Below are 115,343 nucleotides of genomic sequence, written 5' to 3'. Positions count from 1 at the left end.
AACAGGGACGTCGTTATCAATCACTGAAATAGTTTATCAACTTGGCTTTGATTACCTGCAATCGTTAAGTAAACTATTTAAAAGTAAGTCGAAAGTATCCCCTGTTGCTTATCGCCATAGTTTTAGTTAAAAAAGTGCATAACAATTAATCAATAGATTGTATAATTACTATTTGCCTAAATGCACTTTCGCTGACTTAGCATTTTGGCTAATTAGTGCGAATCACCAATGTGTTTTTAACCAATCCTGATGAAGTAGCCGTTACCTTAATATCGCCGGTTCTTTTATTTTCTGACTGGATGATAATCTGCGCCAACCCATTAAATAACTTTCGCTTCCAGGGAGCCGATGGAACTTTGAATTGAATTAGACCAGGGTTGGTGTTTAACACATCCCAATCATGTATCTTTTTGAGTGGTAAGGTAATTATAGTAATTGAATTACGGCCTTCTTTTATCATGCTTTTGTTTATGCTGAAGACATTGCCTTCTTTTTTATAGGCAAGATTGGCAGCTAACAAGTGACCGTTGATATAAACAGATTGTTCGCGTCCAATGCTATTATAAAAAAAAGTTAACCACGAATTGGCCATATCTTTCGTTAAATTAATGCTGCCCCGATACACCCAAGCTTTAATACTGGTATCAGCAAGACCTGTAAATGCTTTCTTCCAGTTGTTATCATCAAAATCTACCTTCATTTCGCTTCTGTTAATTGTATCAGAAACAGGCAATTCCTTCAGATCTACAATTGATAAATTCTGGATCTTCTCTGTATATTGATCTGGTTCGAGAGATGTAGGATTACCATTGCCAACACCGATAATCTTACCGGGACCTTCAATCGAAAAGTGGATCTCGTTATTGGCATCCGGTACTTGGCGGTTTTTTTTATCCACCACAGCAATTGTTATGATTGATATATCTTTTCCGTCTGCCTCAATATTGTTTTTATGTGCAGTAAGTTTGATTTCTGTTTGTGGTCCCGTAGTTTGAACAGTTTCTGTAAGTGCTTTTTTGCCATCAGAGTATCCGATGGCTTTAAGGATTCCAGCTGTAAATGGTACCTTCCATTCCAGATGGCTATTTTTGATCATCGTCTTTTTGCCCAGGCTTTTTCCATTAAGAAAGAGTTCCACTTCATTGCAGTTACTGTATGCCCAAACTTCTATCAATTGCCCTTCTTTTCCTTTCCAGTTCCAATGAGGGAGTAGGTGCAGTACAGGTTTGTTCCCCCACCAAGACCTAAGGTACCAGGCATCATCTTTCGGAAAACCACATTGATCAAGCATACCAAAATAAGAACCAACTGATGGCCATTTATATGGAGTCGGTTCACCCCGGTAATCAAAGCCTGTCCAGATAAACATGCCAGCCAGAAAGGGCCGCTGTGCATAGTAGTTCCAACCCTCCTCTATACTATAGGCACTAGGGCGGGGCTTTGCATCATAAGCTGATTTATAATGTAGACTGTCATTGGTAACGTAAACTCCACGGGTCGAAAAGGTAGATCCTTCCTCAGTACCCCATCCCTTTTGTTCTGGAAACTTTTGATGTTGCGCATCAGGGTTTTCTTGCGCAATATAATTGTAGCCCATTAGATCTACAACGGCTGATAGTCCCTGTCCCCAGCCTCCGCTGAAACCTGCAGTAATGGCACGTGTGGTGTCCAGACTTTTAACGTAAGCCTGCATAGTCGTTGCTATTCTTGCCCCTGTACTATTGTTTTCAATTCCCCATTCTTCATTTCCAATAGACCAGCTGATGATGCTTGGATGGTTACGGTCTCTTTCAATTAATTTCTTCAGATTCCCCAGATGATAATCATTAATGCCCATTAAACGATTTTCGTCAATGACCAGCATCCCTAAACTATCACAGGCATCAAGCAATTCAGGGGTAGGAGGGTTATGGGAACAACGATAGGCATTACTGCCCATTTCTTTCAGCTTTGCAATCCTGAAGTACTGAAGCTCATCAGGCATTGCCGCGCCCACACCTGCATGCTCCTGATGGTTATTCGTTCCTTTAATCGCTAAACGTTTCCCATTTAAAAAGAATCCGGTGTTGGCATCAAAGCGTATGGTACGTATCCCGAATTTAGTTGTATACTCATCTACCGGAATATTATTTATTAGAAGTGTAGTTACTATATGATGCAAGTAAGGCGTATCAACTGACCAAAGTTTTGGATGGGCTAACATCAGCTGGCTTACATATTCTCCTCCTTTATATGGGGCTAACTCGGCACTGCTGGTTTGCTGAGTAGCTAGAATATGTCCTTCTCTATCGTAGATTTTTTGCTCTATAGTAAAGTGAATATTGCTTTTTCCCTCATTTTTGATGTTAACTTTAGCCGTTACAGATGCGCTATCGTTCTTTAAGTTAGTCGTAATAAAAGTTCCGTTAGTCGCTATATGTACCGGATTGGTTTTATTAAGCCAAACGTGCCGGTAAATACCAGCCCCCTCGTAAAACCACCCTTCTTCCATAGAGGCATCAACGCGGACTGCAATTGTATTATCTCCCCCATAATTCAACAGATCGGTGATGTCATATTCGAAAGCATTATATCCGCTTGGCTCTGTACCTAAATAATGCCCGTTCACCCATACTATAGCGTTACGGAATACTCCATCGAAAGTAATAGTGATTCTTTTTCCATAGTCCCCTTCAGGTATATTGATTTTTTTGCGATACCAGCCTACGCTATTTTCGGGGAAATTCATTCCGATAGCTTTAAATCCATGACTAAAACTAGCCGATTCACTAAATCCGGCTTCTACAGCCCAATCGTGGGGAACGTTTAGTTTTCGCCAGGAACGGTCATCAAAATCAGCGGAAGCAGCACCATCTCCATAACCTGCCTTTGCCAGATAAGAAAAATAACTTGTTCCGTTGTTGAAATCCCTTTTTGCGTCGGAAGGGTGGCCAAATGCAAAACGCCATGCGGTATCAATACTTATATGTTCTCTTTTTCCCGCAAGATGGTTTAAAGGTTGTGCAAAAGTTAAGGAAGAGCATAGAAAGACAAGAAGGGTGAATGTTAAGGTTCTCATTTAGGGGACAAAGTAATTTGGTTAACAATTTATTAGTTAATTTCATCCACAACCTTTCTAATATATCGCCTCTACATTCTTGCTTTCAGCATAACCTATATAGTCGAATAATCTATCTCTGATTGTTGGAGTTGCAATTGATCTCTAAACAAAAATACATACTATCACAGTTATACCCAAATGGTTCTAGCGGTTTTCTTGTATATAAGTACCATAAATTGTTCGTGTCTCTTAAATCAATAAATGTACTTATGTGTTCAATCAAATCATTCACTGGGTGATGGTGCTCAACGAAAAAGATGGATATTCTATCTACACCTCAAAAGATCTAAAGGTATGGAATTCGGAAAGTCATGTTACCGGATTCTGGAATATCCCGATCTTTTAAAACTGCCTAAAGAAGGCGACCAGAACAAAACCAAGTGGGTGATGTATGGTGCTTCAAATGCCTATATGATCGGATCGTTTGATGGTAAATCTTTTACTCCTGAATATGGAAAATATTATTTTGTTACCGGTACCATCTACGCGGCGCAGACTTTTAGTAATATACCAGAATCAGATGGCAGGAGGATTCAGATAGGTTGGGATTGCAGCAGCCTGGAATGCCTTTTATTTTATCCTAAATATTCTTATTTTAGTATTCACATTGACTTATGTATTTGTCTGCGTTGAGATGAAGAAATGTGCTGAAGATGATATAACCTAGTTATATTAGAGCTGTAGCATGAGTACTGTCAATTAACTATAAAGAACTTAAAAATGAAATATATTGCAATTCTTATTGTTCTGCTTATTATAGAATCTGCTGTTGGACAGACAGTAGTAGATCTGAGTGAATTTAAAAAGAATGGGACAACCTTCACTCGAAACCACAACGAGCTGACCTTTTTATGGCCATCAGGAAAGGAGGGTAGGGGTAAGATGGTATTAAACCTTGATCAGGATAGACCCTTGTTTAGCAGCGTTCAGCTTGGTACAGGAGAAAAGTTTGCAGAAATTGCCTCAGGACTTGATCCTGCCTTTGTGCTAAGGATAGGAAAACGTATTTTAAGTCCCTCAAGTGGTGGATGGGATGTTTTTTTTGATCGTTTTCCCACAAAACCCTATAAAACGTATGCCCTGAAATTGGATAAAAAGAAGGTCAAAGTTAAAACTGACGGTACAAGAACTATCATATCAATTTCAAACATTTCAGCATCAACTTTTAAAGGCGATTTGGAAATTATACTGTACAACGGAACTGCATTGTTCAATATTTCTGCTAGTATAACCACAGAAATTGATTCTACAGCCATACTATATGATGCTGGTTTGGTGTCGAAAAGGCAAATCTGGAAACAAATGGCATGGTCTGATACAGACCAAAAACTCCACAAAACTGTACCTTCCAGGGAAGATATCAGCAGAAACCTGGAAGTAAAATACCGCACAATTATCGGAGAAAATCCTCAGGGGAGTCTGGCTTTGTTTCCCGCTCCACATCAATATTTTTAGCCCTTAGACGAAGCGTTTAATTTGAAATTTACCTGGTACGGGAATAATTATCTTGATTTAATTCCAGGTTTTGCCATGGGGATTCGGCAAGATCCCATCGGAGATAAACGATATGTTCCATGGTTCAATGCACCTCCTGGAACCAGGCAGCGCCTTAATTTCTTTTGCCTTTTGAGTAATGGAGACTCTCAGCAGGTTTTAGATGAAGTGAAAACATACACGCATAATGATACCTATGTCCCCCTTCCTGGATATAAAACAATGGCCAGCCATTTTCATAATGAATTTATTTCTAATGAAGCCCTGTCTGGTAAGCCAGTTCCCGAGCACCCTGAGTTCGTAGATGTGCTTAAAGGCAGTGGTCTGGATATTGTTAAACTTGCCGAATTTCATGGTCCTGGTCACCCTAAAGGTCCGGATTCTACTCGTTTAAAAGAGTTGTCATGCTTATTTGAGCAAACGAAACGCCTTTCTGATAAACACTTTTTATTACTACCGGGAGAAGAAGCAAACAATTTCTACGGCGGTCACTGGCTTGCCTTCTTTCCAAAACCTGTTTATTGGGTCATGTCAAGAAAGCCCGAACAGCTTTTCGTTGTTGATGATCCTAAATATGGAAAGATTTATCATATTGGCGATAAAGCCGAAATGCAAAAGCTTCTGGAAATCGAGAATGGATTAGCCTGGGTAGCTCATGCCAGAACTAAAGCTTCAACGAATTATCCGGATAACTATAAAGATGAAGACTTCTTTAAATCTGATACTTACCTGGGGGCAGCATGGAAAGCTATTCCAGCAGATCTTTCCTGGTCAACACTCAGTAAAAGGGTGCTGAATTTAATGGATGATATGGCAAACTGGGGACTCAAAAAGCATGTGATTTCAGAAGCCGACATATTTACAATTACCCATAGAAACGAGATGTATGCGCACCTCAACGTTAATTATCTCCAAATGGATAGCCTTCCTGAGTATAAGAACGGATGGAAATCAGTTTTAAACGTAATGCGCACTGGCAGGTTTTTCGTTTCAACAGGAGAGGTGCTGTTTCCTGCTTTCAGCATCAATGGCAAAACAGCTGGGGAAACCTTAACGCTGGATCAAACCGGAAAAGCTACTGTTAGAATCAAAATTGATTGGACCTTTCCTTTAAATTATGCAGAGATAATCTCCGGAGATGGCCAAAAGGTATATCGCGAGCAAATCAACCTGAATCAGACACTCGCTTTTGGCAAAAAGGAGTTTAATTGGCCGATAAACCTTAAAAATAGGAAATGGGTAAGAATTGAAGCCTGGGATATAGCCGCAAACGGTGCCTTTACACAGATGATCTGGCTTAAATAAAAATTCACTATGAACTCTATCCACAAGATAAGCTACAATTGAACTTGATAACCAGGGATAATACGCTCTTGCTACATGCTATGTTTACCCAATAATCAAATACAAAAAATTGCGTATGATAAGATTGATTTGATAGATAGTGTTCTAATTAAGTCGGATTTGTGTCAATAAGCAGATTTTATCATATAAAATAGCATTTTCAGTAAGTTTTATTTCTATATAAAGACATTGTGTAATTATATTGTGCGTTTTACGGCAATATAATTACACATAAATGCAATTATATATCCATATTTTGCAAATTATTATTGCATTTTTTATTAATTATATAATAATTGCTATATTTCAATAATATTTTACTGCTTTTAACCTCATCTTACTTACATGGATAAAAAAATACTCTTTTTTTTTGCCTTATTGATTATTAGTAGCCATGTACTGCTGGCTCAAACAAAAACCATTACAGGTATTATCACTGATATGGCTAGTAAAGAAACCCTGGTAGGCGTAACTGTACGCATAAAAGGAAGTAACTTGGGTACTAGTACAAGTCCAAGCGGACAATTTCTTATTCAGGCGGCCTCTACAGACCAATTGGTATTCAGTTATACCGGTTATAAAGCAGTAATAGTCGCAATTGGCTCCCGAACTACCATTAATGTTTCCTTAGAAAGCAATGTTGCCCAGTTGAATGAAGTTGTTTTAGTTGGTACGCGTTCAGCCGGACGAGTAAAACTCGAAACCACTGTTCCTGTTGACGTAGTGAATGTATCTAAAACTGCTGCAACAACAGGCCGACAGGATCTTACCGACATATTAAATTATGCAGCACCCTCATTTAACTATAACAAACAATCCGGATCAGATGGAGCTGACCATGTGGAACTTGGAACCTTAAGAGGTTTAGGTCCTGACCAAACACTTGTATTGGTAAATGGCAAACGTCGCCATTCTACAGCCTTCGTTTCCGTGTTTGGTACACGTGGCCGGGGAAACTCAGGAGTCGACCTGAGTGCCATACCAACTGCCTCCATAGATCGCGTAGAAATATTACGTGATGGCGCTTCCGCTCAATATGGTTCAGATGCAATTGCCGGGGTAATTAACCTGGTTCTAAAAAAGAATGTCAACTTGTTTACAGTCAACGTAGGTTATTCGGGTTTTAATGATCCATCTTTCAACAGTGGTAAAAGTGTGGTTTCCGCACAATATCCACATGGAAAAGCTATTGACGGAAACGCAATTACCGTGGATGCCAATTACGGTTTGCCAATAGGTAAAAATGGGTTCATCAACTTTACTGCCGATTATTCAAACAGTGGCAAAACCTTCAGACAGACTCATGATACCACGGGCACAGATCCTGATGCATTACCAATCAACCCGTACAGACGGGCAAATGGTGACGGATCAGCAGAGACAGGTTCCTTCTTTTTAAATAACGAAATTCCTTTAAGTGATAATATAACCTTCTACAGCTTTGGTGGTTACAGCTATAAAGCGTCAGAAGCTTATGCCTTCACACGTAACTTTTCATCCAGACCAGAGCGTTTCCCGACCAATAATGGAGCATTGGTTCCTGCGAGTGGCATTATCTTTAACACTCCTGATGGCGAATCCTACTATAATCCACTTATACAAACACACATATCAGACCTTGCCTTTGCTGCTGGATTAAAAGGAACAGTTGGTCATGACTGGGATTGGGATTTAAGTAATAATATTGGTAATAATACCTTCCATTTCTTTGGGGATAAAACCTATAATGCTTCTCTGGGTGCCGACCAGACCAACTTTGATGATGGCGGATCTAAATTTCTGCAAAACACAACTAACTTAAATTTTAATAAACATTTCGATAAAGTGTTATCTGGTTTTAATATAGGACTAGGAGCAGAATACCGGTATGAACGATATCAAATATTTGCTGGTGAAGAAGCCTCTTACCGAAACTATGATCCAACAGGAGATCAGGCAGCTGGATCACAAGGCTTTCCTGGATTTCAACCTGCTGATGAAGCAAATGCAAATCGTTCTGTATTGGGTGCTTTCGTTGATCTGGAACTAGACGTAACTGATAAGTGGCTCATTAATTTTGCCAATCGATTGGAGCACTACAGCGATTTCGGTTATAACTTCAATACCAAACTAGCAACACGTTATAAAATAACCGACAACTTTAACCTGCGTGGTTCATTGGGTACCGGTTTCAGGGCTCCATCCCTACAACAGATCAATTACAGTTCTACTTTCACCAACGTACAGGGAACAGAAATTTCAGAAGTTAAGATCGCGCCTAACCACAGTCCGATTACACAAGCAGCAGGAATATCGAATCTTACACAGGAAAAATCTAAAAACGCAGGTTTAGGCTTCACCTTTAAACCCATTCCCCAACTAAGCATCACTGCCGATGGATATATTATCAAAGTGAAGGACCGTGTGGTATTATCCGGACAGTTTAGTGCTGCAGACGAAACGCTCGATCCTTCCTTCACTAACTCATTAAATGATTTGAATGTAGGCTCCGCGCAATTCTTTGCTAATGCAGTAAATACGACAAACCGTGGACTTGATGTTGTAATTGATTATAGCAAATCGGTTGGCGACAATCGCTACCGCCTATTGTTTACCGGCAATTTCCAACACATGACCATTGATAAGGTAAACTATCCGACCATACTTGGTGCAACAGAAGCCTTAAGAGAAACATTCCTGAGTTCAAGGGAAAAGAAATTTATCCTGGCCTCTGCTCCACCAGCAAAGTATTCTATCAATCCGGAGTACGGCCACAAAGACTTTACTGTAGGCACACGATTTACTTACTTCGGTAAAATTGAGTTATTGGGTTATGGTGATGGATCTAGTATCTACCCGGTTGTTCCACTTGACGATGGAACAGGTACTGTGCCCGATCAGTATAATTATAGTGGTAAAGTAGTGAGTGATCTTTATTTTTCATATAAGTTCGGCAAATCCACTAATTTTTCTTTAGGTACGGATAACGTGTTCAACGTGCATCCAGACCTTGCCTACGTCAATGGGGCTAAGGGATATGCTTATAATAATGAGCCATCCGGACCATTTGATGCGGTTCAAATGGGAGGGAACGGTCGACGTTTTTATGCTCGTATAGGTATAAGTTTCTAGGTATATCAAACTAGTTTTGTTTAAAAATGAAGTTTTTTTAAATATGAATTAAGTACGCTGAGAATCGACTCTAAAAAAACGTTCGCTAACGCATAACCGAATAAATAAAAGAAAAAGGGGCAGTTCTCATACTTTTGAGACAGCCCCTTTTTGGGGGCCGCAATTTCTTGGTAAATCTTTCCGCTAACAGTAAATGGCTGTACCCGGTGCAGGTATTTCTTTTTAATTACCTTCCCGAAATTATAGCCAATCGTAGCGCATTGTTCCATTAAGAGTAGATTTGCGCCTCAGGTAAGTTTTTTAAAATATCTCCAAATTAATAAATACTTAAAGATTAAATCCTAAATTAGAAATCCGTTTATGTAACAGCACAAAGATCATGATAAACTATAATCAAGCACATTCACAGGTTGTTAGAAATATTTTTAACAGGCTTTTGATCCTTGTTTCTCTGATGATTGGATTAAATAACACTAGTTATTCTCAAGAAAAATTAAAAGTAGTGGTAGTAGGATTGAACCATGATCATGTACATAACGTATTAAATGCTTTTAAGAATGGTAAAGTAACGATTATAGGTATAGTTGAACCCAATCAACAATTATGGAAGAGATTGGGTAAACAATATAATCTGCCAGATTCTTTGTTTTCTATTGACCTTAAAAAATTGTTGCTGCAAAAGAAGCCAGATGCTGTATTGGGTTACAATGAGGTTGCCGGTCATTTAGATATTGTAAAAATATGCGCTCCATTACATCTACCTGTCATGGTGGAAAAGCCATTGGCCGCAACTCTGGAACAAGCCAAACAAATTGAAAAGCTAGCTGATCAATACCATGTTAAAGTGTTAACTAACTACGAAACTACTTGGTATGCATCCTATTATGATGTTTACAATACAATAAACAAATGTAGTATCGGCAATATTAAAAAGATGGTGATGCACGATGGCCATTCAGGTCCAAAAGAAATAGGGTGTAGTGCTGAATTTTTAAGTTGGCTTACCGACCCTGTATTGAACGGTGCAGGAGCACTAAATGACTTTGGTTGCTATGGTGCCAATGTAATGACGTGGATGATGAAAGGCCAGAAACCTATTGCAGTAACAGCTGTTACGAGGCATTATAAACCGGCAGTTTATCCTAAAGTTGAGGATGATGCAACTGTAATTTTAGAATATCCGGGAGCAACCGGTCTTATTGAAGCCTCATGGAACTGGCCTTTTTCTATCAAGGATCTGGAAATTTTTGGAGTAAGCGGTTATTTGCATGCGCTCGACGACATCAACATCAACAGTGTTAACCATGAAAAGATTTCCAGTATTACTCAAGCTAAAGATCTGCCTGCTCAAATAAAGGACCCTATCACTTACTTATCGGCAGTGCTCCGTAATCAGATTGCAGGTACTGACGATCTATCTTCATTAAAATACAATATGATCGTAATGGAGATCCTTGATGCGGCAAAGAGATCAGCGGCAAGCGGTAAAAGAATTGTTTTATAAGCTCTGTTAAAGATTAAGCCAAAGATTACGGTACTTTTTATCCTGGTCGTAATCATTGGCCTGTTTTTCAATATTGAAGTAGCGCTTTCCCCTGGGGTCATTGCCCACACCAGACAGGTAGGCCCAGTTGCCCCAATTGCTGCTTACATCATAATCGATCAATTGTTGCTCAAAATAAGCGGCACCATATCTCCAATCAATTTGAAGATCATTAATTAAAAAGCTGGCCACATTCTGCCTTCCGCGGTTACTCATGTAGCCCGTAAACTTGAGTTCTTTCATATTGGCATCTACAAAGTCAACACCTGTTTCGCCATTAATCCATTGCTGCAGAATCGTAAAATTGACAGCATCCGGCTTTTCACGCCGTGCTTTTATTCCATTGAATAAGAATAACTTGTTGCCGTATTTCTCCATCATCAGTTTAAAGTAATCGCGCCACAATAGCTCAAACTGAAGCCAGTAAGTGGATTCATTAGCGCCAAACGTATCTTCAAAAGCTTTCAATTCCGAATAGATATACCTGGAAGATAGGCATCCCATGGAGAGCCATGCAGAAAATTTGGTTGAAAAATCTGACCCTACCATCCCGTTTCGGGTTTCTTTATATCTTGAAATAGCCTTAGACTCTTGAAAATAGTATTTAAGTCTTTTTATTGCCTCGCTTTCTCCTCCTTTATAATTAAGAACAGCGCGGGCATCTCTTTCAACTGCAGGGAGTCCCATCTCTGCAAGAGTGGGTATATCCATACTACCCAAATCAGGGGTAGGGATATGATGTGGGATATTAAGAGCAGGTCTGATCGTTGTTTTTTTTTCTACAAGCACTCTGAACTGACTAAATATATCAGGTATCCGGTCAATAGACAGTGGCAAGTCATCAATATGATATAATGTATTGCTTGCCGACGTCATCAGGAAACAGTCGTTTTTAAGCAATGCAGATCTTACCTTATCCAGCGTCTGTAATTCCTCAAAAGCGATCTCTCTTTCAGTAAATACCTTTTTTGCGTTATATTTAAAGGCTATTTTAGGCAATTCTTCCTCCGGATTCCCTTTGACTATCTGCAGATTAGCACCTAATTCCGCCAGTCGAAATTTGAGCTCACTAAGTGATTCCAAAAGAAATTTAGCTCTAAACTTACCGATCCTTGTAAAGCCATATGGAATGGTTTTGTATATGGCTTCGTCAAAGCAATATACAGGAATCAGCTGATCGCTTTGCGCTATTGCCTCAACAAGCGCCTCGTTGTCTTCCAGCCTTAAATCGTTCTTGAACCATAAAATTGAGGTAGTCATCGCTATCAGTTTGTTTTATCTATATTACTTAACCCGAACAAACATTTTGACCACTATGTTCGTATATTCTAAAGGTTTATTACATAAGGGAAAAATAAGCTAAATAAGTGTTCATTCCAACATGTTACCTAGTTGCGATGCTCTAAACAGTACTCATTTTGCAAAGGGCACCAAATGAGGTGTATACATGATAAAAAAACAAGCATTGCAAATGGAAATTAGTAAAGTTTACTCAGATATAGATATGGACAGAATTATTGAAATGGCCTGGGAGGATAGAACTCCATTTGAGGCCATTGAAATGCAATTTGGCTTATCGGAAGAAAGTGTTAAAATTTTAATGAAGAAGCAGCTTAAATTTAGCAGCTATAGGTTGTGGCGCGACAGGGTAAGCAACTGTAAAACCAAACATTTAAAGAAGCGTTTAGACGGGATAAACAGGTTCAAATGCAATTCACAAAGAAGTATCACGCTGAATAAGATCTCTAAAAGATAAACCTAATATACAGTTAGTTTCGCTCAAATTTTGAGGCTGGTTTCCTATCCTAAATTTATTTAGGATGCGTATAGATCTGTATTTAAGCAATATTCAGGCTTTCATAGTACAACTATTCGGAAGAACAGGTATATTCGCCACAAATTATGGGTTACGCAAAAGAACGAGGAAAGCTTGAAAAGCTGGTTATAAAGGTTGCAGGTATAACTGCTTATGATGAGAAAAGTATGGCTATTCTCATTGATATTCATGAGAACTATTCGCACACCATCAGAATCTTAAAGAATAAACAACCGGATAGTTTCGGCGATTTATACAAAAACGAATTGCAGGAAATTAATCGAGCTAAAAAGGCTGTTAAAGAAGCAGATTCAGATGAAACACGTCAGAGTAACTTTGTATTATATAAAGATACACTTGTACGCGTTTTAGAAAAAACCATTCAGATTACAAAAGACATTTTATAGTAAGTGTAACTTTTTACCGCTGGTATTTAGGTTCGGCCTTTTTACTGATTTATTTTGTAGGTGACAGGTACCTAGCTGGAACCAGATTATTAAATCTTCTAATAAGAATGCAATAAAAATCCCAAATGAGTCCGGCTATAGCTAGTTGAAGTCGGACTTACAGTGGAATTTTACTAGCTTGTTTTTCCGCTCCATAGCAATCATTTTACTAATTATCCTGCCTTATTGCAATTTTAAACATATAAGCATGTTATTCAAAAGAGAATAACGGATCAGATGTGGTTTGCTATTGAAGGTTATAAAATTAAAACAAAATACTCCCTAAAGAGTGGCAGCATTAACCAATTGCTTTTTTGTCTTTTAACTGAAGTTTAAGCAAATTGTCTTTTTTAAGAAATTTAAGCCGTTTACCGGAAGATTTGAGAAATTTCAGCAGTTATTTCACGCTTTAGAATTTTTAGCGATTACTTTATGCAAATAACATAATAGTATGGCTACAATAGATAAGAAAGGAATGGTACATGGAACGGCAGGTTCGGTAATCTACCGTGAGTACCGGGGAAAAAATATCATCCAGGGAAAAGCAAAAGCATTTAAGCAAACCGAAAAAACGATCAGGAGCGCTACTGAGTTTGGACTTTCAAGTTCAGCTGCAGCAGTAATCCGGACTGCATTTGAACCGGCTTATTTTTTCAAAGATGGAACGGCTGCTTACAGGAGTACGCAGCTGGTGTACCGGTCGATATTAAATAATGTGAGTGGCGAGAAAGGGAAGAGGGATTTGCATGATGGGGATCTTTCTTTAATAAACGGAATGGACTTTAACGCAAACAGTAAACTGCATGAAGTATTGCAAATGAGCCGCTCGGTGAGTAAAAGTTCAAACGGACAAGTAAGTGTTACCCTTGGTCCCTTGAACACCAAAACAGGAATTAAAAGGCCTAAAAACCAAAGCGGGGCTTATATGAAATACCGCATAAGGCTGATGTTGGTTGCTTTTAATTTCAGGGAGGAGTATTATGAAAACCTGGGGTTCCAGGATCTGGATCTGGAAGGGTATCAAAACTTTGAAGGACAGGTGGTCACTTTTATAGAAAAAGTCCCAGAGGATTGTTTGGCTTTGGTAAGTATGTCTCTGATGTTGTACTCTACTGTAAGTCAAACCAATGAAAGTGTCTTGCTGAACAGCAAAGAGTTCAGTCCATGTGCAATTATTGGTACTTTTCAATCAGAGAAACCGTCTGGCTATCCATTTAAAGAAGTTAACTATCAGTCATCCAGCTACCCTGGCAGGGAAGAAAAGATCAAAGAGATGTTTTATAAAGGGAATCTCCTGATGTTGGGTCTTTCCTGTCGTATTGATAAACAAGCAAATAAGAGCAACAAAAAAATAAAACCAAAGATGATAATTTCAGATTTTAGCCTTAGAAAAAAGATTTCCTTCAAACAAGAATAAAGAGCTTTGAAAAACTTTTGCGCTCAAAAGCTTTTTATTTAATGGTTTTACTCCGGGATATCTTTAGCCTTAAAAATACCTGCTTTACTCATTAAAATTGAAATGAAATAAAAACGTTTTAGTTAATCAAGAAGCTTGTTTTTAGTTAATTTTTACTTTAATTTGTATTACCAATACAAAACGAATAGCGGATTAATTATTAAACTAAAAATAACCTATTATGAAATCAATCTGTACGGTAATCCTTGTGTTTATAACCCTATTTTCGGATGCTTTTTCACAGGATATTAAAGGTAATTATGCCATTAGAAATACAAAAACAGGGATGCTTTTAAGAGTAAAAGATGCTGCTTCTAAAAATGGAACGCCATTAGTTGCTTATTCTCCGCAAAACTGGAAATGTATGACCTGGAACTTTAAAAGTACAGGAGGAAATGCCTATCAGCTCGAAAATTTATTAACGCATAAAACTTTTCAACCTCAAAGTTCGGCTGCTCATGGTATATTGCTTGAAGAGCAACCTCTTCTTGCTGGAAATCCTCAACAACAGTATGAGTTTATACCAGTTAAAAAAGGAACCTTTTTGATTAAAATGAAGGGAACCGATTTATATATTACCCCATCCGACCCGCAAGGGAGTGTCAATTCTACCATTATACTGGCCAGGCGAAATACGACAGATTTACAATACTGGACTATTTATGAGCAAGCCCCAACTATGTAATTCAAACTCCTCATTCAAATGAAGTTACTAAAAAGTTCAGCTATCATCTGTCTTGGCATATTAATAAGTGCATTTGTATATCAGAATAAAAGGACTCAACAACAAGCTCCAGAAGATGGGTTCGTAATCGATACGTTGATGAAGAATCTCTTTGTTCCCTGGCAGATTGTTTTTTTGCCGGATCGAACTATGCTTTTTACAGAACGTGAGGGACGGGTTAGGGTATACCGGAATGGTAAATTGGTTGACAAACCTGCTTTTGTTGTTCCTGATATACCATTAAGGAATAAAACAGGTTTATTGGGCATGTGCATTCATCCTGAATTTGCTACTAACAAATTTGTTTACCTGGCAAATAACTACACAAGGGATAAAAGAATGAGATTGCGGGTGGTACGCTATCAGTTCAAAAACGATACGCTTATTAATCCCTTTGTTATTTTGGAAAATATTCCGGCGAATCAAAATCATACTGGTTGCAGACTCCTGTTTAGTCCGGATAAAAAGCTGTATATCACTACCGGTGATGCTGATGAGCCTGGTTTGGCTCAGGACCTAAAGACCTATAACGGGAAGATTTTGCGTTTTAATGATGATGGAACTATCCCTTTGGATAATCCTTTTCATGGTGTAGACACGGCATTACATTCTATATGGACGTATGGACATCGGAATACGCAAGGTCTGGCTTTTCAACCAGGCACTGGTTTTTTATTCAGTTCGGAACATGGGCCAACTGGTGGTGACGAGATTAACAGGATCATTAAGACTGGTAATTACGGCTGGCCGATGGTACATCATCGTGATAGCAGAGCGGGGATGATTTCTCCAATAGCGGAGTACACACCATCTATTGCACCTGGTGAAGCACTGTTTTATTCGGGAAACCGGTTTCCTCAATTACAAGGGCACTTGTTGGTGGCCTGTCTGAGAGGGGAGTCTGTCCTTGATATTCAGCTGGATATGGGGAAAGTTGTTTCCCAGGACGTACTTTTAAAAGGGCGATATGGGCGAATAAGATCTCTAGTAACTGGTCCGGATGGTTATATCTATTTTTCTACCTCACAGAATGATCCGCCGGAAGGGGTTGCTCGTCCTGAATATGATATGATCTTACGCATGCGGCCTTCTGGAAGTAGCAATTCTAAGTTATCTTCTCAGAAACTGGTCGTTAGAACTCCAATAAAAAAGCCTGCTGCAACACCCAAAATAGTGGTTTTATATCAGCAGATGTGTGGAAGTTGTCATGGGAATAATTTGCAGGGAACGGAGCGTGCTAAAGGTTTATTGGGAGCAAAACTGGTATATGGATCAACTAAGCCGGCTATTGTGCGGACGATTACAAATGGGGTCATGCTTAAGGGAATGCCAGCATGGAATGGGGCAATCAGCAAGCCTGATATCGATAAAATTGCAGACTATATTATAAGTAAAAGAAAGAGGCGTTAATATTTGATTATTTTTTCTCTTTATCCAATACCTCAAACCTTTGCTGGAGGGTATTTCCCTGGTCATCAACTAAGGTAATTACATGGAGGCCATTGGAGGGAGTGATGGCAATTTGATGGAAATCAGTCGTCGTTGTGATGAATTCGCGATCCACAGACCAGTAGATTTTGCTATCCGGATTTCGATGTGCGGCATTAAAAATTACCTTACCCCTGACGCCATCTATTTCCAGAGGAATATAAATCTTCGCATTGTTTTTGGGATAAATAAGTTCCATCGGGCGGTAGTTTTCCTGCTCATTTAAGCAAGCCGGACTGAATGGAGGGAGTGTCTGGTAGTCGCGATGCCTGATCTTGTAATAATATTCCATAGCTGGGGGTAACACAAACCAGTTGACATGCTGCATGTTTTCAGGAGATTCGCAGGCAGAACTCACCCTGTATTTTCCTGATCGGTCTAAATGAATCAGTTGATGATAGGAGCAAAGGGGCGATTTCATTGAAGCCGCTGGCATATAGGTTGTTTGGGTGTTACTGCAAAACTCACCAGCCCTGAAGCCACTTTGCCGGCATACGGTTACTTGAATCAAATCTTGGTAAGGAACTGTAAACTCGTTGTTTTTAGGTAAGAGATCGAAGATATCAAACAAGATCGGCGCAGCGGTTTGGATGCCTGTTAATTCAGGTCTGCCTTCGCCATCGGCATTACCTACCCACACACAAACTACGTAATAGGGGGTCACGCCAATGGCCCATCCATCCCGGAAACCAAAACTGGTACCTGTTTTCCATGCGATTTTTTTTGAGGAATTAAATTGTTCCCAAAGTAATTCTTCGCCAGGTCGCATTACTTCCTGCATGGCTTGAAAGGTGTAGAATAACGACCCATAGTCCATAACAGTAGAGGTGGAAAGACTCTCTTCAAGGGGCTTAGATGCGTTCATATACAGGGGTGGATGGTAATCAGATGCATTGTACTTTTCCTTATACCGGGAATAATGATTCAGCGTGCGGGCCATACTGGCATACGCACCCGAAAGTTCCCACATGGAGACCTCGCAACCTCCAAGAATCATCGATAAACCATAGTAGTCAGCAGGCTTATTTAATGATTGAATGCCAGCCTTTTTGAGGAGCTGATGAAAACGTTCGTATTTATATTGCTGCAGCATTTTTACTGCCGGGATGTTGAGCGAACGACTTAGTGCCCGCGATGCAGGTATGGCGCCGTCGTACCCAAGATCGTAGTTCTGAGGAGTGTACCCGCCAATCTGAACAGGGATATCAGGCACCAGACTATTGGGGAGAAGCAGACCATCATGCAACATACTGGCGTATAAAAGGGGCTTTAAAGTGCTTCCCGGACTTCTTAAAGCATTAATGACGTCCACGTAACTTTCCATTTCTGCATCGCCGGGATCATATACGTTACCGACATATGCAAGGGTGTTACCTGTTTCTACATCGAGAATCAGTGCGGCAGCATTATTGATGCCATTTGCCTTAAATTGTTGATGGTGACGCTTGAGGAGCGCGGTTACATTCTTTTGGAGGGCAGACTGGACGGTAGTTCTCAACCGTGTGCTTTTTAATTTAAGCGTAGGGAAATCAGACTTAAATCTATTTAACAAATGCGGTGCGTCTTGGGGTAAGGGCAGAGGTTGTTGAGACACAGGCTCTAACATGGCCAGTTGAGCGGTATTTTTATCTATCACCTGATTTTGCAGGAGCTGAGTTAAAAGTGCATTTCTTTTCTTTAAAAGTAGTGTTCTGTTTTTTCCCGGATGCACCAAGGCTGGGGAATTAGGCAATACGGCAAGCATAGCGGTTTCGGCCCAGGAGAGTTGAGCAGCATCTCTTCCGAAATAGCGCCACGAGGCGGCATCGAGACCTACTACATTCCCTCCAAAGGGTGCGTTTCCTGCATATAAAGCTAGTATTTCATTTTTTGAATAGGAAAGCTCCATCCGAAAGGCCAATACAATTTCTACGATTTTTTGCCATAGAGTTCTATTTTTATTTCTGCTCAGCCTGATTACTTGCATCGTAATCGTGCTGGCCCCACTTACTGTTCTTTTATTGCTGAGATTTAGTTTTAACGCGCGGAGCATCGCTAAAGGATCAAATCCAGGATGGTAATAAAAGCGTTTATCCTCATAAGTGGTAATACATTTTATAAATTTTTCGGGGATTGTGTCTGTGGTTGGGAAACGCCATTGTCCGTCCCTGGCGATAGAGGCGTTCAACAGTTCACCCTGATCATCTTCTATAACATAGGAGGTTGGTGTTTTGAACAGAGGAGAAGGCAGCGAAAACCAGAATAACAGCAACAGGATCGCGATGATACTAGTGAACAAGACAACCTTCATTTAACCACCTCCAGCCAGAAGCCTGTTTTAGTTGCTTGAATTTCGTTGTCATACATGGCTGCACAATTTACTGCTGGTAGATAGAACCTGCCTAAATAGGAAGCGTTTAATAACACCTGATATATCAGCGTTTCGCGTGGTTTGATGTTGAAGTAGGTGAGCACCCGGTCGTCACGGATATCTCTGTAACTGTAATTTGAACCACTGTTATTGCCGGATTGATCACTTAAACGGGTATTGATAATTTCCCAACCAGAAGGGAAGATCTGAGTGAGGGCCATTTGTTCGTAATAGCCTCTTTTACCTGGGTTGTTTATAGTGACTTCGGCGATAAAATCAGTGCCTTGTTTGATACTGACAGGGTTAATTGCTTTGCCGTTTTGTGTTTTATAGACAATGCTCATGTCCAATAGTTCAGGATGGTTTACAAGAGGTGGGTTCTGTCCTTGTGCTGCCTGCCCTTCCTGCGTAACCTTTAGGTACAAAACGTTGCTGCCATTATTGATGAGCTGTAGGGCTGACTTGCCGGATTTATAGCTCAATGGGAAGCGTTTTAAATAGGAGTTGGATGTGATGCTTTGTTTAGTTCCATTGATACTGTAGCTGAAGTTCATTTTTGTGCCGTCCTTGTTTATACCGCAATATTTTGAGATGGCAATTAAAGAGTAAGCAGTGGTTTGAGTGCTGTACCATTGATCTTTAGACAGCATATTGGCTATTCTATTGACTAATACTGCCGCTTGCTTTCTTTTTCCAAGTTCGGTAAGTGTTTCTAAAATCATGGCTTCGTCTCTTAGGTCAGAGCCATATGTGTAACTCATCTGCTGATAGGGCTTAATGTCAGTGCTTAAGTTTTTGATTAATGAAAGAGCGATATCGGTCTGACCAATAAGTTTATATGCTGCTGCTAATCGCCATTTGGCGGCATCAGATAAATAACTGAATTCACGAAGACGGTTCATTGCTCCGACTTCCGGACTCTTAGCAAAAGCAAGGAGATACAAGCGATAGGCTTGAATCAGGTCGCCACCATAGAAGTTACTGCTGGAAGGAGCATAGGCATTGGCTTTGTTCTTTTGATAGCGTTTCCATGAATCCCATAGACCGGCAGGCAGACTATATCCTTTACGTTGCGCTTCCAACAGGAAGTGGCCTGTGTAATTGGTACCCCATTCATCGGCATCCTGGTTTCCTGGCCAGTAAGCCATACCACCATCCTGCGTTTGGAAGGATTGTAATCTGTTCAATACGTTTTTTATGTTTCTTTCTATAGCAGCCTTTTGTTGCATCGATACATCGGTGAGCTGGTTCAACACCAATTGAGGGAATATACCTGATACCACTTGTTCGACACAACCATGCGGGTACTGAATCAGGTAATTTAACCTTTTGCTTAGATTCATCGCCGGAATAGTAGAAACTTCAAGCATGCCACTTGTTGAGCCTGCAATACCAATCGGGCTAAAGGTCTGAGAGTAGGATTTTTTAGGCTCCAGTTGGGTTCCTGTGACTACTGTCAGATAAGGGTTAGGGTTTCTGATATCCATTTCGACGTCATACTCCGCTTTTTCATTTCCACTGGTAGCGATAATTTTTATTTTAGCAATACCTGTAGCTTGTTTCACTGCGAGCGTAGCATAAGCCATCTTTTCTCCCAGGGCGGTAAAGCTAATTACCTGGCTGCTGGAGCTAGTGCTTAATAGATTGCTGGTTTTAATTTCAAGTTTTACATTTTTAATTTGTTTCTCCATGGCGAATACCGTGATGGGTAATTTGAAGGTTTCACCCGGTCCGGCTACCCGAGGCAGCGTGGCTAAGATCATCAATGGTTTTTTCACTTGGATCTGCTTTTCAGCGAAGCCATAGGCACCATCTTTTCCGGCAACGACCATGGCTCTTACCGCGCCGATATATTGAGGGAGCTTAAAGCGATGGGTTGTTTTTTCGCCTGCTTTTAAATAGAAGGGACCCATAAATTTGACAACTGGTTTAAACCGATTGGCTTTTGCGGGATTAACATTCCGGTTGATGCTGGCATCTCCTCCGATACTTAAAATTCGTACCAGGTCGCCTCCCCAGGCACCTATCACATTATCAAAGAGATCCCATGTTTTTACACCTAATGCTTCCCTTGCATAAAAGCTCGTATGGGGGTTAGGTGTATTGAACTTGGTGAGTGCCAGGAGACCTTCGTCAACAATAGCAATCGTATAGGTCATCGGTCTTCCAGTCTGCTCGGATACCGTTAAACTGCTGTTTGTTTCCGGCCGTATGACTGCTGCCGAACTGATTACGGGCTTCAGGATGGTTTTAGGATCTTCCACCAGGATAGGGATCACGCCATACATCCGGATAGGAAGGTCATTTATGGTTTGGGAGTGTGGCTGCAATAAGGTGACGTTCAGAAACACATTGGGCGCCATATTCTTTTCTACTTTAAAAGAGAATTTAGTTTGGCCTTTCTGGGTCTCGATCCACCAGGTTTTCAATACTTTACTGCCACTTTCTACACTTATTAATCCTCTGCCGCCTTTACTGCTTGGGATAGTTAACTCTACATTTTCGCCTACTTTGAAAGTTTCTTTGTTTGCGGTAAAGGAAAGCATGGAGGCTTCGGTAGGGTTGTTCTGCTGCTCCCTTTGGGCCCAACCGGGCCAGTCTACATAAAGGGTTTGTCCTGATGTATGTCCGCTTTTAAGATCTTTAACGCGGATCAGATAGCGGCCCCATTCCGGGTAGTTGATCCGGAAGTTCCATTTTCCTTTGCCATTTTTAAGGGTAATAATTTCTTTTTTCAGGAGCTGGTTTACCTTGTTCTGACTGAAATTACTCAGGTTTTCTTCCCCTTCATCCCACCACCAGCGCCATTGAATTTTATACAACTGGATTTCTACTTGTTGGGTTCCATTTAGGACTTTACCTTCAGTATTCACATTGATGATGTCGATCGGATGATTGTGGTCAGTAAGCAGCATGTCGCTTAACTGTGCCCCTTGAGGTGCCCGGATTCCAGTGTAGGAATTGTAAATATGATAGGGCATTTCGAAGTTGTCAATACTGAAATTACCCCCGGGTTCAAACACTTTGGTGATAAAATTAGCACGTAATACCCCTGGCGCACTTTCTGTGGAGCTTAGGTTGGCCTTTACAACTGCAACGCCATTATCGTTGAGTTTGCCATCAAAGATGGTGGTGCTTTCTGATTCAAAAGCGTTGGTAGGGTCATCGAAGGTATAGGGTTTAAAGCCTTTAAAAGTGGTTTTAGCGGGACTTAGCGTCACGTCTACTTTTGCTTTCAGATTTCTGGCTATCGATCCAAAGAGCCAATTGACAGTTAGCTTACCGGGATTGTCCCGACCTTTAACCAAGGTGCTGGTGGATGCAAAATTAAGATCGATTTTTAAGCGGTTAGGCATGATGGTTTCAATCTTTACCGCCTTAGTAAAAGTTGATCCACCTACTTTTACCTTTGCCAGCCAGTTGCCGGTAGGGGCTCCGGTGTTGGTGTTTACTTTAAAGGTGTAGAAATCAAGGGTTCCCTTGGTTTGTATCAACTTTTTGTTTAACTGACCCTGGGGTGTATACAATTCGAAGATGATGGGCAGCCCCTCAGGTAGTTTCTTGTCTTTGTCTTCGAGAATGAAACTGAGATAAATAGAATCACCGGGTCTCCAAACGCCTCTTTCACCATAAATGAATCCTTTTATACCATTTTGAATGATATCGCCGCTTACATTAAAGCGGCTTAATGGGAGCGAAGAGCCATCATCCAATTTTAAGTATCCGCGTTGTTTATCTTTTTTAGCCAACAGCAGAAAGGGTTTTCTTTTTAGCTGGAACACGGCAATTCCATCGTTATTCGTGGTTGCTGTTTGAATGAGCTGGTTTTGGTAATCAAGAAGTTTGATTTCTACGCCTTGCATCGGTTCAGTGGTCAGAATATCCGTACTGAAAACGGTGACGGTATTGTCACTGCCTCTCTTGGTTATAATGCCGATGTTGGAGGCTATGACGTTTCGGGATACCCACCTGTTCTGGTTGAAATAAGAATTTGAACAAGGGTCATCTTTCTCATCCCAATTATATCCGAAAGGATAATAGTCGTTATAGCGTTGCCAGAATTCATCGTCCTCGTCAATCTTTTCACCGTAATCATAGCTGTCGGCTGGGTTTTCCTCCTCTGTTTGATCGGTACATGTGAAGAGGGAATATGATTTTCTGAAGCCTATTGTAATCCGGTAAATTGCTCCTGGTTCGGTTTTAATCAGCTTGTCGATATCGAGAGCGAAACGATTTTTCTTTTTTAGGTTCAGGGTTTTGTCTTCATCCAGACGAATTGTTTTTTGTACGAGTGGTTTACCTACACGTCTTAAATCCTGACTTCCATCTGTCGCATTATTGACCTGCAGAAACTGTGGGATGTTGTTTTCATAGATCTTAATGATGGTTACATCGACTGCCTTCAGGTTGATTGCTTCAAAAGGATAACTGAGTTTACCGGAGTCGGGAATAATCATTCCCTTTCCGGGAATGGTTACGGCAGGTTCAATATTCTCGAAATTGACATTGCCTTTGAGGGTGGTTTTTAACTTCTGACTGGCTATGTTTTGAATGCCTGCATTGATGGAAACGGTATAATTTCCATTCAATCTGTCTGGGGAATACACCTTGATTTCACTTCCTTCAATGGTAAATTGCGGATCGGTGATGTTGCTGATCGTAATTAGCCCATTTAAATCCTGGCCAATCATAACCGGGTTGGACAGTTGTATTAAAACGTATTGTTCATCTTTTTGTACTGATTTGAGATCTAATACCTTGAAAACACCTTTTGCTGGAACTTCCAGTTCTTTATCACCCTTAATATTTGAATGGATGGGATCGCCATTCCAAGTTAATTTTAAGGCCTGACTAGCTTGTCCCATCCCGATGCTGTCGATAGTAAACCTGGAGGTATGCATTTCCGGGTGATGCTCCCATTTGATGCGCTTACTATTACCTGCGTAGGTGGCAAGAAGTAATTTTTCTATAGCTATCGTTTCTTCCTGATCTGATGTGAGAATTGTTCCTGTACATTTTAAATATTCAAGAGAGGAGCTGTTTATGGATTTAAGCCCGTCCAATTCAATTTTAAATGAGGGTTTAGTGATTTCAAAGCTGAAAATAAAGGTTTCAAGCGGCTCTTTTACTTCTGTAAGTTTTCCTAAATGAAAGGAGGCCTGATACGTTTCGCCCGGTTTAAGCTGTTCGTCGGGTTTGAATTCGATAGTGCTTTCATCAAGCCAATAGGCTTTACCTTTTATAGCCGGATTGAAATCAAGAATGCCGTCATCTAAGGGTTCATTGATACGATGCAGCGTGCTTACTTGACCTGTTAGATGGATCTTTATTTTATCACTTTTTGAGATGACTCCCGAGGTATAAGATTCAATATATGCAGCAAACTCCGGATTGTTTTCATTAGAGGGATGGGGTTTTAAGAAAAGATAAGTTGCAAATGCCAGAATAATTAGGCCCAATGCAATTATAATCGTAATTATATTCTTTTTGGAATAAAATGTATTTGCCATCTACGTGTGGTTAATATTTAGGAAAATTAATCAAACGGATTGTTTTTCAAGCTATATATAATCTATTTTTTATTGCAATATATAGCGTTAGATGGGGTAAGATAGTCAGTGGATTTCTATTTGAAAGTCAGCGTTAGCTTATCAATCTTTTCTTGTGGAACTTCTGTTACATTTAAAATTAGGAAGCCATCAAGGCAATCGGAGAACTTAGGGTCGATATTAAAACCAATAAAATTTGCTTGAAGTGCGAGATATTGCCTCAATAGCACTGGAATCTTGATGTGACTGGTTTCGAGTTCAGAAATAAGGCTGTTCAAGTCTTTCAATGAATCGCAGTTATCCAAAAGCAAGTTTTGGTTTAATTTGGAAAAATTAACCTGGAAATGATTATTGGGTTTGACGTATTTTGCCAGTTCATGATCAAAGTGATGTTTTTTGATATACTCTACCATGAGTGACTTGGAGAATCGCGAGTATCTGTTACTGATGCTAACTGGCCCGATAAGGTACTTGTACCTGGTATCCGTTTGCAAATATTTTAGTATTCCTTTCCAGAGCAAATACAGAGGCAGAGGTTTTTGCTGGTATTCCCTTCTGATCCATGATCTGCCAAGCTCCAGACTTTCTTTAAGAATAGGGAAGAACTCTTTTTTGATTTTAAACAGTTCAGCAGTATAAAATCCCTTTTTCCCCATGCTATAGAAGATTTCGTCGCCTTTTCCAATGCGATAGGCACCTACAAGCTGTTTGTTTACATGATCCCAAATGAAGAGGTGGTAATAGTATATATCAAATTTGTCAAGGTCAATCGGTTTATTACTTCCTTCGCCAACTTCCCTGAAGGTGGTTTCCCTAAGGCGACCAATTTCTTTCAGGAGGTTCGGAATCTCTGCAGAAGAAGCCATGTAAACGGCATAGTTTTTCTCTTTGCAAATTAGTAAATGGTTCAGATTAGCCACTTCCTTTTCGAGTACGCCGGAAGCGATTTGCTCTACGATTGGTTGAGATTTAGTTCTAATCTTGAAAATATTTCCCGGGTTTAAAATCTTTCTTTCATTAGCCAGTCCGGCCCCTAAAGCATACGTTTTAACTCTTAGGTAGTTTAAAAGTTCTGTGTTATTATCCCGGCCAGGGATTTGGTCCAGGGTAACAGGTTTTCCAATTCTAATGCGCAGGACATGCCCCTTTTTATTAAATAGTTCAGAAGGGAGTTTTGCCGTTTGAAGCATTGGATGGATATATTTAAGCAGACTGAACAGGATACCATTATTGCCATGAAAATAAACAGGAAGCACTGGTACATTTGCCTTGCTTATAATTTTCCCTACAACGGGATGCCACTTACGATCGATAATCTGCTGTTTTCCGGGTGCATAACCCGAAACTTCACCTGCTGGAAATATCGCTACAGGTGTTCCATGCCTCAATAATTGAAGGGTGCTTTTCAGACCAGTGATACTTGATTTGTCTTTAATTTTTTCAAATGGATTCACAGGTATAATATAATCCGCAAGATTTGGAATTTTTTTGAGCAGGAAGTTTCCCATAAACTTAGTTTCGGGACGTTGGGTGACCAATATTTGAAGTAATGCAAGTGCCTCAATGGCTCCATAAGGATGGTTTGCGATAGCTATGAAGGCTCCATCTTGGGGAATGTTAGCCAGGTCAGCTTCATCAACCTCAAGTGTTATTCCGAGAATGTGAAGTAAATGTGCAGCAAACTCAGGTCCTTGCAATGATTCAGCTTGTTCTATTATTTCATTTAGATCGTTGATCTTCATGATCTTCATCAGTAATAAATCGAGTCCAGGCATCGGTATCTTGCTTATTCCTGCTGTCTTTGAAAAATCTTCCTTAGATACTACTGCCATATCTGGCAAGTTAGTACAGAGAGATATCTTTATTAAGAGTTTAAAATGATTTCTATGTTAACAATGATGAGTTCAAAAATTCCTTAATCTTGGAGAATAAGGGTATAGATTGACCATGGATTCTTAGCTGCGTTCTTGGCAATATCGGCTGAATGGCATGGGATGCATAAGAGATACCTAATTTTACATTGTGGATTTTTCTTCAATAGTCAGATGAAGATACATCTACTCGTTGGATTGCTTTGTAAAGCAGTAGACGAAGATAATTCTATACCTAACTTGCTGTTTTAAATCATCAACGTTCCTGATATCAAGGTTACTGCATGTCCTGACAGCAGAACCCGGTCGCCCTTAAGTTCTAGTTTCATTTCCCCACCTCTTTCTGATGCCTGATAAGCAAAGAATTCAGTCTTATTCAGTTGTTGCGCATAGTAAGGCGCTAAACTGCAATGGGAAGATCCTGTTACGGGGTCTTCATCTACGCCAACCGAAGGGCCAAATGTTCTTGATACGAAGTCATAGGGAATGGATGGCCCACCTTTGCTAGTAATGATTACCATTTCATGGTGCCTCAATACATTGAAGTCTGGTTTAGCGTTTACAACTTCTTCAGGAGTCTGTAATTCGATGATGTAGCGGTCAGAATAAGCGGTACGAATGGGTTGAACATGCAATGCCGCTAATACTTCTTCAGGTACCTCAACTGGTCTGTTTTCTTGAGCAGGAAGATCAATTTCAATCCACTCACCTTTCTTTTTTGCTATAAGTAAACCACTTAGTGTATGATAACGTGCAGTTTCGTTTGTTTGAAGAATTCCTTCCTGCCAAAGAATATGAGAAGTGGCTAAAGTAGCGTGTCCGCATAAGTGTACCTCGACAGTAGGGGTAAACCAACGCAGGTTGAATCCATCTGCACTCTTTTGAACAAAAGCTGTTTCAGCAAGGTTGTTTTCCGCTGCAATCTGGAGCATCGTTGCTGTACTTAATTCTTCTTCAAGTATGCAAATTGCTGCTGGATTTCCTTTGAATGGCTGATTCGTAAATGCATCAACCTGGTAAAACTTAATATTTTTCAAGGGCTTATTTATTTATTTAAATTTTCAGTATCTATAACCAGTCGTTTGAATCTGAAATAAATGAAACAATAGGGTTAATACTCTCGATTTTAAAAATTAGAATGTTATCCTGTTGTACGATATTAACAATGTAGTTCAATTATAAATAAAATTATACGGTTCTGCAATATGGGATTCAGAAAAGGAATATACAGTTTAATTTGTCTAAGCAAACGCGTAACTGTTTAGATATAGTTTGTAAATTCACTCTAAGGAATTATTCGTTAATGGAATTGTCTTTAACAAGTGTAATTCGAGACAAACCGTTAGTAACTGGGAGGAGTGTGCGTTATGTCCTTTGATCCCCATGCATAAAGATGCGATTTAAGAAAATTTAAAAGCAAAACATCCTGAAAGAATGAGTTACTTCTCTAGGATGCTTTTTGCTTTTAAATACGGTATGCAGAAAAACTCTACAATTACTTATCTACTGGTTTTTGCTGTTTATTCATATTGCGGAATAGGGCTATGGTTTCAAGACAACTTTTACGCAATCGTCTTCCTTTTCATCAAAGATCTTATACGCATGCGCTACATCACTTAATGGAAGGCTGTGTGTAATAATATCATCCAGAACAACCTTTTCCTCTTTAACTAAATCGATCAGGTGGTCTATGTAGTTCAGTACTGGTGCTTGCCCCTGCTTGATAGTCAAGCCTTTATCAAACATCCGATGAACAGGGAAATTATCGAAAGGACTTCCGTAAACTCCAACTATAGAAACCGTACCACTTCTTCTGACGGCTTTAAAGCAAAGGTCTATAACTTTGATACTTCCTTTTTCAAAATTAACTGTTGCTTTAACCTTATCCATAAAGGAGCGTTCAGGTTCAAACCCGACAGCATCCACACAAACGTCAGCTCCTCTGCCTCCGGTCATCGCTCTGATGGCTTCAACAACGTCTACTTTATTTGGATTTATCGTGTCAACTTTATTCACTTCTTTTGCCTTTTCCAAACGGTAATCCAATGGATCTATCGCAATTACCCTGCTGGCGCCATTGATCCATGCTGCTTTTTGTGCCATAAGGCCAACCGGACCAGAGCCAAAAATAGCAACCACTTCTCCGCCTTTGAGCTGTGCCCAATCAATTGCAGACCAGCCTGTAGGGAAAATATCAGTTAAAAACAAAGCTTGCTCATCGGTAATATTGTCCGGAATAATTCTTGGACTAATATCAGCATAAGGGACTCTAACGTATTCAGCTTGTCCGCCTGAATATCCACCGTAAAGGTCTGTATAGCCGAATAATGCTGCGCCTTTTTGATCCGCCACGTCGCCATTGGGCCCATAATGTTCGTAGTTGGAGTTTTCGCAATGTGGAGAAGCGCCATGACTACAAAAGAAACAGTGTCCGCATGCAATGGGGAAGGGAACAATCACCCGGTCGCCACGTTTCAAATTCTTAACTGAAGGGCCAACTTCTTCAACAATTCCCATGAACTCATGCCCTATGATCATATCCGTAGGTTGGGGTACTGCACCACTAAAGATGTGAAGGTCTGATCCGCAAATAGCGGTTGAGGTAACCCGTAAAATTACGTCCCCTCCTTGTTCGATACGTGGGTCTTCCACGGTATCATAACTGATATCACCTGGTTTGTGAAATACTGCTGCTTTCATAGATAGTATGTTTATTAATAGTATAGTAGATGCTGGGAATAACACTACCACACTTTAATAAGTTTTAAAGATCTTCAAATAACATTGCTGGTCACAGCACGTATTTTTGTATTCTTTTTGATGAGTTCACTTACCCGGTACATCAGAATGATGCTGAGAATAGAGATGACAACAATGACATAACCTACGGTATCATAATGTTCAAGCGGACTTGCTTTATCTTTTTGAACTACAATCATTCCTGCAATTGCAGCGGCAACACCACCAGCAATTTGTTGTAAAGAGGAGTTAATGCTCATAAAAGAACCACGATCGTATGTTTCGGGAACAGCACTTGTTAAAGCGGATGAAGGGACCATCCTGCTCATAATGCCCATCATCATCAGGATATTAAAGATGATGACGACCCAGAAAGAGGTTACCCCCAGATTGGTATACAGCACACACATAATCATCATCCAAACTGAAGCAAAGGCAAAAATTTTAAACTTGTCTAAACTGTCGCTTAGCTTACCAACAATAGGCATAATAATTAGTGAACTTACTCCGGCTACCATAAATAAGATCGGCAGCTGATCCATAGAAACCTTTAAATTATTGATTGCAAAGGCACTGCTAAAAGGCATCATCATAAACCCTCCAATGGACAATAATGCCGTAGCTGAAAAGCCTATCCGATAGTCTTTTTTGGCTAGTGTATGCCATAGGTGCAGAAAAGCGGATTTGTCGTGCTGAGCAGCAAGATGTTTGGTAACTGGTCTTAGTTTTATCATGATGCAAACTACGGTCATTATGGCAATAGCGGCTACCATTAAAAAGGGAGCTTCCCAACCCCAATAATTGGCAATATATAAGCTAATAGGGATGCCCAATACTTGACTGGCTCCAAAACCCATTTGAATAAAGCCCATTACTCGTCCCCGCTGTTGCAAAACAAACAGATCGGTGATGATGGCCATTGAAATGGAGCCGATCACTCCGCCAAATAATCCTGTGATGATCCTTGCAACGATTAATGCGACGTAAGAATGGGCTAATCCGCAGAATATAGTCCCAATTATAAATCCTATATAGAAAAATACCAATAACTTTTTCCGGTCAAAACGATCTGCGAATCCAGCAGTAAGCAATCCTGAAATACCTGCACTAAAAGCATAGGCCGATACCGCCAGTCCAAAGGAGGATGGTTGTAAACTCAATGATTTCATCAACATGTCACCCAATGGCGACATGACCATAAAGTCGAGAATGACTGTAAATTGAGTGAGGGCAAGAATGAAAATTGCAAATTTCTGGTATCCTGTAAAAGGTAGGGTATCTTCTTTGATCATAGTTAAATAAGTTCCTCACAGTCGTATCCATGAACATGAAGTAGTTTGATAATGTACTGATGATTAAGGGTGTATGATATAATTCTCAATACATAATCTTCGTCATATAGGTCCACATTCCATTGTTTTATACTTTCATGTTTTTCAAACAATGGTTTTAACGTTTCTCTGTCTTCTGGAGTTTTAATATTTGTTTTGAAGACCAGGATGTGATTGAAATTTTCCATAAGTCATAGATTGGTGCTTAATTAGTTGAAATAGTATATTTGATTATTTGATAACCAATATGTTACAAAAGCTTTGTTAATTTATTAAGAAGTTTTGCGGTAATTCCATATAGCCCAGCCGTTCAGTATGATGCCAAAGACGATTAAATACAAAAACTCGGTTTGTACATCACCAAAGTTACTGCCCTTTAACATGATCATCCTAACGACCTTAATGAAATGGGTTACAGGCAGCATATTAGATATTCCTCTTGCCCATGAGGGCATGCTTTCTACGGATGTAAACAGTCCACCCATCAACATGAAAATCATCATAAAGAAGAAAGCAACAAACATTGCTTGAACCTGACTGTCGCAATAAGTGGAAATTAATAAACCGAAACCCAGCAACGCAATCAGATAAACAGAGGCAAATAAATAGAGGAGCGGAATACTTCCCTGGGAGATAATGCCATATACGATCCAACAGACGAATAAACCAATTGTGAAAATGATCATACCAATAATCCAGAAGGGGATCAGTTTACCTAGAATAAACTCCCATTTTTTTATCGGGGTAACATTAATCTGTTCGATGGTACCCATTTCTTTTTCCTTTACAATGTTGAGTGCTGCCAGGAATCCGCCGATCATCGTTAAAAGGATCACGAGGATAGCCGGAACAATATTGTATTTATACTCCGCCCGGATATTATACCAATTTCGGAAGGTAACGTCAATCATGCCCTGTTGCTTAGCAGGATTCTCAGTGTTTATTTCGAGGTTCGCATTGAAATCCTTCAGTACAGCAGTCAGATAACTTCCGCCAATAGAAGCCTTGGCACCGTTTATAGCATCAACAGAAATTCCTATTTTTTGCATTCCTTCTCTGACTAAGTTACGCTCAAATCCGGAGGGAATTTCCATTACAATATCTGCTTTATCCTGTTCGATTTTCTGTAAAGCGTTTGGATAAGAAGTTTCCATACTGATAATCTTGAAAAATCCGGAAGACCCAATTTTGCTAATCAGCTTTTGAGAGTAAGTACTGTTGTCATGATCGATAATTGAGATGTTGACACTTTTGACATCAAAATTCATGGCAATAGGAAATACGATTAACTGTATGGTGGGCATCAAGAACATCATGATCAGGATGGTTTTATCCCTGGAAACTTGTCTGAATTCTTTTTGCAATATAAAGCCTAGGATCTTCATGATAGCCTGATTTTAAAGTTCTTTAGTGCCACACTAAGCAACACAGTGGTCATTCCTATCAAAATAAGGGTTTCTTTCCAGACACCTTCAAAACCCAGACCTTTTAGCATTACGGACTTGACAATCAAATAATACCAGTGTGCAGGGATTATTTTTGAAATAGCCTGAAAGATCCAGGGCATGTTTTCCAGAGGAAACATAAATCCTGTAAAAATCAGTGTGGGTATCTGCAATCCCATCATAGAAATCAGTAGGGCTGTTTGTTGTGACGCCGTCACATTGGAAATCAACAAGCCGAGTGAAAGGCAAGTAATAATAAAAAGGGCGCTTTCCATGAATAGCAAGAGGATGCTGCCTTTTATTTCCACATCCAAAGCATATACAGAAAGCAGTATAATAACAGTAAAGTTAGCTATGGAGAGAACCAGGTAAGGTATAGCTTTGGAGATGAGTACCATAAAAGGTTTAAAGGGAGATACCAGTAAGATTTCCATCGTTCCCAGTTCTTTTTCTTTAACGACTGAAACAGAGGTGAGTGCCGTGCACACAATCATCAGGATGAGTGCCATAACCCCTGGAATAAAGTTTAATGATCCATTCCCTTCTTCATTGTAAAGCATTCTTGTTTCTGGGATTATTTTGTAGGTTAAGCCTGCGGCAGGGGATAGCTGTGCCTGATAATCATTGATAATGGCAGTCAGATAATTGACAATAGTTTTAGCTGTATTAGGATCAGAGCCGTCAGCAATAATCTGTACCTGGGCTTTTCCTGAATGCACAAGATCCTTCCCGAAATCGGAAGGAAAAATTAAGGCGCTTTTTACTGTTCCTTTTTTAAATGCCTCCTCAATATCCGCATATCCCATAACAGATTCATCTACGCTGAAGTAAGGTGATGCTTTGATTTTATTGATGATTTGTAGGGTATTGACATCTTTGGAGTTATCGGAAATGATGAGGTGCACGTTTTTTACTTCACTAGTCAACGCAAATCCAAATAGGATGATCTGCACAATTGGCAATCCGAACATGATTAGCAGGGTACGCTTGTCACGGATAACCTGGTAAAACTCCTTTTTTGTGAATGCTAGTAGCTGTTTCATATTAATCTGCTGATCGGCTCGCTCCACGGGCCAACTGGTAAAAAACGTCATCCATAGAATGGACGGAGAATTGAGACTTCAAGTTCGCCGGAGAATCGAGTGCTTCCACTTTTCCATCAACCATAATTGAGATTCGGTTGCAATACTCCGCTTCATCCATGTAATGGGTGGTGACGAATATGGTGATGCCTGTTGCGGCAGCTTCATAAATCATATCCCAAAACTGTCTTCTGGTAACGGGATCAACTCCTCCGGTGGGTTCATCCAGAAATACAATCTTTGGACGGTGGAATATAGCTACCGAAAAAGCTAATTTTTGCTTCCAACCTAAAGGGAGTTCGCCTACCATTTTTTTTGCTTCTTTTTCAAGTCCTAATGATTGGATGAGTAGGGCACTCCGCTCTTTAATTTCTTTACGCTCCACACCATAAACGCCGCCAAAGAATTCAATATTCTCAAGTATGTTCAGGTTCTCATAAAGAGAAAACTTCTGACTCATATACCCGATATTCTTTTTTATAGATTCCTGTTGTTTATATACATCAAAACCGGCTACAGTTGCTTCGCCTGAACTCGGAAAAGAGAGCCCGCAAAGCATCCGCATAGCCGTTGTTTTACCCGCTCCATTTGCACCAAGGAAGCCGAAGATTTCTCCTTTATTGACATCAAAAGTTATTTCATTGACGGCATAAAAGTCCCCAAACTTTTTACTGAGCGCTTTGCATGTGATTACTTTTTCTTCGTCCATTGTTGTGAGTAAACGTTTTTTAGTGCTGACTTTATTTTATATAGGAATGATTTTAAATCTGTCCATTATAAGATGTTAACCTCGAATCGAACTAACCTTATTTTAATCAGAAATGGTTTTATTCACCTTCGGTATAAAAGGTTAGTTCTGTTCTTCAATCACTCTGCTTTTATAAAAAATGACTTTCCTTTTTTTTAGTTTATCAAGTTAATCCTGTTCCGCAGATAGTAAAATAAAACTGTCTTCAATCCCAGGTTTAATCTCTTCAATCCAAATATTAGAATGCCCATTTTGCTCCGCAATTACCCTTAATATTTCCTTACCATCATCCTGCTTTTCTTTTAAGGTAACATGTAGAAATTCGCCAAATGCATAACAGCTTTCCACTTGTTTAGCAGTCCTTAAATCATTAAGCAGTTTGTATATATGATCAGATTTTGCCCCATACAGCATATACGGAAATGCCTTGATGATATTTTCAGGCGTATCAACCGACATGATTTTACCTTTTTGAAGAAGAGCAATCCGTTCGCATAAATTGGCCTCATCCATATAAGGCGTAGATACCAAAATAGTGATGCCCTTTTTTTTTAATGTTTTAAGCATCTCCCAGAATTCCTTACGGGATACCACGTCGACGCCAGTAGTGGGTTCATCCAACAACAAGACCAACGGTTTGTGGATCAACGCACAGCAAAGCGCTAGCTTTTGTTTCATACCTCCTGATAGCTTTCCCGCCCTTCGGTTACTGAAAGGTTTGATCTGATCATAAATATCCTTGATCAACTCGTAATTGGCCTCTATTGTAGTGCCAAATACAGTTGCAAAAAAACTCAGATTTTCTACTACAGTAAGATCCTGGTATAGCGAAAACTTGCCAGGCATATAACCTACATTGTTTCTGATCGATTGATAATCTTTAATTACATCGAAGCCGGCAACACTGGCTTCTCCTTTGTCGGCCAACAACAAAGTGGTCAGAATCCGGAAGATAGAAGTTTTACCTGCCCCATCCGGACCAATAAGTCCAAACAATTCACCCTCCTTTACCTCAAAAGAGATATCATCTACTGCAAGTACCTTCCCTTTATCGTAGGTTTTGCTAATATTTTGAAGTGTTACCGCATTCATTTTATTTATCCTTAGCAGCGATGACTTCCCCGTACATGCCAATTTTAAGGTAACCGTCATTTTTAACCCTTACTTTAAGCGCATATACCAGATTGGCCCGCTCATTTTTGGTCTGGATGGTTTTAGGGGTAAATTCAGATTTGTCAGAAATCCAGGATATGACTCCCGAATAGTTTTTATAGCCCTTATCCCCCTGGTCAATACGAACCTGAACTTGTTGTCCTGGTTTAATACCTGAAAGTAGATCCCCTGTTATATAGGCTTTTAGGTACAAAGTGTCTACATTTGCGATTTTGTAGAGCGGTTTACCAATTACAGCAAGTTCCCCTTTCAGGATATACGTGGTCAGCACTGTTCCGTTAATTGGGTTTATTACCTGTCCCTTATCAATCTGCTCCTGATATTGTCGTGCACCTACTTCCAATGGCGCTTTTTCACTCAAAATACTGCGGTTTTGAGTAGAAGTATTGGAATTATATAATTTAAGTTGCTGATGTGTTACGCCAATTTGTTTTTGAAGCTGATCAATACCGGCATCCAGGTCATCCAGTTGCTTTTGTGTTGCTGCATCAGCTTCTACGAGGTTCTTTGTCCGGAGTCGTTCCCTTTGTTGCTGATTCAGCTGTGATTGCTGCACCAGAAGTTGTCGTTTTACTACTTTTGCTTGCTCTACCGGATTGCTTGTTTTTTCTTGTAAAGAATGGATGGTCGCTTCAGTTTGCTCTTTTTGAAGTTTAACCAGGGTTACATCAATCTGTCCCACTAAACTGTCTTTCTTCAGCATGGAGCCTTCTTTGATGTTAAAAGATTCCAGCAACCCATTCTGTTGAGCGGAGACTATTACCTCATCCGATTCAAAATTACCTGAAGCGACATAATCGTGCTCATTGGAACATGATATGAGTATTAGGCAACACAGTGATATATAAAGCTGTTTCATAATTAATTTCCTGAAGTATATATGTAATTGTATTGAGATTGCAAGAGTTGAATAGTGTGAAGTATCAGCGCCTGCCTGGCTATGTTTTCCGCATTAAGCTGCGAAATATAATCCCGCATTGTAATCACCCCATTTTCCTGTTGTGCTTGAGCTGCTTTTTTGATGGATGCACGAAGTTCAATAGCTTTTCTATCCTGCTCAATGAGGGCTTTAAATTTGAGTATTTCGTTCGTTTGCTGGGCTAAATTTACTGTGGTGTTCTGCAGGAAACTTTCCCTTTCAGCCTCAACAGACAGCTTATTTAAATTCAGTATTTTCTTGTTGTCTTTTAAGGTGTAGAGGCTACCAAATGCCCAGTTCAATCTTACACCAGTAATGTACCAGGGGCCGAATTCATTCTTGATGAAATTTAATGTTGGCCGTCCATATCCTCCCTGAAAAAAGGCACTCACCTTTGGAAGGTAATCTGTATGCAGCTTTTGCTCGTCTATCGTATAAACCTTCTTTTGTAAGTCGTATAATTTGAGCTCTGGTCTGTTGATAGTGGCCGGACTGCTAAGTGGTTTGGGAACTATTAATTGCGAGGGGCGCGTAATTGTGCTACCCGTCAGGAGCGAAAGCATCTCTAAATTAGCCTGCGACTGCGTCTTGATCTCAATATTCGTCATCTCAGCCTGAACCAGTTCAGCTTTTAACTCATCCAGATTACTTCTAAAAGAAGTACCATTTTTAATCAATGCGCTTACCTTTGCTGCCGAACTATTCAGGTCACTTGTTCTGATTGTATTTTGTTTCAGCTGTTCATCCAGGAGGAGAATTGAAAAGTAAATTTGATTAATGCGATCCTTTATAACTTGTAAGCTGACTTCCAGACTTTGCTGTTGAACCGCTTCATTCGCCCGTATAGCTGCTTTTTGATGGTGGGTATTCCCACCATCAAAAAGGTTCTGTGAAACATCCGCTAAAATCTTATACTGATCTTTGTCTAAAGAAGATAACGAGATGCCTGCACCCATAGCAGGAAAACTAACGGTTTCTGATTGATAGGAAGCCTGTCCGCTAACATTTAATTGAGGAAGATTTGTTTTTGAACTGTTCTGAAGTAAATATTTACTTTTTTGTAGAATGAGTTCCTGCTTTTTGATCAAAGGATAATGCTCTTTTGCAAGCTGATAACACACTTCAATGGTAAAAGGTGCAGTAGATTGTGCCAGTAGATCTTTCATGCTTATCGAGCACAGCAAGATCAGGATCCATTTTATTTTCATAACTCTAATTCTAACATGCTTTTAATCCATTTTGGAATCAATGCCTTACGTTCATTCATTAGTTTTTGAAAGATCTCCTCGTCTAATATTCCTGCAGCTGTAAATACAGGTTTACCAATGAATGGGAAAACGACCATACCTAATAAGCTCATTAAAAAATGTAAAGGATTAATATCCGGCTTCTTTAATTCAATCTGTTTAATCAGAGAAGAATTGCGCAATAGGTTATCGGCGTTTGTTGAATGAATAAACTGTTCAGTGTTATTTCTCACCTCACTAAAAACAAATAGGGGTAGATCGGGATGCTCTAAAAGCAAATCAATATAATTGGTTACAATCAGCTCAATTTTTATTTCCAGTGCTAAATTAGTATCGTTTGCGATGGGGATGATAACGCCGAAAAGCTTTTGGATCTTCTCTATCATGATGACATGAAACAGCTTTTCCTTACTTCTGAAATAATAGTTTAGGAGCGCCAGGTTAATGCCAGACGCTTCAGCAATATCACGGGTTCGTGTTGCGGCGTAACCTTTTAAAGTAAAAACCTTTCTCGCGGCCTCCTTAATTTTCTCCTCTGCAGAAACATCTAATTCCTCTTTTGTCTTCTTTGCCATATTGTGCACATCTTGTAGAGACAAAAGTAACTAATATATTGATTTAATCAAATGTTTAAATCAATATATTAGTTATCTTCACTCAGATGATGTAGAAGGGGTAGATATGGCTTATTCAGAAGATGTAAAATTGGTTGCTACGATCAGCTCCCTTTAATTCATATATGCAGTGCAAACTACACCAGCCTACCATTCATCTTTTTTAACAGGTGCCGTTGCCTTAGCCATATATCCTTTAATAGACAAAAGTGTTGAATCTGCAAACCTGCCTGCTTTTATTAGTATTGTTTTAGAACTAAACAATTGTGTTTTCTCTAATGAAGTAAGGGCAGTAAAAGAATAGGAATCGGGTATTTGTTCGAAATATCTCTCTATGGGACGTTTGGATGAGGGAATATAAGATCCTCCAAACCGAGCAGCAATGTTTTCTATCTGAAAAGGACTCATTATCAACCTGTATTTGCCATCTTTAATAGAGAATTCCATTTTTACATTTTGATAGTATTTTTTGGGAACCAATACGCCTAAAGTTTTAACGCTATAACTGTCTTCAGTAGATCCCTCAATGATAATCTTGCCATTGTCCTTATCTTGCAGTTTAATTACTCCAGGTTGATCTTTAAAGGCTTCATTAATCCAGGATAAAGCTCTGGAATAAAGTTCGTCTTTAGAAGTTTTTGGTACTTCCTGAATGATCGAATATGATAATTTTTTATTGGCATCCAGTGGATAATCCTTCTTCTTAAAGGGGATATCGGTATCCTGTGCTTGTGCGAAATGGAAGAGTAAAAAAGTTAAGCTAAAAAAAAGTAGTTTTTTCATGATTTAAAAGAACAAAAAAATAAGTGTATAGTTTTTATAGGGTAAAAACGGTATCCTCCAGTTCTTATTACACTAACGGAATATCATTTTATACACAAACGTAATTTATACCGCTTATAAGGTATGTATGGTACATTCTACGTACAATTTTTTTTAATTGTTAAATAAATTTGTAATTTTCCCAATCAGTCTTTAAAATTACTCCATACAATATGCGATTTAAGAATATTTCTTATGTATCCATGGCAACGCTCCTGGTAAGCCTCACAGCGTGTAATAAAGGAACTCAAAGCGGTTCTGAAAAATTTATAGAAACGTCGAGTTTAGACTCTTCTATAAATCCGGGTGATAATTTCTTTCAGTATGTAAACGGTAAATGGATCGGAACAGTTAAAATTCCTTCTACTCAAACCAGTACAGGTACATTCGATGAACTGTACAACAAAACGAAAGAGAATATTAAAAGTTTACTCGAAGAGTCAGCTGCTGCAAAAGCAGAAAAGGGAACTCTCGAACAAAAGGTAGGTGATTTCTATGCTTCAGGTATGGACTCTGCTGCTATTGAAAAACTTGGTTATACACCTATTAAGCCTTATTTGGACAAAATTAAAGCCATTAAGACTCAACAACAGGTTTTGCAGTTCGAAGCTGAAATGGAGAAACAGCAATCTGCAATTTTTACAGGTCTTTATGTTGGTCCTGATGATAAAAATAGCTCCACTAATATCCTTGCTCTTTATCAAACTGGTTTAGGTTTACCTGACCGCGATTATTACTTTAAAACAGATGCGGAAACCAAAGCAATCCAAAAAGCATATAAAGAATGTATTACGAAAATGTTTGTCCTGACGGGTGACAATCAGACTACCGCAACCAAGAAATCGGAGGCTGTTTATGCTTTCGAAAAACAACTGGCAGAAAGTCATCGTACTAATGTAGAATTGCGCGATCCGCAGAAGAATTATAACAAATCAGCAGTTTCCGATCTGGATAAAAAGATGCCTGCATTCAATCTAAGTGCTTATTTAGCCTTGATTGGAGTTAAAACAGATTCTGTAAATGTCGGTCAGCCTGCTTATTACGCTAAAGTGAATGACTTGCTTAAAAGCACTCCTTTGGATACCTGGAAAGCCTATCTTGCCGCACATATTATCCGGAATGCTTCAAGTGCATTAAGCACTCCTTTCGAAGATGCTGACTTTGAATATACGAAAGTGCTTTCAGGTCAAAAACAAATTAAACCACGCTGGGAACGTATTTACAGAAGTGCTGATGAGAATCTGGGTGAATTATTAGGTCAGCTTTATGTGAAAAAGCATTTCTCTGAAGATGCTAAAAGCAGAATGATGGAGCTGATTGATAATTTGCAAAAAGCTTTTGATAGCCGTATCAGTCGTGTGGACTGGATGACCGATAGCACAAAGAAGGTAGCTAAAGAGAAACTGCATACATTTATTAAGAAAATTGGATACCCTGAAAAATGGAAAGATTACAGTAAAGTTTCCATAGACCGTTCCAAGTACTTCGAGAATATTGTTGCTTGTGATAAAGTTGAATTTGCTTACCAAATTAATAAAGTGGGCAAACCTGTTGATAAGACGGAATGGGGTATGACTCCTCCAACGATCAATGCCTACTATAACCCGACTATCAACGAAATTGTATTCCCTGCCGGAATCTTACAATTTCCGTTCTTTGAGCTTAGCGCCGATGATGCTATAAATTATGGCGCTATAGGCATGGTAATTGGTCACGAAATGACCCATGGCTTTGATGATCAGGGTTCTCAATATGACAAGACAGGTAATCTAAAAAACTGGTGGGCTGTATCAGATAACGTGAGGTTTAAAGCTAAGTCTAAACAGGTTATTAATTTATACAATAGTTTTCAAGTCATTGATACGCTTCATATCAATGGTGCGCTAACAACTGGCGAAAATATGGCAGATATCGGCGGAATAGCTATTGCTTATGATGCCTTTAAGCTGACTAAACAAGGTCAGGATACGTTGAAAATTGATGGATTAACACCCGATCAACGTTTCTTTATATCTTTTGCCCGAATATGGAAAGAGAAAAGGGAAGACAAAGCGTTACGTCTGCAGGTTAGTACTGATCCGCATTCGCCAGCACAATATCGTGTAAATGTACCACTGATGAACTTTACACCTTTCTATAAAGCGTTTAACGTTAAACAAGGTGAAAAAATGTTTTTGCCGGTAGATAAGCGGATTAAGATCTGGTAGTATAAAAAAATAAATAATAAAAAAGAGGTACTGGTTTTAAACCAGTACCTCTTTTTTATGAAGAGCAATCTCGTCCGAATAACTTTTCCATAACAGGTAGCCACCGGAAAGATTATACACACTGTCGAATCCGCTTTGAACCAGTATTCGTTGAGCTAAATACCCTCTCAACCCTTGCTGGCAGAAAACATAAAGAGTTCTATCACGCGGAATTTCATTCAATCGATCCCTTATTTCATCCAGAGGAATCAATATCGATCCTGGTATTGTGCCGGCAGCGTGTTCTGCTAAAGTCCGAACATCCAGTATCGCAGTGGATTCATCTGCATCAGCGATCTCCTCACATTGAATGATTTTTAACCGGCCCAAAAGTATGTTTTCTGCTACATAACCCGCCATATTAACCGGATCTTTGGCTGATGAAAATGGTGGAGCGTAAGCATGTTCAATCTCCGTCAAATCAGTTATCGCTCCTTTGTTTTTAATGACGGTGGCTAGTAAATCCAGACGTTTATCAACTCCTTCCTCCCCAATAACCTGTGCACTGAGCAAACGGCCATTATCGGGCGAAAAAGCAATTTGAATAGTCATGCGCTTTGCTCCGGGATAATAACCAGCATGCGAATTACTATGGATGGTAGAAACAACATGTTCAATTCCCTGTGCTTTTAACTGTTTGGCCGCCATACCCGCAACACCTATAGTTAAATCGAATACTTTTACAATGGCGGTATTTATGGATCCTTTATATATATGTTGATTACCAAATACCAGGTTATCTGCACAGATTCGCCCTTGCTTGTTGGCTGGTCCTGCTAAATAGGTAATAGTTGCTTGTCCGGATATCGGATTAGGAAATTCAATCGCATCACCAACCGCATAAATATCAGGATCAGAAGTCTGCAAGTATTCATTTACAAGGATGCCTTTCGCATCACCTAATTTGATTCCGGCTTTTACAGCCAAGGAAGTATCCGGTTTTACGCCTATAGAAAGGATCACCAGGTCTGCATCCAAATCCACTTCATCCTTGAGCTGAACTCTTAAGCGATCTCCCTCCTTTGTAAATCCCTGTACAGCAGTGTTCAAATAAAGATGGATTCCTTTATCGCGTAAATGTTGCTGCGCTATGGCTGCTATGGGAAAATCCACGGGAGCAAGAATTTGATCTCCCATTTCTACGACTGCAACATCAAGACCCAGTTCATGAAAGTTTTCAGCCATTTCAAGCCCAATAAACCCGGCGCCAACAACAACTGCCTTTTTTACGTTAAACTGGCTGATGTAGTTTTTGATGTAATCTGTATCTGTAACATTGCGAACGGTAAAGATGCCTTCCATATTAATGCCCGGTAGTGGCGGACGAACAGGGAAAGCTCCAGGTGATAAAACTAATTTATCATAACTTTCCTGATACTCCCTGCCGGTTTCAAGTTGAATAGCCGTAATCGTCTTTTGCTCAGCATTAATATCAGTTACTTTGGTACTGATCCGCACGTCTACTTTAAACCGTTGGGTAAAAGAAGTTGCTGTTTGTACAAATAATTTATTTCTGTCTTTTATAACATCACCTATATAGTATGGAAGTCCGCAATTCGCATAAGAAATATACTGGCCTTTTTCGAAAATAACTATTTCGGCATGCTCATCCATTCTTCTTAATCGTGCGGCTGTAGTGGCACCTCCGGCAACTGCGCCTATAATTACATACTTCATATTGGTGAATTTTATAACTTGCACAAAAGAAGCAAGTAAATATTACATTGTATGTGCCTTATGTCACATTGTTTGATAAAAAAGTTTATAAAGCAGAAATTTATAACTTAACTAAAGAAAAACTAACTTGTTAACTTAATCTTTATGATTATTAAATGGTGTGTCAGATCTTATTATTTCTTCTGCACCTGATACCCACCTGTATCGCACCTTCTCCGCACCTTCTCCGCACGGAATGAAAGTAAACTGAAGGCAAGGTCTGCTAAAACTGATCTTTTTATATAACGAAAATATTACTTTAGTTGATTTTACTGCAAGTGAAGTCTATAATTGTATTGCATCTGAAATTAAAATTTTGCAGCGTTTAATTTTGCAAACTTGCTAACATTTGATGAAAGCTGAAATTGGGATCTCTATTTTCTATCTCTCAGCGTTCTAAGCCGATTATTTTTCAATTCATCTTGGAATATAAATTAACTATTATACGCTGATTTTCGAATATGTGTAAACTGATATCATTCAAGGCATTTCTTTTTTCAGATTATAAACAACGTTTTTACCTGTCAATTTCCCCCTTAACCAACCTTTCAACAATTATATTATTTTGTAAATAAGCTCAGTTGTGCTATAATTGTAAATCATACGTTTATTATCTATTAAAGCGAATATATATAATTGATCGCTTGTTTCTTACGGACTAACCAATAGACGAATTTAAGCTCTTTCAAAAAAGAATAAACCTGCTAGAGATGAAAGTAAATAGTATATTATCGATTTCCCAATTAATGATCACTGGTGTTTTGCTTTGCATCTTACAACAAGTACATGCCCAGCAGGAGCCACTTAAAGCATTCCCATTATCCGCTGTCCGTTTGTTGGAAAGCCCATTTTACGATGCGCAGCAAACAGATTTAAGGTATATCCTTGCTCTTAATCCAGATAGGTTGCTCGCTCCCTATTTACGGGAAGCCGGTATAACACCCGAAGCTATTAGTTATGGGAATTGGGAAAATACTGGTCTGGATGGTCACATCGGAGGACACTATTTGAGTGCTTTATCAGATATGTATGCAGCTACAGGAAATCAGGAAATATTAACGCGACTTAATTATATGCTGGACGAACTCGATAAATGTCAGCAGAAAAATGGCAATGGGTATATAGGGGGTACTCCCGGAGGGAAAGCGATGTGGGCAGAAATTGCTGCAGGTAAGATAAAAGCTGGAAGTTTTTCATTGAATGATAAATGGGTTCCCTGGTACAATATACATAAATTGTATGCAGGTCTTCGGGATGCTTATGTGGTTGCAGGTAATGAAAAAGCGAAAAAAATGTTAGTTAAGTTATCAGATTGGTGTCTGAATCTGACCGCTAATCTAAGCAATCAACAGATGCAGCAGATGTTACGTTCAGAACATGGAGGAATGAATGAAGTTTTTGCAGATGTGTATCAGATCACAGGAGATAAAAAGTATCTTCAATTAGCCCGTAAATTTTCTGATCAGTTTATTCTTGATCCATTACTTGCCCAAAAAGATGAGTTAAATGGTGTTCATGCAAATACGCAAATCCCTAAAGTGATTGGCTATATGCGCATTGCGGAGGTAGATCATGATACGCCATGGCGCAATGCTGCTGATTTTTTCTGGGAAACGGTAGTTAATAATCGTACGGTTTCCATTGGTGGTAATAGTGTTGGGGAACATTTCCATCCTTCAGGAGATTTTTCTTCGATGATTGAGTCGAGGGAAGGACCGGAGACCTGCAATACGTATAACATGCTGAAGCTCACCCGCGAACTTTTCCTTACTGATCCAACAGGGAAATATATGGATTATTACGAGCGGGCTCTGTATAATCATATCCTCTCTTCCCAACATCCTGGTGATGGAGGCTTTGTTTATTTTACGAGTATGAGGCCTAATCATTATCGGGTATATTCGCAGCCGCAGGAAAGCTTTTGGTGTTGTGTAGGGTCCGGACTTGAAAATCATGGCAAGTATGGTGATCTTATTTATGCGCACAATAACGAGGATATTTTTGTCAACTTGTTCCTGGCATCCACGTTGAACTGGAAAGAGAAACAGATTACCCTAACTCAAAATACAAAATTCCCGTTTAGTGAAAAGTCTGAATTACAGCTTACATTGCCTTCCCCTAAAGAATTTGCTATCCATATCAGGGTGCCTAAATGGGTTGTAGATGGAAAAATGAAGGTGATGGTAAATAACAAAGAGGTGGCCGTTGAGGCAAATAAACAGTCCTACATTTCTGTTAAACGCACATGGAAAACCGGAGATAAAATTACGGTTACTTTACCTATGGATACCCGGGTGGAATATTTACCGCATAATTCTTCATGGGTTTCTTTTATTCATGGCCCCATTGTTTTGGCTGCTGCAACAGATACCACTGACCTGAAAGGGCTTTATGCTGATGGTAGCAGAATGGGCCATATTGCTAATGGAGCTTTAATTCCTTTGGAAGAATCGCCCTTTATCGTTACTTCATTAAAAATGCCAGGTTCGGCGATAAAGCCTGTTGATGGGAAACCAATGGTATTTACAGCATCAAATATGATTTCGCCCAATAAATACAAGGATCTTAAGCTGGTTCCCTTTTACCAGATCCACGATTCAAGGTATATCGTTTACTGGCCAATAACGACTCAGAATAACCTGGCTACGATGAAAAACACTTTAAAGGAAGCAGAAAGAAGTAAAATTGAAATAGAAAAACAGACTATTGACCGGGTGAATAGCGGACAGCAACAACCGGAGTCAGATCATAATTTTCAGGGCGAAAGAACAGAAACAGGTTTGATGAATAACAGGCAATTTAGAAATGCAGAAGGATGGTTTAGTTATGATTTGAAAAATCCTGCGAAAGGCGCTCATACACTTCGCATTACCTATTATGGGAAGGACAAGGATCGGGATTTCTCTATCTACATCAACGACGTATTAGTGAAATCTGTAAAGATGGATGGTTCGCAAGGGGATAAGCTTTATGATGTTAATTATGAATTGCCGGTGGTGCTATTAAATAGCCAATCTGAGAAATTAACGGTTCGGTTTGCAGCAGAGAACGGATCCAAAACAGCAAATGTTTACTTTGTACGGCTATTAAAATAAACTATGCTTTTTTATCTATTCGGTTCCAGTATTTTAGAAATGACATATACCTGTTTTTTTGTATAAACACCTGTTTTGTGTTGATTTAGAAAGTATTACAAAACTTTTAGCAAAAGAAATTATTTTATGATTAAAATCATCTATTATGAAATTAAATCATTTAGCAGTTATTGCAATCACTAGTATGGCACTTGCAAGTTGTGGTTCAAACTCGAAAAACAGTGAAAGTTCAGATTCTACTATGATGCAGGATTCTTCAATGGATACTACAGGTGGTACACCAACAATGACTGATTCAATGAGTACAGGCAACAGTAGCACAACATCCGGATCTGGTTCCGCTACAGGCAATCCTTCACCTTCAGGAATGGATTCTACTAAATCAGGAATGGATTCAATGGGATCGGGAAGCGCTACTACGCCCAGATAAAAAGAACAAGTTGGTGTAACTATTTTAGCTGGCTATCCTGCATTTTGGCACTAGGGTTAAGGACTATTTAACTAGTAGTCCTTATACTTATTTTATCTAAATTGCATATAATTTTCCTTTATTTATAATACTGATCAATTTATTTAACTGCTCGTCCTTAACATTTCCTTTATCCGAATGGGATATAATTTACCTTTATTAACGGTACGGATCAACTTATAATAAAGTAGAGCGGCCGTAATAATTAATCCTGCAATCCCCTCAATAAATACGACTGTCTGCGCACCATAGAAATGGGCGAGGAATCCAATTAATAAACTTCCTATAGGAAGGATTCCCTGGTTAGCCATAATGTAATAGCTAATCGTTCTTCCCCTCATTTCAGGAGTGGAATGCGTTTGTATGTATGTATTGATGGATGAATTTTGTACCATCAAGCCGATTCCTGCTGCTGCAGTAAAAATAAGTGCAGGCACTAATGATGGTGCTATTGAAAGAGCGATAACGGACAATGACAAAATAAATCCGGAAATGATTGTGACTTTATGCAGACTTATTCCTTTTCGTAAGCGTGCCATATAAATGGCACCAAACAAAGCGCCAAGGCCTGCAGCGCTTTCAAACCAACTGAATGTTCCGGCATCCCCATTGAAAATGTCTTTCGCAAACACAGGTAGGAGTGTGATAAAAGGGATAATGAGCAAGCTTGAAGCTGCCATGGTCAATATTAATGATAATACGTTCGGCGAATTTTTTATATGATAAAACCCTTCCTTCAGGTCTGACCATATATTTTCAGTAGCCTTCGTGCTTGGTTTAATGTCCAGTTTCATACATAGCAAACAAACCAATACAGCGATGAAGCTGATAAAGTTAATCAGAAAGCACATCTCTTCACCCAGGGTGCTGAGTATAATTCCAGCTAATGCAGGACCAACCAAACGGGCTGAATTAAATACAGTTGCATTTAGTGCGATGGCATTGGGCAAATCTTCCTTATTATCGACAAGGTCTATCATTAAAGCTTGTCTTGCGGTTACATCGAATGAATTAATAATTCCTTGCATTAGACTGAGTATTCCAATCCACATGATACTGTAATATTGAAACCAAATCATCAGAGCTAGTAATCCGGCTTGAAGCATTAGTCCCCCCTGAGTAATCAGTAATACTTTAAATTTATTGTGACGGTCAATAAAACTACCGGCAAAAGGGGAGAGGAACAAAGAAGGAATAAGACTTGCAAAAGTGATGAATCCCAATAAAAAAGCAGATCCTGTGAGTCGGTATACTAACCAACTAATTGCTACCCTTTGCATCCATGTGCCAACAAGTGATATGGCCTGCCCGGTGAAATGGAGCCTGTAGTTGTAGTATTTAAGGGAGCGAAAGATATTCATAAATCAAAATATAGTAAAGCAGCTTTACAAAAATAATATTTTTTTGTTGTTTAATGATAATTAAATGGTCATAAAACTCTTATCTTTATAAAGTAAATTTAGTTTAAATGGCAAATCAGGATTACGAATTGGCGGTTCAGTTTCGAACTATGGTGACACGACTTACCCGTCAGATCCGTAAACAAAATGTGCGTACCGAGTTTTCCAATACTGAAATTCATACCCTTTCCTTACTGGAACAATATGACAAGCTGTTGCCGTCAGATCTTGCAGAGATGGAAAGGGTCTCCAAGCAAGCCATTTCACAAGTGATTAACCGGCTGTTCGATGCCGGATATGTCAGACGTGAGATTATCGAAACGGATAAGCGGAAAGTAGTAATTTCGCTAACCGACAGTGGTCTTGATAAATTAATGGAGACCCGCCGGATAAAAGAGGAATGGCTGGCTGGTGCCATGTCAGAAGTGTATTCTAATGAGGAACTTGCTTTAATCAAAGCTTTCCTGCCGCTTTTACAACGGATAACGGATTATAACGGTTAGGCCATTTCTGTCGATTTCTTAACTGAGTAGCTCAACCTTTTCGAATGTTTTAAATCAAATTCAATCCTTATTTTAATTAATTCTTTACTTGAGCAACACAATCGTCAATCATTTTGCATCGTTGTAAACCCGGAGGATGCGTATATTTACTCCGCTACATGATATGAAAATTTTAGCTTGCAGAACTAGAACTCTATTTTGGAAAAGAGAAGGAACAATGTGGTTTATAGTAAATTTTACTTCTACTCTTGTTAATTGGTAAACGAAAAGGATGTAATAAGCAAACGAGAAGAATTTAATTAGCAAACGGGAAAGACTTTATAAGTAAACCAGAAGGATTTAATAAGTAACAATAGAAATATATTTAAATGTCCTATATTAAGATAACGAAACGGTTTCAGGATTTAAGTCTGGAGCAATTATATCAGATACTGCACCTTCGTAATGAGGTTTTTATCGTGGAGCAAAATTGTGCTTTCCAGGATATTGATCATATTGATCAGCAATGTCATCATTTTATGTTGTACGGAGATGGTAAATTAATTGCATATGCTCGTATTGTACCTGCTGGTGTTTTGTATGAAGAAGCTTCAATTGGACGTATTATTACCCATCTTTCTGTAAGAGGAACAGGGGTAGGGATTAAAATGATGGACATGATCCTCTCAGATGTAGAGGAATTGCTTGGCCTTCAGCCTCTCCGGATTGGTGCTCAGCTTTGGGCACAGAAATTCTACGAGAAATTCGGCTTCGTAAAAAGCAGTGAGATCTACGATGAAGATGGTATTGATCATATTAAAATGATCCGGAAACTTTAATCCATTAAGATCATTAAAATGAAAGAGCTTTATATTAAAAATATGGTTTGTCCCCGGTGCGTATCTGCTATTGAGCAGGTACTTCAAGAGCAGGGCCTGGACTTTGAAGAAGTTAAATTAGGCTATGTACACCTTAAAGTGGATCTTCTTGACTCAGAGGAAATTGAAAAATTACGGACACAAATAAAATCTTTAGGTTTCGAACTGTTGGACGATTCAAAGGAAAAACTGGTGGAGAATATGAAGACATTCATCATTAATAAAATATTTCATCAGTCATCCATTGCTCTCCAGTTGAATTGGTCTGATCTGATCGGACAAGAACTGTCGCACGATTACAATTATTTAAGTGCCTTATTTTCATCATCAGAAGGAACTACAATTGAGCAATATATTATCAGGCAAAAAATAGAGCGGGCAAAGGAGCTCATTTCTTATAAGGAGCTTAGTTTAAAGGAGATTGCCTGGCAGCTGGATTATAGCAGTGTAGCTCATCTGTCTTCACAATTCAAACGTATTACTACTTTTACACCATCACAATACAGGGCTGGTATGGACAACACTCTTGAACGCAATAACCTGGATTCAGTCATCTGAGAGAGGGTTATACTTTGAAACTATGAAATACATCAAAATTATAACTACACTATTCTTTATGGGTACTGTGTTTTCTTGTGGAGTTGAAACGCAAGTTAGTCAGTTGGAAGCTCTGCAAAGCTGCATTTTTAAAGTGAAAACAGTAGACAGTATTTATTTGGCGAATACGCCTATAGAAAAATTGTATAATAAAAATGGCTTGGATCTTTCCAGGGCACCTAGTCTTGCTTTCTCCATGCTTCAACAAAAGCTGCCTATAAAAGCGAGAATAAATTTAGGGGTTACTAATCCCGGATCTGAGGATGCAGGTATTAATGCGTTTGAATACATTATTATGATTGCCGATCAGGAATTAATGAAAGGCTTTTATAATCAGGCGATTATGGTTCCTGGTAATGGTGGTGAAGTTACTATACCCTTTAAAATTGATACCGACATTTATCCTATCATGTCTAAGCCAGAGAATCAAAAGTTAATAGCAGACTTTTTTTCAGCCTCAAAGGATACTTCGGTTCTGATCACTGTAAAGATAAAACCGAATATTATTGTGGCTGATAAAAAAGTGGAATATCCAGGATATATAGATATTAAGAAAGTACTAAGCAATAAAGAGTTGTTACCCTATCTTAAATAGAGTAAATACGCTCTTTATCTAGCGGATAATTAAAATTGGAATTTTAACACGATGCCGTACCGAGTTAAGGGTACTTCCAAAGATCATATCTTTCAGCGTTTTATGTCCATGAGCACCCATCACCAATAAGTCCAGATTGTTTTTGTTGGTAAGCTTTGCTATTGCTCTCGCCGTATTTCCATAACCGATTAAAACAGTGGAGTGGTAACCAAGTTTTTCCAGATTCTGTCGATAGATTTCCAGGTTATCCTCATCACTTCTTGTTTCAAAATCCAACACCTTGTCTCCGTAATAACGTGCACCTGCAGTTTCAACAATATGAATCAGATAATAATGGGCAAGTTTACCACCCTGTAAGAGCGCATGGCGGATAGTTGCTTTGTCATGTGAAGAAAAGTCAACCGGAATACCCACTGCAGTATACAATACAGTTTCTACTTCAGGAATCTCTAATGCCTTGCCATGTGGAACATTTGATGGTATGATACTGCTCTTCTTGAACAAAGGATGAAAGGAAACATACAACAAGAGAAAGATAATGGCCAGTATAACGGGAATCAAAATGGCAATTACCCACCAGTTATTTCCACCACTCAACCAGGTAAGAAGGAATTCATAAACCAGCTTAATGTTCAACGAGACAATAATCAGGGCACTTAACCAGGCAAGAATCTTCACCCAAGGCTTGATGGCGAAGTCACCCATAAGCTTTTTATCAGAAGTAAAATGGATTAATGGAATAACGGCAAAGCCAAGCTGCAAACTCAATATGACCTGGCTTAGGATTAATAAAGCCCCCAAATAATTTTCTCCAAAATAAATTATCGTAATAAAAGCAGGAATGATGGCAAGCAGTCGGGTAATTAGTCTTCTTAGCCAAGGTTGAATCCGAAGCTTTAAATGCCCTTCCATGATAATCTGCCCAGCCAGTGTACCCGTAACCGTTGAACTTTGTCCTGCAGCAATTAAGGCTATTGCAAATAATGCAGGAGCAAGTGATCCGAATATGTTTTCAAGAAGTTTGTAGGCATCCTGTATTTCAGCGACTTTAAAATAGCCGTTTTTATAAAAGGCAGTGGCCGCCAGGATGAGTATAGCCGCATTAACAAAAAAAGCAAGATTCAATGCAACTACAGTATCAATTAAGTTGTATTTAAGGGACTCTTGAATGCCTTTTTTTGTCCGCTCAATTTTTCGGGTCTGCACCAGTGAAGAATGCAAATAAAGATTATGAGGCATCACCGTTGCCCCTAGTATTCCGATAGCAATATAAAGGGCATTTCCCTCCAGAATGGATGGCTGTAGTCCTTTAAGCACATCGTGCAAGGAGGGCTCTACAATAAACATCTCCGTTAAAAAGGCCAGTCCTACAATAAATACCATAGAGAGAATAAAGCTTTCCATGGCCTGCATGCCCTTGTTTAGTAAAAAAAGCAGTAATACGGTATCCAGAATAGTGATGGAAATTCCCCAGATCAGCGGTAAGCCAAACAAAAGGTTTAAACCAATAGCCATACCGATTATTTCGGCAAGATCACAGGCTACTATCGCTATTTGGGCTAAAATATATAAGGGTAAATTTGCCCAGCGAGGATAGGCATTTCTGGAAGCTTGTGCTAAATCGAGTCCCTGAACAATACCAAGTCGCGCACTTAAAGATTGAAGTAGAAGTGCTATTAAGTTGGACATCAGCAGTACCCATATTAATTGATAACCGAACTGGCTTCCTCCAGCTAAATCGGTTGCCCAGTTTCCTGGATCCATGTAGCCCACACTAACGAGATAGGCGGGACCAAGGAATGAAAGTAATTTACGCCAACCTGTTTTACCTGCAGTTGTTACTGTAGAATGTACTTCCCCTAAAGATTCGTTCATATTGTACCGCCCTTTTCCATGTTTTGCAAATCTAATTAAATGAATTAGATTAATCTAATATATACTTTCTTTTTAATTTGTTTTAAATTCGCTCAATAAATTACGCTTATGTCATTTCAACCGGATAAAACAGACTTACAAATTATCAAAAGACTCCAGGAAAGTGGAAGAATAACCAACTTACAGCTATCCAATGAAATTGGACTTTCACCAGCGCCAACGCTGGAACGAGTGAGGAAATTAGAAAATTCAGGAATCATTAAAAGTTATCATGCGGTTGTAGATGAAGAGGAGCTTGGTTTAGGCATTAAAACATTCATACAGATACAGCTGGATTTTCATCACAATAATACCATTCAGACTTTTATTGATGAAGTGAAAAAGATAAATGAAATCACAGAATGTCATCATGTGACAGGTGGCTGTGATTTCATTTTAAAAGTATATGTTAAGGATATTAAATCCTATGAAAAACTAATCATGGAAAAGATTGGAAAGATTCAGGTTGTGAAGACATTTCAGACGATGATGATCCTTTCTACAAGTAAGAAAGAAGCTGTTCTGCCTTTTAACTATTAAATCTGCCAGTCTATTTTTGATAAACCTTGCGCTTTTAATAGCTCATTTGCTTTAGAAAAGTGCTTGCAACCAAAAAAACCATTGTATGCGGAATAAGGCGATGGATGTGCTGCTGTTAAAATGCTGTGTTTAGTTCCATCTATCAGCGGTATTTTAGCCTGTGCATTTTTCCCCCAAAGCAGAAAAATGAGCCCTTTACGATTTTCAGAAAGCGCTTTGATAGCCTGATCTGTAAAGATCTCCCATCCCTTTTTATGGTGTGATGCAGGTTCCGCTTTTCTGACCGTTAAGGTTGCGTTTAGCATTAGTACACCCTGGTCTGCCCAATGCGTTAATTCTCCATGAACGGGCATTTCAAAACCGGGTATGTCTGTTTGTAATTCCTTATAAATACTTCTTAGAGAAGGAGGGATGCCGATACCCTTTAAAACTGAAAAGGAGAGCCCATGAGCCTGTCCTTGCCCATGATAGGGATCCTGCCCCAGGATAACAACTTTCACGGATTGAAAAGGAGTTTGATTGAAAGCATTAAAGATGAGTGGTCCGGGGGGGAATACCACCTTGCCGTTGTTTCTTTCCTCGACAAGAAAGTTTTTCAATTGTTTCATATAATCCTTTCCAAATTCCTCAGCAAGTGCTTCTTTCCAGGATTCCTCAATTTGTACTGTCATAATTCTATATTTATTGCTTTAGATGCTAAATAAAAGCAGATATTTGCATTCAATCATCAAAGAAATAAATATATGCCGAATTTTGTTAGATTAATAATAGGTTTTGCCTTATTAGGTGCAACTGTTGCTTTAATGTTCTTTAGTTTCTGGGGAACGGGAGTTCTTGTACTATTGTTGTCTATTCTTGTTTTTGTCACCTTCTTCTTTAACGAAAAGATGCTGATCGCACAATACTACCTGCGGAAGGAAAATATGGAGGGTGCTGGAAAGTGGCTTAAGATGATTAAAAATTATGAATCTGAACTATTAAAAGCGCAGCACGGTTATTTTCACTTGCTAATTGGATTAATAGAATCTCGCAAGGCGCCTTTGCAGTCTGAGAAATACTTTAAGAAAGCACTGACCTTAGGTATGACGATGGATCATAATATTGCTTTAGCAAAATTAAGCCTGGCAGGAATAGCTATGGCAAAGCGCAATAAGAGGGAAGCGACTATGTATCTGCAGGAAGCTAAAAAAGCAGATAAAAATAAGCTTTTAGCGGAACAGATAAAAATGATGAAAGATCAGATGGTGCAGATGGACAAACAACAGGTCCAAACCAGAGGATTCAGACCGAGATAATGAAAAGGTAATCAAATAAATAAGCAGTTAGTTCTGCTTATTTATCATCCAGATGATCAAAGTAATTTTCTCTTGGAGAATTCACTCTTTTACTGATGATGTCTTCCTCATCATTGTATTTTTGAGAAGAGAAAAAGTGTTCTGCCTGTATTCTTTTTAAAAGTGTGCTGATCAACGAAAGATCAAAATCGCTTTTACTTAGTTTAATCAGATATTCATTTTCTGTTATTTCAATGCTTGATAAATTCATATTACGTTATTTTATAACAATAATAAGAAAGGCCTGTAAACTCTATGTTTACGGGCCTTTAAGTTTAAGTTAAGTATTTTATTTATGCAAACCATTCCAGCACCACTTCCTTGGAAGGAATAGTGATATCCAGCTTTAGTTTTTTACGCATTCCACCCAAATCATTAAACACCTTATTCGGATTTGCCGCTTTTAACTCTTCCACGGTATTGAATCCCATTTTTAGCAATACAGGAACCCATTCTGTAGGAACGCCCAGAGCTTCATAATCAGCAATGGAAGCCACCTTCATTTTCTTTTCTGTACGCATCTGAGGAAAGAAGAGTACCTCCTGAATCGTACTCTGATTCGTCATCAGCATCACCAGGCGGTCAATTCCAAACCCCAATCCAGCAGTTGGCGGCATTCCATATTCCAATGCTCTCAGGAAGTCCTCATCCGTTGCCATGGCTTCTTCATCTCCACGATTGGCAAGCAATAGCTGATCTTCAAACCGCGCACGTTGATCAATAGGGTCATTTAACTCTGAATAAGCATTAGCAATTTCCTTTCCATTTACAAATAGCTCAAATCGTTCAACAAGGCCTTCTTTACTTCTATGTTTTTTGGCCAAAGGTGTCATCTCCAATGGATAATCAGTGATAAAAGTAGGTTGAATTAAATTTCCCTCCACTTTCTCTCCAAAGATCTCATCGATCAGTTTGCCTTTACCCATAGATGGGTCTGTTTCAATCTTCAGATCAAGACAAACCTGTCGTAAGCCTGCTTCATCTAGTTCTGAAACATCAATACCGGTATATTTCTGGATGGACTCAAACATGGTCAGCTTCTCATAAGGACCGGCGAAGTCTATTTCATAAGTGCCCACTGTTACTTTAGAGGAAGCATGTATGGCCAGTGCAACTTTCTCCAGGCACTCTTCCACCATGCCCATCATCCAGATATAATCACGATATGCGACATAGATTTCCATAGCAGTGTACTCAGGATTATGCGTCCGGTCCATTCCTTCATTCCGGAACATTTTACCAAATTCATATACCCCATCAAATCCTGCTACGATCAGACGTTTTAAATACAATTCATTCGCAATACGAAGGAACAAGGGCATGTCCAATGTATTATGATGGGTCTTAAATGGTCTTGCAGCCGCACCTCCATGAATAGGTTGCAGAATAGGCGTTTCCACTTCCATCCATCCCTGTGCGTCAAAATAATTACGCATGGTACTAATCACTTTGGAGCGTTTGATGAATATTTGCTTCAGATCAGGATTAACCGTAAGATCCACATAACGCTGACGGTACCGCATTTCAGGATCAGTAAATCCATCAAATATATTTCCTTCCTCATCGCGTTTTACGATAGGAAGTGGTTTAAGCGATTTAGATAATAACTTGAGTTCTAGTACATGGATAGAAATTTCACCAGTTTGGGTAGTGAAAACAAATCCCTTTACACCAACAAAATCCCCAATATCCAATAGCTTTTTAAACACCGTGTTGTAAAGTGTTTTATCTTCCCCCAGACATATTTCATCCCGTTTAATGTAAACCTGCATTCTTCCTGTGGAATCCTGAAGCTCTGCAAATGAAGCACTTCCCATAATCCGGCGACTCATAATCCGACCAGCAAAGCTAATGTTCTGATATAAAGTTTTATCCTCAGGGTAATTTTTAAGGATCTCTTCAGTAGTAACATTTACTTCATAAGCTTCAGCAGGATAAGGATTAATCCCTAAATTGCGGAGCTGTTGTAAAGCCTCACGGCGTATAATTTCCTGTTCGGACAAACCAATACTCATTATGTTGTAATTTTTGCAAACTTATGTAAAATTCAGGTATAAGCATTACTCACCGAAACTTTCCTCCATATAGAGTGTGTCAATATCCTCTGCATATTTTTTCTCTATAATTTTTCGCTTTGCTTTTAAGGAAGGCGTCATCTCGCCAGCTTCTATAGAAAACGGGTTCCGTTTCACTTTGAACTGTTTAATCCGTTCGAATTTAGCAAGCTCATTCGAAAGCCTTTTAATATCCTGACCAATCCAGGATACCACTGCTTCATCTTCTATAAACATGTCAGGCTGCAGGAAAAATTCATCCTTGTAGCCAAAAGTTTCCTGCAAAGCCTCTCTTGAAGGAACAACAATCGCCGTAATGTACTCCCGTTTATCTCCGATAAGGAAAATTTGTTCAATTTTATTGCTTTTCAAATAGGTGTTTTCTACAGGAGTAGGGTAGATATTCTTCCCGTAAGAGTTAACCAGTATATTTTTTATCCGATCTGTTATCTTCAGATTTCCTTCATAAAACTGACCTACATCACCAGTATGAAACCAGCCATCCTGATCGATCACTATCGAAGTTTCTTCTGGTTTATTCCAATAGCCTTTCATTACACAATGACCCCTTACAATAATTTCTCCTTCCGGAGACACAAAGTCCTTGTTGAAAGTAAGATATGTTTGTATGGTATAAATTTTCTTGCTTTCTACGTTTTGAATCCCAACCTCAATACCCGGAATAATCCGGCCAACTGTACCATAAATCTGCCGGTCAAATTCAGTAACGGACATTACTGGTGATGTTTCTGTTAACCCAAAACCTTCGAGTACTACTATATCCAGATTGCCAAAGAATTCCCCTACATTTTTAGGTAAAGCAGCTCCTCCGGAGATAAAGAACTTTAATCGCCCCCCAGTTTTAGCCTTTATTTTGCTGAACACCAGTTTACTAGCAATAGATTGTTGCATGCGCAGCAATATACCTGGTTTGTTACCCTTTTCTTTCTCTTTTCTGAATTCTTCCCCAATTCTCAAGGCCCAACAAAAAATCTTCGCTTTAAGCCCACCATCTTGCGTTCCTGTTTTAATAGACTTGTCATGGATTCGCTCTAAAAGTCGCGGCACACAAGCCATGATCGTCGGTTTCACTTCTTCCATATTCCGTGCCAGCAGCTCCAAACTTTGAGCAAAAGCGATTTTACAGCCCTTTGTGCAGCAAATGAGGTAACAACAAGTTCGCTCAAACACATGGGAAAGAGGTAAGAAAGATAGAAACAAATCATCCTTGTTTACCACGGTGATCATTTCCAAACATACCCTTGCATTTTCAACAAAATTGCCATGAGTCAGCATCACCCCTTTAGGGATCCCAGTAGTTCCGGAGGTATAAATCAGCGCGGACAAGTCAGTAGGTAATATCGCTTCCCTGCAGGCATCAATCTGTTGTTTACGGTCTTTCAGGCATGCCTTACCTTCCTCTATTAACTGATTAAAGCCAATGACTCCCGCAGTAATATTCAGATCTTCTGTATGTTTATCGAAATCATCAAAGGTTGGAATAATGCGTTCCAAACAAGGACAATTATTAGTGATTTTTAGGATCTTTTTAAGTAAAAAAGGAGTACCGACAATAATGGTCTTTAGTCCGGCATCATTAATAATATATTCGATTTCACTTTCCGAAAGAGTAGGGTAGATTGATACATTTACCCCGCCAATTTGCTGAAGTCCCTGATCATAATACACATAGGCAGGAGAGTTTTCAAGAATCAAACCCAAACGGTCCCCCTTTGAAATACCCATCCCTAAAAAATAGGAAGAAACCGCATCTGCCTGATCAAGTGTTTCCTTATAGCTGATATTAAGCCATTTATCGTCCACCTTATCGATCAGGAAGGTGTTAGTTTCAGGATGGATATTTGCTACTACATTACGCAATAGGGAGGGTACAGTATTATATTTGCTTTTAAGGTGCATCTAAGTATAATAGGTAAGAAATACAAGGTACATAAATTATGTTTTATATACGAAAAGGGGCATAAAGCCCCTTTATATCTAAAATCTGGTATTTTTAAACGGAAAAACTTTCCCCACAACCACACGTGCGTGTGGCATTCGGATTAATAAAATTAAAACCTTTACCATTTAAACCGTCTGTAAAATCGAGTTCTGTACCAGCAAGGTAAAGAAACGATTTCATATCCAAGGCAATTTTTAAGCCCTTATCTTCGAAAAACTGATCATCAGATTTAGTTATGTTATCAAAATCCATCTTGTAAGACAATCCTGAGCATCCGCCACCCTGAACAGAAACCCGAAGGAAGTAAGACTCATCATAATTCGATGTTTTAATCAAATCGTCGATTCTAGCTTTTGCTTTCTCTGTTACTGTTATCATGCTGTTTTATTTACTTTTTAATATCTGCAGAATAGTAAGGGATGTAGCCGTTTTTCTATGCTGTATGTTTACAAATTTACAAAAAATTATACTTTATTTAACTCATTTTCATCTTTATACATCTGCCAAATCGGAGAAATTGCTCTTAAATGATTTACTGCGTTTATTATTTGTTCAATCGTATAATCAATCTCCTCTTCCGTATTAAAACGGCCAATTCCTAATCGAATAGCCGAATGGGCAAGATCATCAGATAATCCTAAACTTTTTAATACATAGGATGGCTCCAATGAAGCAGAAGTACATGCTGATCCCGAGGATACCGCAATGCTTTTCAGCGCCATCATCAGTGCCTGTCCGTTTACATGTTGAAAAGATATATTCAATACATTTGGTAATCGCAGATTTATGCTTCCATTTACAAAAGAAGCTTCAATCTGCAAAAGAGCCTTTTCCAGCTTATCCCTTAAAAAACAGATCCGCATTGCATCTGAATTCATTTTTTGTAAACAGAGTTCCGAAGCTTTACCCAACCCAACGATACCAGGGACATTCAAGGTTCCCGAACGCATTCCTCTTTCATGACCACCACCATCAATCTGAGCCGTGATTTTCACTCTGGGGTTTTTCCTGCGGACATATAAGATGCCTACTCCTTTAGGACCATACATTTTATGTGCAGAACACGCCAGCAAATGTATGCCATCCGCCAGTACATCTACAGGCACTTTACCTACAGCCTGTGTGGCATCACAAAAAAACAACAGATTATGTTTTTGCGCAATCTCAGCAATCTCTTTTATGGGTTGAATAACTCCCGTTTCGTTATTTCCATACATGATCGCAATCAGTATAGTTTGGGGCGAAATCGCCTTTTCCAATTCCTGAAGACTGATTAATCCATCTTTATTTACTGGTAAATAAGTGACGTTGCCGCCTGATTGTTCAATATGCTTACAGGTATCCAACACCGCTTTATGTTCCGTTAAACAGGTAATAATGTGATTGCCTTTACTTCTGTATGTTTCATATACCCCCTTTATGGCCAGATTCACAGCCTCTGTAGCCCCAGAAGTAAACACCAATTCAGTCTCCTGCGCGTTAATCAGAGCAGCAATTTGTTTCCGTGCATGATCTACAGCCTCTTCGGCAATCCAGCCAAAAGAATGATTCTTGCTGGCAGCATTACCGAACTTCTGCATAAAATAAGGCAACATCGTTTCAAGCACCTCAGGATCCATCGGTGTAGTCGCATTGTTATCCAGATAAACAGGAAGATTCATAGTTTGTAGTACAAGTTAAAACCAATCCAAAGTTACTAAAACAAATGCTTTAGTCATTTTAATGGCGCATAAAGGGGTCATAAGTTTGACATAATGAATGATTATTCTATATTTGCAACTTAAACCGGTAAACAATTTAAACAAATGGTGATTACATTTTGATGTAATGAAAATTTGTTTCATATTTGCGCCCTGAAAAAGTTTAGATCATGAAGGCTGATTTGCATCCAAAAAATTATAGATTAGTTGTTTTTAAAGATATGTCAAACGACTATTCTTTCATTACAAAATCTTGTATTGACACAAAAGAATCCATTAAATGGGAAGACGGTAATGATTACCCTCTTATTAAATTGGAAATTTCTCATACCTCTCACCCGTTTTATACAGGTAAGATGAAGCTGGTAGATACTGCCGGTCGTATCGATAAATTCCGTACACGTTATCCTAAAAAGTAATATTTATTAAAATATTTTTTAAAAGTCCCGGTATACAGCCGGGACTTTTTTTATTTTTGCCCTAATGACCATTATCTTATTTGATGATTCCGCACGCGATAGTCTGTTACCTTTAACATACACGCGGCCAATAGCACTATTAAGGGTTGGCATACTTACAATAGCTAAAAAATGGGCTAAATATCTTAAAAGTGATACAGCTTATCTAACGGTGCCCTATCTCCAGGAGAAATTTCCATTTAATCCTACGCCCGATAATATATTTATTAATGGATCTGTCTGTCCGGATGATGCACTCCTGGAAGCCATAACTGCGCTCAAGGATGGAGATGCCCTATATACGCAGGAAGTCTTAATCGCCGTAAAAGGAGGGGTAGCACAAAGTGGTATTCCCGATCTTAATCTGGATGGCTTTAAACTAATCCATTACCCGCTTTCCATTACCCGCCTCGTTTATCCCGAACATATCTTCTTAAACAATGAGCAGGAGATTATCCGTGACTTTAAATTACTGACCAGCAAGCGGAATTCAGCCAGTCTAAGCGGTACAAATACGATACTTGGGGATAATATTTTTGTAGAAGAAGGAGTGGAGGCAGAATGCAGTATTTTCAATACCCTCAACGGACCCATCTATCTCGGTAAAAACGCACAGATCTGGGAAGGCAGTATGATGAGGGGAGCTTTTGCTTTATGTGAAGGGTCGCAACTCAAAATGGGTACCAAGATTTACCCCAAAACCACAATCGGTCCTTTTTGCCGCATAGGAGGCGAAGTGAATAACGCAGTCATATTGGGTAATTCTTCCAAAGGTCACGAAGGATATCTCGGTAATTCAGTAATTGGCGAATGGTGTAATATGGGGGCTGACACCAATAATTCGAATCTTAAAAATAACTACACTGACGTCAAATTGTGGAATTATTCCACAAGTCACTATCGAAATACAGGTTTACAATTCTGTGGTCTTGTGATGGGCGATCATTCAAAGTGTAGTATCAATACCATGTTTAACACCGGAACAGTAGTCGGAATTTGTGCCAATATTTTTGGTGCTGGATTTCCTGCTAATTTTGTACCTGACTTTTCATGGGGTGGCGGAAAGCATAGTATTGAATACCGTTTAGATAAAGCCATGGAAACTATCGAACGCGTATTCGACCGCAGAAACAAAGACCTGGATGACATAGACAAAAACATACTATCCGAAGTATTTGATTTAACCAAACATTATAGAAATTTTAATTAAAATTATGAGAAAGAAAATTGTTGCAGGAAACTGGAAAATGAACCTTGATTATTCAGCAGGACTAAGTTTGTTCTCTGAAGTGCTAAACATGGCTAAGGATGAAATTATCGGCGATCAATTGCTAGTGGTTTGTCCTCCAAGTCTTTATGTTTACAGTTTAAGCCAAATGGCTAACCAGTCTACTAACGTAAGTATTGGCGCGCAAAACTGTCACCAGGCAGAATCAGGAGCTTATACAGGTGAGATCTCCGCTTCTATGGTGAAATCTGTAGGTGCCGAATATGTCATCTTAGGCCATTCAGAACGCCGTCAATATTTTGGTGAAACTGATCAGTTATTAGCTGAAAAAGTAAAAGCAGTTATTAAAACCGGTTTAAAACCAATCTTTTGTATCGGCGAAACTTTGCAGGAAAGAAATGCGAATAGTCATTTTGATGTGATCAAAAGACAACTTGCTGATGGTGTATTTGACTTGCCAGCAGGCGATTTTTCTACCCTTGTATTGGCTTACGAACCAATTTGGGCTATTGGTACAGGTGTAACAGCCAGTCCGGAACAAGCACAGGAAATCCACGCATTCATCCGTAAGGAAATTGAAGCCAGATACGGTGATGCTGTAGCTGAAGATACTACAATTTTGTATGGTGGAAGTTGCAACCCTAAAAATGCAGCTGAGCTTTTCTCTCAGAAAGACATTGACGGTGGATTAATTGGTGGAGCTGCACTTAAATCACGCGATTTTACCGATATTGCTAAAGTTTTTAATAAATAAAAATTGGATTATTACGAGTTTGTATTTAAAGTAAAACCAACAGACGAAGTACATCAGGACCTGCTTATCCATTCATTAGGAGAAGCAGGTTTTGACACTTTTGAAGAGTCGGAAACCGGATTTAAGGCCTACATTTCCCTGGATCAAGCTAAAAGTCTGAACATTGATGAAGTTTTATCTCCATTTAAGGAACAGTTTGACTTCTCGCATGAAAGAAATCTGATCCCTGGAAAAAACTGGAATGAGGTATGGGAAAGTAACTTTGAACCCTTAACGATCAAAGACGCCTGTTACATCCGTGCTACCTTTCATGCGCCACATCCTGAATACCCCTACGAGATCGTAATCGACCCTAAAATGGCCTTCGGAACAGGGCATCATCAAACCACTGCCATGGTCATGGAGTTTATCTTAGAAATGGATTTCAAAGATAAACGCGTATTAGACATGGGTTGTGGAACCGGTATTTTGGCCATATTAGCTGCAAAAAGAGGAGCGACAGATCTAACCGCTATAGATTATGATCCGCTGTGTTATGATAGTACCCTGGAGAACACAAGCCATAACGGTGCAGGTTTCATCAAGGTCCTATTAGGGTCAAAAGAAGCCATTCCAGCGGTTCAATATGATTATCTATTGGCCAACATCAACCGGAATATCTTATTAGACCAAATGGAGCGTTATTCTGAGGCTCTGGTAAAAGGCGGAATATTGATCCTAAGTGGATTTTATAAAGCCGACTGCGAAATTCTGCTGAAGGAAGCCAGAAAATATTCGCTTATTCTCGTTGATCAGAAACTGACCGATGATTGGGCTTCCCTGAAATTAGTAAAAGGATAAATTTAATTTTTATGCGCGTACATTTTATTGCAATCGGAGGTAGTGCAATGCATAATCTTGCTATTGCACTTAAATTAAAAGGTTACCAGGTAACCGGTTCAGACGATACCATTGAAGAACCTTCTGCATCCAGACTAAAAAAGCATGACATCTATCCCGCTAAAATGGGTTGGGATGCCAGCCGCATTGATACCGGCTTAAGGGCTGTTATTTTAGGGATGCATGCGCGTCCAGATAACCCTGAGCTCTTAAAAGCACAGGAGCTGGGAGTTAAAGTATATTCATATCCGGAGTACATATTTGAACAATCGCGCGATAAGAAGCGTGTTGTAATTGGCGGAAGTCACGGAAAAACAACCATTACCTCCATGATTCTGCATGTATTACATGCATGTGGAACCGACTTTGATTACCTTGTAGGTGCCCAGCTTGCCGGGTTCGAGACCATGGTGAAAATTACAGATGCCCCGTTAATTATCATTGAAGGGGACGAATATTTGTCGTCACCAATAGACAGAAGGCCTAAGTTTCATTTATATCATGCTGATATTGCCGTTTTAAGTGGAATAGCCTGGGATCATATCAATGTATTCCCTACGTTCGACAATTATGTAGAGCAGTTTAGTTTGTTCCTTAAAACGATGGAACCCGGAGGAACAATTTTCTATAACCAGGATGATGAAACTGTACAATCTGTTATAGACAAAGATCAGTCACTGCTAACCAAACAAGGATACACTGCTATTGAAAGTGTCACCCGGAAAGGTATCACTTACCTCAACTACAAAGGGAAAGAAGTTCCTTTATCCGTATTTGGTGCTCATAATTTGTATAACATGGAAGCTGCTCATTCCGTTTGCAAAGCCCTTGAAATAGCTGACGACCAGTTCTATCAAGCTATCGGAACCTTTAAAGGAGCATCCAGAAGGTTGGAGCTTTTAGCCAGTAGTGGAAATACAGCCGTTTACAAAGATTTCGCTCATTCCCCTTCTAAACTTAAAGCAACCATACAGGCAGTAAAGGACCAGTTTGAAGACCGCGAATTGGTTGCCGTTATTGAATTGCATACTTTTAGTAGTCTAAACAAGAATTTTCTGGCCGAATATAAGGGCAGTATGGATCGTGCAGATATCCCTATTGTGTTTATAAACAAAAAAACTTTTGAAGAAAAACAGTTGGAACCATACGACGAAACAGTCGTTAAAGAAGCTTTTGGTAATAATAAGTTATTATTTTTTAACAATTGTGAAATATTGGACGAGTTTTTGAGTTGTATTAATTATAAAGGGAAAAACTTGCTTCTTATGAGTTCTGGAAATTTTGGTGGTTTAGATTTAGATCGTATCGCTCAACGTACCATTGCTCAGGCAAAACAATATAACATACAAACATGAACACTTTAGGAAAGAAAATCAGACTTTTGCGCCACCAGAATGGCTGGAGTCAGGAGGATGTGGCGAAACGGTTGGATATTTCAATTCCTGCATTTTCAAAAATTGAAACGGGAATTACAGATATCAATTTATCCAGACTCGAACAAATTGCAAAGTTATTTAACTTATCAATCATTCAATTACTTACTTATAACGATACTGAAGAACAGGAAAAATATATTTCTGACCTGGAAACCAGTAATAAAAAATTAAGGGAGCGAGAATCTGAAATTATTGCATTACAAAAAAAGATCATCGATCTATTCGATGAACTCAGACAGACTAAAGTATTGTCTTAATAATGTTCCCGATAATATTATCGGGAACATTATTTAAAATATTTTACGCATAGTTACATGTCTTTTTCCAAAAGAAGCACCAGTGGCTTCATGTAACGAAAGCATTTTGTCATTAAAGTCACCTACCCAGGACAATTCCAGTTCCTTATATTGGTTGCGTGGCAAAACATACTCGCCAAGTTTAATAAACAAGGCTGATTCCAGCCCATGTTTCTGATAGGCCTGTTTTGTTCCCATCACAATTGCACGCATACGCGAAACCCCTCTCCATCTGAAATAGAGAAACTTCAATTTTTCAATAATGCCTAATTTGCCCCTAAATGATTTGATTATTTGGTTTGCATCAGGCAGAATAACTACGAATGAAGCAGGCTCATCGTTTACGTAGGCAAACCATATGAGATTAGGCTCCATGATGATCTTCATCTGATTAAAGGTTTCCATGATTGTAGAATTCTTAATCGGTACGAAGTTCTCAAAGTTTTTCCACGCATCATTATAGATCTCCATGAAATCTAAAGCAAATTCATCTAATTTTTTTGGATCTAATGGCTTGAACGTATAACCAGGTTTTTTAATTACCCAATTGGCTATTTTTGTAAAACGCTCAGGAAAAGGTTTACTCAGGTCCAGATGATTCGTAATTTGTTCATACAGCGCTTCAAAACCGTAATTAGTAAATAAATTCTTGTAATAAGGATGATGATAATTCATCCCGTAGGAAGGTTGAGTGAAGCCCTCTACAAGCAATCCCCAAAAAGTATCATTCTCACCAAAATTAATTGGGCCATCCATGGCTTGCATACTATTCTCGATTAGCCAAGCTTTTGCTGTGTCAAACAAAAGATCTGCCGCAAGCTGGTCATCTATACATTCAAAGAAACCAATTCCACCCGTAGGCTGTGCATAAGTAAAAGCTTTTTCATTATTAATAAAGGCAGCAATTCGTCCTATAGGATTACCAGATGCGTTTTTTAAAACCCATCTGGTAATCCTGCCATGTTTATGAAAATTGTTCTTCTTCGGATTAAAAACAGCCTCAATGTCATTATCAAGAGGGGATACCCACACGTTACAGTCCTTGTATATGATTCTCGCTACGTCTAAAAATTGCTTCTTTGCTTTTTTTTCTTTTACTTCAGTAATAATCATATTTAACAGGTTGTCAGGTGTGTCCTCTGCATGCATCGGTTTGCAGATCCTGAATGAAGACGATGCGTAATAATTTTCAATGTTTAATAATCATCATCCTCATCGAAGTCGCTGAAGTCATCCAATCCCCCAATGTCGTCAATAGGGGTATCAAAATCATCATCGTCATCGGTAAAAAGTTCGTTATTTAATTCTTTGGGGTCAATTACTGAATTTTTCATAATGCTCTGTGCTCTAAATTTTTTATGGCGTAATCAATAAGTTCAATCCTTGTAGCTCCACATAAAAATAGCAATAAATCAATAAATTAAAATTGTTTTATTGTGTTCGCTGAATTAAAAAAAAACCTTTCCTTAATAAGGGTAGGGCTTATTAGTCATCCTTGTAGTTTCCTATCTCGTTAATCTCTGTGGGTAAGTCTTTTAATTGCGGAAGTTCTGCAAAAGTGTTAATGCCAAAGTGATCCATAAATAGGGTACTGGTACCATATAAAAGTGGTTTCCCCACACTTTCAGCCTTTCCTGTAATCGATATCAAGTCTTTTTCGAGCAGCTTTTGTATGGTATAATCACAATTTACGCCTCTAATCTGTTCGACCTCTAATTTAGTAACCGGCTGCCGGTAAGCTATTATAGAGAGCGTTTCCATGGCAGCCTGACTTAATTTTCTTTTAGACCGGTTTATCTGGAGTTGATTGATACTTTTATAATACGCAGGTTTAGTTAAAAACTGATACCCACCGTTTAAAGCGACAAGTGTCAGGGCAAATTCAGGCTGATCATATTTTTGTTTAATTCTTGCGATCATGCTTTCAACCTCCTCCTCTGATAGGACTTGTTCATGAACATCCAGCAGTATAGGGCAAATATCCTTCGCAGAGATACTTTGCTCTGAGGCGAATATCAAAGCTTCAACATGTAAAATTAGATCTTCCAAAGCGAATAAAGGTACGAAAAAGAAAAAACGGAGGAGGCTATAAACAAAAAAGCGGTGAAACTTTTGGGAAGCTTCAGCCGCTAAACACACACTTAGATAAAAATATCTTAAATTTCTTTACATCCTGCGATGAACAACACAAGTATAAAGTTTGGCCATTGAATTTTTATTTTCGAATGAGTAATCGGTCATTATGAATGAGTAAACGGTTTTAAAGGAATTTTAACACGTACCAATGTACCCCCTGATGCTATTTGAGCCACAGAAATAGAAATACTGTCCTGATTGAATTTATTTAACAAACTGATGCGTTGCTGAGTCAATTTCATTCCCCTGCTTACATGATCACTGCTTTTTGAATTGATGGAGTTGTCTATTCCCACTCCATTATCCTGTATAATTAAAAGAAGCTCTTGCTTGTTATTCGTCAACGTTACGATAATCTCCCCTGGATTATCCATGGGCATCAACCCATGCCAAATTGCATTTTCAACATAGGGCTGTAACAGCATAGATGGGATATAAGTCTCCTGCAGGTCGATGTCCGTATTCATCTGAATGCTATAGCTCATTTTTTCACCAAAACGCAACTTTTCCAATGAAAGATATAACTTCAGATAAGAGAGTTCTTCTTCTACACTGATATAGCTTTTCGTACAGATATCCAGATTTTTTCTAATCAGTCTGGCAAAACCCGTCAGGAGCTGGTTCGCCATCGTATTATCCTTGGTATTAATGAAATACTGTATGGAGTTCATCACATTGAAGATGAAGTGAGGATTCATCATCGCTTGTAAGGCTTGCTGCTCCAAGGAAATAATGTGTGACTTCACCAGGAGCTCCTCTTTTTCTTTATTTTGTTTAACCCGATAGTAATAGCGGATCAGAAAAAATAAAGTGAGTGTCACCATTAAAAGTATAGCCACTATAAACCACCAGCTTTTATAATAGGGACCGCTGATATAAATAACCAGCTGAGTAGGCAATGTCCAGGCCGAATTCATACTTCTCGCCCTTAATTCTAAACAATACTGACCTGGCTCCAGTGCACTAAATTCGATGGTTTTCTCAATAGTTTCAGTCCATGGCGAACTTTTATCCAAGCGATAACTATAGATTACCTCCCGGGGATGTGTGTAATCCAGACTAATGAAATTAACGGTAATGTTGTTTTGCTTATAGTTTAAATCCTTAGCCTCTTTTAAAGTAATCTGATCTTTATTCACCTCAATCGACCTGATGATAACATTAGGCAAAGAAAGTTGTTTAGCCCGTTCGGTTTCTTTAAAAATAGTCAGCCCACTGTTACTTGCCACATAAGCAGTATCATGATCCACATATAAATCATTGATCTCGTTAGAAAGAAGGCCGTTTTCAGAGTTGTAATTTGCGATTGAATAACCGGAAGAATTAAATTTTATTTTACTGATCCCTTTACCCGTAACCACCCAGGCAGCCTGGCCTTCCACAAACAAATTTTTACAAATATTACTGGAAAGACCGTTTTTAACGGTAATAACGTGGATTAGTTTAAAGTTTTTGAGAACCAGGACGCCGAAACCATACGTTGAACAAACGATCATGTTTCCAGGGATTTCGGCAACATCTGTAATCCGCTGATTGAGCAGCGGATATTTTTTATATAAAGCTTCTAATTTCCCAAATTTATAATAATGTAGGCCCTGTAGGTTTGAAAACCATAATCCGTTAGAGGAGTCGTAAAAAACACAATACGCTCTATTGGGGAAATTTGTTGATTTCAGTAAGTTGGTAGGTGGATAGGAGGACCCTTTTTTTAAATTTTTATTTAAAATGTACACACCTGAGGCTAAAGCAACAGCTATTTTGTTTGAATTGCTCACGCTAAATGATTTTAATGCGTAGGATACCCATTTAGGATCATTTAAATAATGTTGATATTCTCCATTCTTTTGTATCTCAATCAGGCTGTTTTCAGAGCCGTACCAAAAAGAACCACTTTTTTTCTCAAAGAAAAAGTCCTGAACCGGATTATATAAATGATCAGAATGTAGTACGAATTTCTTTATTTTACTCTGCTGAATGAGATCTACATTCCCGTCATTGTAACCTAGAATAAGCTTGTCATTAATTTTATATACCTGATTAATCGCATTTGCTGCCAACCCATCTGCTTCTGTAAAATGCCGGATAAAGTTGCTATGATAAGGCAGCATAAAGATGCCGTTTCCTATGGTCGAGAACCATGTATTACCTTGCTTGTCTCGTAAGATATGAGATACCGTGTAATTGTTTAAATAATGTTCGGGTTGCTTGTCAAATGATTTGTAGTGGTATAAACCCTTGCCCATGGTGCCGATCCACATCTCCTTTTTATCCAGGAGGAAACTCCCCACATCTAAACCCTTTAAGCCTTTGATCTTTGCCAGAGGAATGGCTTCTTTTCCACGGAGCTTAAGAAGCAGTGTGGCCGACAAGAAATATACTTCATTCGTTGTCTTTTCGTGTGTGATAGATTTGGATGAAAGAGGATAGTCTCTAAGTGGAGTTTTAATGAATTTATTATTTTTATAAAAAAACAAGAAGTGTTCCGAAAGAGCAGCTACTTGATGCTGAAGTGTTTCAAATAGAAATGCATTGACAAAGGAATGCGTAGGGGAAGAAAAGAAGCTAACTTTATTTCCTGGATCTATCGAGAGGATATTATTTCGATTAGTTGAAAACCAAAGGCGATGAGTAGAGTCTTCAAAGAAAGAAGTGTAACTCCCCTGACCCGCAGTTTTTTCTAGTACCGGATCATTACTTGCATTATAAAACTTACCATTCCAGTAGTAGCTCAGCTTACCATTTAAGGTCAAAAACCAGATTTTTCCTTTAGAATCCTGATGGATCTCAAGTACTTCATTATCAGACAAGCCATTGTCCATTGTAAAAAGCTCAAAGCGTTCCCCGTCAAACCGGTTGACACCGCCTTCCGTGGCGATCCAGATAAAACCTTTCCGATCCTGAAATATAGAATAGACATTCGAATTTGCTAAGCCATCTTTAACCGTATAATTTTTAAAATTCAAGGTTTCGGCAAAAACGGTAATACTGCTTAAAAATAGCAGGCTAAGTAATAAGTACCTGATCAACACTTTGAGACAAATATCATTAAAAAGCCGATCCATGATTACATGATTTTCTTGAAATATAATTTCGATTTTTCCTGGAACTCATTGGATTTTCTTCTGGAAACAGGGAGATAGGTGTCATTTTTTAACACCACTTGTAGGCCGTTTTTATTGGAGTATTCCTTCAAAAAACTGAAATTCAGAATAATTGATTTGTGGATGCGCATAAACCCATTTGCTTCCAGTAAGGTCTCAAATTCTTTAAGAGGCTTTGAGGTAATTATTTTTTCACTAGTTTTTAAGTGAAATATGGAGTAGTTGCTGTCCGCCTCTACGTACATGATGTCTTTTATATCAATGACATTATATCCATGGGTATGTGAAATGGTAATTTTAGAAGACCAGTTGAAATCTTTTGTGTTTTCAGATAGCAAATCAGGATGGGAAAGAGTTCCTTCTGTCTTTTTTAGTGCTATAAGCTCATTTAGTTTTACTGCTTTCTGAACGGCTTCCTTTAATTCATCAATATCTATGGGCTTTAGAAGATAGTCCAGTGCATTCGCTTTAATGGCTTTTAAGGCGTATTGGTCATAGGCAGTGGTGAAGATCACCATGATTTCCTCGTCATGCAGCGCGGAGAATAGCTCAAAGCCATTTTCGCGTGGCATAGCAATATCTAAAAAGGCAAGGTTGACGGGATGCTTAGCTATATATTCGCGAGCTTGCTGAACGGACTGGGCAATATAGTCAACCTGAACATCCGGACAGTGTTCCTGAATTAAGAAATACAGTGATTTTCTGCTGTATTCTTCGTCATCAACAATAATTGCATGCAGGGCCATCGGATAATTTATGTGAAAATAGTTAAAATTATGGTGATTGAGGAAAATGGGTTTGAATGGAGGGGAGGAAAGGGTTTAAAGTGGCTTTTGAGGTGTGGTATATGTTTGGTTCTTTAAAGGAATTTCTTTGTTTTTTAATTGAAATTTCTTTGTGTTTTTATTAGGATTTAGTTTAGTAGTGAATGGTTGAGTGCTGGATTTGGATATAATGATTGCGGTAAGAATGCAATAAGCATCTAAGATGAGTCCGATGTGGGGTAGTATAAGTCGGACTTAGTATGGATTTTTATCAGTTTGTTTTTGCTCTGAATTATAATCATTGTAGCGATTATTTTGTTTCGATTACACTTTTTAGTTGTTTCATGTCTTATGCAAGAAGATTTGAGAAGAATTAACATTAGTTTAACTATAAAGATTTTGAAGTTTTTACTTTACAGAAATATATACGAATTATGGCAACTATAGATAATAAAAGAATGGTACATGGAACCGCAGGTTCTGTGATTTACCGTGAGTACCGGGGAAAGAACATCATCCAGGGGAAAGCAAAAGCATTTAAGCAACCCGAAAAAACGATCAGGAGCGCTACAGAATCTCTACAGAATTGCTTTCTAACTTAGATATACCATCAACGGTATACCTATTTTGATACAAGTTCAATTAAAATTATTCCTAATCGTAGTTTGGTTAGGGTTTTTCAATTCAAGTAGTTACGCACAGAAAATAAATTCCCAGGATACAGATACCCTTTTAAATGCAAGCGAGTTTTCGGCCTATAGACCCCCTGAAATAAAAGGATTGATTGTTCCGGCTGTTGCTATCGCTTATGGATTTACGGCACTGCATAATAAATTACTGGGTCAGCTTGATTTTAGTACCAATGCCGAACTGAGAGAAGACCATCCTAACTTTGCACTGCACGCTGATAATTACCTTCAATATGCCCCGATATTTGCGGTGTATGGATTGGATTTAGCAGGTATCAAAAGTAAACACAACTTGATAGATCGCTCGGCTTTATTGCTCATATCTGCAGCAATTATGAGTGTTAGTGTCAGCACAACGAAGTCAGCTACACATCGCTTACGTCCTAATGGCGATAATTACCATTCTTTTCCTTCGGGTCATACTGCAACGGCCTTTATGTCAGCTGAATTTCTTCATCAGGAATATAAGGATCAATCTCCATGGTATAGTATTATGGGTTATACGGTTGCTACGGCAACTGGAGCTTTACGATTATATAATGAGGCACATTGGTTTAGTGATGTGATTGCTGGTGCTGGATACGGAATTCTTTCTACTAAAATTTCTTACTGGATCTATCCTTTTATTAAATCAAAATTGTTTCCTAATAAACAGGTCAATACACTAATAAGTCCTGTACATCAACAAGGATATACAGGACTTATGTTTTTACGCCAATTTTAAGAAAATTAAAGATTAATTATTTCTTGCCTCCATTAATCATATCCGATATGATACCATTACTATCTTTTCTTTCGGCCATAATTACACCTGCAATATGAACTGAAATAAAAGCAATTATAGGATACATACAAAATCCGTGCAGTTCTTTTATGCTATGGCTCAATGGTCTTGGAATGCCCAGCTCGGTATGAAATGCAATTATTAAACCGGTTACAACCATAACGGTCAGGAGAAGATAGAATACTATATATAGAATCTTGACGGTTAATTCATGACGTACTAACCGGGTGCGTTGCCCGGTAACAAAATAGCTTTGATATACGCTTTTAATACTTCTAATGAATTTTTGATCTGTAAGCTGAAATGCCTCCAAAATAAGCCTGAATAAAAATAGTGCTGCAACGGCATACCCAAAATAAATATGCACACTCCATACCCGTTCTTCCAGTTCATGCGATAAATCTTTAGCAACTTGTGTCGCTTTCATCGCCGGTCCCTCAAATAAGGTTGAATTGATTAATACCGTAATTAACGATCCCGTGATAGCAATGGCATTCAGCCAGTGCCATAAACGGATTGAAGGGGAATTCTTTTTATTGTGAGGTAGATTGTCAACATCCTTGCGGACAGGTTCAATAATTGCCATGATTGAATTTTTAAATGAATTTAATTAAAGGTCTCATCTGACTACTTGATTTTCAAGTTTAATGAAATAATGTTGGATGTCAAACTTGTGGATCGACTATAGTGTCCATATCTTAATTCCAGCATATTCAAATGTTGCCAGCCAAAAACACCTTTTGGGGGTGCAAATCGAATCCCTGTACCATAGAAACTGCTGTTTAAAGTGGATAAATCATAGTCGGAAGTAAAGTATTGTGCAGCCGGTTCATGTTGGCCATAAGGTGCAAAATAGCGTGTTCCTTTTTGATCATTATACCTGTAAAAAGGACTGATCGAGATAAAGGAACTCAGTTTAATTGGTACTTCCAGTTCAGCGGTATGTGCCCTTATTCCCCAGTTATCCATATAATAGCGGTAAAAAGTACGGATGACAAATCTATCGCCAAGGAAATAATTCAGCCTTGCTCCGATGGGTAACTTATAGCGGTTGCCGGGTAGTGTTTCTGCGCGTAAGGAGCCATCAGTGAAGTAATTTCGCTGATATTTCGTTGCCAGTAAACCATGCTGATAAGCGGGTTCGACAATCAACTCAACTTGTAGACTTTTGTTGATCACTTGTGAGAGACCGAAAGAAGCGTTAAATGAGTTTCTTGGCTCTGTCCCCACACTCCGCGAGTCACCTTCTGACCCTGATCCATTATTGGTACCTCTCAATTCAACAGGTAAGATTACCGTCCATGTATCTAAAAAGGCCTGCAATTTGAAGTCAAACTGTCTGTTTTTATCCTTGGATAAACGGCTTAAATTAAATCCTGCACCTACGGATTGGTAATCATATTCCTGAGAATAGGAGCCGGTAAAGCCGTAAGAATTACCTGTTTCTTCATTCGAATGCGTCCAGTTTAGCGATGGATAAATCCGGATATCAGACATAGAAGCTGAAGAAATACTGTTCGGATCGATCTTATCTGATGACGCTGAGGTATAATGATCTACACCCAATTCAAATAGAAATGTATTTTTTTTTCCTTGCTTGTTGTATCTAGACAACTGCAAGTCGAATGTATTGGCAATATCTGTTAGCTTTTCAGTGCCAATACCACCGGTTACAGCTGAGTTATTGCCATCCTGATGATAGTAAGCCGAAACAAAATTAGCTTCATCGAAATGAAGTTTGCGTGATTGATAATGAGTGGTATCCCCACTAGGAAGTTGATGTGCATTTTGTGCATAAGTGCCGAACATACCGAGGTAAAGAGCAGCAATATACAAATAGAGCTTTTTCATGTTTGGATCAGATAGTTAATTACAGCCGCAACCTCCACCACTTTTACCTCCGTTAGCACCTGATCCGCCTTCGCGGTACAACTGGAAACTTTGTTCGAACTTTTGTATTTTTCGTGCTGATAAAGCCATATCAGCATCATTTAAGCGGTTTTTTTGATATGGCTTAACCGTACTACAGGCGCTTAGGAGGTTAAGCATCATTAGCCCTGCACAAAACAGGAAAACTCCTTTTTTTGAAAATTCCATATTAGCGTTTCACATTAATGTTTTTTGAAGTGTACATGCGGTCAAAATCGTCAATAATAATACAGGCTACTTGTTTAAGCTGGTTGATCAGGTCGAGTCCCACCCGTACACCCATTACCACAACTGGAGTAGCCATTGCATCAGCTAACTCGGCGCTTGGACCGAGTATGCTGACACTTTTAATACCGCTTACAGGTAAGCCCGTTTTGGGGTCAATGGTGTGCGAATACCTTTTCCCGTTTATAGTTGCGTACTTTTCGTAATTTCCGGATGTTGCAATTGCTGTATTACTGATATTTAATGAAGAAAATGGACGTGTAGATTGGTCTGGGTCTGCAATCCCAATTGTCCACGGAGTTCCGTTTAACTGTGTGCCCCAGGTAATCAAATCGCCAGCAGCATTAACTATTCCACTTTGGATGCCCAGGTTCTTTAAAACAAACATAGCTCGGTCGGCTGCATATCCTTTACCAATTCCTCCAAAGCCTATGCGCATACCAGCATGTTTCAACATGACCGTCGAGTTATCCGGGTCAACTAGTACATTTTGATAGTTAATCAGGCTCACAGACTTAAGGGCAGTTTCGCTGCTTGGTAAGCTAGTCATATTCAAGTCGAAATTCCATAAGCTTTTATCTATAGATCCATAGGTAATATCAAATGCCCCCTGTGTTAATTCGGATATCTTTAATGACCGCTGGATTAAATGAATCACTTCCTCATCTACCTGAACCGGTTTAATCCCTGCATTTTCATTGATGTAATTCGTCTGACTGGTATCTTTAAAAGTAGATAATAATTCTTCAATCCTTTGTATTTCAGCAATAGCAGTATCAATTGCTTTAGCTCCAGACTCCTTCGTGTCTGAAATTACTGTAAATTCAAACCGGTTGCCCATGAGTTTTAGAATTCGATTACTGGATACTTCTGCTGACATACCGGGTTTAATGATTTAAATGAACGGATTCGATTTCTTGCACAAACTTATCTGGTGTTTCATTGGGAAACCCATCCCATGATTTTAAAATCTTACCCTGTTCATCAATAAGCAGGGTATAGGGGAACTTTCCTTCGTTATTGTATTTTTCAGCCAGTGCCTCATTCTGTTTCACCTGATCTGCCGGAAGACGGTTCTTTTTTTGTCTAGGAAAATCAGCTCGCACCAATACAAGATGATCAGAGGCATATTTTTCAAATGTTTCCGATTCTAGAATCTCTTTGCGAAGACGAATACATGGACCACACCAATCTGAGCCTGAAAAGTTAAGTAAAATTAGTTTATGGGATGTTTTGGCTTCCTTTGTTGCCACATTAAAGTTTCCCAGCCATACGGTAGGTATGGTAAGCAAGGAGAATAGCGTTATAAATAATAGTTTCATGGTAGTATAGTTATTATTGTTTGTTAGCCAGTAATGTCTAGTCTGTTTAAGAAATTGCGGTTCTTTAATTATGAAAATCGAATAATGAAGTGGTGCAAATTTAGCTCATATGTGTATTTTAGCTCATATTGGAGTCGGTTACAGATTTGCTTTAAAATCGAGAGACCTAAACCGGTGCCTTCGGATGTTGTATCTTTATAAAAGCGTTCAAATATCTTAACCTCATCTAAACCACCATTTACACTCGTATTTGAAAAAATAAGTTCTGTAGCGGTTAAATTGATGTCTATTGATCCTGTGTCAATATTGTGTCTTATGGCATTACTGAAAAGATTGTTAAGTAAAATTTCGAGTAACTGTTGACTTATATATAGGGTAGTCGGTTCAAGATGAAGGTGAATAGTCAATTTTCTTTTCAAAATCAGTTCCTGAAAATGCAGGATTTTTTCTTCTATTGCCCTACTAATTAAAATATCCTCCTGGTCATTCAATAAATTATTATCAATTTTTACAAGCATCAACAAGGACTGATTTAATTTGGTCAGTCTCGACGTTGCTTTATACATGTCGGTCAAAAGCTCACTTTCTTCTCTGCCTAATAAATGGGATTGCAGCATCGTATCCAGTTTAGAATTAATTACCGCTAAAGGAGTCATCATCTCATGTGAAGCATTTTCTGTGAATAGTTTAATTTCTTTGTAGTCGGATTTTACTTTAGATGAAAGATCAATAAAAGCGCTATTGAGGTCACTGAATTCCTTTATAGAGGTTTTAACGGGCTTAAATGGAACATCCTGATTGACATTGAAGGCTTTAATGTTAATCAAGAGTTGTTTAAAAGGATTCCATAAACTTCTGATCATAAATCGGTTAACCAGTAAAAGGATAATTAGTAATGCTAGGACCGGTAATATGATAACCTTGAGAATGCTTTTAATCTGTTCTTCATTCTCTACTTTTGAAGCAATAATTGAAACCTTATATCGATCACCATTAAGCGTTATTGCGGACTGAAGATATCGACCCGTTTCCATTTGGTGCTTTTCTGTATTATAAAAAACAGTATCAGCAATGATTTTTGTATTACTTTTTTCAGCTGTCTTTTTATACTGGATAACAAGCTCTTCAAAAGTGTTTGGCTGGTATAAGTTATTTTTACCAGCTGTATATTGTTTTACTTCCAAGAGCTCTTCTTCTAGCTGATCATCCATCTGCCGGTTTAGATAGTAGCTCAATGTCCTGTGAAAAAGAAAACCTATGATGATGAATCCGGCAAAACTAATCATCAATAATACTCCGTTGTACCTGCTGAAAAGTTTCAAGATTCGACGAATTTGTAGCCTACTCCATAAATAGAATGAAAGTAGTCTTTACAACCAGCATCGGTTAACTTCTTTCTGATGTTTTTAATGTGGGTATAAATGAAATCAAAACTATCAGCCATATCAGCCTCATTACCCCAGATATGTACGGCGGCAGCAGACTTTGAGATCACTTTGGATTTATTGGACATGAAATATAAAAGCAAATCAAACTCTTTCCTTGTGAAATATACCTTTTGAGCGTTGACTTTGACTTCCATGGCTTGACTGTCGATCTCCAGTTCATTGAAAATGATCCGGTCATTACCATTAAACTGACGTCGTCTTATTATTGCCAGGATTCGGGCATATAACTCAGACAAGTGAAAGGGCTTCACGAGATAGTCATCAGCTCCTAAGCTCAGTCCTTCAATTCGCTGGTCTACAGCATCACGCGCTGAGATGATTAAAACGCCATCCGCCTTATTCATCTTTTTTAGAAATTTTAGTAACTGAAGTCCTTCTCCATCAGGGAGGGTTAAATCAAGCAATACGCAGTCGTACGCGTAAAGTGCGATTTTCTGATAGGCATTATTGTAGGTTGAAGCACAGTCACACACATTACCTTCTGAAATCAGGTATTGGTGTATACTTTTTTGTAAACTCTCTTCGTCTTCTACAATCAAAATCTTCATACATCCAAGATCGATACAAATTCTGTTGACAATTTGTAGTGTCTACTAATTTAACTTTTTTTAACTAATTGTCGGCGGGTATAAAAAAGCTTATATAGTTCAATCCACATTACTCCAGCAAAAGCAACAATAAGGCAAAGTAAAAGATCAAGTCCGTTTAAAGCCTCGAATTTAAAGATGTTTTGAATAGCTGGTGCGTAGATCGATAGAAAGAGCACGATTAATGAGAGGCCTATAATGATGGGAATAAATATGTTTTTGTATTGAATGGTAGTAATTACGGAATAGTAGAATGATCTGTTGGCAAAAGTTAGAAAAAGATTAGAAAAAATCAACGTAGTATATATTACGGTACGCACCAGTGTTTCGTTATGATCGTTCAGCATAAAATAATAACCGAGTCCTAAACAAGCAGCCGTAATAGCGAATCCCTGTATAATACTTACTGATAATTCTTTAAAGGAGAAAAAGGAAGAGCTCATTTTTCTTGGTGCCTTTTCCATTGATCCAGCTTCTATAGGTTCGTTTTCGAATACGATGGAACAAGTAGGACCCATGATGAGTTCCAGGAATATTACGTGTATTGGCGAAAAGATATCTGTGAATTTCCAAAAGAGCAAGAGCGGGAGTGTTACAATCAGAATAATTGGGATATGAATGGAAATAATATACTGAATGGCCTTTTTTAAGTTTTCATAAATCCTTCTGCCTAAAGCTACAGCATCGGTCATGTGACTCAAATCATCATCCATTAAAATTAGGGAAGCTGCACTTTTGGCTACTTCACTACCTCTCAAGCCCATAGCAATACCTATATGAGCTGCTTTAAGTGCTGGTCCATCATTTACACCATCTCCTGTCATAGCCACTACCTCGCCATTCGCTTTAAGAGCTTCGATTATTTTTAGCTTTGCTTCCGGAAACATGCGGGCATACATGTCCACCACTTTTACTTGCTGGCAAAGCGTGGTTTGATCCATATCCATGACTTCCTTACCGGTTAATACGGATGTACTATTTTTGAAGTGGATCTGATTAGCAATCGAAATTGCGGTCTCAGGGTAATCACCGGTAATCATTTTTACACTGATACCTGCCTGATAGAACTGCTTCAAAATTTTCTTCATATTTGCTTTCGGCGGGTCATAAAAAGCAATTAAACCAATGAAATCGAATTCGAATTCCTGTTGTGTGAGAGGTAAGCCGGATAAATCCTGATTTGATTTAGCTACAGCAAGTACTCTAAAGCCCTTTGATGCATAACTTTTTGTTTTGTTTACGATGCTGGCTTTCTGATCAGGAGACAAGTTGCATTGCTTCAATACACCTTCAACACTACCTTTCACTGCTATTATGGAAGTGCCTTTGTTATTGCTCAGCACATGGGTCATAATGGGTGGGGTTCCACTCAAAGGATACTCATGCATAAAAACGAAATCTTTCCTTTCATCTTTGGGAGCTACTTCTCCATAAACCTGGTGAATAGATTTCTCCATTTGATCAAAAGGATCAGTTTCTGATGCCCATAAAGCATATTCAAGAACCTTATTTAAGCTAAAAGCATCTTTTGTATAGTCGTAGTCTTTATCTGTCTCGAAATCATAGATTGCAGAGATCTGCATTTTATTCTCTGTAATAGTTCCTGTTTTATCAGCGCATATTACAGTGGCTGCACCTAGTGTTTCTACGGTATGAGGACTGCGGGCAATGACTCCTTTTTTATACAAATGATAGGCACCTAATGCCATGAAAGTGCTAAATGCTACCGGAATCTCTTCTGGCAATACGGACATGGCAAGCGTTAATCCATGAAGTAAGCCATGCAACAGATTACCTGACATATAGTAATTAACACCCCATACAGTGAGGAAAGCTATCAGTCCAAAAATAACCATGGAACGGATGAAACTTTTTATTTGAATTTGTAGAGGTGTTTTAGTGGTTTCGATTTCCTGAAGGGATTGTCCAATTTTACCTAGAGCTGTATTTTTTCCAATGACTTCAACACGAGCAATGCTGGAGCCAGACATGACTGTACTTCCCTGAAATAGTTGGTTATTCGGCTCATGTAAGTCTTTTGCAATGGCAAGTGACTCTCCGGTAAGTAAGCTTTCATTGACGGAAAAATCATTTGACTTTAAGATCTTTGCATCAGCAGGAACAATATTACCGTCTTCTACAATTACTAAATCGCCAATTACGAGTTCTTCGGTATCAATATTTGTGGTTACACCAGCCCTGATTACTTTAGCATGGGGGCTGGAGAGCTTTTTTAAAGAATCCACCGCATTTCTGCTTCTGTTTTCCTGAAACAGGGAGATAGCAGAAATGAAAAGCAATGCCACCAGCATGATGATGCCTTCTTGGTAATCGCCTAAGATAAAATAGATAGAGGCCGCGCAAACAAGGATAAAGAAAAGAGGCTCTGTTATTACATCTTTCACTATCTGCCAGAAAGGGTTTTTGTTTTCGGTGAAGGCTGAGTTAGCCCCATTTTTTAATCGACTGGCAACGACTTCTTCAGGAGACAATCCTTGTAAATCTATATTTTCTTCCATAATGATTATTGATAGGATGGTTTAGCTGCTTTTTGTAAAGGCTAATATAATTTGTGTTCAAATATTACAATCAAACCGATAAGAAAAGATATAAATAAGAGAACTTGGTGATTTACCGTTGGCCTATTTATTAGCTGTTTATGAGATTTATGATTTCTTTACTCTTCTTCCAATTTATAAAGGAATGTCCTTATATTGTCGGCAATCAGACAAGAAAACAGCAAATGCAGCAAGAACCCGCTATAAAAATAATGGTGTATGAGTTAAGGGACGATGAAAGGAAGGTGTTTGAAGACCTTGCTCAAGACCTTAATGTAGTGTATACTTTCAGTCATAAAATGTTAAATATGGATACCCTTCCATTAGCTCAAGGTTGTCAGGGCATTTGTATTCTTGGAATTGGTAAAATATCGGGTGATATTCTTCGCCAGATGAAAGAGATGAATATCCATTATCTGGCGACACGTTCTGTTGGGTTTAATAATATTGACATTGAAGTAGCAAGAAAGTTAAACATTAGGGTTAGTAATGCCGATTACGGACCTGATGGTGTGGCCGATTATACACTGATGCTGATTCTGATGTCGCTGAGAAAATACAAACAGGCTATGTTTCGGGGCAACGTTAACGATTATTCGTTAAAAGGACTTCAGGGGAAGGAAATGAAGGATATGACTGTGGGGATTATCGGAACAGGAAGAATTGGTGCAAGGGTTATTGACTTTCTTTCCGGATTTGGTTGTCGTGTACTGGCTTATGACCCTTATCCGCAAGACAAAGTAAAAGAAAAAGCAATCTATACTGATTTGGAGACGCTATACGAAGAATCGGATATTATTAGTTTACATGTTCCATTAATGGAACAAACTGTCAAAATGATTAACCGTAATTCGCTTTCAAAAATGAAAAATGGTGTAATTCTGGTTAATTGTTCCCGGGGTGAAATGATGAATATGCCTGATGTAATTGAAGGTATTGAAAAGGAGAAAATAGGGGCATTGGCTCTTGATGTGTTTGAAAACGAAGATGGGATTTATCATTTCGACAGAAGAACGGACATTATAATTAATAGGGATATGGCTTATATCAGGCAATTTCCAAATGTGATTATGACTCAGCACATGGCTTTCTATACTGAAAATGCGGTCAAAAGTATGGTGAGCTGCGGGGTTAAAAACCTTGTTTCCTTTATTAAAGAAGGTCGGGCCGATAATGAAATATAAAATAGCCAGCGGTTCTTAACTGACTCTGTAGGAGTAATTAAAAAGCAGCTGGCTATTTAAATGTTAGTTTAGTTATCTCTATTAAATGTGGCTATGATAGCGTCTACCCATATCGTATACATTTTTGCCGAATAATGCAATCCATCTGAAGCAACTAGTGAAGGATCGGATGTAACTTTTCTTGAAGCGGGAGTAATGTTCGTATAACTGGCTCCTCGTGCAAGTGTTTCTTCTCTATTAATGGCATTGAAAGCATCAATATCGGCTGAAACTTTAGCTTGATCTCTTCCACTCTTTTTTCCATAAGGGGTTAAACCCCAGTCTGGAACGGATATCACTGACACATGAGTGACCTTGCCATCAGCAAATTGAATTGCCGTGTTCAGCAGGTCACGAAACTGTGTGCGGTAGGTCGTTTTTGATAATCCTTGATATTGGTTGTTTACCCCAATCAATAAGCTGACAAAGTTGTACTTTCTGGTCAATTTAGCTGCTACAATGGCTTTCTGCAAATCACTGGTTGTCCAGCCTGTTTTAGCTATAACTGTCGGAACTTCAAAGTTTTTATTCTTTAAATTGAGTTTCGTAACAAGCTGGTAGGGGAAACTTTGTTGCTGACTTACCGATTCTCCTATGGTATAGGAATCGCCCAATGCAAGATAGTATTGCTTTGGCGGAGTTGTGGCTGATACAATAGTCGCAGATAGTTGCTGGTCATTCGTATTCAGGACAGGTGGTTCATTCTTGCTGCAACCCATTAATATAAAGAGCGACAGAATTACAGGTGTTATTTTCATCATAAAACAACTCACTTAAAATGGAATAGTTTGGGCAGTTTTATTGATCAAGTGTGTATTGTGTCTTTTGGTTTGTTTAGTTCTCAATTGGTAAGTAAAAGAAATTCAAACTTTTATGGGGATAAAATAGAAAATGGGTAAGCAGAAGAAAATAATTTGGCATTATAATGTGTTTGAATACCGTCAGTTCGAAATATAGGAACAGCAAATGTTATTGTCCAAAATGATGGTCAATTAATTGGAAAGCCAAAGTATTCGGTTTGCAAAAATCAGTATACTAATTAATTTCAGCTATTATATTACGCGGATCAATCAGTTCTGAAGGTATTTGTTGTTTCTCTGCAGCTAGGATACTCTCTTGTTCGCTTTCATTGGCAGGTGAGTATAGAATATAAAAGGCAAATTTTGCTTTTGCTATATCATCAGTGCCTGATAGATTAACATTGGAGAGACTGGTAATATTCGACTCAATTAGGTGTGCGTCTTTATTATCAGCAAGCCATTCATTTATTTCAGTTTGTAAGGTTGCTATAGTAGGTGCACTGAAAAGCTGGATCTTCTTCATTTCTTAAAGTCTGTGGTACAATTGACTTTATGAATGACGTATCAAGCTGCGATTTTGTTTGTTTCAATTTAATAAAGAAAAGGAGACCGTGTTTTTTGTAAAGAGGCACAGTCTGATTTTATAATGTTTTACATCTGAGGCTAGCTCAATTCGTTATAGTTACTTTAGATCTGAAGCTAAAAAAAAATAAACTAATATGTAATGGTTTGTTGTTGTATTTGAGAGGGAACGTCCCTGAATCCGTATTTTTGGTTACGTAACTGAGGTTCAAAACCTGCTTCTCTGATCGATTGTTGGATTCCTTCTGAAGTAAAGCGATGCGGTGCACCAGCTGCACTTACTACGTTCTCTTCTATCATGATGGAGCCAAAGTCATTTGCGCCACCATGAAGACAAATTTGTGCAACACTTTTACCTACTGTTAACCAGGATGCCTGAATGTTTTTTATGTTTGGAAGCATGATGCGGCTTAAAGCGAGCATCCGTATGTATTCATCTGCGGACACTTCATTTTTAATCCCTCTTACACGTTTAAGTAATGTTCCATCATCCTGAAAGGGCCATGGAATAAAGGCTATAAATCCTGGAGCTTCTGCTGGCTTTTCAGCTTGAACTTCTCTGATCCAAACTAAGTGTTCAAATCGTTCTTCAATGGTTTCAACATGTCCGAACATCATTGTAGCCGAAGTACCTAAACCTAATTGATGTGCTGCACGCATGACATCCAGCCATTCCTGACCACCACATTTGCCTTTAGAAATAAGCCGGCGGACACGGTCATTTAGGATCTCAGCTCCAGCACCTGGTAGTGAGTCTAATCCCGCAGCCATGAGTTCTTTTAAAACTTCGGTATGACTTAGTCCTTCCAGCTTGGCAACATGCGCAATCTCGGGAGGACCAAGGGAATGTAACTTTAAAGTAGGGTAGAGTTCTTTTAATTGTCTGAATAAATTAGAATAGAATGCCAAACCCAGATCGGGATGGTGTCCTCCCTGAAGAAGCAGCTGATCGCCTCCCAAGCGGAAAGTCTCTTCGATCTTGACTTTGTAGGTTTCAATATCGGTGATATAACTATCAGGGTGCCCAGGACGCCTAAAGAAATTGCAAAATTTACAGTTGGCAATACAAACGTTAGTGGTGTTTACATTACGATCGATTTGCCAGGTAACTTTACCATGTGGTACTTGTTTTTTACGGAGTTCATTAGCCGTGTACATTAACTCGGCAGTAGAAGCATTTTTATATAAGAAAACTCCTTCCTCTTGTGTTAGGAAATCGAAGGTTAACGCCCTCTTAAGCAGATCCTGGTTATTCATCCCTGCAAAGATACTGTGAGTTTAATCCATTTTTAGAAAAAATAACGATATGCGGTCATTAAAACGTCAATTAAGCGATATTAAGATGAATATGTTTGGCTATTTTTTCTGCGTGTTCGCGTGAATTTTCAATAAAATAATTGTGTGTATTCATTCCACCGCAAACTACTCCTGCCAGGTAAACATGGGGTATATTGGTTTCCATTGTTTCTTCATTGTGGGTGGGCAGTTGTTCATCATTAATCGAACATTCAACTCCCATATTCTTTAAGAAACTGAAGTTGGGAAGGTAGCCTGTCATGGCCAATACAAAATCGTTTGGTATGGTTACTTCACCTTCGGGAGTATTAATAATAACTTGATCAGGTGTTATTTCCTTTAGTGTGGAGTTATAATAGACTTTTATACTTCCTTCATTAATGCGGTTTATAATATCAGGCCGCACCCAGTACTTCACCCTGTTATTGATTTCTGATCCTTTGATGACCATGGTTACCTGTGCGGATTTGCGATAAGTTTCCAATGCGGCGTCAACGGATGAATTACTTGCGCCAACTACGACTACGTTTTGAAAAGCGTAATAATGGGGATCATTATAATAATGCTTTACCTTGGGAAGCTCTTCGCCGGGGATATTTAATTTCACAGGAACATCATAAAAGCCTGTCGAAATAATGATGTTCTTTGCCTGGTAAGAAGCTTTAGCTGTCTTTACAAAGAAATCTCCTTTCGTTTTTTGTACTTCAATTACTTCTTCAAACAAACGAACATTCAGATTATAATGGATTGTCGCCCTTCTGTAATATTCAAGTGCTTCAGCTCGTGTGGGTTTGTTGTTCACGGATACAAAAGGAATGTTTCCGATTTCCAGTTTTTCGGATGTAGAAAAGAAGGTCATGTTGACCGGATAGTTGTAGAGGGAGTTTACAAGGCAGCCTTTTTCAATTATCACATAGGAAAGGCCTTCGTTTTGGGCTTCTATTCCACAGGTTAAACCAATGGGACCGGCACCAATAATTAGAACATCAACAGGAATGGCGGATGAAGATATCATTGCGTTTATCTTTAAAATAGATAAATAACGTCCGTAATGAAATTACGGACGTGTAAGAAAATTAAGCAAGTACTTTAGCAGCAGCTTTATCATGATCAGCAAGGAACTGAGCTAGACCACTATCTGTTAAAGGATGTTTTAATAAAGCAGCAATAGCAGATAGGGGAGCAGTGATCACATCGGCTCCTACTAATGCACATTGAAGAATATGCATCGGGTGACGAACTGAAGCAGCAAGGATCTGAGTTTTGTACCCGTAATTGGCGTAAATAGTCTTAATATCTTTAATCAAGGCAACTCCGTCAGTAGAGATATCATCCAAACGTCCGATAAATGGAGAAACATAAGTTGCTCCGGCTTTCGCGGCAAGTAATGCTTGTCCAGCTGAAAATATCAAAGTACAGTTTGTTCTGATCCCTTTAGAAGTAAAGTATTTGATTGCTTTAACGCCTTCTTTGATCATAGGGACTTTAACTACAATTTTTGGATGTAGCTTAGCTAAGGCTTCGCCTTCAGCAATGATCTCATCAAATGTAACCGCAATAACTTCTGCGCTGACATCACCATCTGTAATTTCGCAAATGGCTTTATAGTGATTGATTACGTTCTCCTGACCAGTAATGCCTTCTTTTGCCATCAGGCTTGGATTCGTAGTCACTCCATCAAGTATTCCCATGTCATGGGCTTCCTTAATTTGTGCAAGGTTTGCAGTGTCGATAAAAAATTTCATGTTAATGTTTAATTTTAGTTAAGGATACAGGAGTCAGCAATAATCTTAATAGAGAAAACCCATGCAGCCCGGCTAAGTTAAAGCTTTGATAATTGGTTAGGAAGAATAATGTGGATTTTTAAGAAAAAAAAAGGGGCTAGCCCCTTCTATCGCACCGCTCAACTCTTTACCCTTGCTGTGTTCCCACCCTGGGGGAGTTCAAGAGGAGCTGGTCGTAGAAGACTAACCCTTGGGTCAAAGGTAATAATTTATATAAAACTAGAAAATGATTTTGAAAAAAAATATAAATACCTTATCTTGGATTATTATTTCATTCTATCACCATAGGATTCTGCGAGATTGTTTTGATAAATTGAATGAATTATTAATATTATAAAATACAGTATTTTATTTTAAAAACTTGTTAATAAAAGTTATGTTTGCTTTAGTTAACTTTAATTTAACGTAAGTATTGTTAAAGTGTCAACTTATAAGGTCAAAACCTTAAATCGTAATTTGTATTGTCTAATGAAACAAACTGAAAATGACCAGATGGGTTTATATCGCCCTGAATTTGAACACGATTCTTGTGGGGTAGGCTTTATTACTCATATCAACGGACAAAAATCACATAAGAATGTATCAGATGCGCTTACTATTCTTGAGAATATGGAGCATAGAGGAGCTTGTGGATGTGATCCTGATTCCGGAGATGGTGCCGGTATATTATTACAAATTCCACATGAATTTCTCATGGAGGAATGTATCTCACTTGATATTCATTTAACTGAACCCGGACACTACGGGGTGGGAATGATCTTTTTTCCAAAAGATCTTAATGAAAAGGAATCATGCCGTACCACTATTATTAGCGCTTCTGAACGATTAGGATTAACAATTCTTGGCTTCAGGTTGCTTCCTGTGGATCGATCTGTGGTAGGGCAGACTGCTTTGGCTGTTGAGCCTTCAGTGGAACAGCTATTTATAAGTCGTCCAGCCACTTCTTTAAGTGACGAGGATTTTGAACGGAAATTATATGTGTTCCGCCGATTGATTACTACATCAATCACCAATGAGGATTTTTATATTGCCTCTTTATCCAGTCGCATCATTGTATATAAAGGACAGTTGACTACTTACCAGTTGAGAACCTATTATCAGGATCTTCAGGACACCAGGCTTACATCAGCCTTTGGTATGGTACATAGTCGGTTTTCTACCAATACATTCCCTTCATGGAAGTTAGCTCAGCCTTTTCGGATTTTAGCTCATAATGGAGAAATAAATACACTAACAGGTAATCTAAACTGGTTTTATTCCGGGTTAAGGTCTTATGCTTCTTCTTATTTTTCGAAGGAAGAAATGGAGATAGTTCTTCCTGTTATTGATAAAGGTCAGTCTGATTCGGCTTGTCTGGATAATGTTGTGGAGCTCTTAGCGCATACCGGTCGCTCATTACCTCACGTGATGATGATGCTGGTTCCTGAGGCATGGGATGGCAATGAACAGATGGATCCGATCAAAAAGGCCTTTTATGAGTTTCATGCTACGTTAATGGAACCTTGGGATGGTCCTGCTGCATTAACTTTTACAGATGGTACGCAAATAGGTGCCTTGTTGGATAGAAATGGACTCCGTCCGCTTCGTTACGCAATCACAAATGATAAACGTATTATAGTAGCTTCTGAGGCCGGTGCTTTACCTATTGAAGAAAAGATCATTATTAAAAAAGGTCGTCTTCAACCTGGTAAAATGTTTTTGGTCAATCTCAAAGAAGGAAAGATCATCACTGATGACGAAATCAAGCATTCTATCGCTTCAAGTCAGCCTTATGGCGAATGGCTTGAAAACTATAAGATCAATATCGAGGATCTTCCTGAGCCAAGGGTGGCCTTTACTAATCTTTCTAACGATTCGGTATTAAAATATCAGCAGGTATTCGGGTACTCTCGTGAAGATATTGAAATCATCATTAAACCGATGGCACTTGATGGCAAGGAACCAATCGGGTCTATGGGTACTGATGTTCCATTGGCTGTTCTTTCTGATCGCCCTCAGCATATTTCCAGTTATTTTAAGCAATACTTTGCCCAGGTTACCAATCCACCAATTGACCCGATCCGGGAACGGATGGTCATGAGTCTGGCTACCTTTATCGGAAGCAATGGTAATTTACTGGACGAGGATAAAATGCATTGTCATGTTGTTGCGCTGAAGCAGCCTATCCTGACAAACTATGAACTGGAGAAATTGAGAAGTATCGATACCGGCATGTTTCATGCCAAAACTATTCAGACATACTTTAAGGCAGACGGTCAACCCGGAGCTTTAGAGAATGGCTTGCAGCGTTTGTGCCGTTATGCCGAGGATGCTGTAAATGATGGTTTTGAAGTACTTATACTTTCAGACCGGGCAATAGACTCCGAACATGCACCAATACCTTCATTATTAGCAGTTTCTGCCGTACATCATCATCTTATACGTCTTGGATTCCGAGGTCAGGTTGGTCTTGTTATAGAAGCCGGAGATGTTTGGGAAGTGCATCATTTTGCTTGTCTGTTAGCTTTTGGTGCAAGCGCAATCAACCCTTACCTGGCTCTTGCCTCTATTTATGCACTGAAAGATGAGAATAAACTAGAAACATCTTTAGAATATAAATATCTCGCTAAAAATTATATAAAAGCGATCTGTGATGGTTTGTTAAAGATTTTCTCTAAAATGGGAATTTCTACACTTCAATCCTACCAGGGTGCACAGATATTTGAAATTTTGGGGATCAATAAACAGGTTGTCGATCGTTATTTTTCCGGTGCGGTAACCCGTATAGGAGGTTTAGGTTTAGATGAGATTGCCAGGGAGAACCTTTTTAAACACAATCATGGTTTCGTTCATGCGAAGCCCGAAGAACAACTGCTTCCTGAAGGTGGTATTTATCAATGGAAACGTAGGGGAGAAGCACATTTGTTTAATCCTCAAACGGTTCACTTACTACAACAGGCGACTAAAACGAATGATTATTCTATTTACAAGCAATATGCGAAGCATATAAATGATCAGTCGAAGAAGATGTACACGCTGCGTGGCTTATTTGAGTTTGCGCATCATAGGGAACCTGTTCCGATTGAGGAAGTTGAGCCTATCGAATTAATCTTGAAAAGATTTGCGACAGGCGCCATGTCTTTCGGATCGATCTCTCATGAAGCACATAGTACAATGGCAATCGCAATGAATCGTATTGGTGGTAAAAGCAATACAGGTGAAGGTGGCGAAGATGATATGCGTTATACGCTGCTGCCAAATGGCGATTCCATGCGTTCCGCCATTAAGCAAGTGGCTTCAGGAAGATTCGGTGTGACATCGTATTATCTTTCGAATGCGGATGAGCTTCAAATTAAGATGGCTCAGGGCGCTAAACCTGGTGAAGGTGGACAGCTTCCTGGACATAAAGTAGACGAATGGATTGCAAAGGTCCGTCACTCTACTGCTGGTGTTGGTTTGATTTCTCCACCACCACATCATGATATTTATTCCATTGAAGATCTTGCGCAGTTGATATTCGACTTAAAGAATGCGAATCGTGATGCCAGGATTAACGTAAAGCTAGTTTCAAAAGCAGGCGTGGGAACTATTGCTGCAGGAGTTGCGAAAGCGCATGCAGATGTAATTCTAATAGCCGGATATGATGGAGGTACAGGTGCATCTCCTTTGAGTTCTATTAAACATGCAGGACTGCCTTGGGAACTTGGATTAGCAGAAGCACATCAGACACTGGTTCGTAATAAATTAAGAAGCAGGGTCGTATTACAAGCCGATGGCCAGCTTAAGACTGGAAGGGATATTGCCATTGCAGCACTTCTTGGAGCTGAAGAATGGGGTGTTGCTACATCTGCTCTGGTAGCAGGAGGGTGTATTATGATGCGTAAATGTCATCTTAATACCTGTCCGGTTGGCGTTGCTACTCAAGACCCTGAATTACGTAAGTTGTTTACCGGTAAACCCGAACATATTGTTAATCTTTTCCACTTCATAGCGCAAGAGCTGAGAGAGATCATGGCTGAACTTGGGTTCAAAACGATTAACGATATGGTTGGACGCTCTCAATTTTTAAAAGTACGTGAGGATAACACACATTGGAAGACTAAAACTTTAGATCTTTCTGCTATATTATTCCCGGTTACTAATCCTTCTCATCTTACTCTTTATAATAGTGAGTCTCAGGATCATGGTATGAGTGATATTCTGGATTGGAAGTTATTGGAGCATGCAAAGCAGGCATTGGAAAATAAAACTCCCGTGTTCGGATCTTTTGAATTAAGAAATACAAACCGGACCATTGGTACATTGCTTTCAAATGAGGTATCTAAAATCTATCATTCAGCAGGATTACCTGATAATACCATTAATTATAAGTTCACTGGATCTGCAGGACAAAGTTTTGGTGCATTTTGTGCTAAGGGTTTAAGTTTTGAGCTCGAAGGTGAAGCAAATGATTATGTAGGTAAAGGTTTGTCTGGAGCCAGACTTGCTATTTATCCATCATCGGAAAGTACACTTATACCAGAAGATAATATCATCATTGGTAATGTAGCTCTATACGGAGCAACTGCCGGAGAGCTATTTGTTCGCGGTCAGGCTGGTGAGCGATTTGCAGTACGTAATTCTGGTGCGGTAGCAGTGGTTGAAGGTGTTGGAGATCATGGTTGTGAATACATGACCGGAGGAAGAGCTTTAATCCTGGGTAAAACAGGACGTAACTTTGCTGCTGGAATGAGTGGTGGTATCGCCTGGGTTTACGACCTTGATGGCACTTTTGCAGAGAATTGCAATCCGGAAATGGTTGATCTGGATCCTTTAACTGGAGAAGATGAGGAAGAAATTCTTGCTTTGTTGAATACACATCTCAAGCTGACCCAAAGTCGCCTTGCTTTATTCCTGCTAAGTAACTGGAATGATGAAGCACGAAAGTTTATTAAAGTGTTTCCAAAAGAATATAAAAGAGTTTTACAACACGCACAATATCAACCAGTAAATTGATTATGGGGAAAATTACAGGTTTTAAAGAATTCACCAGGGAGCTTCCTTCAAAGAGATCACCTGAAGAACGTATTCAAGACTATAAAGAATTTAATACGATGTTTGCAGCTGATAAGCTGAATAATCAGGCTGCCCGTTGCATGAATTGTGGAATACCATTCTGTCATTCAGGCTGCCCACTTGGCAACATTATACCTGAATTCAATGATGCTGTTTATAAGGAAAATTGGGAAGAAGCATATACTATTTTGTCTTCAACCAATAATTTTCCTGAGTTTACAGGGCGAATCTGTCCTGCTCCATGTGAATCTTCATGTGTTTTGGGTATTAATAAGCCTGCGGTAACCATTGAGGAAATTGAAAAGCACATTATTGAAATAGCCTATTCAAAAGGATTGGTTAAACCTAAAGTGCCTTTAATCCGTTCAGGAAAAACGATCGCTGTAATAGGATCAGGTCCTGCAGGTTTAGCTGCCGCTGCACAACTTAATAAAGCGGGTCATTTGGTAACCGTTTTTGAGAGAGATGACCGTGCAGGGGGACTACTTCGTTATGGCATACCTGACTTTAAATTGGAGAAATGGGTTGTAGAGCGTCGAATTCAGATCATGCGGGAAGAAGGTGTTGTGTTTAAATGCAATACAGAGGTTGGTGTACATATATTAGCTGACGAATTACTACGTGATTTTGATGCTATTGTATTGGCCGGTGGTTCTACTATGCCTCGTAATTTACCAGCTCCGGGAAGGGAATTAAAAGGTGTTTATTATGCTATGCAATTCCTTAAACAACAGAATAAACGGGTAAGCGAACTTGAAGTACAGGGGGAAGAAATTCTTGCTACCGGAAAAGATGTTATCGTAATTGGTGGAGGTGATACAGGATCGGATTGTGTAGGAACATCTAACAGACAAGGTGCTAAGTCTATTATTCAATTTGAATTGATGCCTGTGCCTCCTGCATCCCGTACAGAAAGCATGCCATGGCCTACTTACCCAATGATTCTTAAAACCACATCTTCTCATGAAGAAGGTTGCAACCGTTCATGGAGTGTAAATACGAAGGAATTTGTTGGAGATGAGAATGGTAATCTGACTGGAATTCGTATCGTAGATGTACTATGGGAAACTGACGTTTTTGGCAGACCAATAAAGTTTGCTGAAGTGGAAGGATCTGAACGTGTATTACCTGCCCAGCGTGTATTCCTTGCCATGGGTTTCTTATTTCCTCAAAAGGTGGGATTACTGGAACAACTAGGAGTGGAGCTAGACGAACGTGGAAATGTACGTGCCCAGGAAGGTGTCTATCAAACGAGCGTAAATAAAGTTTTTGCTGCCGGAGATATGCGCCGTGGACAGTCACTTGTTGTTTGGGCCATTTCTGAAGGTCGTGAAGCAGCCAGAAGAGTAGACCAGTTTCTTTCTGGTTATACCTCTCTTGAAAGTAAAGATGCTGAAAGCATGTACGCTTAGTTTTTTAACTTTAAAAACTATAAAATATAAATTGGTTCTAAACAAAAAATGCTGCTTTCGAGAGAAAGCAGCATTTTTTGTTTAGAACCTTCTAAGGTTAAGCTTTTGATAACTTAACATAAAAGTCCCACAGAACGATACCCGCTGATACCACAATATTAAAAGAATGTTTAGTGCCAAATTGAGGGATTTCAATACAGGTATCTATATTATCCATCACTTCTTCAGAAACACCGTTTACCTCATTTCCGAATACCAAAGCATATCTTTTATCAGGCATTGGACTATACTCGTCCAAACTGATACTATTATTGGCCTGTTCTAGTGCAATGATGGTTAGCCCATCAGCTTTAAGCGAGGTAATGGCCTCTAGTGTGGAGTCAAAGTGTATCCATTCGACAGATTGAGTCGCTCCAAGTGCCGTTTTCTCAATCTCACGGTGAGGAGGCTGACCTGTAATTCCACAAAGAACAATTTTCTCTACTGCAAAGGCATCTGATGTACGAAAAATAGAGCCCACATTATGCATGCTTCTTACATTATCCAGGACAATGGTAAGAGGCAATTTTTTTTGTTTTTTAAATTCATCAACGCTTACCCTGTTGAGTTCATCCAATTTGAGTTTATGCATTTCTTAATTAAAGTTCAACTACACCAGTACCAATTTCAGAACTGTATACTGAAGGCGCGTATCCAATTTTAGCAGTATAATAGTCAGTAACTGACTTACTGAAATCGTCAAATTGATTTTTCTTGACCAATGCAATGGCACAACCTCCAAATCCGGCACCAGTCATTCTTGCTCCTGTAACACCATCATAGGTTTTACAAAAATCAACAACAGTGTCAAGCTCAACCCCTGATACCTCATAAAGGGTCTTTAACGACTCATGAGAAGCATACATCAGTACACCAAACTCAGCTAGTTTATGAGCGGCCAATGCTTTAGCTGCATCAATTACACGGTCATTTTCTTCCACAACGTGTTTAGCCCTGTTTTGAACAATAGGATTTTTAATCAGGTCCTTATGCTGATTAAATGTATCAGTATGAATTTCGCATAGATTCTCTATTTTAAGTACGGATTGCAGAGCCTGCAGGGCCTCCTGACATTCACTTACCCGTTCGTTGTATTTCGACTCTGCCAGTTTGCGTGGCTTATTGGTATTAATAATAGCGAGCAGATGATCAGCAAGATCACATTCTACAGCTTCATAATCCAAGGTCTCACAATCCAACTTCAAGGCTTTATTTTTTTCACCGAATGTCACAGCAAATTGATCCATGATACCTGAATTCACACCAATGAATTCATTTTCCACTTTTTTAGCGATCTTGACTAAATCAAGTTTTGAATATCCGGAGTTAAAAATAGTGTTAAGGGCATAAGCCATGACTACTTCAACAGAAGCAGAGGAAGAAAGACCTGCACCAATAGGTAAATCCCCATAAAACAACAGATCGAGTCCATGGACATTTTTTCCACCTACAAGAAAATTATGAATTACACCTAATGGATAATTATACCATTCTTTTCCTGTTCGTTCATAGTCGTCCTGTAATGGAATCTCCAATACATCCTCAAAATTAGTACTGTGGAAGCGAAAGATTCCCTCTTTATTTGGAGCAATTAAGAGGTAAGTTCCAAAAGTTACAGCGCAAGGCATAACCAGTCCACCATTATAATCAATATGTTCCCCAATAAGGTTTACACGTCCAGGAGCAAAGAAAGTATTTTGGCTTTGTTGTCCAAATAGTTCAGAAAATTTTAATTTAAGGTTATCTAACATGGCTTTATTACTGATAATGGCAAATGTAATAATTTACTTGGTTTTCGGAATCATTAGTGTAATTAAAACACTAAGCCTCAGCAACCATTAGCCAAATTAAAATGCTGCATGTCAGGAATGATTAACGTGATAAAATCTGAAGTTTTACCAATAGAAATGACCAATTAAAATATTGAGCATGAGCATTTATTAATAGAATTAAATTTTATTCTTGGGTATTGATTAGTCTGATTTAGATACCTTAAAATGTGGTTTTTTCTTATTGGAGGAATTACGGACAATCAAAATTGGATCCAGCACAATTTGCTCCGGATGATCCTCCAAGGTATCATTCTTAATCTGTTTCAAGAATAATTTAGCAACCTCTCTTCCCATAGTGAGCGTTTGCTGATCAATTGTAGATAGGTTAGGAGTAACCAGACTTCCAAAAGATTCATTAGCAAAGCCAATTACACCAACTTCCTTCGGAATGTTTACCTTATATTCCAGTAATTGCTGCATGACACCCATTGCCGTAAAATCTTCTAATGCAAACACTGCATCAAAGTTTAAACCATTTATTTTTGCTTCCTGAATAACCTGTTTACCAAAGGCAAGAGAAAAGTTGCCCTTTATAATAAGATTTTCATCTATCTTCAAATTATAATGCAGTAAAGCATCTATATATCCACGTAATCGTTCTTTAAATATGGCAATATCCTGCTCAGCCGTAATGTGTAAAATACGTTTATATCCCTGTTTAATCAAATGTTCTGTCGCAATAAATCCTCCTTTATAATCATCAATCGTTACAGAAGGAACAGATAACTGTGTAGGGATACGGTCAAAAAACAGTAAGGGAGTTTTACGGGTAATGATTTCCTGATAATGCTCAACGTGCGTGGTTTCAGTAGAGATGGAGGCAATAATACCGTCTACCCTGGATTGTAAAAATGTTTCAATTCCATTTTTTTCCTGTTCCAGCTTTTCATTGGATTGATATAATAATATGTTATAGCCGTTGGCATTCATCACCTGCTCAATACCGTACACAACTGAACTGAAAAAGGTGACCTGTAAGCTTGGAACCAGCACACCGATCACATTGCTTTTGCCTGATCTTAACGAAGAAGCTATTTTGTTTTGCCTGTAATTTAGGCGTTCTGCTGTCTCTCTTACAGCCATTTTAGTTTTGGCACTAATTGCTGGATGATCGTTCAATGCCCGGGCAACAGTAGAAAATGTGATACCCAGCTCTTTTGCTATATCTAAAATTGTAATTTTTTTCATTTAAGCTAATGGCCTATATGCCGTTTTATTGCTCTGTTTTTTAAAACAAAAATATTTTTTTAAAGGTATACAATAAAATTGTATGCCCTTTTAGATGATTTTTTTTTCTAATATCAGAATTTATTTTTACAATTGCGCTAACGTTGGCATTATCAACCACCAATATAAAGAAATGTTATTATTAGGAATCGATGTAGGCACCTCGTCCATTAAAGTTTCGGTAGTGGATCCGGCAACCCAAAAAACAATTAGTTCGGTTCAGTATCCGGAAACAGAGACTGAAATTAACTCGCCACAACCCGGTTGGGCAGAGCAATCACCCGAAATGTGGTGGGAGCATGTCTCTCAGGCTATCTTAAAGATTAATGCCTTAGGTTCATTCGATCCCAAGGATATTGGGGCGATTGGTATTGCTTACCAGATGCATGGCCTAGTAGTTGTCGATCAACAACAGCAGGTACTTCGTGATTCAATCATATGGTGTGACAGCCGTGCTGTTGAAATTGGAAATGCCGCTTTTGACGCAATAGGGGAAGAAAAGAGTCTTTCCCATCTGTTAAATTCTCCTGGAAACTTTACTGCTTCAAAATTAGCATGGGTAAAAGAGAATCAGCCAGAGATTTACGCCAAAATAGATAAAGTGATGTTGCCCGGCGATTTCATTTCCATGAAGTTAACCGGAGATATAACCTCCAGTCCTTCCTCTTTATCCGAAGGCATCTTCTGGGATTTCCAAAATGACCAGCTGTCTGAAGATATTTTAAATTACTTTGGATTTGACAAAAAACTATTTCCACCAGTGAAACCTGTTTTTTCTGAACATGGTTACCTGAAAGAAATCATTGCAGAGCAGTTATCGCTTCGTAAAGGAATTCCTGTAAGCTACAAATCCGGAGATCAGCCTAATAATGCCTTATCGTTAAATGTGCTGCAGCCAGGAGAAGTAGCCGCCACTGCAGGTACATCCGGCGTGATTTATGGTGTAAGTGATCAGTTGTCCTACGATCCCCAATCGCGCGTGAACACCTTTGCTCACGTCAATCATTCTTCAGAAAACAAAAGGCTCGGCGTACTTTTATGCATTAACGGCACCGGAATTTTAAACCGTTGGGCAAAGAATACGTTTGGCCATGGATTAAGCTATGCGGATATAAATCATAAAGCAGGGGCAATTGCCATCGGATCAGCAGGATTGCGTATCCTCCCTTTTGGCAACGGCGCAGAACGCATGCTAAATAATAAGCTGATAGGGGCACAGTTTCATCATATTGACTTAAACCTGCACACCGCTGACCATATTTTTAGAGCCGTTCAGGAAGGTATTGCATTTGCTTTCCGTTATGGTCTTGATATCATGAGGGAGAATGGCATGTATCCTACTGTGATCCGTGCCGGTAAAGCAAACCTGTTTCAAAGTGCACTTTTTGCTGAAGCATTTGTCAATGCGACGAATGTTCCCGTAGAATTATACGATAACGATGGAAGTGTAGGTGCTGCCCTTGGTGCAGGAATAGGAGTAGGGGTCTTTGGATCTGAAAAAGAAGCCTTTCAAAATAACAAAGCAATTCAACTGATTGAACCGGGCAAGTCTGAATTTTATGAACCTGTTTATCAGGACTGGAAAAAAATACTACAAGAACAATTAATTATAAAATAATATACGATGGGAAATGTAATTACTGGCGAAAAAGAATTCTTCAAAGGAATCGGCCAGATCCAATTCGAGGGATTAGAATCAGACAATCCACTGGCATTCAGATGGTACGATGAGAATCGTGTTGTTGCCGGAAAAACACTTAAAGATCATTTTAAATTTGCCTGTTCGTACTGGCATTCATTCAATGGTACAGGAGCAGATCCATTTGGTGGTGCATCACACATCTTTCCCTGGGATGAGAAAACGGATGTAATTGAACGTGCTAAAGATAAAATGGATGCAGCGTTTGAGTTTATTACCAAGATGAACTTGCCTTATTACTGTTTCCATGATGTAGATTTAGTGGACTATGGCAATGACGTAGTAGAAAACGAACGTCGTTTAGCTGCAATTGTGGAGTATGCAAAAGAAAAACAGGCAGAAAGTGGAGTGAAACTTTTATGGGCTACAGCCAACTTGTTTTCTCACCGCCGTTACATGAACGGAGCCTCAACTAATCCTGATTTTCATGTGCTAGCTCACGGAGCAGCCCAGGTTAAAGCTGCTTTGGATGCTACTATCGCACTTAAAGGCGAGAATTATGTATTTTGGGGTGGTAGAGAGGGATACATGTCCTTGCTTAATACCAATATGAAACGCGAACAGGAACATCTCGCTGGTTTCCTTCATTCTGCAAAGGATTATGCACGTGCGAATGGTTTTACAGGTACTTTTTTCATAGAACCAAAGCCATGCGAACCTTCTAAGCACCAATATGATTATGATGCCGCAACAGTTTTGGGCTTTTTACAAAAGTATGATCTGATGGGCGACTTTAAGATTAATCTGGAAGTCAATCACGCAACTTTAGCTGGCCATACCATGCAGCATGAAATGCAGGTTGCTGCAGATGCAGGATTACTAGGTTCATTGGATGCAAACAGAGGCGATTATCAAAATGGATGGGATACGGATCAATTCCCAAATAATGCAGGTGAACTTACTGAATGTATGTTGGTCTTTCTTGAAGCAGGTGGACTGCAGGGTGGAGGCGTTAATTTTGATGCTAAGATCAGAAGAAATTCCACAGACAGAGAAGATCTATTCTATGCGCACATTGGCGGTATGGATACTTTTGCACATGCATTGATTGCAGCGGATGCTATTCTACAAAAATCTGATTATAAAAAAGTAAGAGAAGATCGTTATGCATCTTTTGATTCGGGTAAAGGCAAGGCTTTTGAAGAAGGTAAGCTAACGCTGCAAGATTTGAGAGATTATGCAATCGAAAATGGCGAGCCAGCAACTATTAGCGGCAAGCAGGAATACATGGAGAATGTCATAAACAGATATGTTTAGGTGATAATCTAATCAAGCGAAATAGCTCTTTAATTACCTATTTTGTTTATCAAAAGAGGCTGGATCATCAAAGATTTCAGCCTTTTTTGATAAATAGAAACCTCTGAAATGCCAAAGCCATTATACTATCTTTGATGCCCACACCTCAAATAATTGTAATTGGCAAATGATTTATATTCTTCTCAGCATAACTTGCAATATAGTCGTATCCATCCTGCTTAAATTAGCTCGAAGATATGAAATTAGCGTCCCTCAGGCTATTGTATGGAATTATGCAGTTGCATCCCTGCTTACCTATGCGTTTTACCGGCCCTCTTTCAGCGCAATTAACTGGGCTTCAGCACCCATAAATATTTTTGTATTACTCGCTATCCTGCTACCTTCCCTTTTTATCATCCTTGGGCTTTCAGTGCGGTACACTGGAATTGTTCGAACAGATCTGGCACAGCGGCTTTCCTTATTCATTCCGTTAGTATTTACCTTTCTTATCTTAAATGAGCCGGTTTCAATCCTGAAATCTGTTGGAATCAGTATTGGTTTTATAGCTATTATATGCACGATCCCATGGCATAAGACACCTCTTAAAAATACAGGTGCTGTTTTAAACTGGCTTTATCCCCTGTTGGTATTTGTTGGAATGGGCATCATCGATCTGTTTTTTAAACAAATAGCGGCACTTACGTTGATCCCCTATACTACGTCTTTGTTCATAATCTTTCAGCTTGCTTTTGCAATTGCCGTACTTGTTTTGGTCATCGCTATACTAATCGGTAAGACTACATTCAGAATAATTAATCTATTTTGTGGAATCATTTTGGGCGTTTTCAACTTTGGGAACATTCTGTTTTATTTAAAAGCTCATAGAGCTTTACCGGACAATCCCTCAGTCGTTTTTTCTGCAATGAATATTGGTGTGATCATAGTGGGTGCACTGATAGGAGTTTATTTATTTAAGGAAAAGCTGAGCAAGATCAACAAAATCGGAATAGCGCTGGCTATAATTGCTATTTTTATTATTTATCGGGCTCAATAAGCATCTGGAAAGCATATTGAAATTAAATAGGTAAATATCGGGACATTGCTATGATATAACAATCAAAAGGTATTATATCATACATTGTCAAAATCTAGCTTCATCATGCTCGTGTATACGGTTGTCAGCCTCCATGATCATGCTGTTGGTTGAACCTACTTTTATCAGATTTCTCCCATAGTACGATGTCCCTATCAACTATAGTGGTTTTAATAAATCTTTTTTGTAGTTTTAAAGTATAAGTATACTAATACGTATAGTCCCCAAATGCATAAGTATGTTGTAGATGAACAAGAGTCGAAGAGACTTAAAGCATTAGAGAATTATCAAATTCTTGATACAGAAAGCGAAATAACATATGATTCGATCACCAAGCTTGTATCCCGAATTTGCCAGAAGCCCATTGCGCTGATTACTTTGCTGCATGAAAACCGTCAATGGTTTAAATCAAAAGTAGGTATTGATTTATGTGAAACATCAAGAGAATTTGCTTTTTGCAACTTTGCTATAGAAAGTGATGTGCTTTTAGAAATTCCGGATACCTTTAAGGACAGTCGTTTCACTGCAAATCCTTTTGTAACCGAACCAGAGCCTATTCGCTTTTACGCAGGAATGCCATTAATTTCGCCTGAAGGTTTCAGGTTAGGTACTTTATGCGTTTTAGATACAAAACCAGGACTACTAACGGATTTACAGCGCGAAACGCTACAGGTATTTTCATCTGAAATTCTAGTGCATATGGAGTCCGCAAAACGAAACCGTGAACTTCGGCATCTACTTGATGAGGAAAAAGAATTTCATGTACTATTTAATAATTCCGGCGATTTACATTGCATCACCAATGAGTTAGGACAGATCGAGTACATCAATGATTCGGTGAAGAATATAATAGGCTATTCTGCAGATGAATTAATAGGTAAAACAATCTGGGATTTTTGTATCCCCGGAGAAAGAGATGCCGTATGGATTCCTATCAAAGAAAGGGTTGAAAATGGAGAATGCCGATTTGAACTGGAAACAAGAGTAGTCACCAAAAGTAATGAAGTACGCAATTACAGCTGGTGTAATGTGCTTTTAAACGGAAGATGGCTTGCCAATGGAAGAGACATTACTGAACATAAAAAATCAACTCAGAGTCTCGAGCAGCTTTCCCTCGTAGCGTGTCATGTTAATAATGGCGTGGTTATCAATGATATTGACAATCATGTTATTTGGGTAAATAAAGCATTTGAAACGATTACTGGTTATACTGAGAATGAGTTATTAGGCAAAAGGCTGGGTGATTTTCTTTCTGGAAAAAAAACAGATATAAAAAGTATTGAATATGCAAGAACGCAAACCTCAGACCAGAAGTCCTATAATATAGATGTTTTGTCCTATCGTAAAGATGGTGAACCAAGGTGGTTCTCTGTAATGAATTCCATCATCTTGAATGAAAAAGGGGAGGCTATCAATAGTATTGAGATAGTAACTGATGTGACTAATCATAAAAATGCGGAGATCGAACTCCAAACTTTAAGTTTGGCAGCTAGCAAGTCAACCGTAGGAATTCTTATTCGTGATAAAGAGGATCAGGTGCTTTGGGTTAATGAAGCGTTTGAACAAACTTTAGGATACACTTTAGCCGAATTAAAAGGAAAAAAAATAGGAAGTCTTCTATTGGGCCCAGAAACGGATATGTCACTGATTTCGAAAGCAGTAACGGCTTTTGATAATAGAAAACCTTATGAGATCGATAATCTTTTTTATAAAAAGGATGGAAGCAAGATATGGTTATACATTTCGAATACACCCATCTTTAACTCTTCAGGAGATTTGGAGCGTCAATTATGCATTGGTGTCAACATTACGGAAAGGAAAAAAGTGGAAGCTGAACTTATACACGCCCGGGAAGAGGCTATTAAATTAGCGAAAGCAAAGGAGACTTTTCTATCTGTGATGAGTCATGAAATTCGCACTCCTTTAAATGCGATTATTGGTATGACTCAAATCCTTTTAGAGGATAAGCCACAGGAACATCAAATAGAAAACCTGGATGTGCTAAAGTTTTCATCTGAAAACTTGCTCGCTTTAATCAATGATGTACTTGATTTTAACAAGCTTGAAACCGGCAATGTAGAACTGGAATCGAGATCAGTTGATATCAGTAAATTCATTAGTTCTACAGTTGAAACGATGTATTTTCGTGTTAATAGAAATAATGTTATGCTGCATTATCATATCGATCCCCGCATCCCTCAATATGTACAAGCAGACAAAACCCGCTTATTTCAGATCCTGATCAACCTCCTTGGAAATGCCATTAAATTTACTGAAAAAGGAGAAATTAAGGTCAATCTTTCTTTAAAGTGTGAAAATGATACAACGGTTACCATTAAATTTGAGGTAACAGACACCGGGATAGGAATAAGCAACGACAAACTCAAATATATTTTTGAATCCTATGCCCAGGCAAGTTCTGACACTACCCGGAAATATGGAGGAACTGGTTTGGGCTTAGCGATAACCCGGAAACTTTTGCATATCCATCACTCAGAAATCTATGTAAAAAGTGAAAAAGACAAGGGCTCTTGCTTCTATTTTACCATCCCTTTTTTACGCACAGACCGGTCTTCAGAAGATATAGTAGAATTAGTTATAGAAAAACCACTCCCTTCCCTTGTATTAGTTGTAGATGATAATCCCATTAATAGGATGGTAGTGCAAAAGGTATTAAAAAGATGGGAGATCGTGAGTGAGTTTGCTGAGAATGGACGAGAAGCTTTAGACATGGTTCAACTGAAAAAGTACGATCTGGTATTAATGGATCTCCACATGCCTATTATGGACGGTTATGAAGCTTGTCTGCATATCAGGGCATTACCCGAAGAGAAATATAAAAAGCTTCCTATCATCGCTTTAACTGCTAGTAAGTTGGATATTAGCAAAAAGGAATTAACAGATAAAGGCATGAACGATTTTGTTTGGAAACCATTTGTGCCTGCTGATCTTTTTACCAAAATAAGGCCATTTCTAGAGAAAACGAACTGATTTACAGTATATTCTTCAACTCTTTCCACACATTTTCTGCCACTATTTTCTGTCCGGGAGCAGTTGGATGAATGCCATCTTTCAAATTGAGTTTTGGAATCCCAGCTACATTCTCCAATAAAAAAGGGACAAGTAGCATATTATTCTTATCTGCTATGGTTTTAAATACAGCATTAAAATCAGCAGCATAACGTCCTCCCATATTTGGTGGCACTTTCATGCCCAATAAAACTAATTTTGCATCCGGATATTTCGCTTTAACGGTGTCCACTATCGACTGCAGGTTTTTAATCGTTTCGGTTACCGGCAAGCCTCTCAAACCATCATTTGCTCCTAATTCCAGCACAAAAACATCCACATGTGTACGTAAAAGCCATCCAATCCGCCCCTTTCCTCCGGCAGTAGTTTCACCACTTAAACCAGCGTTGATAGCCTTGTAACTCAGCTTTAACGAATCTATTTTCTCCTGTATTAAGGAAGGGAAGGACTCACTTGAAGGATCCTCCAGACCGTAACCCGCAGTAAGACTGTTCCCAAAGAATAATATATTTTTAGTTTCTCGTTTCTCGCTAGTATTGTTTTGGTTTGAAGCTTCATTTGCAGCCTTTTTTTGATCCATATTTCTGTTCGTGCAGCTCGTTGCAATTAGAATAAGAGATAAATAGAAGAATAGTTTTTTCATAATAATGTCCTAAAGTTAAATAAAAGCTTCATTTTAAACAGGAACATCTATGTTTAGTTTAAATGGCAGAAAATATATTAACAGTTGAGCATCTCAGTAAAGTTTATAAAGGAGCCGGACAAACGCTTACTGTATTACACGATGTAAGTTTTTCCGTCGAGCGGGGCGCCACCGTATCCATTGTAGGCCCTTCGGGAAGTGGGAAGACCACGTTACTTGGACTCTGTGCAGGTTTAGATACTTCCACAACAGGCTCTGTGATGATTAATGATATTCGGATCGATCAATTAAATGAAGATCAAAAGGCGCAGGTAAGAAGTCAGTACACCGGTTTCATTTTTCAGAATTTTCAACTGCTGCCTACACTTACCGTGTTAGAAAATGTAATGGTTCCATTGGAACTCCGGGGTGAAAAGAATATCAGGCCAGTAGCGCTTGATCTGCTTGAAAAAGTTGGTCTTTCTGATCGAGGGCATCATTATCCAGCCCAGCTATCCGGTGGTGAGCAACAACGCGTGGCCTTAGCCCGTGCTTTTTCCAATCGTCCACAAATTCTTTTTGCAGATGAGCCTACAGGGAATTTAGATGCCGAAACCAGTGAAAAGATCATTAAACTCATCTTCGAACTGAACCGCGAAGCAGGGACTACCTTAATACTGGTTACACACGACCTCGAGCTAGCTGCAAGAACTCAGCGCATCATCCGGATTAAGGGAGGTGCAATTGTATCTGATCAACCTGTAATTTCTTCCGAAAATGAATCCTAAGAGCATGAAAGATCAAACGGCATGGCTCTTTAAAATGGCCTGGCGGGATAGCCGAAGAAGCAGGTCGCGTTTATTTCTCTTTATTTCTTCCATAATCCTGGGCATCGCGGCACTGGTTGCAATCTATTCCTTTGGTGATAATTTAAATAGGGATATTACCATTCAGGCGGCAAGTTTGACAGGCGCTGATCTTATTGTTTCTGACAATCAAAAGCCTTCAAATCAAATCATTACCTATCTATCCAAGCTAGGTGATGCCCGTTCTACAGAGAGAAGCTTCGCCTCCATGGTGCTTTTTACCCGAAGTGGAGCTAGCCGACTGGTACAGGTACGCGCTCTTGAAGGTGGTTTTCCTTATTATGGGGAGATCGAAACGAGTCCTGCCTCTGCAGCACAAACATTTAAAACAGGTAGCCATGCTTTAGTAGACAAAACACTGATGCTCCAATATGGTGCTGCAAATGGAGATTCAATTAAACTTGGCAACGAAACTTTTGCCATAGTAGGCACCCTGAACGGGGCACCCGGTCAAACTGGTTTTTCATCCGCGATCGCACCCATTATATATATTCCTCTTGCTACACTTGAAAAAACCGGTTTGCTCCAAAAAGGGAGTAGAATCAACTATACCTATTATTATAAGTATAACCGTCCGGAGCAACTAGCCCGGGAACTCAAAACAATCAGAAAGAAAGCAGAAAAGGCGTCCATGGAAGTGGAAACTATTGAATCAAGAAAGGAGAATACGGGCGATTCTTTCCGCAACATGACCAAATTCTTGTCGCTCGTTGGTTTCGTTGCTCTTTTACTTGGCTGTATTGGCGTGGCTAGTGCTGTGCATATTTACGTCCGCGAAAAGTTAGCATCGGTTTCCATTTTACGTTGTCTGGGTGCCACAGCTTCTCAGGCTTTCCTGATTTACCTGATCCAGATCGTAGTTATCGGCTTTGTTGGTTCCATCCTTGGCGCTTTACTCGGCACCGCGATCCAGCAGGTTCTTCCTCTGGTACTCAAAGACTTTCTTCCTCTGGAAATTACTTCCCGCATATCTCCTATGGCCATCCTGCAAGGGATTGTAACCGGATTGATTGTTTCTTTCTTGTTTTCATTGCTTCCCCTGCTTGCGGTACGAAAAGTATCACCTTTAAACACGCTTAGGGCAGGCCTTAGTGAAGATAAAACAGCTCAGGACCCTTTAAAATGGGTTGTTTACTTAGCAATTATTGCCTTCATGGCCGGATTCAGTTACCTGCAGTTGAGAGAAGTTAAACAAGCCCTCTTTTTTACAGGTGGGATCGTTGTTGCCTTTTTGATTCTGGCAGGTATTGCACAATTGCTGATCTGGCTCGTTAGAGCATATTTCCCAGAGTCCTGGAGTTATTTGTGGCGACAAGGTTTATCTAATTTATTCCGGCCTAACAATCAGACTTTAATCCTGATTGTCTGCATCGGTTTGGGTACCTCATTTATCGGGACGCTGCTCCTGGTGCAGGATGTTCTCATAAAAAAGGTATCCAGCTCATCGAGTGAAAATAAGCCCAATATGGTGCTTTTTGATATCCAAACTTCACAAAAAACAGCCGTTGCAAGCCTCACAAAAAGCTTTCACCTCCCTGTGATCCAACAGGTTCCTATCGTGACTATGCGCATTGAAGAAATTCGTGGAATCACGGCTACACAGGCAAGGAAGGACTCTAGTCTAGACCTTTCCTATCGGTCCTACAATTCGGAAATTAGGGCGACCTTCCGCAAAGATCTTACACCAACGGAAAAAATCACAGCGGGTAAATGGGTGGGTCAGTTTAATGAGAATGATAAAGATATTGTAATCTCTCTGGAAAGTAAGTATGCAGAGCGCTTACATGTGAAGATCGGAGATAAAATGATATTCAATGTGCAGGGTGCCCCAATTCCTGTCGTAGTAGGAAGTCTCAGAGAAGTGGATTGGAATAACATACAAACCAATTTTAGGGTTGTTTTTCCTGCAGGTGTACTGGAAAGTGCCCCGCAATTTCATGTGCTTATTACGCGTTTAAACACACCTGAACAAGCCGCTTCCTTTCAGCAGGCGGTGATTCGTAATTTTCCCAATGTATCCATTATCGATCTGAACCTGGTATTGAATATTCTGGATGAGATTATGGGTAAGATTGGTTTTGTAATTCGTTTTATGGCTGGTTTTAGCATCATAACCGGCATCGTGGTACTGATTACCTCGGTGTTGATCAGTAAATACCAGCGGTCGAGGGAGGTCGTTTTATTGCGTACAATGGGTGCCAGTAGCAGGCAGATCTTGGTCATCACTGGAATGGAATATTTTTTCCTGGGTGCATTTGCTGCATTCACAGGGATCATATTGTCATTTGCCGCAGCTTGGGCTTTAGCGAAGTACAATTTCGAGACCGATTTTTCGCCTCAGTTAATCCCTGTTCTGATCCTCTTTTTCTCTGTCTGTTTGTTAACGGTTGCCATCGGTTTGTTTAATAGCCGGAGCAGCTTAAACGGATCGCCTTTAGAAGTGCTGAGGAAAGAGATATAGGGAGATAGGAATCTCATGATTTTAATCTGTTCTTCTTATAACATGGATGTTATTTGTAGCAAAATAATTCGGGTATAAATCCGGTGAAAGTCCGACTTAAAGACCCTACAGTCGGACTTATACCGGATTCATACTGCTATCTTATCAGTATCATTATATACTTCTCAAGCTGAAAATACCTTACAGAAAACGGACAGTTAAACAGATCTACCTTTACATGAATAATAATTCATACGGGTTTACATTTACATCATCTTAATGTTCTTATTGGTTTTCATGATTTTCTTCTTCGGGTTTGAATTTTAGAGAGGCTAAATGGCAACTTAAATGAGGGTTTAATTAGTTATATTGATAATGGTTAAAACGAATTCGTGTATTTGGCCAAAACGAATTCATGAAAGATCTATTTCTTACTTCGTATTATAAAACGTTCCTTCTGCACCGTTTACCCTTTTTATATAAGATTTCCGATTGGTGAAAAGATCACGGCTCTGCAGTTTATATCAAACGTCACTTGCCTTGCTCTCTTTTACATATCTTAAATATCGATAACAAGTGGCTATGGGCATCTGTAGCCTTTTAGCTATTTCGGAAATTGCATAATTCCCTATATGTAAGGGTTAAAACGAATTCATGAATTTGGCCAAAACGAATTCATGAAAAGCCTATTTCTTATATATAGTATTATATACGAGTCCTTCTTTAACGTTTATCCACATTTTCTAGTAACCTTAAGGATGGCTTGGGTAATAATTCTTCAATAACTGATTTTATGTTAAATATACATTTCCATTTCTTGATGAACGATACTAAACTAACTTGCAATTGGATATTACAGCTGGCCTAAATAATGGTAAGTTAAAGGACTATTAATCATAATCTCGCTTTGAGCTTAAGCAATAAATCATAGACTCTTCGTCTGCTGCCATAATTTAAGCTGCGGTGAGGCTGCGATTGTTTGTTTAAAAAAGACAATTCCATCATATAGATTAATCAGTTCTTTCTTGATGTCTTTGCCATTCTCACTTTTCTTTGCGTTATAACTTGCTCCAATATAACGAGAGTATAATTTGCGATTTAAAAAGTCCTGAACAACCTGATTCCCAGTTGTACTTTTAAAATCCATAAAAAAATTCTCATCCTTGCACTGACCGAAGATAAAGTCAGTAGACAAATTACTTTTTACTTCGGGAACAGTCATTACATCTATTCCTGACTCCTTATCAACCCGAGCACGAAAAGCTCCTTTATTAAAGCCAAATCCTAATACATAATAACCACTTGAATATTTTTCCTTTAAGTAACTCCCCATAGGACGAATGTCTGAGTCTGTAATGCTTTTACTAACATGACCATTATGAGCCCAAACAAGTACTTTTATATTTGGATTTCTTTCCGCTATCCACATGCAGTTCTCTGCCATACACTGATCACGAAAAATATACCGATCATACCAGTTAGGTAAAGCCATAAGTTTTACGCTTTGAGAAAGGATTTTGATATAATACCTATAAATTTGTTTAAGCTCAGGATTTTCTTCTGTTAGTTCAATGGAAGTTAAAAGATTTATAATCGTTTTTTCAGAATTAGCTATGGCCAAATCTATTTAAAGTTTATGTGATGATTGAAAATTTAACATCTGTTAACTTGTTCATGCCTCCCCTAAAAATTTTAATCTAAACCTTCCTTAATACCGCAATAATAATTAGATGAAACCGAACACTTTTAGCTAAAAATTATAATAAATGAGTTACCAATGGGTATTCTTCTAATTGGCAAGTTTGAGGAAAAATTAAATGACATTGGTAAAGGTTAAAACGAATTAATGAAAAAGCATTTTTATTTATTGGTTTTCTTTTCTGTTGCCTTCAAATATTTAATGACCGCTATTCTAACCTCAAGAATTTTATTGTCTAACGTTCCAAAGTCCTTTGACTCATCTGCAAGTTCATCAGCCAGATCATTTAATATACCAAATTCCGAGCAATAGGCTTTTTTCTCTTTCATAGATGGCTCTGGCAATGGAATCCATGACTGAATTCTTCTATATAACTCGGGTATCCCTTCCTTTCCTGCAAGCTTCCAGAGATCCATATTTTTATTGAAGTAAGGTGGACCCGAAAGAATTATCCCGGTATTGCTTTTTGTATTGTCACGGAGTTCGTGCAAGAACAAAAGCTGATTGGCATTGAACTTGCCCGCTTCATCGATAATCAATAAATTTGATTGTTTGGAATGGCACAAATGGAAGCTAATACTTTTTATTAAATTGTTTAGATCACTTCCACGAAATGAATTTGTAAAACCAAGCACATTTAGAAGTTCTACGTAGAACCGCTTTGAAGTCATGCTCTTTTCGACCACCAAATAGTAAACATTCTTTTTCTTAGCTGCAAAGTATTGAAGTGATTTAGTTTTTCCATAGCCTGAGTCGCCAATAAAAGCAATCATCCGGTGGTATTCCAAAGCATCCTGACAATTTTCTGTTATGGTTCTTAATACATTGGTTTCAAGAACCAAGTCTGATGGTGGTTTTCGAATTAAAGAAAGGTCAAAACTTGTAAGATCCATTATTGTAATCGTTTAACAGAACCCTTCTTTTTATATAATGAGTCCTGCAATTCAGAGTATAGGGAACGATGCTTTTTGAAAATCTTATCTTTTTTCAAAGCCTCATCCATTGGAAGTTGTAAATGGTCATTCAGGTCCATTTCTGCTTCATTAAGAATGGGAAACACTAATGATACATTCGAATTTAATACGGAGACCGGTAAATCTAATGCTTCAATAGCAGCTTCACGCTGTTCAATTATTTCCCTCAGTTGTTTTATCAAAGATTGATTTTTAGCGTAGTACCGGTGCAGATTAGCTTCGTCGTCTTTATCATGATTAATTTGAGCGAGTGATACTGGCTTTATTTTGCTTAGCATTGTTATGGGCTTACTGTCGTTTTCCGTAAATAAGTGAATAGTTGTCATGTCAGCTGGGTCATAATGCACCTGAACACAGACGCGATTGTAATTTAGGATATGCTCAACTTCACTTAGCTGATAGAAATAAGAACACCCATTTAAATGAATACAAATCGTAGATCGGTTGACTTTTAAGATTTTCTTTTTATAAAAGATCAATGCATATTCATCAGAACCTATAGATATGGCATTCTTAGTCTCCTTTAGTTTGAATTTTTCGATTGGGGATATGTCGTTTTTATTGATTCCGCCCTGATTATATTTATGTATATCTTCTGTAATGATGGTGATGATTTGATCTTTGGTTTTTAACAGCTTATACTTGCGATATAGTTTCATATCATCAGGATTAGGCCGTGCATTTACACTTCTACTCTTTATACCCTCTCCAGTATAACCGATTATTCCCTTGCAGAAGACCGTATTAAAAACACCAAAAAAGCGTTCCACGATACCTTTATCCCGGGGATTACCAACTTTATGAGCGCGCCATCGGACACCCATTTTTTCCGTCTGATCAATCAAGTCCGTTAATTCACTGTCCTGGGTATACCCCTTATAGTTGTCCCTTAATATTTCTGCTGGAAGCAACCTACTTCTGCCAATTGCGATTTTTAGTGCCCTGGTATATAAGTCAGGGCATTCCTTTTCGCCGATTGCAAACCCCATTACCATTCGGGAATGAGCATCAAGTACCACCGCAATCCATAAGAAAGAGCCCTGTTTAGCTTCATCTTTACAAAAGATTTGAAGCCGAGTGGCATCAATCTGCCAATGGTCACAGGGATATTCTGGCTCTTCCCTTATTAAAAAAGGAAGAAGGGTGTTTTTCATCCATGCCTCACCATTTCTGGTTATATCATCTAAATTTTTCCTATAGGTCTTTAACAAAATATGCTTAACGGCACTTAAACTAATCTCAGGTTCATTCCTGGATCTTAGCATCGTGTTTACATTTGTGCAAATATCTCTTTGCGAAAGCTTTTTCCCTTCCCTGTAAAATGACTTATTAGCTTTTCATGGTATTCAAACATTTTTACTGCATTCCTATTTGAAATACCCTGATGAAGCAGACTCCTTAAGAGCCCATATTTTTTTATATCCTTAGTCTTAGCATAGAAATGATTAAGACTTCTTGTTTGAAAAGAGAAATTAGAATCTGATACTGCCAGATATATGTTAAACTGTTCATAAACTTTGAGATGAGTGAATTGTTGAAGTAAAAGTAGTACAGCATATGAATTGCAATAACTGGCAATCTTTTCCTTTCTAATTGAATTGGCGGTAAATTCTGGAATGAATAAATCTGCATTGTTTAAAGCGATTTGAATGGCCAGCATCTCATTTTGATACAATTTATTCTCGGGTGCCGCCTCAGTGGATAATGACTTTTTGAATTTTGCTATTAACTCTTCCTGTGAGGGAACCTGATACTTAATTAAGATTTCTATGGGTATGGACTTATAATCAAACCATTTATATCCTTGATGTAAAATATGTTTCCATTCGGTGGAGGACATGGATAGATATGCCTGAGCTCCTGTGTCGATAATGCTTTGAGGAATTTTAAGATGGTCAGCCAAATACATACCTTTAACATACAGATATTCCTGAAAGTGAATAAAATCCTGACTGGCTATCTCAGAAGTATTCATATAAAAAGGGGTCCTTAAGGTACGTTACATTTAAGGTAGTAAATTATTCCTTATTTTTACCAAATAGATGTATAATTAAATATCAAAAAGCACCCTTTCTCTAACTTTTCCTCTTTTTCTATGATTTACGCATATATCCGGGTATCAACAGACAAACAAACAGTCGAAAACCAGCGCTTTGAAATCTTAAAATATTCTTCCAGTAAAAGGATACACGTTGACGAATGGATTGAGGAGACTGTAAGTGGTAATAAGCGCTCCGAAGACCGTAAGCTTGGCAAGGTTTTGACCGATCTAAAGAAAAACGATATTTTGATAGTGAGCGAACTTTCCAGATTAGGAAGAAATTTGATGGAAGTAATGAGCATCTTAAATAATTGTATGGTGAAGGAAAGCAAGGTATATGCTATAAAAGAAGGATATGAATTGGGCAATAACATTTCTTCAAAAGTGCTGGCTTTTGCATTTTCCCTTTCTGCTGAAATAGAACGCAACTTGATATCCCAACGTACCAAAGAAGCGATGGCAAGGATGAAAAGTGAAGGGTTGCCGATTGGTCGTCCTGCAGGATCATTATCTAAACAAACAAAATTAACTGGTAAGGAAGCCACCATAAGGGAATTATTGGATAAGAAAGTTGGAGTGTCTACAATAGGCAGAATTTTAGGCGTCAACCGATTAACAGTTGAAAGCTATATAAGAACCAGAAAACTAAGAGAAGATTAATTCCAGTGGGATGTTATATTTAAATTAAAGGTTGGTTAGACGTAATAACTCAGACTTTAACTCTTGCAAAAATTTAAATTAAGTTAGTCGAAATTTTTTCTATTTTGCAGTCACCGTATTAAACCCAACATGGAAGCATCTTTAACAAAAAAGCATTTCATTTTTTTTCTTTTCACACTGTCTTTATTTTTTTCTTTTTTAGCGAGTGCCCAAAAGGTCGAACCTATTATGTCGAACCAGGGAAATATTGTAACACTTCATTCAGAAATACTAAAAGAAGACCGCCGGATAATGATTTACGCACCTAAGGATTCAGCAAACCTTAATTTGGCATATCCGGTAATTTATGTTCTTGATGCCGAGAATCACTATAATCTGCTAGTAGAACTTTCAAAATTCTTCGGTAGGGCAGATGTAGAAGTTGCTCCGCCGATGATAGTTGTAGGGATTACAAACACAGACCGAAACCGTGACCTTACACCCTCTCACTCGAGCTTTGACTCTTCAGGTAATTTGGATACCGTAGCATTTAAGAACACTGGAGGGAATGAGTCATTTTTAAGATTTATACGCCAAGAACTTATACCATACGTGAATTTCAATTATAAAATCAAGCCATATCGCATTTTTGCAGGACATTCTTTTGGTGGCTCAACAGCAATTAATTGTCTGATTAATTATCCTGATATGTTTAACGCATATATTGCAATAAGCCCGGCTCTTTGGTGGGATCATGACTATATTCTTAAATTAGCAGATGAAACATTGAAATCAGGTTCCACCTTATCTAAGACGTTTTTTTTAAGCAATGGTGACGAAGGTCGTTATAATAAGGCCGCTTTTCATAACACATTTCTAACGCTGGATTCTTTGCTTGAAAAGCGCAGTCTCCAGGGATTAGATTACAAGTTTATCCACTACCCTATGGAGGACCATAATACCGTCCCTATTAAATCATACTATGACGGGCTTCGATTTATTTATCGACAGTGGGGTTTTTCCCCATTAAGTTATAAAGAGGATAATTTTGATAACCTTATGAAACACTATAAGTTATTATCCGAGAAATTTGGATACACCATATTGCCTGAAGAATCAAATATTAATGAGTGGGGTGAATGGCTAGTAGCAAGTTCAGCTAACGTGAGCTTTGGCTTAAAGCTTTTGAAAATGAATACAATCAATTATCCTTCTTCTTCCAAAGCTTTTGCTGCTTTGGGTGAAGGATATAGCAATGTAGGAGACAAGCAGAAAGCAATCGAGGCTTATAAGAAAGCAGGCGAACTGAATCCAGAATCTAGGGAAATCAGAACTCAATTGCGGGAGTTGCAGAAATAAGTTACATACCATTTTGACTCCTCCGAACCTCATGATTAAATTAATGCTACTCTGTATCAGACGGTAGGAAAAAAAGCCAAGATTTACAGACAACTTTTTAAAAGATAGATGGCCTGTAAGTGCATGATTGTATCAGGATAAAAAGTACTATTCTCAACAAATGACAATAACATATTTGTGAACTTTAATCGAAGTTCACAAACTGTCTCCAAAAGAGATGGGACTGTTGCATAAGGCACCGCTTTATATAGGATGTAGAAATTAAACTTTTCATGAATTCGTTTTGGCTAAATTCACGAATTCGTTTTAACCATTACACTTAGAGATGCAGCTCGACGCTTTGAACAAAGAGGGTTGCGAACAAATATTCCAGGAAAAGGCTTCGGGTACTAAATCAGAACGGCATGAACTTTCGGCGATGCAACAAATCTTGCGAAAGGGGGATGTGATTTACATCTACAAACTTGACCGGCTAGGCAGGTCTTTAAAACACTTATTAGAATTGGCCTCGGATTTTGAAAAGAAAGGAGTCGGCCTGGTATCTTTAAATGATCATATTGATACTACCACCGCTCAGGGCAGATTGATCTTTAACATTTTTGCTTCGCTTTCTGAATTTGAAAGAGATTTGATCAGGGAAAGAACAAAATCCGGATTGGAAGCAGCCCGAGCTCGTGGAAGAAAGGGAGGGCGAAGCAGGGGCTTGTCTAAAGAGGCAGAACGGACAGCCATGCTTGCTCAAACGCTGTATAATGAGCGGACATTAGGAGTAGACGCTATCGCTAAAGAGCTTTTGATTTCTAAAATGACCCTTTACAAATACCTAAGACACCGTGGGGTTAAAATTCATGGGAAAGAGTAGTCAAGAGAGACGTGCGAGCTCTTACTTAAATCTTACAGGAAAGTTCATGCCGGATCTTGTATTTTTCATTTAACCCTAAATTCTCTAGGCATTTTTTAGGAACCTTCAATTTGTGGTATTATTTCGTTATAATTAAAGCGAATAACAGACGTTAATCGCTTTAATTAATTTATATTGCTTAATATTTACTGACAGTTTTATTACTTATTTAAACTCAGCGCATACTGATAATCTTCTAAAGTAAAGATGTAACGATACTCACTTTCAATAAATTTTCCAGTGGTTTCTAATTTAGTGGTTGTATAATTTTTCCTATTTAGCAAGTTTCTCGGATGCTCATAAGGGTAACTATTAATGATTACATTGGTAGGTATCTGCAACGATAAACCTGTACCAGCATTATATTGAATGGCGTCCCAACCAATACGTAATTCACTTGCATCGGTACCTGACCACCCTATCCAATTTTTTTTCTCCATTTTAACCGATACGCCTATTGCTGAATATACTATATAGCTAGCATCGTAAAAATTCACTCTTACACGTCTTTTACTATCAAAGTTTATTGTATGCACTTCATCTCTACCTCTAATAGACGAAAGTAGCTTACCTACCAGTGTTTTTGGACCAAATGAATAATTTTCAAGCTGGTTATAAATATCTTCATCGGATTTTACTGTATTAGATTTATTTTTACTGGAGAGACTTGAAGCGTTACTAACTTTCGAGTCTGTCCCTGTGGGGTATTCCGCCGTATCTATAGTGAAATCAGCCAAGTAATTTTCCTGATTACTTGGAAGCACTTCCTCATCGTCCAGATAATTTGGTCTGTATCCATTGGTGTAACCATAGGTATCATATAAAAATATACCATCTCCTATCTTAAAAAATCTATCCTGAACGGAGGTTAAACCAGTAAAAGGGCTGTAATCATGGTTATTATTTTTACTATCAAAAGTAGCAATTAAGCTGTCAACCGAAGACAATTTGTCACTTAGAAACATGAAAGTACCATACAAAGTAACTTTATAGACAGTGCTATCAATTTGAATTTCTCCGTCCTCATTTAGTACAGATGCGAAAATTGGGTCTGGAACCAAATCTTCTATTGTAGCATTACTGCCATTTTCCTCGCTTACACTAAAACCATCGATTTTTGAAGTAAGTGTATTTTTCTTCATTTCTAATGAAATGAATCTACTACTAACTGTACTGGAAATTTTGTTCTGAACAAAAGAAATGTCATCTGAATGATCGTGTCCTTCCTGCATTAAATCATTAAAGGATTGCAGACTGGTGATTTTAAGTCTGCCTTCGTTAAATTGTATTGAATTCACCAAAGTATTCGTAGGAGGGGCTTCTTCATCTTTTTGGCATCCTATTACTGCCAAACATAATAATGATAAGATTAAGTTTTTTTTTCATAAAGTTAATTGGATAGATGTTTTTTAGAAATAAATTTTCTTATCATATATATAAAAATTGTTACAATTAAGATATACAACTACTTATTTTAAGAAAAAATAATAATAGCAATCACTGCTGTCCGATAAAAATTAAACTCA

93 protein-coding genes and 1 other RNA gene (1 of these 94 running past the window's edge) are annotated in these 115,343 nt (G+C 38.7%); 40 read left to right on the top strand and 54 right to left on the bottom strand.

The window, feature by feature from the left end:
• Positions 1 to 130 carry the 3' portion of a helix-turn-helix domain-containing protein gene (locus tag BFL47_RS19275; protein ID WP_083257085.1) on the top strand. It extends 38 nt beyond the left edge of the window, so only the last 130 of its 168 coding nucleotides appear in the window; its start codon lies beyond the left edge, outside the window; the stop codon is at positions 128 to 130.
• 78 nt (positions 131 to 208) lie between these two features.
• On the opposite strand, the gene galA is transcribed toward BFL47_RS19275, so the two are convergent.
• Positions 209 to 3,058, bottom strand: coding sequence for a beta-galactosidase GalA (gene galA / locus BFL47_RS09000; RefSeq protein WP_069659453.1), 2,850 nt, complete (start codon positions 3,056 to 3,058; stop codon positions 209 to 211).
• 336 nt (positions 3,059 to 3,394) lie between these two features.
• Here galA and BFL47_RS08995 point away from each other — a divergent pair, with 336 nt between their 5' ends.
• The 5 genes from BFL47_RS08995 (at position 3,395) to BFL47_RS08975 (ending at position 10,553) form a co-directional block, all read left to right on the top strand.
• Positions 3,395 to 3,733, top strand: a complete 339-nt coding sequence (locus tag BFL47_RS08995) for a hypothetical protein (protein ID WP_245681336.1) — start codon at positions 3,395 to 3,397, stop codon at positions 3,731 to 3,733.
• 87 nt (positions 3,734 to 3,820) lie between these two features.
• On the top strand, positions 3,821 to 4,555 hold the full coding sequence (locus BFL47_RS20220; protein WP_245681335.1) for a hypothetical protein: 735 nt from the start codon (positions 3,821 to 3,823) through the stop codon (positions 4,553 to 4,555).
• A 21-nt stretch (positions 4,556 to 4,576) separates the two neighbouring features.
• The gene (locus tag BFL47_RS20215) at positions 4,577 to 5,899 is read left to right on the top strand and encodes a hypothetical protein (RefSeq protein ID WP_245681334.1); all 1,323 of its coding nucleotides are present in this window, start codon (positions 4,577 to 4,579) and stop codon (positions 5,897 to 5,899) included.
• A 384-nt stretch (positions 5,900 to 6,283) separates the two neighbouring features.
• The gene (locus tag BFL47_RS08985; RefSeq protein WP_069659451.1) at positions 6,284 to 9,049 is read left to right on the top strand and encodes a TonB-dependent receptor; all 2,766 of its coding nucleotides are present in this window, start codon (positions 6,284 to 6,286) and stop codon (positions 9,047 to 9,049) included.
• Between the two features lie 379 nt (positions 9,050 to 9,428).
• On the top strand, positions 9,429 to 10,553 hold the full coding sequence (locus BFL47_RS08975) for a Gfo/Idh/MocA family protein (protein ID WP_083257084.1): 1,125 nt from the start codon (positions 9,429 to 9,431) through the stop codon (positions 10,551 to 10,553).
• A gap of 6 nt (positions 10,554 to 10,559) precedes the next feature.
• Here the strand turns inward: BFL47_RS08975 and BFL47_RS08970 are convergent, their stop codons facing one another.
• Positions 10,560 to 11,852 (bottom strand): DASH family cryptochrome, encoded by a 1,293-nt coding sequence (locus tag BFL47_RS08970; RefSeq protein ID WP_069659449.1) that lies wholly within the window; start codon positions 11,850 to 11,852, stop codon positions 10,560 to 10,562.
• A gap of 211 nt (positions 11,853 to 12,063) precedes the next feature.
• Between BFL47_RS08970 and BFL47_RS08965 the strand changes: the two genes are divergently transcribed.
• From BFL47_RS08965 to BFL47_RS08945, 5 genes are all read left to right on the top strand, one after another.
• Complete coding sequence (locus BFL47_RS08965; RefSeq protein ID WP_069659473.1) at positions 12,064 to 12,348, top strand: TIGR03643 family protein; 285 nt, start codon at positions 12,064 to 12,066, stop codon at positions 12,346 to 12,348.
• 146 nt (positions 12,349 to 12,494) lie between these two features.
• Positions 12,495 to 12,815, top strand: coding sequence for a hypothetical protein (locus tag BFL47_RS08960; RefSeq protein WP_069659448.1), 321 nt, complete (start codon positions 12,495 to 12,497; stop codon positions 12,813 to 12,815).
• Between the two features lie 490 nt (positions 12,816 to 13,305).
• Positions 13,306 to 14,271, top strand: coding sequence for a hypothetical protein (locus tag BFL47_RS08955; protein WP_069659447.1), 966 nt, complete (start codon positions 13,306 to 13,308; stop codon positions 14,269 to 14,271).
• 220 nt (positions 14,272 to 14,491) lie between these two features.
• Positions 14,492 to 14,995: an RICIN domain-containing protein gene (locus BFL47_RS08950; protein WP_069659446.1), complete on the top strand. Its 504-nt coding sequence runs from the start codon at positions 14,492 to 14,494 to the stop codon at positions 14,993 to 14,995.
• Positions 14,996 to 15,013: 18 nt separating this feature from the next.
• Positions 15,014 to 16,444, top strand: coding sequence for a PQQ-dependent sugar dehydrogenase (locus BFL47_RS08945; protein WP_069659445.1), 1,431 nt, complete (start codon positions 15,014 to 15,016; stop codon positions 16,442 to 16,444).
• 7 nt (positions 16,445 to 16,451) lie between these two features.
• Here the strand turns inward: BFL47_RS08945 and pbpC are convergent, their stop codons facing one another.
• The 15 genes from pbpC to BFL47_RS08870 all read right to left on the bottom strand — a co-directional run bounded on the left by pbpC (position 16,452) and on the right by BFL47_RS08870 (position 38,373).
• On the bottom strand, positions 16,452 to 18,800 hold the full coding sequence (gene pbpC, locus BFL47_RS08940; RefSeq protein ID WP_245681333.1) for a penicillin-binding protein 1C: 2,349 nt from the start codon (positions 18,798 to 18,800) through the stop codon (positions 16,452 to 16,454).
• Positions 18,801 to 18,808: 8 nt separating this feature from the next.
• Complete coding sequence (locus tag BFL47_RS08935) at positions 18,809 to 24,382, bottom strand: alpha-2-macroglobulin family protein (RefSeq protein WP_069659443.1); 5,574 nt, start codon at positions 24,380 to 24,382, stop codon at positions 18,809 to 18,811.
• A gap of 116 nt (positions 24,383 to 24,498) precedes the next feature.
• Entirely contained in the window at positions 24,499 to 26,253 is a 1,755-nt protein-coding gene (locus BFL47_RS08930; protein ID WP_069659442.1) for a lysophospholipid acyltransferase family protein, read from the bottom strand.
• A 287-nt stretch (positions 26,254 to 26,540) separates the two neighbouring features.
• The gene (locus BFL47_RS08925) at positions 26,541 to 27,329 is read right to left on the bottom strand and encodes a PhzF family phenazine biosynthesis protein (protein ID WP_069659441.1); all 789 of its coding nucleotides are present in this window, start codon (positions 27,327 to 27,329) and stop codon (positions 26,541 to 26,543) included.
• A 505-nt stretch (positions 27,330 to 27,834) separates the two neighbouring features.
• Positions 27,835 to 28,992, bottom strand: coding sequence for a zinc-dependent alcohol dehydrogenase (locus BFL47_RS08920; RefSeq protein WP_069659440.1), 1,158 nt, complete (start codon positions 28,990 to 28,992; stop codon positions 27,835 to 27,837).
• Between the two features lie 74 nt (positions 28,993 to 29,066).
• A complete protein-coding gene (locus BFL47_RS08915; protein ID WP_069659439.1) occupies positions 29,067 to 30,323 on the bottom strand; it encodes an MFS transporter in 1,257 nt (418 codons plus the stop codon).
• A 2-nt stretch (positions 30,324 to 30,325) separates the two neighbouring features.
• The gene (locus tag BFL47_RS08910) at positions 30,326 to 30,550 is read right to left on the bottom strand and encodes a hypothetical protein (RefSeq protein ID WP_069659438.1); all 225 of its coding nucleotides are present in this window, start codon (positions 30,548 to 30,550) and stop codon (positions 30,326 to 30,328) included.
• Positions 30,551 to 30,634: 84 nt separating this feature from the next.
• The gene (locus BFL47_RS08905) at positions 30,635 to 31,747 is read right to left on the bottom strand and encodes an ABC transporter permease (protein ID WP_069659437.1); all 1,113 of its coding nucleotides are present in this window, start codon (positions 31,745 to 31,747) and stop codon (positions 30,635 to 30,637) included.
• Entirely contained in the window at positions 31,744 to 32,850 is a 1,107-nt protein-coding gene (locus BFL47_RS08900) for an ABC transporter permease (RefSeq protein ID WP_069659436.1), read from the bottom strand. The genes BFL47_RS08905 and BFL47_RS08900 overlap by 4 nt, the downstream gene beginning before the upstream one ends.
• Before the next feature lies 1 nt (position 32,851).
• On the bottom strand, positions 32,852 to 33,598 hold the full coding sequence (locus BFL47_RS08895) for an ABC transporter ATP-binding protein (RefSeq protein ID WP_069659435.1): 747 nt from the start codon (positions 33,596 to 33,598) through the stop codon (positions 32,852 to 32,854).
• Between the two features lie 207 nt (positions 33,599 to 33,805).
• On the bottom strand, positions 33,806 to 34,729 hold the full coding sequence (locus BFL47_RS08890) for an ABC transporter ATP-binding protein (protein WP_069659434.1): 924 nt from the start codon (positions 34,727 to 34,729) through the stop codon (positions 33,806 to 33,808).
• A gap of 1 nt (position 34,730) precedes the next feature.
• Positions 34,731 to 35,669 carry an HlyD family secretion protein gene (locus BFL47_RS08885; protein WP_069659433.1) on the bottom strand — a complete coding sequence of 313 codons (939 nt, stop codon included), beginning with the start codon at positions 35,667 to 35,669 and terminating at the stop codon, positions 34,731 to 34,733.
• A 2-nt stretch (positions 35,670 to 35,671) separates the two neighbouring features.
• On the bottom strand, positions 35,672 to 36,937 hold the full coding sequence (locus BFL47_RS08880) for a TolC family protein (protein ID WP_245681332.1): 1,266 nt from the start codon (positions 36,935 to 36,937) through the stop codon (positions 35,672 to 35,674).
• The gene (locus BFL47_RS08875) at positions 36,934 to 37,551 is read right to left on the bottom strand and encodes a TetR/AcrR family transcriptional regulator (RefSeq protein WP_069659432.1); all 618 of its coding nucleotides are present in this window, start codon (positions 37,549 to 37,551) and stop codon (positions 36,934 to 36,936) included. Before BFL47_RS08875 ends, BFL47_RS08880 begins: the two co-directional genes overlap by 4 nt.
• A gap of 186 nt (positions 37,552 to 37,737) precedes the next feature.
• A complete protein-coding gene (locus tag BFL47_RS08870) occupies positions 37,738 to 38,373 on the bottom strand; it encodes a DUF4468 domain-containing protein (RefSeq protein WP_069659431.1) in 636 nt (211 codons plus the stop codon).
• Positions 38,374 to 38,585: 212 nt separating this feature from the next.
• Here BFL47_RS08870 and BFL47_RS08865 point away from each other — a divergent pair, with 212 nt between their 5' ends.
• The gene (locus tag BFL47_RS08865) at positions 38,586 to 40,619 is read left to right on the top strand and encodes a M13 family metallopeptidase (RefSeq protein WP_069659430.1); all 2,034 of its coding nucleotides are present in this window, start codon (positions 38,586 to 38,588) and stop codon (positions 40,617 to 40,619) included.
• 36 nt (positions 40,620 to 40,655) lie between these two features.
• Here the strand turns inward: BFL47_RS08865 and BFL47_RS08860 are convergent, their stop codons facing one another.
• Complete coding sequence (locus tag BFL47_RS08860; RefSeq protein ID WP_069659429.1) at positions 40,656 to 42,335, bottom strand: FAD-dependent oxidoreductase; 1,680 nt, start codon at positions 42,333 to 42,335, stop codon at positions 40,656 to 40,658.
• A gap of 749 nt (positions 42,336 to 43,084) precedes the next feature.
• Here BFL47_RS08860 and BFL47_RS08855 point away from each other — a divergent pair.
• Positions 43,085 to 45,469 (top strand): glycoside hydrolase family 127 protein, encoded by a 2,385-nt coding sequence (locus tag BFL47_RS08855; RefSeq protein ID WP_069659428.1) that lies wholly within the window; start codon positions 43,085 to 43,087, stop codon positions 45,467 to 45,469.
• Between the two features lie 145 nt (positions 45,470 to 45,614).
• On the top strand, positions 45,615 to 45,899 hold the full coding sequence (locus BFL47_RS08850; protein WP_069659427.1) for a hypothetical protein: 285 nt from the start codon (positions 45,615 to 45,617) through the stop codon (positions 45,897 to 45,899).
• Positions 45,900 to 46,042: 143 nt separating this feature from the next.
• Here BFL47_RS08850 and BFL47_RS08845 read toward each other — a convergent pair whose 3' ends face one another.
• The gene (locus BFL47_RS08845; RefSeq protein ID WP_083257083.1) at positions 46,043 to 47,299 is read right to left on the bottom strand and encodes an MFS transporter; all 1,257 of its coding nucleotides are present in this window, start codon (positions 47,297 to 47,299) and stop codon (positions 46,043 to 46,045) included.
• Between the two features lie 107 nt (positions 47,300 to 47,406).
• Here BFL47_RS08845 and BFL47_RS08840 point away from each other — a divergent pair, with 107 nt between their 5' ends.
• From BFL47_RS08840 to BFL47_RS08825, 4 genes are all read left to right on the top strand, one after another.
• Positions 47,407 to 47,841 (top strand): MarR family winged helix-turn-helix transcriptional regulator, encoded by a 435-nt coding sequence (locus BFL47_RS08840; RefSeq protein ID WP_069659426.1) that lies wholly within the window; start codon positions 47,407 to 47,409, stop codon positions 47,839 to 47,841.
• Positions 47,842 to 48,209: 368 nt separating this feature from the next.
• Entirely contained in the window at positions 48,210 to 48,659 is a 450-nt protein-coding gene (locus BFL47_RS08835; protein ID WP_069659425.1) for a GNAT family N-acetyltransferase, read from the top strand.
• Between the two features lie 18 nt (positions 48,660 to 48,677).
• Positions 48,678 to 49,256 carry a helix-turn-helix domain-containing protein gene (locus BFL47_RS08830; RefSeq protein WP_069659424.1) on the top strand — a complete coding sequence of 193 codons (579 nt, stop codon included), beginning with the start codon at positions 48,678 to 48,680 and terminating at the stop codon, positions 49,254 to 49,256.
• A gap of 22 nt (positions 49,257 to 49,278) precedes the next feature.
• Positions 49,279 to 49,890 carry a hypothetical protein gene (locus tag BFL47_RS08825; RefSeq protein ID WP_069659423.1) on the top strand — a complete coding sequence of 204 codons (612 nt, stop codon included), beginning with the start codon at positions 49,279 to 49,281 and terminating at the stop codon, positions 49,888 to 49,890.
• Between the two features lie 18 nt (positions 49,891 to 49,908).
• Here the strand turns inward: BFL47_RS08825 and BFL47_RS08820 are convergent, their stop codons facing one another.
• Positions 49,909 to 51,765: an Nramp family divalent metal transporter gene (locus BFL47_RS08820; RefSeq protein ID WP_069659422.1), complete on the bottom strand. Its 1,857-nt coding sequence runs from the start codon at positions 51,763 to 51,765 to the stop codon at positions 49,909 to 49,911.
• 108 nt (positions 51,766 to 51,873) lie between these two features.
• Here BFL47_RS08820 and BFL47_RS08815 point away from each other — a divergent pair, with 108 nt between their 5' ends.
• A complete protein-coding gene (locus tag BFL47_RS08815) occupies positions 51,874 to 52,344 on the top strand; it encodes an Lrp/AsnC family transcriptional regulator (RefSeq protein WP_069659421.1) in 471 nt (156 codons plus the stop codon).
• Here BFL47_RS08815 and ung read toward each other — a convergent pair.
• Positions 52,341 to 53,015 (bottom strand): uracil-DNA glycosylase, encoded by a 675-nt coding sequence (gene ung / locus BFL47_RS08810; protein ID WP_069659420.1) that lies wholly within the window; start codon positions 53,013 to 53,015, stop codon positions 52,341 to 52,343. The genes BFL47_RS08815 and ung overlap by 4 nt on opposite strands.
• Before the next feature lie 72 nt (positions 53,016 to 53,087).
• Here ung and BFL47_RS08805 point away from each other — a divergent pair, with 72 nt between their 5' ends.
• Entirely contained in the window at positions 53,088 to 53,639 is a 552-nt protein-coding gene (locus BFL47_RS08805) for a hypothetical protein (protein ID WP_069659419.1), read from the top strand.
• A gap of 37 nt (positions 53,640 to 53,676) precedes the next feature.
• Here BFL47_RS08805 and BFL47_RS08800 read toward each other — a convergent pair whose 3' ends face one another.
• From BFL47_RS08800 to BFL47_RS08780, 5 genes are all read right to left on the bottom strand, one after another.
• Entirely contained in the window at positions 53,677 to 53,889 is a 213-nt protein-coding gene (locus BFL47_RS08800; RefSeq protein WP_069659418.1) for a hypothetical protein, read from the bottom strand.
• A gap of 82 nt (positions 53,890 to 53,971) precedes the next feature.
• Positions 53,972 to 55,693 (bottom strand): lysine--tRNA ligase, encoded by a 1,722-nt coding sequence (gene lysS, locus BFL47_RS08795; RefSeq protein ID WP_069659417.1) that lies wholly within the window; start codon positions 55,691 to 55,693, stop codon positions 53,972 to 53,974.
• Between the two features lie 45 nt (positions 55,694 to 55,738).
• Positions 55,739 to 57,652: an AMP-dependent synthetase/ligase gene (locus BFL47_RS08790; protein ID WP_069659416.1), complete on the bottom strand. Its 1,914-nt coding sequence runs from the start codon at positions 57,650 to 57,652 to the stop codon at positions 55,739 to 55,741.
• 94 nt (positions 57,653 to 57,746) lie between these two features.
• Positions 57,747 to 58,073 (bottom strand): HesB/IscA family protein, encoded by a 327-nt coding sequence (locus BFL47_RS08785; protein ID WP_069659415.1) that lies wholly within the window; start codon positions 58,071 to 58,073, stop codon positions 57,747 to 57,749.
• 86 nt (positions 58,074 to 58,159) lie between these two features.
• Positions 58,160 to 59,356 (bottom strand): IscS subfamily cysteine desulfurase, encoded by a 1,197-nt coding sequence (locus BFL47_RS08780; protein ID WP_069659414.1) that lies wholly within the window; start codon positions 59,354 to 59,356, stop codon positions 58,160 to 58,162.
• Between the two features lie 209 nt (positions 59,357 to 59,565).
• Between BFL47_RS08780 and BFL47_RS08775 the strand changes: the two genes are divergently transcribed.
• From BFL47_RS08775 to BFL47_RS08750, 6 genes are all read left to right on the top strand, one after another.
• On the top strand, positions 59,566 to 59,814 hold the full coding sequence (locus tag BFL47_RS08775; protein WP_040300094.1) for a type B 50S ribosomal protein L31: 249 nt from the start codon (positions 59,566 to 59,568) through the stop codon (positions 59,812 to 59,814).
• Positions 59,815 to 59,878: 64 nt separating this feature from the next.
• A complete protein-coding gene (locus tag BFL47_RS08770) occupies positions 59,879 to 61,063 on the top strand; it encodes a putative sugar nucleotidyl transferase (RefSeq protein ID WP_069659413.1) in 1,185 nt (394 codons plus the stop codon).
• Positions 61,064 to 61,067: 4 nt separating this feature from the next.
• Entirely contained in the window at positions 61,068 to 61,835 is a 768-nt protein-coding gene (gene tpiA, locus BFL47_RS08765) for a triose-phosphate isomerase (protein WP_069659412.1), read from the top strand.
• Positions 61,836 to 61,838: 3 nt separating this feature from the next.
• Positions 61,839 to 62,675, top strand: a complete 837-nt coding sequence (gene prmA / locus BFL47_RS08760; RefSeq protein ID WP_069659411.1) for a 50S ribosomal protein L11 methyltransferase — start codon at positions 61,839 to 61,841, stop codon at positions 62,673 to 62,675.
• Positions 62,676 to 62,686: 11 nt separating this feature from the next.
• Positions 62,687 to 64,069 carry a UDP-N-acetylmuramate--L-alanine ligase gene (locus tag BFL47_RS08755; protein ID WP_069659410.1) on the top strand — a complete coding sequence of 461 codons (1,383 nt, stop codon included), beginning with the start codon at positions 62,687 to 62,689 and terminating at the stop codon, positions 64,067 to 64,069.
• On the top strand, positions 64,066 to 64,407 hold the full coding sequence (locus BFL47_RS08750; protein ID WP_069659409.1) for a helix-turn-helix domain-containing protein: 342 nt from the start codon (positions 64,066 to 64,068) through the stop codon (positions 64,405 to 64,407). Before BFL47_RS08755 ends, BFL47_RS08750 begins: the two co-directional genes overlap by 4 nt.
• A 33-nt stretch (positions 64,408 to 64,440) precedes the next feature.
• Here the strand turns inward: BFL47_RS08750 and BFL47_RS08745 are convergent, their stop codons facing one another.
• The 5 genes from BFL47_RS08745 to BFL47_RS08730 form a co-directional block, all read right to left on the bottom strand.
• A complete protein-coding gene (locus BFL47_RS08745) occupies positions 64,441 to 65,595 on the bottom strand; it encodes an N-acetyltransferase (protein WP_083257082.1) in 1,155 nt (384 codons plus the stop codon).
• A gap of 47 nt (positions 65,596 to 65,642) precedes the next feature.
• Positions 65,643 to 65,780: a hypothetical protein gene (locus BFL47_RS19775; protein WP_170827296.1), complete on the bottom strand. Its 138-nt coding sequence runs from the start codon at positions 65,778 to 65,780 to the stop codon at positions 65,643 to 65,645.
• Between the two features lie 151 nt (positions 65,781 to 65,931).
• Complete coding sequence (scpB, locus tag BFL47_RS08740) at positions 65,932 to 66,495, bottom strand: SMC-Scp complex subunit ScpB (protein WP_069659469.1); 564 nt, start codon at positions 66,493 to 66,495, stop codon at positions 65,932 to 65,934.
• Positions 66,496 to 66,686: 191 nt separating this feature from the next.
• On the bottom strand, positions 66,687 to 69,644 hold the full coding sequence (locus BFL47_RS08735; RefSeq protein ID WP_069659408.1) for a ligand-binding sensor domain-containing protein: 2,958 nt from the start codon (positions 69,642 to 69,644) through the stop codon (positions 66,687 to 66,689).
• Between the two features lie 2 nt (positions 69,645 to 69,646).
• Positions 69,647 to 70,429, bottom strand: a complete 783-nt coding sequence (locus BFL47_RS08730) for a LytR/AlgR family response regulator transcription factor (protein WP_069659407.1) — start codon at positions 70,427 to 70,429, stop codon at positions 69,647 to 69,649.
• A gap of 452 nt (positions 70,430 to 70,881) precedes the next feature.
• Between BFL47_RS08730 and BFL47_RS19770 the strand changes: the two genes are divergently transcribed.
• Together BFL47_RS19770 and BFL47_RS08725 are read left to right on the top strand one after the other, a co-directional pair.
• Complete coding sequence (locus BFL47_RS19770) at positions 70,882 to 71,049, top strand: hypothetical protein (RefSeq protein ID WP_170827295.1); 168 nt, start codon at positions 70,882 to 70,884, stop codon at positions 71,047 to 71,049.
• A 25-nt stretch (positions 71,050 to 71,074) separates the two neighbouring features.
• On the top strand, positions 71,075 to 71,860 hold the full coding sequence (locus BFL47_RS08725; protein ID WP_245681331.1) for a phosphatase PAP2 family protein: 786 nt from the start codon (positions 71,075 to 71,077) through the stop codon (positions 71,858 to 71,860).
• A 16-nt stretch (positions 71,861 to 71,876) separates the two neighbouring features.
• On the opposite strand, the gene BFL47_RS08720 is transcribed toward BFL47_RS08725, so the two are convergent.
• From BFL47_RS08720 to BFL47_RS08685, 8 genes are all read right to left on the bottom strand, one after another.
• The gene (locus BFL47_RS08720) at positions 71,877 to 72,506 is read right to left on the bottom strand and encodes a cytochrome b/b6 domain-containing protein (protein WP_069659406.1); all 630 of its coding nucleotides are present in this window, start codon (positions 72,504 to 72,506) and stop codon (positions 71,877 to 71,879) included.
• 41 nt (positions 72,507 to 72,547) lie between these two features.
• Complete coding sequence (locus BFL47_RS08715) at positions 72,548 to 73,771, bottom strand: DUF3570 domain-containing protein (protein WP_069659405.1); 1,224 nt, start codon at positions 73,769 to 73,771, stop codon at positions 72,548 to 72,550.
• A gap of 15 nt (positions 73,772 to 73,786) precedes the next feature.
• Entirely contained in the window at positions 73,787 to 74,017 is a 231-nt protein-coding gene (locus tag BFL47_RS08710) for a DUF4266 domain-containing protein (RefSeq protein WP_069659404.1), read from the bottom strand.
• A 1-nt stretch (position 74,018) separates the two neighbouring features.
• Positions 74,019 to 74,954, bottom strand: a complete 936-nt coding sequence (locus BFL47_RS08705) for an FAD:protein FMN transferase (RefSeq protein WP_069659403.1) — start codon at positions 74,952 to 74,954, stop codon at positions 74,019 to 74,021.
• 7 nt (positions 74,955 to 74,961) lie between these two features.
• The gene (locus BFL47_RS08700; RefSeq protein WP_069659402.1) at positions 74,962 to 75,396 is read right to left on the bottom strand and encodes a thioredoxin family protein; all 435 of its coding nucleotides are present in this window, start codon (positions 75,394 to 75,396) and stop codon (positions 74,962 to 74,964) included.
• 68 nt (positions 75,397 to 75,464) lie between these two features.
• The gene (locus BFL47_RS08695) at positions 75,465 to 76,718 is read right to left on the bottom strand and encodes a sensor histidine kinase (protein ID WP_211480956.1); all 1,254 of its coding nucleotides are present in this window, start codon (positions 76,716 to 76,718) and stop codon (positions 75,465 to 75,467) included.
• The gene (locus BFL47_RS08690) at positions 76,715 to 77,392 is read right to left on the bottom strand and encodes a response regulator transcription factor (RefSeq protein ID WP_069659401.1); all 678 of its coding nucleotides are present in this window, start codon (positions 77,390 to 77,392) and stop codon (positions 76,715 to 76,717) included. The genes BFL47_RS08695 and BFL47_RS08690 overlap by 4 nt, the downstream gene beginning before the upstream one ends.
• Before the next feature lie 50 nt (positions 77,393 to 77,442).
• Entirely contained in the window at positions 77,443 to 79,950 is a 2,508-nt protein-coding gene (locus BFL47_RS08685) for a cation-translocating P-type ATPase (protein WP_069659400.1), read from the bottom strand.
• A 224-nt stretch (positions 79,951 to 80,174) separates the two neighbouring features.
• On the opposite strand from BFL47_RS08685, the gene BFL47_RS08680 reads away from it, so the two are divergent.
• Positions 80,175 to 81,173, top strand: a complete 999-nt coding sequence (locus BFL47_RS08680) for a D-isomer specific 2-hydroxyacid dehydrogenase family protein (RefSeq protein WP_139125797.1) — start codon at positions 80,175 to 80,177, stop codon at positions 81,171 to 81,173.
• A gap of 68 nt (positions 81,174 to 81,241) precedes the next feature.
• Here the strand turns inward: BFL47_RS08680 and BFL47_RS08675 are convergent, their stop codons facing one another.
• The 6 genes from BFL47_RS08675 to ffs form a co-directional block, all read right to left on the bottom strand.
• Entirely contained in the window at positions 81,242 to 81,973 is a 732-nt protein-coding gene (locus tag BFL47_RS08675) for an SGNH/GDSL hydrolase family protein (RefSeq protein WP_245681330.1), read from the bottom strand.
• Between the two features lie 274 nt (positions 81,974 to 82,247).
• Positions 82,248 to 82,535 carry a hypothetical protein gene (locus BFL47_RS08670; RefSeq protein ID WP_069659399.1) on the bottom strand — a complete coding sequence of 96 codons (288 nt, stop codon included), beginning with the start codon at positions 82,533 to 82,535 and terminating at the stop codon, positions 82,248 to 82,250.
• Positions 82,536 to 82,726: 191 nt separating this feature from the next.
• Positions 82,727 to 83,851, bottom strand: a complete 1,125-nt coding sequence (gene mqnC, locus BFL47_RS08665) for a cyclic dehypoxanthinyl futalosine synthase (RefSeq protein ID WP_069659398.1) — start codon at positions 83,849 to 83,851, stop codon at positions 82,727 to 82,729.
• Between the two features lie 70 nt (positions 83,852 to 83,921).
• Entirely contained in the window at positions 83,922 to 84,905 is a 984-nt protein-coding gene (locus BFL47_RS08660; protein ID WP_069659397.1) for a YpdA family putative bacillithiol disulfide reductase, read from the bottom strand.
• A 61-nt stretch (positions 84,906 to 84,966) separates the two neighbouring features.
• On the bottom strand, positions 84,967 to 85,635 hold the full coding sequence (gene fsa, locus BFL47_RS08655; RefSeq protein WP_069659396.1) for a fructose-6-phosphate aldolase: 669 nt from the start codon (positions 85,633 to 85,635) through the stop codon (positions 84,967 to 84,969).
• A gap of 130 nt (positions 85,636 to 85,765) precedes the next feature.
• Positions 85,766 to 85,864: signal recognition particle sRNA small type (gene ffs / locus BFL47_RS08650), an RNA gene on the bottom strand.
• Positions 85,865 to 86,142: 278 nt separating this feature from the next.
• Between ffs and gltB the strand changes: the two genes are divergently transcribed.
• Positions 86,143 to 90,648, top strand: coding sequence for a glutamate synthase large subunit (gltB, locus tag BFL47_RS08645; RefSeq protein WP_069659395.1), 4,506 nt, complete (start codon positions 86,143 to 86,145; stop codon positions 90,646 to 90,648).
• Between the two features lie 2 nt (positions 90,649 to 90,650).
• Positions 90,651 to 92,120, top strand: coding sequence for a glutamate synthase subunit beta (locus BFL47_RS08640; RefSeq protein WP_069659394.1), 1,470 nt, complete (start codon positions 90,651 to 90,653; stop codon positions 92,118 to 92,120).
• 97 nt (positions 92,121 to 92,217) lie between these two features.
• Here the strand turns inward: BFL47_RS08640 and BFL47_RS08635 are convergent, their stop codons facing one another.
• The 3 genes from BFL47_RS08635 to BFL47_RS08625 form a co-directional block, all read right to left on the bottom strand.
• Entirely contained in the window at positions 92,218 to 92,751 is a 534-nt protein-coding gene (locus BFL47_RS08635) for an RNA methyltransferase (RefSeq protein WP_069659393.1), read from the bottom strand.
• Between the two features lie 7 nt (positions 92,752 to 92,758).
• Positions 92,759 to 93,910, bottom strand: a complete 1,152-nt coding sequence (locus tag BFL47_RS08630) for a galactokinase (RefSeq protein ID WP_069659392.1) — start codon at positions 93,908 to 93,910, stop codon at positions 92,759 to 92,761.
• A 222-nt stretch (positions 93,911 to 94,132) separates the two neighbouring features.
• On the bottom strand, positions 94,133 to 95,179 hold the full coding sequence (locus tag BFL47_RS08625) for a LacI family DNA-binding transcriptional regulator (RefSeq protein ID WP_069659391.1): 1,047 nt from the start codon (positions 95,177 to 95,179) through the stop codon (positions 94,133 to 94,135).
• Positions 95,180 to 95,351: 172 nt separating this feature from the next.
• On the opposite strand from BFL47_RS08625, the gene BFL47_RS08620 reads away from it, so the two are divergent.
• The 4 genes from BFL47_RS08620 to BFL47_RS08605 all read left to right on the top strand — a co-directional run bounded on the left by BFL47_RS08620 (position 95,352) and on the right by BFL47_RS08605 (position 102,237).
• The gene (locus BFL47_RS08620; RefSeq protein ID WP_069659464.1) at positions 95,352 to 96,836 is read left to right on the top strand and encodes a xylulokinase; all 1,485 of its coding nucleotides are present in this window, start codon (positions 95,352 to 95,354) and stop codon (positions 96,834 to 96,836) included.
• A 6-nt stretch (positions 96,837 to 96,842) separates the two neighbouring features.
• Positions 96,843 to 98,174, top strand: coding sequence for a xylose isomerase (gene xylA / locus BFL47_RS08615; RefSeq protein ID WP_069659390.1), 1,332 nt, complete (start codon positions 96,843 to 96,845; stop codon positions 98,172 to 98,174).
• Positions 98,175 to 98,340: 166 nt separating this feature from the next.
• Complete coding sequence (locus BFL47_RS08610; RefSeq protein WP_069659389.1) at positions 98,341 to 99,207, top strand: transporter; 867 nt, start codon at positions 98,341 to 98,343, stop codon at positions 99,205 to 99,207.
• Between the two features lie 267 nt (positions 99,208 to 99,474).
• A complete protein-coding gene (locus BFL47_RS08605) occupies positions 99,475 to 102,237 on the top strand; it encodes a PAS domain S-box protein (RefSeq protein WP_069659388.1) in 2,763 nt (920 codons plus the stop codon).
• Between the two features lies 1 nt (position 102,238).
• Here BFL47_RS08605 and BFL47_RS08600 read toward each other — a convergent pair whose 3' ends face one another.
• Positions 102,239 to 102,919, bottom strand: a complete 681-nt coding sequence (locus BFL47_RS08600; protein WP_069659387.1) for an arylesterase — start codon at positions 102,917 to 102,919, stop codon at positions 102,239 to 102,241.
• 62 nt (positions 102,920 to 102,981) lie between these two features.
• Between BFL47_RS08600 and BFL47_RS08595 the strand changes: the two genes are divergently transcribed.
• Positions 102,982 to 103,686, top strand: a complete 705-nt coding sequence (locus BFL47_RS08595; protein ID WP_069659386.1) for an ABC transporter ATP-binding protein — start codon at positions 102,982 to 102,984, stop codon at positions 103,684 to 103,686.
• 4 nt (positions 103,687 to 103,690) lie between these two features.
• A complete protein-coding gene (locus BFL47_RS08590) occupies positions 103,691 to 106,225 on the top strand; it encodes an ABC transporter permease (RefSeq protein WP_083257086.1) in 2,535 nt (844 codons plus the stop codon).
• 904 nt (positions 106,226 to 107,129) lie between these two features.
• Here the strand turns inward: BFL47_RS08590 and BFL47_RS08585 are convergent.
• The 4 genes from BFL47_RS08585 to BFL47_RS08570 all read right to left on the bottom strand — a co-directional run bounded on the left by BFL47_RS08585 (position 107,130) and on the right by BFL47_RS08570 (position 110,852).
• Positions 107,130 to 107,696: an erythromycin esterase family protein gene (locus BFL47_RS08585; protein ID WP_139125795.1), complete on the bottom strand. Its 567-nt coding sequence runs from the start codon at positions 107,694 to 107,696 to the stop codon at positions 107,130 to 107,132.
• A gap of 368 nt (positions 107,697 to 108,064) precedes the next feature.
• Entirely contained in the window at positions 108,065 to 108,796 is a 732-nt protein-coding gene (locus BFL47_RS08580) for an ATP-binding protein (RefSeq protein ID WP_069659383.1), read from the bottom strand.
• Complete coding sequence (locus tag BFL47_RS08575; RefSeq protein ID WP_069659382.1) at positions 108,796 to 110,142, bottom strand: integrase catalytic domain-containing protein; 1,347 nt, start codon at positions 110,140 to 110,142, stop codon at positions 108,796 to 108,798. Before BFL47_RS08575 ends, BFL47_RS08580 begins: the two co-directional genes overlap by 1 nt.
• Before the next feature lie 5 nt (positions 110,143 to 110,147).
• Positions 110,148 to 110,852, bottom strand: coding sequence for a hypothetical protein (locus BFL47_RS08570; protein WP_069659381.1), 705 nt, complete (start codon positions 110,850 to 110,852; stop codon positions 110,148 to 110,150).
• 120 nt (positions 110,853 to 110,972) lie between these two features.
• Between BFL47_RS08570 and BFL47_RS08565 the strand changes: the two genes are divergently transcribed.
• The 3 genes from BFL47_RS08565 to BFL47_RS08555 all read left to right on the top strand — a co-directional run bounded on the left by BFL47_RS08565 (position 110,973) and on the right by BFL47_RS08555 (position 113,778).
• A complete protein-coding gene (locus BFL47_RS08565) occupies positions 110,973 to 111,578 on the top strand; it encodes a master DNA invertase Mpi family serine-type recombinase (protein WP_069659380.1) in 606 nt (201 codons plus the stop codon).
• A gap of 129 nt (positions 111,579 to 111,707) precedes the next feature.
• Entirely contained in the window at positions 111,708 to 112,916 is a 1,209-nt protein-coding gene (locus BFL47_RS08560; RefSeq protein WP_069659379.1) for an alpha/beta hydrolase-fold protein, read from the top strand.
• Positions 112,917 to 113,241: 325 nt separating this feature from the next.
• Positions 113,242 to 113,778, top strand: a complete 537-nt coding sequence (locus tag BFL47_RS08555; protein ID WP_069659378.1) for a recombinase family protein — start codon at positions 113,242 to 113,244, stop codon at positions 113,776 to 113,778.
• Between the two features lie 200 nt (positions 113,779 to 113,978).
• Here BFL47_RS08555 and BFL47_RS08550 read toward each other — a convergent pair whose 3' ends face one another.
• Positions 113,979 to 115,169 carry a hypothetical protein gene (locus BFL47_RS08550; protein WP_069659377.1) on the bottom strand — a complete coding sequence of 397 codons (1,191 nt, stop codon included), beginning with the start codon at positions 115,167 to 115,169 and terminating at the stop codon, positions 113,979 to 113,981.
• Positions 115,170 to 115,343: the final 174 nt, after the last annotated feature.

This window comes from Arcticibacter eurypsychrophilus, from assembly GCF_001730525.1.
In the GTDB taxonomy this organism is placed as follows: domain Bacteria; phylum Bacteroidota; class Bacteroidia; order Sphingobacteriales; family Sphingobacteriaceae; genus Arcticibacter; species Arcticibacter eurypsychrophilus.
Note: the sequence above shows the minus strand (reverse complement) of the source record. Positions and strands in the feature narration are given on the sequence as shown.

Coding starts and splice junctions, on each gene's coding strand:
- galA (WP_069659453.1), bottom strand. CDS start 3,058: ATGAGAACCTTAACATTCACCCTTCTTGTCTTTCTATGCTCTTCCTTA.
- BFL47_RS08995 (WP_245681336.1), top strand. CDS start 3,395: ATGGAATTCGGAAAGTCATGTTACCGGATTCTGGAATATCCCGATCTT.
- BFL47_RS20220 (WP_245681335.1), top strand. CDS start 3,821: ATGAAATATATTGCAATTCTTATTGTTCTGCTTATTATAGAATCTGCT.
- BFL47_RS08985 (WP_069659451.1), top strand. CDS start 6,284: ATGGATAAAAAAATACTCTTTTTTTTTGCCTTATTGATTATTAGTAGC.
- BFL47_RS08975 (WP_083257084.1), top strand. CDS start 9,429: ATGATAAACTATAATCAAGCACATTCACAGGTTGTTAGAAATATTTTT.
- BFL47_RS08970 (WP_069659449.1), bottom strand. CDS start 11,852: ATGACTACCTCAATTTTATGGTTCAAGAACGATTTAAGGCTGGAAGAC.
- BFL47_RS08965 (WP_069659473.1), top strand. CDS start 12,064: ATGGAAATTAGTAAAGTTTACTCAGATATAGATATGGACAGAATTATT.
- BFL47_RS08960 (WP_069659448.1), top strand. CDS start 12,495: ATGGGTTACGCAAAAGAACGAGGAAAGCTTGAAAAGCTGGTTATAAAG.
- BFL47_RS08955 (WP_069659447.1), top strand. CDS start 13,306: ATGGCTACAATAGATAAGAAAGGAATGGTACATGGAACGGCAGGTTCG.
- BFL47_RS08950 (WP_069659446.1), top strand. CDS start 14,492: ATGAAATCAATCTGTACGGTAATCCTTGTGTTTATAACCCTATTTTCG.
- BFL47_RS08945 (WP_069659445.1), top strand. CDS start 15,014: ATGAAGTTACTAAAAAGTTCAGCTATCATCTGTCTTGGCATATTAATA.
- BFL47_RS08935 (WP_069659443.1), bottom strand. CDS start 24,382: ATGGCAAATACATTTTATTCCAAAAAGAATATAATTACGATTATAATT.
- BFL47_RS08930 (WP_069659442.1), bottom strand. CDS start 26,253: ATGGCAGTAGTATCTAAGGAAGATTTTTCAAAGACAGCAGGAATAAGC.
- BFL47_RS08920 (WP_069659440.1), bottom strand. CDS start 28,992: ATGAAAGCAGCAGTATTTCACAAACCAGGTGATATCAGTTATGATACC.
- BFL47_RS08915 (WP_069659439.1), bottom strand. CDS start 30,323: ATGATCAAAGAAGATACCCTACCTTTTACAGGATACCAGAAATTTGCA.
- BFL47_RS08910 (WP_069659438.1), bottom strand. CDS start 30,550: ATGGAAAATTTCAATCACATCCTGGTCTTCAAAACAAATATTAAAACT.
- BFL47_RS08905 (WP_069659437.1), bottom strand. CDS start 31,747: ATGAAGATCCTAGGCTTTATATTGCAAAAAGAATTCAGACAAGTTTCC.
- BFL47_RS08900 (WP_069659436.1), bottom strand. CDS start 32,850: ATGAAACAGCTACTAGCATTCACAAAAAAGGAGTTTTACCAGGTTATC.
- BFL47_RS08895 (WP_069659435.1), bottom strand. CDS start 33,598: ATGGACGAAGAAAAAGTAATCACATGCAAAGCGCTCAGTAAAAAGTTT.
- BFL47_RS08890 (WP_069659434.1), bottom strand. CDS start 34,729: ATGAATGCGGTAACACTTCAAAATATTAGCAAAACCTACGATAAAGGG.
- BFL47_RS08885 (WP_069659433.1), bottom strand. CDS start 35,669: ATGAAACAGCTTTATATATCACTGTGTTGCCTAATACTCATATCATGT.
- BFL47_RS08880 (WP_245681332.1), bottom strand. CDS start 36,937: ATGAAAATAAAATGGATCCTGATCTTGCTGTGCTCGATAAGCATGAAA.
- BFL47_RS08875 (WP_069659432.1), bottom strand. CDS start 37,551: ATGGCAAAGAAGACAAAAGAGGAATTAGATGTTTCTGCAGAGGAGAAA.
- BFL47_RS08870 (WP_069659431.1), bottom strand. CDS start 38,373: ATGAAAAAACTACTTTTTTTTAGCTTAACTTTTTTACTCTTCCATTTC.
- BFL47_RS08865 (WP_069659430.1), top strand. CDS start 38,586: ATGCGATTTAAGAATATTTCTTATGTATCCATGGCAACGCTCCTGGTA.
- BFL47_RS08860 (WP_069659429.1), bottom strand. CDS start 42,335: ATGAAGTATGTAATTATAGGCGCAGTTGCCGGAGGTGCCACTACAGCC.
- BFL47_RS08855 (WP_069659428.1), top strand. CDS start 43,085: ATGAAAGTAAATAGTATATTATCGATTTCCCAATTAATGATCACTGGT.
- BFL47_RS08850 (WP_069659427.1), top strand. CDS start 45,615: ATGAAATTAAATCATTTAGCAGTTATTGCAATCACTAGTATGGCACTT.
- BFL47_RS08845 (WP_083257083.1), bottom strand. CDS start 47,299: ATGAATATCTTTCGCTCCCTTAAATACTACAACTACAGGCTCCATTTC.
- BFL47_RS08840 (WP_069659426.1), top strand. CDS start 47,407: ATGGCAAATCAGGATTACGAATTGGCGGTTCAGTTTCGAACTATGGTG.
- BFL47_RS08835 (WP_069659425.1), top strand. CDS start 48,210: ATGTCCTATATTAAGATAACGAAACGGTTTCAGGATTTAAGTCTGGAG.
- BFL47_RS08830 (WP_069659424.1), top strand. CDS start 48,678: ATGAAAGAGCTTTATATTAAAAATATGGTTTGTCCCCGGTGCGTATCT.
- BFL47_RS08825 (WP_069659423.1), top strand. CDS start 49,279: ATGAAATACATCAAAATTATAACTACACTATTCTTTATGGGTACTGTG.
- BFL47_RS08820 (WP_069659422.1), bottom strand. CDS start 51,765: ATGAACGAATCTTTAGGGGAAGTACATTCTACAGTAACAACTGCAGGT.
- BFL47_RS08815 (WP_069659421.1), top strand. CDS start 51,874: ATGTCATTTCAACCGGATAAAACAGACTTACAAATTATCAAAAGACTC.
- ung (WP_069659420.1), bottom strand. CDS start 53,015: ATGACAGTACAAATTGAGGAATCCTGGAAAGAAGCACTTGCTGAGGAA.
- BFL47_RS08805 (WP_069659419.1), top strand. CDS start 53,088: ATGCCGAATTTTGTTAGATTAATAATAGGTTTTGCCTTATTAGGTGCA.
- BFL47_RS08800 (WP_069659418.1), bottom strand. CDS start 53,889: ATGAATTTATCAAGCATTGAAATAACAGAAAATGAATATCTGATTAAA.
- lysS (WP_069659417.1), bottom strand. CDS start 55,693: ATGAGTATTGGTTTGTCCGAACAGGAAATTATACGCCGTGAGGCTTTA.
- BFL47_RS08790 (WP_069659416.1), bottom strand. CDS start 57,652: ATGCACCTTAAAAGCAAATATAATACTGTACCCTCCCTATTGCGTAAT.
- BFL47_RS08785 (WP_069659415.1), bottom strand. CDS start 58,073: ATGATAACAGTAACAGAGAAAGCAAAAGCTAGAATCGACGATTTGATT.
- BFL47_RS08780 (WP_069659414.1), bottom strand. CDS start 59,356: ATGAATCTTCCTGTTTATCTGGATAACAATGCGACTACACCGATGGAT.
- BFL47_RS08775 (WP_040300094.1), top strand. CDS start 59,566: ATGAAGGCTGATTTGCATCCAAAAAATTATAGATTAGTTGTTTTTAAA.
- BFL47_RS08770 (WP_069659413.1), top strand. CDS start 59,879: ATGACCATTATCTTATTTGATGATTCCGCACGCGATAGTCTGTTACCT.
- tpiA (WP_069659412.1), top strand. CDS start 61,068: ATGAGAAAGAAAATTGTTGCAGGAAACTGGAAAATGAACCTTGATTAT.
- BFL47_RS08755 (WP_069659410.1), top strand. CDS start 62,687: ATGCGCGTACATTTTATTGCAATCGGAGGTAGTGCAATGCATAATCTT.
- BFL47_RS08750 (WP_069659409.1), top strand. CDS start 64,066: ATGAACACTTTAGGAAAGAAAATCAGACTTTTGCGCCACCAGAATGGC.
- BFL47_RS08745 (WP_083257082.1), bottom strand. CDS start 65,595: ATGCATGCAGAGGACACACCTGACAACCTGTTAAATATGATTATTACT.
- BFL47_RS19775 (WP_170827296.1), bottom strand. CDS start 65,780: ATGAAAAATTCAGTAATTGACCCCAAAGAATTAAATAACGAACTTTTT.
- BFL47_RS08735 (WP_069659408.1), bottom strand. CDS start 69,644: ATGGATCGGCTTTTTAATGATATTTGTCTCAAAGTGTTGATCAGGTAC.
- BFL47_RS08730 (WP_069659407.1), bottom strand. CDS start 70,429: ATGGCCCTGCATGCAATTATTGTTGATGACGAAGAATACAGCAGAAAA.
- BFL47_RS19770 (WP_170827295.1), top strand. CDS start 70,882: ATGGCAACTATAGATAATAAAAGAATGGTACATGGAACCGCAGGTTCT.
- BFL47_RS08720 (WP_069659406.1), bottom strand. CDS start 72,506: ATGGCAATTATTGAACCTGTCCGCAAGGATGTTGACAATCTACCTCAC.
- BFL47_RS08715 (WP_069659405.1), bottom strand. CDS start 73,771: ATGAAAAAGCTCTATTTGTATATTGCTGCTCTTTACCTCGGTATGTTC.
- BFL47_RS08710 (WP_069659404.1), bottom strand. CDS start 74,017: ATGGAATTTTCAAAAAAAGGAGTTTTCCTGTTTTGTGCAGGGCTAATG.
- BFL47_RS08705 (WP_069659403.1), bottom strand. CDS start 74,954: ATGTCAGCAGAAGTATCCAGTAATCGAATTCTAAAACTCATGGGCAAC.
- BFL47_RS08700 (WP_069659402.1), bottom strand. CDS start 75,396: ATGAAACTATTATTTATAACGCTATTCTCCTTGCTTACCATACCTACC.
- BFL47_RS08690 (WP_069659401.1), bottom strand. CDS start 77,392: ATGAAGATTTTGATTGTAGAAGACGAAGAGAGTTTACAAAAAAGTATA.
- BFL47_RS08685 (WP_069659400.1), bottom strand. CDS start 79,950: ATGGAAGAAAATATAGATTTACAAGGATTGTCTCCTGAAGAAGTCGTT.
- BFL47_RS08680 (WP_139125797.1), top strand. CDS start 80,175: ATGCAGCAAGAACCCGCTATAAAAATAATGGTGTATGAGTTAAGGGAC.
- BFL47_RS08675 (WP_245681330.1), bottom strand. CDS start 81,973: ATGATGAAAATAACACCTGTAATTCTGTCGCTCTTTATATTAATGGGT.
- BFL47_RS08670 (WP_069659399.1), bottom strand. CDS start 82,535: ATGAAGAAGATCCAGCTTTTCAGTGCACCTACTATAGCAACCTTACAA.
- mqnC (WP_069659398.1), bottom strand. CDS start 83,851: ATGAATAACCAGGATCTGCTTAAGAGGGCGTTAACCTTCGATTTCCTA.
- BFL47_RS08660 (WP_069659397.1), bottom strand. CDS start 84,905: ATGATATCTTCATCCGCCATTCCTGTTGATGTTCTAATTATTGGTGCC.
- fsa (WP_069659396.1), bottom strand. CDS start 85,635: ATGAAATTTTTTATCGACACTGCAAACCTTGCACAAATTAAGGAAGCC.
- gltB (WP_069659395.1), top strand. CDS start 86,143: ATGAAACAAACTGAAAATGACCAGATGGGTTTATATCGCCCTGAATTT.
- BFL47_RS08640 (WP_069659394.1), top strand. CDS start 90,651: ATGGGGAAAATTACAGGTTTTAAAGAATTCACCAGGGAGCTTCCTTCA.
- BFL47_RS08635 (WP_069659393.1), bottom strand. CDS start 92,751: ATGCATAAACTCAAATTGGATGAACTCAACAGGGTAAGCGTTGATGAA.
- BFL47_RS08630 (WP_069659392.1), bottom strand. CDS start 93,910: ATGTTAGATAACCTTAAATTAAAATTTTCTGAACTATTTGGACAACAA.
- BFL47_RS08625 (WP_069659391.1), bottom strand. CDS start 95,179: ATGAAAAAAATTACAATTTTAGATATAGCAAAAGAGCTGGGTATCACA.
- BFL47_RS08620 (WP_069659464.1), top strand. CDS start 95,352: ATGTTATTATTAGGAATCGATGTAGGCACCTCGTCCATTAAAGTTTCG.
- xylA (WP_069659390.1), top strand. CDS start 96,843: ATGGGAAATGTAATTACTGGCGAAAAAGAATTCTTCAAAGGAATCGGC.
- BFL47_RS08610 (WP_069659389.1), top strand. CDS start 98,341: ATGATTTATATTCTTCTCAGCATAACTTGCAATATAGTCGTATCCATC.
- BFL47_RS08605 (WP_069659388.1), top strand. CDS start 99,475: ATGCATAAGTATGTTGTAGATGAACAAGAGTCGAAGAGACTTAAAGCA.
- BFL47_RS08600 (WP_069659387.1), bottom strand. CDS start 102,919: ATGAAAAAACTATTCTTCTATTTATCTCTTATTCTAATTGCAACGAGC.
- BFL47_RS08595 (WP_069659386.1), top strand. CDS start 102,982: ATGGCAGAAAATATATTAACAGTTGAGCATCTCAGTAAAGTTTATAAA.
- BFL47_RS08590 (WP_083257086.1), top strand. CDS start 103,691: ATGAAAGATCAAACGGCATGGCTCTTTAAAATGGCCTGGCGGGATAGC.
- BFL47_RS08585 (WP_139125795.1), bottom strand. CDS start 107,696: ATGGCTTTACCTAACTGGTATGATCGGTATATTTTTCGTGATCAGTGT.
- BFL47_RS08580 (WP_069659383.1), bottom strand. CDS start 108,796: ATGGATCTTACAAGTTTTGACCTTTCTTTAATTCGAAAACCACCATCA.
- BFL47_RS08575 (WP_069659382.1), bottom strand. CDS start 110,142: ATGCTAAGATCCAGGAATGAACCTGAGATTAGTTTAAGTGCCGTTAAG.
- BFL47_RS08570 (WP_069659381.1), bottom strand. CDS start 110,852: ATGAATACTTCTGAGATAGCCAGTCAGGATTTTATTCACTTTCAGGAA.
- BFL47_RS08565 (WP_069659380.1), top strand. CDS start 110,973: ATGATTTACGCATATATCCGGGTATCAACAGACAAACAAACAGTCGAA.
- BFL47_RS08560 (WP_069659379.1), top strand. CDS start 111,708: ATGGAAGCATCTTTAACAAAAAAGCATTTCATTTTTTTTCTTTTCACA.
- BFL47_RS08555 (WP_069659378.1), top strand. CDS start 113,242: ATGCAGCTCGACGCTTTGAACAAAGAGGGTTGCGAACAAATATTCCAG.